The 109,638-nt window shown below is 62.2% G+C and carries 127 protein-coding genes and 1 tRNA gene (1 of these 128 only partly in view); 53 read left to right on the top strand and 75 right to left on the bottom strand.

The features are described 5' to 3' along the window. The 4 genes from FLQ03_RS16665 to serS form a co-directional block, all read left to right on the top strand. Positions 1-632, top strand: partial view of an NAD+ synthase gene (locus FLQ03_RS16665; protein WP_144372710.1) — the 3' end only. Its footprint begins 961 nt before the window's first position; 632 of the gene's 1,593 nt are visible here — the last part of the coding sequence; its start codon lies beyond the left edge, outside the window; the stop codon is at positions 630-632. Positions 633-822: 190 nt separating this feature from the next. Next, a complete protein-coding gene (gene lolA, locus FLQ03_RS16660) occupies positions 823-1,428 on the top strand; it encodes an outer membrane lipoprotein periplasmic chaperone LolA (RefSeq protein WP_144372709.1) in 606 nt (201 codons plus the stop codon). A gap of 3 nt (positions 1,429-1,431) precedes the next feature. Further along, positions 1,432-2,748: a replication-associated recombination protein A gene (locus FLQ03_RS16655; RefSeq protein ID WP_144372708.1), complete on the top strand. Its 1,317-nt coding sequence runs from the start codon at positions 1,432-1,434 to the stop codon at positions 2,746-2,748. Between the two features lie 3 nt (positions 2,749-2,751). After that, complete coding sequence (serS, locus tag FLQ03_RS16650) at positions 2,752-4,038, top strand: serine--tRNA ligase (protein ID WP_144372707.1); 1,287 nt, start codon at positions 2,752-2,754, stop codon at positions 4,036-4,038. A 177-nt stretch (positions 4,039-4,215) separates the two neighbouring features. Here the strand turns inward: serS and FLQ03_RS16645 are convergent, their stop codons facing one another. Next, positions 4,216-6,696, bottom strand: a complete 2,481-nt coding sequence (locus FLQ03_RS16645) for an EAL domain-containing protein (RefSeq protein WP_240802302.1) — start codon at positions 6,694-6,696, stop codon at positions 4,216-4,218. Between the two features lie 337 nt (positions 6,697-7,033). Between FLQ03_RS16645 and FLQ03_RS16640 the strand changes: the two genes are divergently transcribed. The 4 genes from FLQ03_RS16640 to FLQ03_RS16625 all read left to right on the top strand — a co-directional run bounded on the left by FLQ03_RS16640 (position 7,034) and on the right by FLQ03_RS16625 (position 14,359). Continuing rightward, complete coding sequence (locus FLQ03_RS16640) at positions 7,034-7,690, top strand: hypothetical protein (RefSeq protein ID WP_144372705.1); 657 nt, start codon at positions 7,034-7,036, stop codon at positions 7,688-7,690. A gap of 114 nt (positions 7,691-7,804) precedes the next feature. Beyond that, positions 7,805-11,761: an ATP-dependent RNA helicase HrpA gene (gene hrpA / locus FLQ03_RS16635; protein ID WP_144372704.1), complete on the top strand. Its 3,957-nt coding sequence runs from the start codon at positions 7,805-7,807 to the stop codon at positions 11,759-11,761. Positions 11,762-11,984: 223 nt separating this feature from the next. Beyond that, complete coding sequence (locus tag FLQ03_RS16630; protein WP_144372703.1) at positions 11,985-13,139, top strand: HD-GYP domain-containing protein; 1,155 nt, start codon at positions 11,985-11,987, stop codon at positions 13,137-13,139. 53 nt (positions 13,140-13,192) lie between these two features. After that, a complete protein-coding gene (locus FLQ03_RS16625) occupies positions 13,193-14,359 on the top strand; it encodes an HD-GYP domain-containing protein (protein WP_240802301.1) in 1,167 nt (388 codons plus the stop codon). 79 nt (positions 14,360-14,438) lie between these two features. Here FLQ03_RS16625 and FLQ03_RS16620 read toward each other — a convergent pair whose 3' ends face one another. From FLQ03_RS16620 to flgB, 12 genes are all read right to left on the bottom strand, one after another. Beyond that, positions 14,439-15,170, bottom strand: coding sequence for a pseudouridine synthase (locus FLQ03_RS16620; protein ID WP_144372701.1), 732 nt, complete (start codon positions 15,168-15,170; stop codon positions 14,439-14,441). Positions 15,171-15,263: 93 nt separating this feature from the next. Further along, complete coding sequence (gene flgL / locus FLQ03_RS16615; protein ID WP_144372700.1) at positions 15,264-16,163, bottom strand: flagellar hook-associated protein FlgL; 900 nt, start codon at positions 16,161-16,163, stop codon at positions 15,264-15,266. A 14-nt stretch (positions 16,164-16,177) separates the two neighbouring features. Further along, on the bottom strand, positions 16,178-18,055 hold the full coding sequence (gene flgK, locus FLQ03_RS16610; RefSeq protein ID WP_144372699.1) for a flagellar hook-associated protein FlgK: 1,878 nt from the start codon (positions 18,053-18,055) through the stop codon (positions 16,178-16,180). Between the two features lie 50 nt (positions 18,056-18,105). Continuing rightward, a complete protein-coding gene (gene flgJ, locus FLQ03_RS16605) occupies positions 18,106-19,023 on the bottom strand; it encodes a flagellar assembly peptidoglycan hydrolase FlgJ (RefSeq protein ID WP_144372698.1) in 918 nt (305 codons plus the stop codon). Between the two features lie 131 nt (positions 19,024-19,154). Continuing rightward, on the bottom strand, positions 19,155-20,252 hold the full coding sequence (locus FLQ03_RS16600; RefSeq protein WP_144372697.1) for a flagellar basal body P-ring protein FlgI: 1,098 nt from the start codon (positions 20,250-20,252) through the stop codon (positions 19,155-19,157). A gap of 13 nt (positions 20,253-20,265) precedes the next feature. Continuing rightward, complete coding sequence (locus tag FLQ03_RS16595) at positions 20,266-20,955, bottom strand: flagellar basal body L-ring protein FlgH (protein ID WP_144372696.1); 690 nt, start codon at positions 20,953-20,955, stop codon at positions 20,266-20,268. A 29-nt stretch (positions 20,956-20,984) separates the two neighbouring features. Continuing rightward, positions 20,985-21,764, bottom strand: coding sequence for a flagellar basal-body rod protein FlgG (gene flgG, locus FLQ03_RS16590; protein WP_144372695.1), 780 nt, complete (start codon positions 21,762-21,764; stop codon positions 20,985-20,987). A 30-nt stretch (positions 21,765-21,794) separates the two neighbouring features. Continuing rightward, positions 21,795-22,529, bottom strand: a complete 735-nt coding sequence (locus FLQ03_RS16585; protein WP_144372694.1) for a flagellar basal body rod protein FlgF — start codon at positions 22,527-22,529, stop codon at positions 21,795-21,797. 21 nt (positions 22,530-22,550) lie between these two features. Beyond that, the gene (gene flgE / locus FLQ03_RS16580) at positions 22,551-23,831 is read right to left on the bottom strand and encodes a flagellar hook protein FlgE (RefSeq protein ID WP_144372693.1); all 1,281 of its coding nucleotides are present in this window, start codon (positions 23,829-23,831) and stop codon (positions 22,551-22,553) included. A 28-nt stretch (positions 23,832-23,859) separates the two neighbouring features. After that, positions 23,860-24,540 (bottom strand): flagellar hook assembly protein FlgD, encoded by a 681-nt coding sequence (locus FLQ03_RS16575; protein ID WP_144372692.1) that lies wholly within the window; start codon positions 24,538-24,540, stop codon positions 23,860-23,862. A 17-nt stretch (positions 24,541-24,557) separates the two neighbouring features. Beyond that, positions 24,558-24,968 carry a flagellar basal body rod protein FlgC gene (gene flgC / locus FLQ03_RS16570; protein ID WP_144372691.1) on the bottom strand — a complete coding sequence of 137 codons (411 nt, stop codon included), beginning with the start codon at positions 24,966-24,968 and terminating at the stop codon, positions 24,558-24,560. A gap of 2 nt (positions 24,969-24,970) precedes the next feature. After that, positions 24,971-25,381 carry a flagellar basal body rod protein FlgB gene (gene flgB, locus FLQ03_RS16565; protein ID WP_144372690.1) on the bottom strand — a complete coding sequence of 137 codons (411 nt, stop codon included), beginning with the start codon at positions 25,379-25,381 and terminating at the stop codon, positions 24,971-24,973. A gap of 14 nt (positions 25,382-25,395) precedes the next feature. Here flgB and FLQ03_RS16560 point away from each other — a divergent pair, with 14 nt between their 5' ends. Next, positions 25,396-25,581 (top strand): hypothetical protein, encoded by a 186-nt coding sequence (locus tag FLQ03_RS16560; protein ID WP_144372689.1) that lies wholly within the window; start codon positions 25,396-25,398, stop codon positions 25,579-25,581. Positions 25,582-25,989: 408 nt separating this feature from the next. On the opposite strand, the gene FLQ03_RS16555 is transcribed toward FLQ03_RS16560, so the two are convergent. Continuing rightward, complete coding sequence (locus tag FLQ03_RS16555; RefSeq protein ID WP_144372688.1) at positions 25,990-26,409, bottom strand: OsmC family protein; 420 nt, start codon at positions 26,407-26,409, stop codon at positions 25,990-25,992. 104 nt (positions 26,410-26,513) lie between these two features. Between FLQ03_RS16555 and tsaD the strand changes: the two genes are divergently transcribed. Beyond that, positions 26,514-27,539, top strand: a complete 1,026-nt coding sequence (tsaD, locus tag FLQ03_RS16550) for a tRNA (adenosine(37)-N6)-threonylcarbamoyltransferase complex transferase subunit TsaD (RefSeq protein ID WP_144372687.1) — start codon at positions 26,514-26,516, stop codon at positions 27,537-27,539. A gap of 124 nt (positions 27,540-27,663) precedes the next feature. Next, positions 27,664-29,577: an ATP-binding cassette domain-containing protein gene (locus FLQ03_RS16545; RefSeq protein ID WP_144372686.1), complete on the top strand. Its 1,914-nt coding sequence runs from the start codon at positions 27,664-27,666 to the stop codon at positions 29,575-29,577. Between the two features lie 108 nt (positions 29,578-29,685). On the opposite strand, the gene FLQ03_RS16540 is transcribed toward FLQ03_RS16545, so the two are convergent. After that, positions 29,686-30,468 carry a Cof-type HAD-IIB family hydrolase gene (locus FLQ03_RS16540; protein ID WP_144372685.1) on the bottom strand — a complete coding sequence of 261 codons (783 nt, stop codon included), beginning with the start codon at positions 30,466-30,468 and terminating at the stop codon, positions 29,686-29,688. A 154-nt stretch (positions 30,469-30,622) separates the two neighbouring features. Between FLQ03_RS16540 and FLQ03_RS16535 the strand changes: the two genes are divergently transcribed. Further along, positions 30,623-31,402, top strand: a complete 780-nt coding sequence (locus FLQ03_RS16535) for a DeoR/GlpR family DNA-binding transcription regulator (RefSeq protein WP_144372684.1) — start codon at positions 30,623-30,625, stop codon at positions 31,400-31,402. A gap of 73 nt (positions 31,403-31,475) precedes the next feature. On the opposite strand, the gene rimO is transcribed toward FLQ03_RS16535, so the two are convergent. Next, the gene (gene rimO / locus FLQ03_RS16530; RefSeq protein ID WP_144372683.1) at positions 31,476-32,795 is read right to left on the bottom strand and encodes a 30S ribosomal protein S12 methylthiotransferase RimO; all 1,320 of its coding nucleotides are present in this window, start codon (positions 32,793-32,795) and stop codon (positions 31,476-31,478) included. A 102-nt stretch (positions 32,796-32,897) separates the two neighbouring features. Then, the gene (gene phaR, locus FLQ03_RS16525; protein ID WP_144372682.1) at positions 32,898-33,470 is read right to left on the bottom strand and encodes a polyhydroxyalkanoate synthesis repressor PhaR; all 573 of its coding nucleotides are present in this window, start codon (positions 33,468-33,470) and stop codon (positions 32,898-32,900) included. 214 nt (positions 33,471-33,684) lie between these two features. Between phaR and FLQ03_RS16520 the strand changes: the two genes are divergently transcribed. Then, positions 33,685-34,233, top strand: a complete 549-nt coding sequence (locus FLQ03_RS16520; RefSeq protein WP_144372681.1) for a phasin family protein — start codon at positions 33,685-33,687, stop codon at positions 34,231-34,233. 134 nt (positions 34,234-34,367) lie between these two features. Next, positions 34,368-35,495 (top strand): M14 family metallopeptidase, encoded by a 1,128-nt coding sequence (locus FLQ03_RS16515; protein WP_144372680.1) that lies wholly within the window; start codon positions 34,368-34,370, stop codon positions 35,493-35,495. Positions 35,496-35,560: 65 nt separating this feature from the next. Here FLQ03_RS16515 and FLQ03_RS16510 read toward each other — a convergent pair whose 3' ends face one another. The 3 genes from FLQ03_RS16510 to ygfZ form a co-directional block, all read right to left on the bottom strand. Continuing rightward, positions 35,561-37,234 (bottom strand): hypothetical protein, encoded by a 1,674-nt coding sequence (locus FLQ03_RS16510; protein ID WP_144372679.1) that lies wholly within the window; start codon positions 37,232-37,234, stop codon positions 35,561-35,563. Between the two features lie 133 nt (positions 37,235-37,367). Beyond that, positions 37,368-37,697, bottom strand: coding sequence for an H-NS histone family protein (locus FLQ03_RS16505; RefSeq protein ID WP_144372678.1), 330 nt, complete (start codon positions 37,695-37,697; stop codon positions 37,368-37,370). A gap of 94 nt (positions 37,698-37,791) precedes the next feature. Beyond that, positions 37,792-38,781, bottom strand: coding sequence for a CAF17-like 4Fe-4S cluster assembly/insertion protein YgfZ (ygfZ, locus tag FLQ03_RS16500; RefSeq protein ID WP_144372677.1), 990 nt, complete (start codon positions 38,779-38,781; stop codon positions 37,792-37,794). A gap of 87 nt (positions 38,782-38,868) precedes the next feature. Between ygfZ and FLQ03_RS16495 the strand changes: the two genes are divergently transcribed. Continuing rightward, the gene (locus tag FLQ03_RS16495; protein WP_144372676.1) at positions 38,869-39,720 is read left to right on the top strand and encodes a DMT family transporter; all 852 of its coding nucleotides are present in this window, start codon (positions 38,869-38,871) and stop codon (positions 39,718-39,720) included. A gap of 76 nt (positions 39,721-39,796) precedes the next feature. Here FLQ03_RS16495 and FLQ03_RS16490 read toward each other — a convergent pair whose 3' ends face one another. Both FLQ03_RS16490 and FLQ03_RS16485 read right to left on the bottom strand, forming a co-directional pair. Continuing rightward, entirely contained in the window at positions 39,797-40,240 is a 444-nt protein-coding gene (locus FLQ03_RS16490; RefSeq protein ID WP_144372675.1) for a hypothetical protein, read from the bottom strand. Positions 40,241-40,262: 22 nt separating this feature from the next. Beyond that, positions 40,263-41,144 carry a LysR family transcriptional regulator gene (locus FLQ03_RS16485; protein ID WP_144372674.1) on the bottom strand — a complete coding sequence of 294 codons (882 nt, stop codon included), beginning with the start codon at positions 41,142-41,144 and terminating at the stop codon, positions 40,263-40,265. Positions 41,145-41,468: 324 nt separating this feature from the next. Between FLQ03_RS16485 and FLQ03_RS16480 the strand changes: the two genes are divergently transcribed. The 12 genes from FLQ03_RS16480 (at position 41,469) to rraA (ending at position 54,216) form a co-directional block, all read left to right on the top strand. After that, positions 41,469-41,777 (top strand): DUF485 domain-containing protein, encoded by a 309-nt coding sequence (locus tag FLQ03_RS16480; protein WP_144372673.1) that lies wholly within the window; start codon positions 41,469-41,471, stop codon positions 41,775-41,777. Beyond that, positions 41,774-43,459: a cation acetate symporter gene (locus FLQ03_RS16475; RefSeq protein WP_144372672.1), complete on the top strand. Its 1,686-nt coding sequence runs from the start codon at positions 41,774-41,776 to the stop codon at positions 43,457-43,459. The genes FLQ03_RS16480 and FLQ03_RS16475 overlap by 4 nt, the downstream gene beginning before the upstream one ends. Positions 43,460-43,529: 70 nt before the next feature. Then, positions 43,530-45,497 carry an acetate--CoA ligase gene (gene acs, locus FLQ03_RS16470; protein ID WP_144372671.1) on the top strand — a complete coding sequence of 656 codons (1,968 nt, stop codon included), beginning with the start codon at positions 43,530-43,532 and terminating at the stop codon, positions 45,495-45,497. Positions 45,498-45,749: 252 nt separating this feature from the next. Then, positions 45,750-46,331 (top strand): electron transport complex subunit RsxA, encoded by a 582-nt coding sequence (gene rsxA, locus FLQ03_RS16465; RefSeq protein WP_144372670.1) that lies wholly within the window; start codon positions 45,750-45,752, stop codon positions 46,329-46,331. Beyond that, positions 46,328-46,891 (top strand): electron transport complex subunit RsxB, encoded by a 564-nt coding sequence (gene rsxB, locus FLQ03_RS16460; protein WP_144372669.1) that lies wholly within the window; start codon positions 46,328-46,330, stop codon positions 46,889-46,891. The genes rsxA and rsxB overlap by 4 nt, the downstream gene beginning before the upstream one ends. Then, on the top strand, positions 46,888-49,131 hold the full coding sequence (rsxC, locus tag FLQ03_RS16455) for an electron transport complex subunit RsxC (protein ID WP_144372668.1): 2,244 nt from the start codon (positions 46,888-46,890) through the stop codon (positions 49,129-49,131). The genes rsxB and rsxC overlap by 4 nt, the downstream gene beginning before the upstream one ends. Further along, on the top strand, positions 49,128-50,153 hold the full coding sequence (locus FLQ03_RS16450; protein ID WP_144372667.1) for an RnfABCDGE type electron transport complex subunit D: 1,026 nt from the start codon (positions 49,128-49,130) through the stop codon (positions 50,151-50,153). The genes rsxC and FLQ03_RS16450 overlap by 4 nt, the downstream gene beginning before the upstream one ends. Then, on the top strand, positions 50,146-50,766 hold the full coding sequence (gene rsxG / locus FLQ03_RS16445; protein WP_144372666.1) for an electron transport complex subunit RsxG: 621 nt from the start codon (positions 50,146-50,148) through the stop codon (positions 50,764-50,766). The genes FLQ03_RS16450 and rsxG overlap by 8 nt, the downstream gene beginning before the upstream one ends. Then, the gene (locus FLQ03_RS16440; RefSeq protein ID WP_144372665.1) at positions 50,763-51,467 is read left to right on the top strand and encodes an electron transport complex subunit E; all 705 of its coding nucleotides are present in this window, start codon (positions 50,763-50,765) and stop codon (positions 51,465-51,467) included. The genes rsxG and FLQ03_RS16440 overlap by 4 nt, the downstream gene beginning before the upstream one ends. Then, positions 51,464-52,096 (top strand): endonuclease III, encoded by a 633-nt coding sequence (gene nth / locus FLQ03_RS16435; protein WP_144372664.1) that lies wholly within the window; start codon positions 51,464-51,466, stop codon positions 52,094-52,096. The genes FLQ03_RS16440 and nth overlap by 4 nt, the downstream gene beginning before the upstream one ends. A gap of 73 nt (positions 52,097-52,169) precedes the next feature. Next, complete coding sequence (locus tag FLQ03_RS16430; protein ID WP_144372663.1) at positions 52,170-53,648, top strand: DegQ family serine endoprotease; 1,479 nt, start codon at positions 52,170-52,172, stop codon at positions 53,646-53,648. A gap of 88 nt (positions 53,649-53,736) precedes the next feature. Beyond that, positions 53,737-54,216, top strand: a complete 480-nt coding sequence (gene rraA, locus FLQ03_RS16425) for a ribonuclease E activity regulator RraA (protein WP_144372662.1) — start codon at positions 53,737-53,739, stop codon at positions 54,214-54,216. On the opposite strand, the gene FLQ03_RS16420 is transcribed toward rraA, so the two are convergent. From FLQ03_RS16420 to pcnB, 7 genes are all read right to left on the bottom strand, one after another. Next, on the bottom strand, positions 54,168-54,608 hold the full coding sequence (locus FLQ03_RS16420) for a GFA family protein (RefSeq protein ID WP_240802299.1): 441 nt from the start codon (positions 54,606-54,608) through the stop codon (positions 54,168-54,170). The genes rraA and FLQ03_RS16420 overlap by 49 nt on opposite strands. A 207-nt stretch (positions 54,609-54,815) precedes the next feature. Next, the gene (panD, locus tag FLQ03_RS16415) at positions 54,816-55,196 is read right to left on the bottom strand and encodes an aspartate 1-decarboxylase (protein WP_144372661.1); all 381 of its coding nucleotides are present in this window, start codon (positions 55,194-55,196) and stop codon (positions 54,816-54,818) included. Between the two features lie 29 nt (positions 55,197-55,225). Then, positions 55,226-56,059, bottom strand: coding sequence for a pantoate--beta-alanine ligase (gene panC / locus FLQ03_RS16410; RefSeq protein WP_144372660.1), 834 nt, complete (start codon positions 56,057-56,059; stop codon positions 55,226-55,228). Positions 56,060-56,114: 55 nt separating this feature from the next. Continuing rightward, positions 56,115-56,906 carry a 3-methyl-2-oxobutanoate hydroxymethyltransferase gene (gene panB, locus FLQ03_RS16405; RefSeq protein ID WP_144372659.1) on the bottom strand — a complete coding sequence of 264 codons (792 nt, stop codon included), beginning with the start codon at positions 56,904-56,906 and terminating at the stop codon, positions 56,115-56,117. Between the two features lie 69 nt (positions 56,907-56,975). Continuing rightward, on the bottom strand, positions 56,976-57,614 hold the full coding sequence (locus FLQ03_RS16400) for a deoxynucleoside kinase (protein ID WP_144372658.1): 639 nt from the start codon (positions 57,612-57,614) through the stop codon (positions 56,976-56,978). 12 nt (positions 57,615-57,626) lie between these two features. Then, positions 57,627-58,106, bottom strand: coding sequence for a 2-amino-4-hydroxy-6-hydroxymethyldihydropteridine diphosphokinase (gene folK / locus FLQ03_RS16395; RefSeq protein WP_144372657.1), 480 nt, complete (start codon positions 58,104-58,106; stop codon positions 57,627-57,629). Continuing rightward, complete coding sequence (gene pcnB, locus FLQ03_RS16390) at positions 58,103-59,467, bottom strand: polynucleotide adenylyltransferase PcnB (protein ID WP_144372656.1); 1,365 nt, start codon at positions 59,465-59,467, stop codon at positions 58,103-58,105. Before pcnB ends, folK begins: the two co-directional genes overlap by 4 nt. Before the next feature lie 374 nt (positions 59,468-59,841). Between pcnB and FLQ03_RS16385 the strand changes: the two genes are divergently transcribed. The 3 genes from FLQ03_RS16385 (at position 59,842) to murB (ending at position 62,652) form a co-directional block, all read left to right on the top strand. After that, entirely contained in the window at positions 59,842-60,135 is a 294-nt protein-coding gene (locus tag FLQ03_RS16385; protein WP_144372655.1) for a hypothetical protein, read from the top strand. Positions 60,136-60,213: 78 nt separating this feature from the next. After that, entirely contained in the window at positions 60,214-61,614 is a 1,401-nt protein-coding gene (locus FLQ03_RS16380) for an MATE family efflux transporter (RefSeq protein WP_144372654.1), read from the top strand. 9 nt (positions 61,615-61,623) lie between these two features. Beyond that, positions 61,624-62,652, top strand: coding sequence for a UDP-N-acetylmuramate dehydrogenase (murB, locus tag FLQ03_RS16375; protein ID WP_144372653.1), 1,029 nt, complete (start codon positions 61,624-61,626; stop codon positions 62,650-62,652). Positions 62,653-62,734: 82 nt separating this feature from the next. Here murB and FLQ03_RS16370 read toward each other — a convergent pair whose 3' ends face one another. Both FLQ03_RS16370 and FLQ03_RS16365 read right to left on the bottom strand, forming a co-directional pair. After that, positions 62,735-63,112 carry an MAPEG family protein gene (locus FLQ03_RS16370; protein WP_144372652.1) on the bottom strand — a complete coding sequence of 126 codons (378 nt, stop codon included), beginning with the start codon at positions 63,110-63,112 and terminating at the stop codon, positions 62,735-62,737. A gap of 8 nt (positions 63,113-63,120) precedes the next feature. After that, positions 63,121-63,780: an energy-coupling factor ABC transporter permease gene (locus FLQ03_RS16365; RefSeq protein ID WP_240802298.1), complete on the bottom strand. Its 660-nt coding sequence runs from the start codon at positions 63,778-63,780 to the stop codon at positions 63,121-63,123. 115 nt (positions 63,781-63,895) lie between these two features. Between FLQ03_RS16365 and nadC the strand changes: the two genes are divergently transcribed. After that, positions 63,896-64,738, top strand: a complete 843-nt coding sequence (gene nadC / locus FLQ03_RS16360) for a carboxylating nicotinate-nucleotide diphosphorylase (RefSeq protein WP_144372650.1) — start codon at positions 63,896-63,898, stop codon at positions 64,736-64,738. 124 nt (positions 64,739-64,862) lie between these two features. On the opposite strand, the gene FLQ03_RS16355 is transcribed toward nadC, so the two are convergent. The 4 genes from FLQ03_RS16355 to trxA all read right to left on the bottom strand — a co-directional run bounded on the left by FLQ03_RS16355 (position 64,863) and on the right by trxA (position 67,941). Then, positions 64,863-65,471, bottom strand: coding sequence for a CoA pyrophosphatase (locus FLQ03_RS16355; protein WP_144372649.1), 609 nt, complete (start codon positions 65,469-65,471; stop codon positions 64,863-64,865). A gap of 2 nt (positions 65,472-65,473) precedes the next feature. After that, on the bottom strand, positions 65,474-66,112 hold the full coding sequence (locus tag FLQ03_RS16350; protein ID WP_144372648.1) for a trimeric intracellular cation channel family protein: 639 nt from the start codon (positions 66,110-66,112) through the stop codon (positions 65,474-65,476). Positions 66,113-66,189: 77 nt separating this feature from the next. Continuing rightward, positions 66,190-67,446 carry a transcription termination factor Rho gene (gene rho, locus FLQ03_RS16345; protein WP_144372647.1) on the bottom strand — a complete coding sequence of 419 codons (1,257 nt, stop codon included), beginning with the start codon at positions 67,444-67,446 and terminating at the stop codon, positions 66,190-66,192. Positions 67,447-67,614: 168 nt separating this feature from the next. Continuing rightward, a complete protein-coding gene (trxA, locus tag FLQ03_RS16340; protein ID WP_144372646.1) occupies positions 67,615-67,941 on the bottom strand; it encodes a thioredoxin TrxA in 327 nt (108 codons plus the stop codon). Positions 67,942-68,108: 167 nt separating this feature from the next. Here trxA and fabI point away from each other — a divergent pair, with 167 nt between their 5' ends. Next, entirely contained in the window at positions 68,109-68,897 is a 789-nt protein-coding gene (gene fabI, locus FLQ03_RS16335) for an enoyl-ACP reductase FabI (RefSeq protein WP_144372645.1), read from the top strand. 337 nt (positions 68,898-69,234) lie between these two features. Here fabI and FLQ03_RS19705 read toward each other — a convergent pair whose 3' ends face one another. The 39 genes from FLQ03_RS19705 to FLQ03_RS16155 form a co-directional block, all read right to left on the bottom strand. Then, positions 69,235-69,381 carry a hypothetical protein gene (locus FLQ03_RS19705; RefSeq protein WP_420855666.1) on the bottom strand — a complete coding sequence of 49 codons (147 nt, stop codon included), beginning with the start codon at positions 69,379-69,381 and terminating at the stop codon, positions 69,235-69,237. Then, positions 69,314-69,721: a hypothetical protein gene (locus FLQ03_RS16330; RefSeq protein WP_147674753.1), complete on the bottom strand. Its 408-nt coding sequence runs from the start codon at positions 69,719-69,721 to the stop codon at positions 69,314-69,316. The genes FLQ03_RS19705 and FLQ03_RS16330 overlap by 68 nt, the downstream gene beginning before the upstream one ends. After that, positions 69,721-70,185 (bottom strand): glycoside hydrolase family 19 protein, encoded by a 465-nt coding sequence (locus tag FLQ03_RS16325; protein ID WP_240802297.1) that lies wholly within the window; start codon positions 70,183-70,185, stop codon positions 69,721-69,723. The genes FLQ03_RS16330 and FLQ03_RS16325 overlap by 1 nt, the downstream gene beginning before the upstream one ends. Before the next feature lie 169 nt (positions 70,186-70,354). Beyond that, entirely contained in the window at positions 70,355-70,897 is a 543-nt protein-coding gene (locus FLQ03_RS16320; RefSeq protein WP_144372642.1) for a hypothetical protein, read from the bottom strand. 39 nt (positions 70,898-70,936) lie between these two features. Next, positions 70,937-71,260 carry a hypothetical protein gene (locus FLQ03_RS16315; RefSeq protein ID WP_144372641.1) on the bottom strand — a complete coding sequence of 108 codons (324 nt, stop codon included), beginning with the start codon at positions 71,258-71,260 and terminating at the stop codon, positions 70,937-70,939. Beyond that, positions 71,257-72,009, bottom strand: a complete 753-nt coding sequence (locus tag FLQ03_RS16310; RefSeq protein ID WP_144372640.1) for a hypothetical protein — start codon at positions 72,007-72,009, stop codon at positions 71,257-71,259. Before FLQ03_RS16310 ends, FLQ03_RS16315 begins: the two co-directional genes overlap by 4 nt. Further along, positions 72,009-72,275 carry a spike base protein, RCAP_Rcc01079 family gene (locus FLQ03_RS16305; RefSeq protein ID WP_206211016.1) on the bottom strand — a complete coding sequence of 89 codons (267 nt, stop codon included), beginning with the start codon at positions 72,273-72,275 and terminating at the stop codon, positions 72,009-72,011. The genes FLQ03_RS16310 and FLQ03_RS16305 overlap by 1 nt, the downstream gene beginning before the upstream one ends. Positions 72,276-72,345: 70 nt before the next feature. Further along, positions 72,346-72,534 (bottom strand): hypothetical protein, encoded by a 189-nt coding sequence (locus FLQ03_RS16300; RefSeq protein WP_144372639.1) that lies wholly within the window; start codon positions 72,532-72,534, stop codon positions 72,346-72,348. Further along, the gene (locus FLQ03_RS16295; RefSeq protein ID WP_144372638.1) at positions 72,531-72,842 is read right to left on the bottom strand and encodes a hypothetical protein; all 312 of its coding nucleotides are present in this window, start codon (positions 72,840-72,842) and stop codon (positions 72,531-72,533) included. The genes FLQ03_RS16300 and FLQ03_RS16295 overlap by 4 nt, the downstream gene beginning before the upstream one ends. 9 nt (positions 72,843-72,851) lie before the next feature. Beyond that, a complete protein-coding gene (locus FLQ03_RS16290; protein ID WP_144372637.1) occupies positions 72,852-73,766 on the bottom strand; it encodes a hypothetical protein in 915 nt (304 codons plus the stop codon). A gap of 28 nt (positions 73,767-73,794) precedes the next feature. Next, positions 73,795-78,768 carry a TipJ family phage tail tip protein gene (gpJ, locus tag FLQ03_RS16285; RefSeq protein ID WP_144372636.1) on the bottom strand — a complete coding sequence of 1,658 codons (4,974 nt, stop codon included), beginning with the start codon at positions 78,766-78,768 and terminating at the stop codon, positions 73,795-73,797. Further along, on the bottom strand, positions 78,768-79,340 hold the full coding sequence (locus tag FLQ03_RS16280; protein ID WP_147674752.1) for a tail assembly protein: 573 nt from the start codon (positions 79,338-79,340) through the stop codon (positions 78,768-78,770). Before FLQ03_RS16280 ends, gpJ begins: the two co-directional genes overlap by 1 nt. After that, a complete protein-coding gene (locus FLQ03_RS16275) occupies positions 79,337-80,008 on the bottom strand; it encodes a C40 family peptidase (protein WP_170252457.1) in 672 nt (223 codons plus the stop codon). Before FLQ03_RS16275 ends, FLQ03_RS16280 begins: the two co-directional genes overlap by 4 nt. A gap of 88 nt (positions 80,009-80,096) precedes the next feature. Further along, positions 80,097-80,789 carry a phage minor tail protein L gene (locus tag FLQ03_RS16270; RefSeq protein WP_144372633.1) on the bottom strand — a complete coding sequence of 231 codons (693 nt, stop codon included), beginning with the start codon at positions 80,787-80,789 and terminating at the stop codon, positions 80,097-80,099. Next, the gene (locus FLQ03_RS16265; RefSeq protein WP_144372632.1) at positions 80,790-81,140 is read right to left on the bottom strand and encodes a phage tail protein; all 351 of its coding nucleotides are present in this window, start codon (positions 81,138-81,140) and stop codon (positions 80,790-80,792) included. Beyond that, positions 81,130-83,862, bottom strand: coding sequence for a tape measure protein (locus FLQ03_RS16260; protein WP_144372631.1), 2,733 nt, complete (start codon positions 83,860-83,862; stop codon positions 81,130-81,132). Before FLQ03_RS16260 ends, FLQ03_RS16265 begins: the two co-directional genes overlap by 11 nt. Before the next feature lie 9 nt (positions 83,863-83,871). Beyond that, on the bottom strand, positions 83,872-84,216 hold the full coding sequence (locus FLQ03_RS16255; protein WP_144372630.1) for a DUF1799 domain-containing protein: 345 nt from the start codon (positions 84,214-84,216) through the stop codon (positions 83,872-83,874). Positions 84,217-84,224: 8 nt separating this feature from the next. Continuing rightward, positions 84,225-84,602 (bottom strand): hypothetical protein, encoded by a 378-nt coding sequence (locus FLQ03_RS16250; RefSeq protein ID WP_144372629.1) that lies wholly within the window; start codon positions 84,600-84,602, stop codon positions 84,225-84,227. Between the two features lie 44 nt (positions 84,603-84,646). Continuing rightward, positions 84,647-85,564, bottom strand: coding sequence for a phage tail tube protein (locus FLQ03_RS16245; protein WP_144372628.1), 918 nt, complete (start codon positions 85,562-85,564; stop codon positions 84,647-84,649). After that, complete coding sequence (locus FLQ03_RS19200) at positions 85,554-85,727, bottom strand: hypothetical protein (RefSeq protein WP_170252456.1); 174 nt, start codon at positions 85,725-85,727, stop codon at positions 85,554-85,556. The genes FLQ03_RS16245 and FLQ03_RS19200 overlap by 11 nt, the downstream gene beginning before the upstream one ends. Further along, positions 85,724-86,125 carry a hypothetical protein gene (locus FLQ03_RS16240; protein WP_144372627.1) on the bottom strand — a complete coding sequence of 134 codons (402 nt, stop codon included), beginning with the start codon at positions 86,123-86,125 and terminating at the stop codon, positions 85,724-85,726. Before FLQ03_RS16240 ends, FLQ03_RS19200 begins: the two co-directional genes overlap by 4 nt. Further along, entirely contained in the window at positions 86,122-86,505 is a 384-nt protein-coding gene (gene gp17, locus FLQ03_RS16235) for a tail completion protein gp17 (protein WP_144372626.1), read from the bottom strand. The genes FLQ03_RS16240 and gp17 overlap by 4 nt, the downstream gene beginning before the upstream one ends. After that, entirely contained in the window at positions 86,502-86,969 is a 468-nt protein-coding gene (locus FLQ03_RS16230; RefSeq protein ID WP_170252455.1) for an HK97-gp10 family putative phage morphogenesis protein, read from the bottom strand. Before FLQ03_RS16230 ends, gp17 begins: the two co-directional genes overlap by 4 nt. Further along, positions 86,956-87,279, bottom strand: coding sequence for a head-tail adaptor protein (locus tag FLQ03_RS16225; RefSeq protein WP_144372624.1), 324 nt, complete (start codon positions 87,277-87,279; stop codon positions 86,956-86,958). Before FLQ03_RS16225 ends, FLQ03_RS16230 begins: the two co-directional genes overlap by 14 nt. Further along, a complete protein-coding gene (locus tag FLQ03_RS16220; RefSeq protein ID WP_144372623.1) occupies positions 87,276-87,827 on the bottom strand; it encodes a head-tail connector protein in 552 nt (183 codons plus the stop codon). The genes FLQ03_RS16225 and FLQ03_RS16220 overlap by 4 nt, the downstream gene beginning before the upstream one ends. 49 nt (positions 87,828-87,876) lie before the next feature. After that, complete coding sequence (locus FLQ03_RS16215; RefSeq protein WP_144372622.1) at positions 87,877-88,098, bottom strand: hypothetical protein; 222 nt, start codon at positions 88,096-88,098, stop codon at positions 87,877-87,879. 45 nt (positions 88,099-88,143) lie between these two features. Continuing rightward, positions 88,144-89,400 carry a phage major capsid protein gene (locus FLQ03_RS16210; RefSeq protein WP_206211015.1) on the bottom strand — a complete coding sequence of 419 codons (1,257 nt, stop codon included), beginning with the start codon at positions 89,398-89,400 and terminating at the stop codon, positions 88,144-88,146. Continuing rightward, the gene (locus FLQ03_RS16205; RefSeq protein WP_206211014.1) at positions 89,400-89,975 is read right to left on the bottom strand and encodes an HK97 family phage prohead protease; all 576 of its coding nucleotides are present in this window, start codon (positions 89,973-89,975) and stop codon (positions 89,400-89,402) included. The genes FLQ03_RS16210 and FLQ03_RS16205 overlap by 1 nt, the downstream gene beginning before the upstream one ends. Next, a complete protein-coding gene (locus tag FLQ03_RS16200) occupies positions 89,959-91,206 on the bottom strand; it encodes a phage portal protein (RefSeq protein WP_144372621.1) in 1,248 nt (415 codons plus the stop codon). Before FLQ03_RS16200 ends, FLQ03_RS16205 begins: the two co-directional genes overlap by 17 nt. Then, entirely contained in the window at positions 91,203-92,837 is a 1,635-nt protein-coding gene (locus tag FLQ03_RS16195) for a terminase large subunit (protein WP_144372620.1), read from the bottom strand. The genes FLQ03_RS16200 and FLQ03_RS16195 overlap by 4 nt, the downstream gene beginning before the upstream one ends. Positions 92,838-92,923: 86 nt before the next feature. Continuing rightward, positions 92,924-93,436, bottom strand: coding sequence for a P27 family phage terminase small subunit (locus FLQ03_RS16190; RefSeq protein ID WP_240802296.1), 513 nt, complete (start codon positions 93,434-93,436; stop codon positions 92,924-92,926). A 183-nt stretch (positions 93,437-93,619) separates the two neighbouring features. Next, positions 93,620-94,042 carry an HNH endonuclease gene (locus tag FLQ03_RS16185; protein WP_144372619.1) on the bottom strand — a complete coding sequence of 141 codons (423 nt, stop codon included), beginning with the start codon at positions 94,040-94,042 and terminating at the stop codon, positions 93,620-93,622. A gap of 176 nt (positions 94,043-94,218) precedes the next feature. Further along, complete coding sequence (locus FLQ03_RS16180; protein WP_144372618.1) at positions 94,219-94,725, bottom strand: hypothetical protein; 507 nt, start codon at positions 94,723-94,725, stop codon at positions 94,219-94,221. Positions 94,726-94,808: 83 nt separating this feature from the next. Beyond that, positions 94,809-95,411 (bottom strand): hypothetical protein, encoded by a 603-nt coding sequence (locus tag FLQ03_RS16175; RefSeq protein WP_144372617.1) that lies wholly within the window; start codon positions 95,409-95,411, stop codon positions 94,809-94,811. Next, positions 95,401-96,273, bottom strand: a complete 873-nt coding sequence (locus tag FLQ03_RS16170; protein WP_170252454.1) for a hypothetical protein — start codon at positions 96,271-96,273, stop codon at positions 95,401-95,403. Before FLQ03_RS16170 ends, FLQ03_RS16175 begins: the two co-directional genes overlap by 11 nt. Positions 96,274-96,372: 99 nt before the next feature. Beyond that, positions 96,373-96,600, bottom strand: coding sequence for a hypothetical protein (locus FLQ03_RS16165; protein ID WP_144372615.1), 228 nt, complete (start codon positions 96,598-96,600; stop codon positions 96,373-96,375). Next, the gene (locus FLQ03_RS19195) at positions 96,569-96,742 is read right to left on the bottom strand and encodes a hypothetical protein (protein WP_170252453.1); all 174 of its coding nucleotides are present in this window, start codon (positions 96,740-96,742) and stop codon (positions 96,569-96,571) included. The genes FLQ03_RS16165 and FLQ03_RS19195 overlap by 32 nt, the downstream gene beginning before the upstream one ends. Then, entirely contained in the window at positions 96,742-97,197 is a 456-nt protein-coding gene (locus FLQ03_RS16160; protein ID WP_144372614.1) for a phage regulatory CII family protein, read from the bottom strand. Before FLQ03_RS16160 ends, FLQ03_RS19195 begins: the two co-directional genes overlap by 1 nt. Before the next feature lie 102 nt (positions 97,198-97,299). Beyond that, a complete protein-coding gene (locus FLQ03_RS16155; protein WP_144372613.1) occupies positions 97,300-97,557 on the bottom strand; it encodes a hypothetical protein in 258 nt (85 codons plus the stop codon). A 76-nt stretch (positions 97,558-97,633) separates the two neighbouring features. Between FLQ03_RS16155 and FLQ03_RS16150 the strand changes: the two genes are divergently transcribed. The 21 genes from FLQ03_RS16150 (at position 97,634) to FLQ03_RS16055 (ending at position 109,418) form a co-directional block, all read left to right on the top strand. Next, the gene (locus tag FLQ03_RS16150; RefSeq protein ID WP_144372612.1) at positions 97,634-98,146 is read left to right on the top strand and encodes a hypothetical protein; all 513 of its coding nucleotides are present in this window, start codon (positions 97,634-97,636) and stop codon (positions 98,144-98,146) included. Positions 98,147-98,242: 96 nt separating this feature from the next. Further along, positions 98,243-98,611 carry a hypothetical protein gene (locus FLQ03_RS16145; RefSeq protein WP_144372611.1) on the top strand — a complete coding sequence of 123 codons (369 nt, stop codon included), beginning with the start codon at positions 98,243-98,245 and terminating at the stop codon, positions 98,609-98,611. A gap of 2 nt (positions 98,612-98,613) precedes the next feature. Next, entirely contained in the window at positions 98,614-99,381 is a 768-nt protein-coding gene (locus FLQ03_RS16140) for a hypothetical protein (RefSeq protein ID WP_144372610.1), read from the top strand. Continuing rightward, positions 99,378-99,878: a hypothetical protein gene (locus tag FLQ03_RS16135; protein ID WP_144372609.1), complete on the top strand. Its 501-nt coding sequence runs from the start codon at positions 99,378-99,380 to the stop codon at positions 99,876-99,878. The genes FLQ03_RS16140 and FLQ03_RS16135 overlap by 4 nt, the downstream gene beginning before the upstream one ends. Positions 99,879-100,649: 771 nt before the next feature. Continuing rightward, complete coding sequence (locus tag FLQ03_RS16130) at positions 100,650-101,126, top strand: hypothetical protein (protein ID WP_144372608.1); 477 nt, start codon at positions 100,650-100,652, stop codon at positions 101,124-101,126. A 274-nt stretch (positions 101,127-101,400) separates the two neighbouring features. After that, on the top strand, positions 101,401-101,775 hold the full coding sequence (locus FLQ03_RS16125) for a hypothetical protein (RefSeq protein WP_144372607.1): 375 nt from the start codon (positions 101,401-101,403) through the stop codon (positions 101,773-101,775). Positions 101,776-101,788: 13 nt separating this feature from the next. Then, positions 101,789-102,517, top strand: coding sequence for a P-loop NTPase family protein (locus FLQ03_RS16120; protein ID WP_144372606.1), 729 nt, complete (start codon positions 101,789-101,791; stop codon positions 102,515-102,517). A gap of 34 nt (positions 102,518-102,551) precedes the next feature. Further along, positions 102,552-102,758: a hypothetical protein gene (locus tag FLQ03_RS16115; RefSeq protein ID WP_144372605.1), complete on the top strand. Its 207-nt coding sequence runs from the start codon at positions 102,552-102,554 to the stop codon at positions 102,756-102,758. Then, positions 102,755-102,922, top strand: coding sequence for a hypothetical protein (locus tag FLQ03_RS19190; RefSeq protein ID WP_170252452.1), 168 nt, complete (start codon positions 102,755-102,757; stop codon positions 102,920-102,922). Before FLQ03_RS16115 ends, FLQ03_RS19190 begins: the two co-directional genes overlap by 4 nt. After that, positions 102,919-103,281, top strand: a complete 363-nt coding sequence (locus FLQ03_RS16110; protein ID WP_144372604.1) for a DUF7673 family protein — start codon at positions 102,919-102,921, stop codon at positions 103,279-103,281. Before FLQ03_RS19190 ends, FLQ03_RS16110 begins: the two co-directional genes overlap by 4 nt. Before the next feature lie 10 nt (positions 103,282-103,291). Beyond that, on the top strand, positions 103,292-103,666 hold the full coding sequence (locus FLQ03_RS16105) for a hypothetical protein (RefSeq protein WP_144372603.1): 375 nt from the start codon (positions 103,292-103,294) through the stop codon (positions 103,664-103,666). A gap of 168 nt (positions 103,667-103,834) precedes the next feature. Beyond that, positions 103,835-104,182, top strand: coding sequence for a hypothetical protein (locus tag FLQ03_RS16100; protein ID WP_144372602.1), 348 nt, complete (start codon positions 103,835-103,837; stop codon positions 104,180-104,182). Continuing rightward, a complete protein-coding gene (locus FLQ03_RS16095; RefSeq protein ID WP_144372601.1) occupies positions 104,179-104,586 on the top strand; it encodes a single-stranded DNA-binding protein in 408 nt (135 codons plus the stop codon). The genes FLQ03_RS16100 and FLQ03_RS16095 overlap by 4 nt, the downstream gene beginning before the upstream one ends. Further along, positions 104,570-104,995: a hypothetical protein gene (locus FLQ03_RS16090; protein ID WP_144372600.1), complete on the top strand. Its 426-nt coding sequence runs from the start codon at positions 104,570-104,572 to the stop codon at positions 104,993-104,995. The genes FLQ03_RS16095 and FLQ03_RS16090 overlap by 17 nt, the downstream gene beginning before the upstream one ends. Then, a complete protein-coding gene (locus FLQ03_RS16085) occupies positions 104,992-105,216 on the top strand; it encodes a hypothetical protein (RefSeq protein ID WP_144372599.1) in 225 nt (74 codons plus the stop codon). Before FLQ03_RS16090 ends, FLQ03_RS16085 begins: the two co-directional genes overlap by 4 nt. A gap of 18 nt (positions 105,217-105,234) precedes the next feature. After that, complete coding sequence (locus FLQ03_RS16080; protein WP_144372598.1) at positions 105,235-105,927, top strand: DUF2786 domain-containing protein; 693 nt, start codon at positions 105,235-105,237, stop codon at positions 105,925-105,927. Between the two features lie 50 nt (positions 105,928-105,977). Beyond that, entirely contained in the window at positions 105,978-106,844 is an 867-nt protein-coding gene (locus FLQ03_RS16075) for a DNA cytosine methyltransferase (RefSeq protein WP_240802295.1), read from the top strand. Beyond that, entirely contained in the window at positions 106,841-107,455 is a 615-nt protein-coding gene (locus FLQ03_RS16070) for an ASCH domain-containing protein (protein ID WP_144372596.1), read from the top strand. Before FLQ03_RS16075 ends, FLQ03_RS16070 begins: the two co-directional genes overlap by 4 nt. Beyond that, positions 107,452-107,715 (top strand): H-NS family nucleoid-associated regulatory protein, encoded by a 264-nt coding sequence (locus tag FLQ03_RS16065; RefSeq protein WP_144372595.1) that lies wholly within the window; start codon positions 107,452-107,454, stop codon positions 107,713-107,715. Before FLQ03_RS16070 ends, FLQ03_RS16065 begins: the two co-directional genes overlap by 4 nt. Before the next feature lie 303 nt (positions 107,716-108,018). Next, on the top strand, positions 108,019-108,360 hold the full coding sequence (locus tag FLQ03_RS19700; protein WP_144372594.1) for a helix-turn-helix domain-containing protein: 342 nt from the start codon (positions 108,019-108,021) through the stop codon (positions 108,358-108,360). Next, complete coding sequence (locus FLQ03_RS16055; RefSeq protein ID WP_144372593.1) at positions 108,255-109,418, top strand: tyrosine-type recombinase/integrase; 1,164 nt, start codon at positions 108,255-108,257, stop codon at positions 109,416-109,418. The genes FLQ03_RS19700 and FLQ03_RS16055 overlap by 106 nt, the downstream gene beginning before the upstream one ends. Positions 109,419-109,432: 14 nt before the next feature. Here the strand turns inward: FLQ03_RS16055 and FLQ03_RS16050 are convergent. Then, a tRNA-Thr gene (locus FLQ03_RS16050) sits at positions 109,433-109,508 on the bottom strand. Positions 109,509-109,638 lie beyond the last annotated feature (130 nt).

Genomic DNA, 109,638 nt, shown 5'->3' with positions numbered 1-109,638 from the left:
GCCGCGACATGGTGCAGCGCGTGGGCGTGAAGTACGACGAAATCGAAATCTGGCCGATGTACGAAAGCTTCATGGCGGCGCTGGCGCCGTCATTTGACGGCCTGGCGATGGACACCACCGAAGAAAACCTGCAGGCGCGCATTCGCGGCACCCTGCTGATGGCGCTGTCCAACAAGACCGGCAAGCTGGTGCTGACCACTGGCAACAAGTCGGAAATGACCACCGGCTACTGCACGCTGTACGGCGACATGGCCGGCGGCTTTGCCGTGCTGAAAGACGTGGCCAAAACCCTGGTGTTCGAGCTGTGCCGCTGGCGCAATACCGTCGGCGACATCATCCCCGAGCGCATCATCACCCGCCCGCCGTCGGCCGAGCTACGCCCGGACCAGAAAGACCAGGACAGCCTGCCGCCGTACGAGGTGCTGGACGCCATCATGGCGCGCTACGTGGAGCACAATATGTCGGCCGCCGAGATCATCCGCGACGGCTTTGCCGAGGCCGACGTCAACAAGGTGGTGCGCCTGCTGAAGATCAACGAATACAAGCGCCGCCAGGCGCCGGTGGGCCCGCGCATTACTCATCGCGGCTTCGGCAAGGACTGGCGCTACCCCATCACCAACCGTTTCAGCTAAGGCCTTGCCGGCTGCCGCCAGGCGCCGGCTACTCGCAGCAAAACGGTTGCGGCCAACCCCGCTACCCCAGGTTGGCCGCACCACGCCAGGCGGCAGGCACCGGCCGCCACTGTGTTAAGCGTTGTTAAGCGGTGCGAATCCGCGGCCGCCCCTGCGGTCACACCACCGTTGCAACCCCACAAGGAACACCATGAAAACCATTGCCAGCGCCCTGTTGTGCGTCGCCCTCGCCGCCCCGGCCCACGCCGCCGCCATCGCCCAGCTCAAACAGTTTGTCGGCAGCACCAAAACGCTGTCGGCCAACTTCAGCCAGACCGTCAGCAGCAAGGGCAAACAGGAAACCGCCAGCGGCATGATGGAGCTGCAACGCCCCGGCAAGCTGCGCTGGGCCTACAGCAAGCCGTTCGAACAGCTGATTGTCGGCGACGGCAGCACGCTGTGGATTTACGACAAAGAACTGGCGCAGATCACCAAGCGCAAACAGGCCGGCGCGCTGGGCAGCAGCCCCGCCGCCCTGTTAGCCGGCAGCAACGCCATCGAGCGCGACTACCTGCTGCGCGAAATGGGCCGCCAGGGTGACGTGGAATGGCTGGCCGCCAGCCCGAAGAAGGCCGACAACACCTTCGAATCGATCAAGATGGGCTTCAGCAGCAACCAGCTGGTGGAAATGGAGCTGACCGACAGCTTTGGCAACCTCACCCGCATCCGCTTTAGCGACATCAGGAAAAACCCGCCGCTGCCGGCGGCCAACTTCAGCTTCACGCCGCCCAAGGGCGTGGACGTGGTGAGCGAGTAAGCGATGGACCTGTTTGCGCGCGAACCGCAAAAACCGCTGGCCGAGGCGCTGCGCCCGGCGTCGCTGGATGACGTCATCGGCCAGCAGCACCTGATCGGCCCCGGCAAACCGCTGCGGCTGGCCATCGAGGCGCAAGTACCGCACAGCATGATCCTGTGGGGCCCCCCCGGCGTCGGCAAAACCACGCTGGCACGCATCCTCGCTCGTGCCTTCGACGCCGAGTTCATCCCGCTGTCGGCGGTGCTGTCCGGGGTCAAGGACATCCGCGAGGCGGTGGAGCGCGCCCACGCCACGCTTCAGCAAAGCGGCCGCCGCACCATCCTGTTTGTCGACGAGGTGCACCGCTTCAACAAAAGCCAGCAGGACGCCTTCCTGCCGTTTGTGGAATCCGGCCTGCTTACCTTCATTGGCGCCACCACCGAAAACCCGTCGTTCGAGGTCAACGCCGCGCTGCTGTCGCGCGCCCAGGTGTACGTACTGAAGTCGCTGGCCACCGACGAGCTGCAGGCGCTGTTCGAGCGGGCGGCGGCCAACGGCGCGCTGGACGGGCTGGATATCGACGCCGACGCCCGCAATGCGCTGGCAGGCTACGCCGACGGCGACGCCCGCCGCTTCCTGAACCTGCTGGAACAAACCCGTACCGCCGCGCTGGCACGCAAGACCGCGCGCGTCGACAGCGCCTTTCTGGCCGAACTGCTCAGCGTCAACGCCCGCCGCTTCGACAAGGGCGGCGACGCCTTCTACGACCAGATCTCGGCGCTGCACAAATCGGTACGCGGCTCCAACCCTGACGCCGCGCTGTACTGGCTGACACGCATGCTGGACGGCGGCGCCGACCCGCGCTACCTGGCGCGCCGCATCGTACGCATGGCGTGGGAAGACATCGGCCTGGCCGACCCGCGTGCCATGCAGATTGCCAACGATGCCGCCACCACCTTCGAACGCCTGGGCAGCCCGGAAGGCGAGCTGGCGCTGGGCCAGGCAGTGATCTACCTGGCCATCGCGGCCAAGAGTAATGCCGGCTACATGGCGTATAATGCTGCCCGCGCCTTCGTGGCAGGCGACAGCTCGCGCCCGGTGCCGGTACACTTGCGCAATGCGCCCACCCGGCTGATGAAAGAGCTGGGTTACGGCCACGAATACCGCTACGCCCACGACGAGCCGCACGCGTATGCGGCGGGCGAAACCTATATGCCGGAAGGCCTGGAAGACGTGCGCTGGTACGAACCGGTGCCGCGCGGGCTGGAGAGCAAGATTGCCGACAAGCTGGCCTTTCTGCGCCAGCTGGACGACGAAGCCCATTCAAAGAAACAGGATTAGAACATGCTGGATATCCAACTGCTGCGCAGCAATATCGATGAAGTGGCGGCCCGCCTGGCCAGCCGTGGCTACACGCTGGAGGTGGACGCCTTCAACGCCCTGGAAGCCGAACGCAAATCCCTGCAAACCCGCATGCAGGACCTGCAATCCCAGCGCAACAGCACCTCCAAGCAAATCGGCATTGCCAAGAAAAACGGCGAAGACGTGTCCGCCATCATGGCGCAGGTTGCCACCCTGGGCGACGAGCTGAAAGCCGCCGAAGACGCCTTCGCTGCGGTGCAGAGCCGCCTGGACAACTGGCTGCTGACCATCCCCAACCTGCCGCACGAGTCGGTTCCGGCCGGCGAAGACGAAAGCGGCAACGTGGAAGTGCGCCGCTGGGGCACCCCGCGCAACTTTGACTTCGACATCAAAGACCACGTCGACGTTGGCGCCCCGCTAGGCCTGGACTTCGAAACCGGCGCCAAGCTGTCCGGCGCCCGCTTTACCGTGCTGCGCGCCGACATCGCCCGCCTGCACCGCGCGCTGGCGCAGTTCATGCTGAACACCCACACCGAACAACACGGCTACAGCGAAACCTACACCCCGTACATCGTCAACAGCGACGTACTGTACGGCACCGGCCAGCTGCCGAAGTTTGCCGAAGACATGTTCCGCGTGGAGCGTGGTGGCGAAGCCGCCGCCCAGGCGCAGTACCTGATCTCCACCTCGGAAATCACCATGACCAATATGGTGCGCGAGTCGGTACTGAAGCACGACGAACTGCCGTTGAAGTTTACCGCCCACTCGCCGTGCTTCCGCTCCGAAGCCGGCGCCTACGGCCGTGACACCCGTGGCCTGATCCGCCAGCACCAGTTCGACAAGGTGGAAATGGTGCAAATCGCCCACCCGGACCACTCGTTCGCCGCGCTGGACGAAATGGTTGGCCACGCCGAGGTGATCCTGCAGCAACTGGGCCTGCCGTACCGCGTCATGGCGCTGTGCAGCGGCGACATGGGCTTTGGTTCGCACAAGACCTTCGACCTGGAAGTATGGCTGCCGGCGCAGAACACCTACCGCGAAATCAGCTCATGCTCGAACATGGGCGACTTCCAGGCGCGCCGCATGATGGCCCGCTTCAAGGACGCCGACGGCAAGAACCGCTACGTGCACACGCTGAACGGCTCCGGCCTGGCGGTGGGCCGCACGCTGGTGGCGGTACTGGAGAACTACCAGAACGCCGACGGCAGCGTCACCATCCCCGAAGTGCTGCGCCCGTACATGGGCGGCCGCGACAAGATCGGCGGTTAAGCCCTATGGCACCAGGTTGGCCGCATGCGGCCAACCCTCGCTCAGCCTGCGCCAACGCAGCGGCCGGGCATGAACAAGCCCCTGTTTGCACCGCAAACAGGGGCTTGTTGTTACAGCAAATCATGGACTCAGCAGCAGACGCGCCAACGCCAGCACGGCCAGGCACGCATAGCGGCCTTAATCCGGCAGCGCGGGGGCCGGCTGCAACAGGGCGCGGAACGCTGGCGCCGGCACCGGCTTGCCGAACAGATAACCTTGCGCCATGTGGCAGCCTTCGTCCTGCAGGAAGTCGCGGTGCGCCGGGCGCTCCACCCCTTCCGCCACGATCGACAAGCCCAGGCTGCGCCCCATCGAGATGATGGCCGAGGCAATGGCGGCGTCGTCGCGGTCGTGGTCCAGATCCTTGATGAAGGAACGGTCGATCTTCAGCACTTGTACCGGCAGGCGCTTGAGGTAGGCCAGCGACGAATAACCGGTGCCGAAATCGTCGATCGCCAGCGTCACCCCCATCGCGCGCAGGCCTTCCAGCGCCTTCATCACTTCCACGTCGGTATCCATCGCCGTGCTTTCGGTCATTTCCAGCTCGAGGCAGGCTGCCGGCAGGCCGGTTTCGGCTAACACGTCGCGCACGGTATCGACAATATGGCCGAACTTCAGCTGGCGGCCGGACAGATTGACTGCCACGCGGCCAACAAAGACGCCTTCATCCAGTAGTGACTTGGTAAAGCGACAGGCCTCCTGCAGCACCCAGCTACCCAGCGGCACGATCAGCGCGCACTCTTCGGCCACCGGAATGAACTCGGCCGGCGACACCATGCCCAGCTCCGGGTTCTGCCAGCGGATCAGCGCCTCCATGCCCACCAGCTTGCCGCTGGCCACTTCCACCTTGGGCTGGTACCACACCTGGAACTCCTGCTTCATCAGCGCACGGTGCAGGCTGTATTCCAGCTTCAGGCGCGCCATGGCACTGGCGTTCATGTCGGCGGTGTAAAACTGGAAGGTGTTCTTGCCGCGGCTTTTGGCGCGGTACATGGCCGCGTCAGCATTCACCAGCAGGCTGTCGGCGGTATTGCCGTCGTCCGGGAACATGGCAATGCCGAGGCTGGCGGAGACAAACACCTTGTTGCCCGCCCCCAGCACCACTTCGCCGGTAATGCTGTCCAGCATCGATTGCGCCATGCTGGCCACGGCGTTGGGCTGACAGGGGCCGGACAGCAGCACGGTAAATTCGTCGCCCGCCAGGCGGGCAGCCACGGCACCGGGCGGCAGCTGGTTCTGGATGCGGTTGGCAATCTTCACCAGCAGCTCGTCGCCGGCCTGGTGCCCCAGCGTGTCGTTGATCAGCTTGAAACGGTCCAGGTCGATGAAGATCAGCGCCAGCTGCTGCTCCAGCTCCTGCGCGTGCTCCACCGCCAATTGCAGTTTTTCACCAAACAGCGTGCGGTTGGGCAGCCCGGTCAGCGCGTCGTGATTGGCCAGGAAGTGCAGCCGCTCTTCCGCCTGCTTGCGCTGGGTGATATCGGTAAATACCGCCACGTAATGGCGGGCACCGCCGTGCCCGTCGGGAATGGCGGTAATGGTCAGGTATTCGGTATACAACAAGCCGCTCTTGCGGCGATTGACCACCTCGCCCTGCCACACGCCCTGCGCCTTGAGCTGGCCCCACATGCGGCGGTAGAAGTCGTCGTCCTGGCGGCCGGATTTCAGCAAGGCCGGCGTCTGGCCTACCGCTTCGTCACGGCTGTAGCCGGTAATGCGGCTGAACGCCGGGTTGACCGACTGGATGACGCCGTTAGGGTCGGTAATCAGGATGCCTTCCATGGTGGACTCGAACACCTTGTCCGCCAGTTGCAGGCTTTCACGCGAGCGCAGCAAGGCCTCGTCGCGCTCGCGCAGCACGGCGCGCAGCTCGGACAGGTATTCCTGTTCGATCGAGGCCAGGATATCGGCCATGCTGATGATGGCCAGCAGCTTGCCGTCGTCGGCCACCACACCCAGGTGGCGGATCTGGTATTCCATGAACACCTTGCGCGCGGCCAGCAGCGTCATGGTGGCCGGCACCGAACGCAAGGGGTAACTAGCCAGGTCGGCCGCACAGCGCGCCTGGTCCGGCTGCGCCAGGTGGCGCACCATGTCGCGACGGGTGATGATGCCCCAGCTGGCGTCGGCGTAGCGTACTGCCAGCGCCTCTACCGAAAAGTCGCGCATGCACTGCATCACTTCGGCAGCCGGGGCTTCGGCGTAGATCACCACCAGCGATTGCCGCGCCAGGCTGTCCAGTTGCTTCATGCGCAGGAACAGCTCGGCGTCCTGGTTCAGCAGGATGTCGGTGGCCGACACCACGCCCACCATCTGGCCGTCGCCATTGCGCACGATCAGGTGGCGCACATTGTGTTCCATCAGCATGCGGGTGGCGTCGGGCAGGCTGCAATCCAGCGCCACGCCCAGCACCGGCGCGCTCATCACCTCGGCCATGGTGCGGCTGGCGCTGTCGGCCTGGCGCAGGTCGAGCTTGATGGCGTCGGTTTCGGTCCAGATGCCGACCGGGGTGCCGCTGTCGTCCACCACCACGATGGAGCCGCACAGCGCTTCGCACATGGCTTGCGCCGCCTGCGCCACGGTCATGCCGGGCGGGCAACACAAAACGTTGCGTGACACGATGCTTTCAACGGTATGCGATAAGGACACGCCGGGCTCCGGAAGACTGACAAATAAACAAGTGTTACAGTTTAACAGCTGATTTAATGCAAAACACCATTAAATAAAGCCGTTACAACGGCGGCATCCCCAGCCAACGCCAAGGGTGACACAGCACGAGGGCACGCTGGCTTGCGCCAGGTCAGATATTACAACATCTTATTCACATATACGTTTGATGCAATAGAAAACACTTGGTTCTCGTTCAATATTCATCAACAAGATTGTGCTCATGTCACGGCTGCTTTGTGCCGATAACACAGATGCCTATCCGTACATACAGACTGGAGCCAATCAAATGGACATCAGCAGCATCAGCAGTCGCCCGCCCCTGCCCGTGGGCGTTGCGGCCGGCAACCAGCAAACACAGGCCAGCTCAAGCACCGCTACCGCTACCCCGCAGGAAACCGTCGCCCTGGGCCAGACCCCGCCCGACGAGGCCCTCACCTACCCCGACCCGCGCAAAGCCGCCGCCAAGGACAAACCCGACCTGCAGACCATGCTGGACGAATCCAACCGCAAGGTGGACGAGTTCATGCAGTTGCTGGGCGGCATGGTGGAAAAGCAGGGGCTGGAGTGGAGCAAGCTGGTCAGTGGCGAACAGAAGCTGACCGCCGACGCCGAAACCATCGCCAAAGCCAAGGAAGCCGTGTCCGAAGACGGCGAATTCGGCGTGCGCAAGACCGCCGAGCGCATCCTGACCTTTGCCAAGATGGGCATCGGTGACGACCCGGAAAAAATCGCTACCTTCCGCAAGGCGGTCGAGAAAGGGTTTGACGACGCCGCCAAAATACTGGGCGGCAAACTGCCGCAGATCAGCGAGGACACCCGCAAGGTAATCATGGGCGAGTTCGACCGCTGGGAAAAAGAAGGCATCCCCAGCGGCGACAGCGTCAGTCTGAAAAAAGCGGACAGCCCGGCCAAAACGCCAACCGGCGTCAATACCAGCGCCTGACGCACCCAGCCCGTCCGGCTGCCGTCACCCGCCCAGCCCGCCCTTGTGGCGGGCTTTGCCTTGCCTGCGCTCTGTTATACTGCCGCCTTGTCGAATTTCTGCTCTTTACCGCGCATGACCACCCCCGCCCTGTCCGACCTGAAAGCCGCGCTGGCCACCTGCCTGCTGCGCGACCGCCACGCCCTCAAACGCAAGCTGCAAGATGCCGAGCAACGCCTGCGCAAGCAGCAACCGGCCGACAAGTTGCTGGCCGACATCGCCGCGCAGATTGCGCGCTCCGCCAGCCGCGCCGCCGTGCGTGCCGAGCACCTGCCGCGGCCAACGTTTGACGACGCGTTGCCGGTGAACCAGAAGCTGGACGACATCAAAGCCGCCATTGCGGCCAACCAGGTGGTGATCATCTGCGGCGAAACCGGCTCCGGCAAAACCACGCAGCTGCCCAAGATCTGCCTGGAGCTGGGCCGTGGTGTCTACGGCCTGATCGGCCACACCCAGCCGCGCAGGTTGGCCGCACGTTCGGTGGCCACCCGCATCGCGCAGGAGCTGGGCAGCGAGCTGGGCACCCACGTCGGTTTCAAGGTGCGCTTCAACGACAAGCAATCGGAGCGCAACGTCATCAAGCTGATGACCGACGGCATTCTGCTGGCAGAAACCCAGACCGACCGCTTTCTTACCGCCTACGACACCATCATCATCGATGAGGCGCACGAGCGCAGCCTCAACATCGACTTCCTGCTGGGCTACCTGAAGCAGCTGCTGCCGCGTCGCCCGGACCTGAAAGTGATCATCACCTCGGCCACCATCGACGCCGACCGCTTCGCCCGCCACTTCGGCAACGCGCCGGTGATCGAGGTATCGGGCCGTACCTACCCGGTGGAGGTGCGTTACCGCCCGCTGAAGCAGCGCGACGAAGACGAGCGCGAAATGGAGATGGAAGACGCCATCGTCGAGGCGGTGGACGAAATCTCGCGCCACGGCCCCGGCGATATCCTGGTGTTCCTGCCCGGCGAGCGCGAAATCCGCGACACGGCAGACAAGCTGCGCCGCAGCGGCATCCGCCACTACGAGATCCTGCCGCTGTTTGCCCGCCTGTCCAACGAAGACCAGCAGAAAATCTTCAAGCCATCCGGCGGCCGCCGCATCGTACTGGCAACCAACGTGGCGGAAACCTCGCTGACCGTGCCGGGCATCAAGTACGTGATCGACACCGGCCTGGCGCGCATCAAGCGCTACAGCCCGCGCGCCAAGGTGGAACAGCTGCTGGTAGAGAAAATCTCGCAGGCGGCGGCACGCCAGCGGGCCGGCCGTTGCGGCCGGGTGGAGGCCGGCGTGTGCATCCGCCTGTACGACGAGGCCGATTTCAACGCGCGCAGCCCGTTTACCGACCCCGAAATCGTGCGCAGCAGCCTGGCCGCCGTCATCCTGCGCATGGCGGCGTTGCAGTTGGGCGACGTGGACCAGTTCCCGTTCATCGAACCGCCATCCGCACGCCTGATCGCCGACGGCTACCAGGTACTGCAGGAGCTGGGCGCCGTCAACGAACTGAAGCAGCTGACCGCCGTCGGCAAGGAGCTGGCGCGCATTCCGGTCGACCCCAAGGTTGGCCGCATGCTGCTGGCCGGCCGCGACTTTGCCTGCGTACGCGAGGTACTGATCATCGCCGCCGGCCTGTCTATCCAGGACCCGCGCGAGCGGCCATTTGAAGCACGCGAGGCTGCCGACCGCGCCCACGCCCGCTTCAACGACGAAAAATCGGACTTCCTGTCCTACCTGCACCTGTGGGACTTCTTCAGCGCCGCGCTGGCAGACAAACAAAGCAACCGCCAGCTGGTGAATACCTGCCACCAGCACTTCCTGTCGCACCTGCGCCTGCGTGAATGGCGCGAGCTGCACACACAGCTGGTAGACATCGCCGCCGACCTGGGCCTGATCGACAAGGACAAGGCCTACGCGCCGCCGGCGACGCCGACCAACCCGGAGACCAGCGCCAAGAAACGCAGCCAGGCCGAAGCCGTGGCGTACGAAAACCTGCATAAGGCGCTGCTGACCGGCCTGATAGGCAACGTGGGCATGAAGTCGCAGGAGAGCGACGACTACACCGGCGCCCGTGGCAGCAACTTCCTGGTGTTCCCCGGCACCGGCCTGAAAAAGTCGCGCCCCAAATGGATTGTGGTGGCCGAGCTGGTGGAAACCAGCAAGCTGTACGGCCGCTGCGTGGCCAAGATCGAGCCGGAATGGGTAGAGGCCGTGGCGCCGCACCTGGTGAAGCTGCATCACTACGAGCCCCACTGGGAAAAATCGCGCGGCGAGGTGGTGGCCAGCGAGCGGGTTACACTGTTCGGCCTGACGCTGATTGCGCGCCGGCCGGTCAGCTACGGCCGCATCGCACCGGAAGAAGCCCGCGAGCTGTTCATCCGTGGCGCGCTGGTGGCGATGGAATACGTCAGCAACGCCCCGTTCTTCCAGCGCAACCAGCAGCTGATCCGCGAGGTGGAGCAGCTGGAACACAAGGCGCGCCGCCAGGACGTGCTAGTAGACGAGGAAGCCTTGTTTGCGTTCTACGCCGAACGCATCGGCAGCGAGGTAGTGGACGCCGCCAGCTTCGAGGTATGGCGCAAGACCGCCGAGCAGGCCAACCCCAAGGTGCTGTTCCTCACCCGCGACGAGCTGATGCGCCACGCCGCCGAGCATGTGTCGGAAAACCAGTTTCCGGAATGGCGCGAGCTGGCCGAAAGCCGCTGCCGCCTGCGCTACCGCTTTGAACCCAACCACCCGCTGGACGGCGTCACCATCGACCTGCCGCTGGCGGTGCTGAACACATTGCAGCCGGCCGAGTTCGAATGGCTGGTACCGGGCATGATCCGCGACAAGCTGCAGGCCATGATCAAGGGCCTGCCCAAGCAGATCCGCCGCAGCTGCGTGCCGGTGCCCGATTTTGTGACCAAGTTCCTGCTGACCGAGCCCGACACCAGCAAGCCGATTGCGCCGCAGCTGGCGCACTACATCCTGCGCCACACCGGCGGCGTAAAGGTGGACCCGCTGGAATTCGACACCATGGAGCTGCCGCCGCACCTGCTGTTCAACTTCCGTATTGTGGACGACGGTAAACAGGAAATCGGCATGGGCCGCGACCTCTTGGCGCTGCAAAAGCAGTTTGGCCAGGCCGCACAGCTGACCTTCCGCGACACCAGCGCCGAGTTCGAGCGTGACCACGTCGAGGCCTGGGACTTTGGCGAGCTGCCGCAGGCCATCCAGTTTGCCCGCGGCCGCCAGCAGCTCACCGGCTTTCCGGCGCTGACCATCGAAACCGACGCCAAGGGCGAACACGTGGCCATCCGCCTGTTCGATACCGAGGTTGCGGCCAACCATGCCCACCGCCAGGGGGTGATCCGCCTGTTGCAGTACCAGCTGAAAGAGCACATGAAGCAGCTGAACAAGGGCCTGCCGGGCATGACGCAGCTGGGCCTGCAACTGCGCAATGTGTGCAATGTGGACGAGCTGCTGCAAGACGCCATCGCGGCTATCTGCGACCGCGCCTTCATCGGCGAGGACGAGCTGCCGCGTACCGAGAAAGCGTTCAACGACCAGAAAGCCCGCGCCCGCACCCGCCTGCCGGCGGTGACCCAGGCTGTCACCGGCTACCTGAACCAGGTGGCAGGCGAGTACGGCCCGCTGAGTACCAAGCTGCAAAAGCACAAGCTGGGCTACGAGCTGAAGCAGCAGCTGGAGCGCCTGGTACACAAGGGCTTCCTGCAAGCCACACCATGGAGCCAGCTGCCGCACCTGCCGCGCTACATGAAAGCGATGAGTCTGCGCATGGACAAACAGCCGACCAATGCCCAGCGTGACGGCCAGCGCGGCGCCGAAATCCGCGAGCTGTGGGCGCGCTGGGAAGCGCGCATGGCCGAAGAAGCAGAACGCGGCCAACCTTCGCCGCAGCTGCAGGCCTTCCGCTGGCACATCGAAGAGCTACGTGTCAGCCTGTTTGCACAAGAACTGAAAACACCGTACCCGGTATCGGTAAAACGGCTGCAGAAACTGTGGGACGAGCTGCCACGCGGTAGCGTCTGACCCCCGCCTGCTCCCGCCTGGCCATCTCACACCACTGACGCCGCCCCTGTTTGCCAGCCAGACAGGGGCGCCTTGCGGTGCCGACTACGCCCCTTGCCGGTCGGCGTTGTTGTAAGGCAGCCCATTTTGCCGGCAGTTGTCACGCAAGGGCGTGTGCAGGATGACTGGCACCTTTTTTGCATCGATAATCCAGAAAACACCCAACACAGCGTAGCCGGATAACATGGACAAGCAGGCCACACCGCAAGAACTGAATCACGTCGTCAAGGTAGGCGAAGCCCTGCCTACGGACATCTATGCGGCCAACGGTCTGCTACTGCTGCGCAAGGGTCACTACGTTCTGAACGAGAAGCAACGCGAACGGCTGGTGGCGCTGGGCATGACCCATCCTGCCAATGCGCTGCCGCCGGTAGAAAGCGACCTGACCCGCATTGGCGAGTTCAGCCCGTTCGAGGAAATCCAGTACGCTGCACGCCACCTCGACTACCTGCTGGGTGCAGGCCTGTCGGCCCGTGGCTTCGAACAGCGGGTCCGGGCACTGGCCAACCGCCTGATCGCGTTCACCGAAAAAGCCCCGGACGGCATGCTGGCCTCGCTGCTGCTGGTACCGCTGGCCAAATACTCGTCCGCCCACAGCATCCACGTCGGCATCATCCTGGCGGTGCTGACCCGCCGTCTGGAGCTGGACATGCCCGCCCGCAACAGCCTGATCTCGGCGGCGCTGACCATGAACCTGTCGATTGCGGCACTGATGGATGATCTGCACCACCAAAGCTCGCCACTCAGCAACGAACAACGCAGCCTGATCGAAGGCCACCCGCTGCTATCGTCGGCCATGCTGCGCGAGCTGGGCATTGAAGACGAACTGTGGCACCTGCTGGTACAAACTCACCACGAAAAGTGGGATGGCAAAGGCTATCCTTACCGGCTGGACAAGGAAAACATCGAGTCGCTGTCGCACTTGCTGCACCTGGCAGACGTTACCGCCGCCAAATTGGTACCACGTACCTATCGTGCCGCGATGAAGCCCAACCTGGCCCTGGCGCAGATCTTCATGGAAGCCAATGCCATGTTCGATTACCGCTTTACCTCGCTGCTGGTGAAAGAGCTGGGTATCTATCCGCCGGGGAGCTTCGTGCAGCTGGCCAACCAGGAAATGGGTGTAGTACTGAGCCGGCGCGACCGTGCCGACGAGCCCTGCGTCGCCGTTCTGCGCCGCAACGATGGTGCTCCGTACAACAAGCCGCAGTTACGTGAAGCCAGCTTGCGCGAGTACCGCATTACGCAAGCGATCGACCAGAAGCAGATCGGTATCCGGCCGCAGTATCTGGCGGGCTTGTGGGCGCGACACCGATCTGGAAGCGCCACTTATAAATAACACAAGCGGTGATACACTATAATGGAATATACTCTTAAAAAATATCATTCGTCATGAGCGATAAGAGCAAACTGTCCGCAGACATGATCATGGTAGGCAAGCAGCTGCCGGTGGATGTCTATCACCGTAACGGCATGCTGCTGGTCAAGCAGGGTCACTACGTGCTGACACCGGAGCAGAAGCAGAAGCTGCTACAGCACGGCCAGCTGGAAAACAGTGCCAAGGCCGCGATAGTAGAAAAGGAACTGCGTGAACGCCGTGAACGGCAGGAGCAAGAACGGCGCATGGCGGAAGCCCAGATCATCAACCCGCTGGTGGAACTGGACCAGTTGGCACACAAGGTAGGCAGCCTGCTGAACCGCTACTTCCAGGCCCCCCACTTCAGTGCCGACATCCAGCTGGTGGTGAACAAGCTGCTACTGCTGGCCGACAAGCAGCCGGATGGTCTGATTGCGGCCTGTCTGCTGGTACCATTCACCGATTACGGCAGCATGCACAGCCTGCACACTGCGGCCATGCTGGCCATTCTGGGTCGCCGCCTGAATCTGCCCCAGAAAGAAATGCAGGTGCTGCTGTCGGCGGCGCTGACCATGAATATTGCCGCGACCAAGCTGCATACCGACCTGACCAAACAGGATTCTGCGCTGGATGCCAGCCAGAAAGCCGATATGTACGCGCACCCCTTGTTGTCGTCCGCCATTCTGCGCGACCTGGGTATTGATGACGAACGCTGGCACTTGCTGGTGCAACAACACCATGAAGAGTGGAACGGCTCTGGCTACCCTTATGGCATGAAAAAGGAAGAAATCGACCCCGGTGCCCACCTGATCCGTCTGACCGACGTACTGACCTCGCTACTGGTCACCCAGGCGCACCGCGCTGGCCGCTTGCCCTCCATTGCGCTGGGGCGCATGTTCAAGGGCGAATTCAGCGAATTCGACCCGCGCTTCATTGCCCTGCTGATCAAGGAGCTGGGCATTTATCCGCCCGGCAGTTTTGTGCGCTTGGCCAACCGCGAAATCGCGGTGGTCACCCACCGCCCTGGCGACGGCAATACCAAGCACCCCAAGGTGGCCGCCTTGCGCTCGGCCTCGGGTGAGATGTACGGCGAGCCGCTGCCGCGCAACACGCGAATGGCTGACTATGCGATTGCCGAGCCGATCTCCCTGAAAGAAGCCGGCGTGCGCCCTGCTTTCCTGATCAAGATCTGGAACACCTGACACACAGCCCCCGGCCTACCGGCATTCAACAAAAAACCCTGCTTTCACCAGCAGGGTTTTGCTTTGCTACAGAGCGGGCTCAGGAAAACTGCTCGTCGCTCGCCAGGTAGCGCCACTTGCCGGTGGGCAGATCCCCCAGCATGACGTTACCGATACGGATACGCTTGAGGCCAACCACGCGCAAGCCCACCAGCTCGCACATGCGTCGGATCTGGCGCTTCTTGCCTTCCTTCAGGATGAAGCGCAGCTGGTCTTCGTTCTGCCACCAGACCTTGGCCGGCAGCAAGGCGTCGCCATCCAGCGACAGGCCGTGATTGAGCAGCTTCAGGCCTTCGGCAGACAGCTGGCCTTCCACCCGCACCAGGTATTCTTTTTCCACATCGGAGCGCTCGCCGATGATCTCTTTCGCCACACGACCATCCTGTGTCAGCACCAGCAGGCCGACAGAGTCGATGTCGAGGCGACCGGCCGGCGCCAGGCCCTTCATGTGGTCGCGCGAAAAACGCACGCCGGAACGGTCTTCCGACCACAGGTTGTCCGGGGTAATCAGCGCGGCTGCTGGCAGGTAGCCTTTTTCCGCCTGGCCCGACACATAACCCATCGGCTTGTTGATCAGGATGGTGACGCGCTGCGCCTGCGCCTGGCCCAAGCGCTTGTCCAGCTCGATCTTGTCTTCCGGGGTGACTTTCTGCCCCAGCACGGCTACCTGGCCGTTGACACGTACCCAGCCCTGCTCAATGTAACTGTCCGCCTCGCGACGGGAGCATAGCTTCATCTCGGCCATGCGTTTGGACAAGCGTACGGGTTCCATGACAACTCCAGAAAATGGCAGGGAAAACAAAGCGCCCCACCGGTAAACGAGGGGCGCTATTGTACGGCAGCCGGGGTTGGCCGCATAGCAGAATCAGATATGATTGAACAAGCTCAATTGGCCGATCTGGGCGTAGGTTTTCTGGCTGGTCTGCAGTGCCGTCATGGCCAGCTGAAACTCCGATGTAGCCTTGGCAAAATCCAGATCCACCAGGTTGCTCATCTGGCTAGCGTATTGCACGCCCATGCTTTCGCCCAGCTGCTGCAAGGCGTCGATCTCCTGCTGTCGGCCACCCACGCTAGCCTGCGCGGCCAGCAAGGTACCCAAACCACGATCCAGCCCACCCAGCGCACTTTGCAAGTCAGTCGTATAGGTAGCCGAACCTGACGGCCCCAGCGACAGTGCACTATCCAGCGCAGCCAGACTGTTCCACAAGTCGGGGGTAAACACGTCATTACCGACCTCGGTCAGCGCCAGCTCGCGCCCGGAGGCTACCTGTACGTCCTGCCGCTGCTGGTTGCCCTGGTAGGTAGCACTGGCGGTACCGGCCTGCACGAATGGCGCCACATCCTTGCGGGTACCACCGAAAATGTAGTTGCCAGCCCCATCCGACGTATTGCCAAGGCCGATCAGCTCTTTCACCCGTTCGCGCATTTCATTCTGGATCGCCTTGCGGTTGTCGTCGCTTAGCGCACCGTTACCCGCCTGGATCGCCAGCGACTTGATGCTGGCGATGGTAGTAGAAGCGCTTTGCAACGCCGTGTCGGTGATCGCCAGCTGGGTGGACGCCAGTTTGGCACTCTTGACCTGCTGCTCGTTCATCGACTGCGTCTGTGCTACCGATACTGCCAGCGTAGCGGCAACCGGATCATCAGACGGTCGCACCACACGCCGCAACGTGGACAGCTGCTCTTGCAGATGGTTGAGCTGGGCCTGCTTGCTTTGCAAGCCATAGGTACCTAACAGGTACTGGGAGGTACTACTGACGCGCATGATTCATCTCCCTATCAACGCAGTTCCAGCAGGTTCTTGAACATGTCCTGCGCCACCTGGATGACGCGGCTGGACGCTTGGTATGCCTGCTGGAAGCGAATGAGGTTGGCCGCCTCTTCGTCCAGATTGACGCCGGATATTTCTTCGCGGCTCAGCATGACCTGCTGCTTGGACGCCTCCTGTGCAGTCAGGGCCACATCGGCGACATTGGCCCGGTTACCGACGTAGCTGACCATCTGGCCATAGAAAGCCTGCAAGTTGGTGGTAGGCGTATCCGACAGCGGCGGTACCAGATTACTGCTGGCCGTCGGGGTTGGCCGCAATAGCGGCTTGGTCTGTAGCTTGCCCATTTCCAGCATATTGGCGTTGTTCTGCGCTGCCAGCGTACCCGGTGTGCGCTGCCCCAATGTGAGGTTCTGGATAGTCGAGGCCGAGCCTTCCGGTTTGAACGAAATATTGACCTTGTCATTACCGCTCTGCACGGTAAATTCATATACGCCGGACTGTGTCGATGACAGGCTGACAGCACTGATAGTCAACCCCGCCGGCACTGGCGTCACCGAATACGGCATCGGCTGGCTGGGATCGTACTGGATATTCAGGCTGGTCACCGCCGGCGTAGCCTGGCCCAACACCTGGCCAAGCGTCTTGTTGGTGTCCAGTGCCGCCGTGGTGGACTGGTGCAGGTTGGCCGTCTGCCAGACTGACGCAATGCTGGGCTTGCCGGCAACAGGGTCAACCGTATGCGTAGCCTGCAGCCCGGACGAAGCGGCAATTTTGGACGGCTCTGTCAGGGCCACACCGAATTTGTCCAAGGCCTGGCGCATGTAAAATGCCTGCTTGTCGGGGCTGGCGCCCGTGGCTTCGGCGGCCGCACGCTCTGCCGTAAGGTCGTTGAAAAACAGGGCACCGGTGGCTGGCTGACCGTTAAGATCATAGCCCAGCGAGTGCTGGCGGTTGAACGCATCAGACAGCTCTACCGCCATACGGCCAAGGTCGGTCTGGATGCGTCGCACATCGGTACCCAGCACCTGCATGATGCCTTCCAGCTTGCCGCCTCCCATACGGGCAGGATCGATGGTGATGGTACCGGTCACATTGGGGATGGAGATCCCCACGGAAATGGCATCCGGGTCATCCGGATTGACGCGCTCCATCACCATTTTGCCGGCCTGATCACCCAACACCAGCGACTGCCCCTGGCCGATGAACACGCTGTAGCTGCCGTCATCCTGCACCACCACATCGGTCTTCACCAGCTCGTTGAGCTTCTGTACCAGATTATCCCGACGATCCAGCAAGTCATTGGGCAAGCGGCCATTCCCTTGCTGCAAGGTGGCGATCTGGCGGTTGATACTGGCGATCTCGCCAGCGTAAGCGTTGATACTCTCGACACTGGAGTTGACCTGCGTCGCCAAGCCCTGGCGCAGCTCTTCCACCCGGCCGCCAATCGCCGCAAAGCGTCCAGCCAGAGCTTGCGCCTGGCTTAATACCGACTGCCGCGCCGCCGTGGACGAAGGCTGGCTGTTCATGGTCTGGATGCTGCTGAAAAAACCCTGCAGCACCGAAGACAAACCGGCGGTGGAGTCCGCCATCAGGTTGTCCAGGTCTTGCAGCGATTGCTTCTGGGCATCCAGTGATGCCACTTTGGCGTTGACATCGCGCATCTGCTTTTCGGTGAACTGGTCGTAAACACGATTGACCCCGGTCAGATTGACCCCGGTACCGACAAAGCCATACCCCTCGAACAGCGGATCGCTGGCCTTCTGGGTGGTTGTTTGCCGGGTATACCCCTGGGTATTGACGTTACCGATGTTATGGCTGGTGACTTCCAGCGCCGCCTTGGCGGAATTGAGGCCGGTAACGGCAATGCCGAAAATGCTGCCGCTCATATCAACTCTCCTTAATACTGTTTATCGTCACGATTGCCAATAAATGAAGCTCAAGCATTGGCGACCGTGCGAATCACGGCTTGCAGCTTCTGCGCATAAGCGGGATCGGTAGCGTAACCACCGCGCTGCAGGGCATTGGCAAAGCCGGCAGCATTTTGGCCCTGGTTCAGGGCCTGCTGATAACGCGGGTTATCAGCCAGCAGGCGGGCATAATCGTCAAACGCCGCCTGCAACGACGGGTAGGCACGGAAGCTGTCTACCTGCTTCTTCGCCACACCGCCTTCGTACTCCGTGGTCAGGGTAGCCACAGCCTCGCCTTTCCAGCCCGGCGAGGCTTTGATACCAAACAGGTTGTAACTGTGGCGCCCATCCGGGTGACGGATGGCACGCTGCCCCCAGCCAGACTCCAGTGCCGCATGACCCACCAGCACCTCCGGTGCAACGCCCAGCTTGGCCGCTGCCTGACGGGCATGAGGTAACAGGGCATCAACAAAAGCCTGCTTGCCGGTCGGCAAGTCATCCTTGCCGGCAACAGAGGCAATATTTTCCTGCGGTGACATGGCGGCGTAAGTATCGACAGCTTTGCGGACTGCCGCAGTCACAGACGGCAGCGGAGAGGTGGTTGCGGCCAACTCGGCACTGCCCGCCTCCCCCTGCTCGGCCGGCATGGCCTTCAGCAGGTACTGGGACAGGGATTCCGCCAGGCCAAAGCCACCGGCACCGACCATGGCCTGGACCATCTGCTGGTCGTACATGCCACGGTAAGTCTCCATTTCTTGGCTGTCTTCCTCGTCACTCAATGTGGAAGCGCGCATCGAAGACATCAGCTGGCCCATCATCAAGGCCTCGAACTGCCCGGCCACTTGCTTGACCGCCGCCTTGGGGTCCTTGCGCGCCAGCTCACTCAGCGAGCGGGTAGCGTCCGGGTCCATCACCAGGCGGTTATTGGTAGCATTGGGGTTGATCATGGCGGCAATTCCTGTAGGTCTCGCCTGTTTACAGCAAAAATCGGGCCAGGTGCTCTGAAGCAAAAAAAAGGGCGATACCGTCGGTATCGCCCACCAAAACTCCATAATAACGGAGTGCCTATCAACTTGTGTCAAATGATCTGCAGGTCAGCCTTCAGTGCCCCGGACGACTTCATCGCCTGCAGAATTGAAACCAAATCTTGCGGTGTTGCCCCTACCGAATTCAATGCATTCACTACTTGCGACAGTGAAGCACTACCCGGCAGATTCAGCACCTTGCCATTATCGGCCTTGATCGAAATATCAGCCTGATTGGTTACCGTAGTCTGACCACCACTCAGTGCCGGCGGCTGACTTACGTTACTACTACCACTCACCGTTACCGACAAGTTGCCGTGCGCAATGGCACAAGGCTCGATCTTGACCGCTCGGTTCATCACGATGGACCCGGTACGGGCATTGATGATGACCAAGGGGGCCACTTCTGCCGGTTCGACGGCAATATTTTCCAGCTGCGACAAAAACTGTATCCGGGCATTACTGTCTTGCGGCGCCCGCACTTCGATGGTTCCACCATCTACCGCCCGCGCCGCACCCGCGCCAAACTGCTTGTTGATCGCCTGCACCATGCGGTTAGCCGTGGTGAAATCTGACTCCTGCAGATTCAGTGAGACGACCTCACTATTGGCAAAACCATTCGGCACCTCGCGCTCAATCGTGGCACCGGACGGTATGCGGCCAACACTCAGGTGATTCACCTGCGCTTTGCTGCCACCCGACGACGCACCAGCACCGCCAACCACCACATTACCCTGCGCCAGGGCGTAAATCATGCCATCCGCGCCTTTGAGCGGCGACATCAGCAAGGTGCCACCCTTCAGGCTCTTGGCATCGCCGATCGACGAAACCGTCACATCCACCGGCTGACCACGACGGGCAAAAGCCGGCATGGTCGCCGTCAGCGTCACCGCTGCCACATTCTTCGGGTCCAGCTTGGTACCACTGGGTACCTGCACCCCCAACTGGTTCAGCATGCTGGCCAAAGACTGGCTGGTAAACGGCGAGGAGCCGGCTTTGTCACCACTGCCATCCAGGCCGACCACCAAGCCATAACCGAGCAAGGGGTTGGAACGCACCCCAGCTACCGACGCCAGCTCTTTTACGCGCTGAGCAGCCGCGGCAGGCAATGCCAACAGGCAGCAACACAACAATAAGCCTATGCGCGTCATCACCTTACCCCGCCTAGAACGGCAACACCGACAGGAAGATCTTTTGCAACCAGCCCGTGTCGTTGTACACCCGGCCACGACCGTCGTTGATCTGCTCGATACGCGCGTCTGCCACGCGGGTGGACTCCACCGTATTACCCTGCTTGATGTCACGCGGATTCACCACGCCGGACAGGCGGACGAATTCGTGCTCGCTATTGATCTTGATCTGCTTCTCACCACTCACCAGCAGGTTGCCGTTCGGGTAAACATCAATGACGGTCACCGTGATCGATGCACTGAACGAGCTGCTGTTGTTACTACTGGTCTTGCCTTGCTCACTGGCCGTACCGGAACCGCTCAGCGTCGTACCTGCCAGCTTTTTCTCCAGCGCTCCCGGGAAAAACGGCAGCGCCAGGTTAGCGGCAACACTGCCATTCACCGACGAGTTACGCTGGCCGGCCGAGTCTTCCTTGTTGGACGACTTGGTACTTTCATTGATGGTGACGGTCAACAGGTCACCCACCCGTACCGGGGTCTGATCCTCAAAGAAAGGCTTGTAGTTGGCCACCTGAAAAATGGAACCATCAGAAGGCATGGCCATCGGCTGCGGCTGCGGCCGAACCGACATCGGCTGATGCGTGATCGGCGCCGACTGCGTGGCACATCCTGCCAGCAGCAAGCCGCCCAGCATCACCAGTACCGCCCGGACACATTTTGCCATTGCCTTACTCCCCGTCATCCCGAATGCGATTACAACTGCGTCAGACGCTGCAGCATCTCATCCGAAGTCTTGATCGCACGCGAGTTCATCTCGTAAGCACGCTGCGCCTGGATCATGCCGACCAACTCTTCGGCCACATTGACGTTCGACTCTTCCAGGTAGCCAGACTTGATCTTGCCAAAGCCCAGCAACCCCCCTGTACCCGCAACCGGTGCGCCAGAGGCGGCAGTTTCGCGGTACAGGTTCCCGCCCAAGGCATCCAGACCGGCCGGGTTGATGAAATCCACCAACTCCAGCTGACCCACCTGGGTACGCTCGGTCGCACCCGGCGCCAGGTATGACACAGCACCGTCTTCAGTTACCTGGTAAGCCGTACCATCCGGCACGGTAATCTCCGGCTGCAGCGGGTAACCTTCAGCGGTTTCCAAGCGCCCGGTAGCACCGCGCTGGAACTGGCCGTTACGGGTATACGCAGTCAGGCCATCCGGCGTCAGTACCTGGAAAAAACCGCGGCCATTCACCGCCAGATCAAACACATTGCCCGTCGTTGCCAAACCGCCTTCGGTGTGCACACGCGCCGTCGCAACCGGTGCAGCACCCAGACCCACCGTCAGACCGGTAGGCAGGGTTTCACCCGTTTGCAAACGGGAACCAGGCGTACGCAGCGTCTGGTACATCAAATCTTCAAAAATGGCTGCGCTACGCTTGAAACCCTTGGTACCGACGTTGGCCAGGTTGTTGGAAATGACGTCCAGCCGAAACTGGCTGGATTCCATACCCGACTTGGCGGTGTAAAGCGAACGCATCATGATGTCTTACCTACCGTTATCCGTTTTCCATTAGGTCGGCGACAGGATCTGTGTCGCCGACTTGGCATTCTGTTCAGCTGTCTGCATCAGCTTGACGTTCAGGTCGTAATGCTTGGCATGGCTGATCATCTGCACCAGGCTATCGACAGCATTGACGTTACTGCCTTCCAGATACCCTGCGCGCACCTTCACTGCAGGGTCCGCATCGGCATCCTGGCCGCTGTGCAAGCGGAACAAGCCATCTTCGCCTTTGTAAACCTCGTTCTGTGCCGGGTTGACAAGCTTCAGGCGGCCAATCTCTTGCGGCGCGCCACCGTTGGCCGGAATGGCAAACAAGGTACCGTCCTGACGCAAGTCTGGCAGCGTGCCTTCCGGCATTTGCAGCTGACCACCCTCACCAGCAATTACCATGCCAGATCTGGTACGCAAAATTCCGGTCGAATCCAGCAGAAAACCGCCATCTCGGGTATACGCTTCGCCACCACCCGGCAACTCGACGGCAAAAAAACCCGGACCGGCAATGGCAAAGTCGAAATTATTGCCGGTCACTTGCAGTGGACCTTGCGACAGGTCGTGACCAACGGTGTTATCCACCTGATAAATACGGGTAGGCGCGCCGTCCCCCACTACCGGCAACGAGCGGAATGCATTCAGTTCCGCCTTGAAGCCCGTCGTGTGCGCATTGGCAAGATTGTTGGCGGTGGTGGCCTGCTGCAATTCCACATGCTTGGCACCGGTCATCGCCAGGTAAATCATCTTGTCCATATCACGCTACCCGTTCAGTGATTAACGCAGGTTGAGCAGGGTTTGCAGGATGGCATCCTGCGTCTTGATGGTCTGCGCATTGGCCTGATAGAAGCGCTGCGCGACGATCATGTTGATCAGCTCTGCCGTGGTATCGGCGTTGGATTCTTCAATGGCAGACGATTGCAACTTGCCAAAACTGCCTTCACCCGGGAAGCCTGGCTTGGCCTCACCCGACGCGGCTGTCGCGGCCCAGTTATTCTCGCCGTTAGGCTGCAAGCCTTGAGCATTATCAAAGGTATACAGACGGACACGGCCCACGCTTTGCGCCTGACCGTTCGAGTACTTGGCGATGATATTGCCATCATCGGCGGTTTCAACACCAACCAGCTCGCCCTTCTGATTGCCGTCCACCTTGGCTTTGGCCACCGTGAAGCTACCCGAGTACTGGGTAGTCCCACCCAGGTCCACCACGATACCGGCATCGTTCAGCTGGTTAGGCTGACCGGGCACCGGCAGGTTGGCCGCACCACCCGGGATGGTAAAGCTGAACGGGGCGGTGAGCTTACCGTCGGTGGTAAACGATACCGAGCCGGCCGAAGTCACGGCATTGTTGTTCAGTTTGTAGGACACATTCCAGGTGTTATTGACCGCCGGCGGCGAACCGGCAGTGGCCTGACGCTGGAAGTACAGCGACACGGTATGGGCACTACCCACCTTGTCATACACCCGCATGCTGGTGGTGAAGTTGTAAGTGGTGCTGTCGGTCGGATTGATGGCCGGCGTCGGCGTTTTCATGGTGTTCGGCGTCGTGGTGTAGTCCACCAGCGGCGACTTCTGGTCGGCATCCAGGTTGAACTGCCACTGCAGCGAAGTAGACGGCGTACCCGGCAGGCCGGCACGATCGATTTTCAACGGTGCATCATCGCCACCACCTACCGGCTCGCCGATCAGGTAGTTGCCGTTGTTGACGAAATAACCGTCTTTATCCAGTTTGAACTGACCGTTACGCGAATAGAACGTAGACGTGGCCGAGGTATCACTCCACAGCTTGAAGAAGCCGGAGCCAGAGATTGCCATGTCCAGCGGGTTTTTGGTGGCAGTGATGTTACCTTGCTGGAACTGCTGCGCCACCTTGATGGTTTGCGAGCCGATACCGGACTCGGTGTCACTCACACCGTACAGGCTGGTAGCGTACAAATCGGAAAATTCGGCACGAGAGGCCTTGAAACCTACGGTACTGGCGTTGGACACGTTGTTACCGATAACGTCCAGTTGTTTCGCTGCGGCGTTCAGACCACTCAGACCTTGCTGAAAACTCATGATTCTCTCCTAACTTTCACACCGCAGATTACAGAATCTGACTGATCTTGCTGACAGGCACACGCTCGCCAGACGAAATCACAAACATCGGCACACCCTTTTCCCATGCCACGCTGGTCACCTTGCTCGGCGCCATCATGGTGGCACCCACTGCGGTATTCCCGTCAGCCACTGCCGACACCTTGAAGGTGTAGTCGCCATTGGGCAGGGTCTTGCCATCGGCACCTTTACCATCCCAGTTGAAGACAAACTGACCGGCTTTTTGCGCGCCCATCTCGAAGGTATCCACCACTGCACCGTTGCTATTGGTGACGGTTACCGTTACCTGGGTAGCCGCCTTGGCAAATTCGATGGTGCCCACCGCCTTGCCGTCAGTCATGGTCAAGGTGTTGTTAGGGCTGAGCACTTGACGGCCAATCAGCATCGTCGCCAGCAGCGACTGGCTGGCAGCCTGACTTTCGGTCATGGCCTTCACTGCCGCATTGACGCTTTCCAAACCGCTGACCGTGCTGATCTGCGCCATCTGACTGGTCATCTGGCTGTTATCCATCGGGTTCATCGGGTCCTGCGCACGCAGCTGCGTGGTCAGCAGGGTGAGGAAACGGTTCTGGATTTCGGTCGCGGAATTGCCGGTAGCGGTCGTACTGGTCGACTGCGTCGGGTTCAGCGAACTGTAGTCAAAATTGGTGGAGGCAACACTGGTAGCCATGACTTAACACTCCTGCCTTACTGACCCATCTGCAGGGTTTTCTGCAGCAGGGACTTAGCGGTATTCACGATTTCAACGTTGGTCTGGTAGGAACGCGAAGCCGAGATCATGTCGGCCATTTCCTCTACCGGATTCACGTTGGGCATGCGCACATAGCCTTTATCATCAGCCAGCGGGTGACCCGGCTCGTACTTCATGCGGAACGGCGACGTATCTTCAGCTACCGCAGTCACCCGTACACCCGCCACTTGCGGCGCTTGCGCACTCACCGGCACCGCGGTAAACACGGCGTGGCGGGCACGGTACGGCTCACCGGTGGACGACGCCGTACTCTCGGCGTTGGCGATATTACTGGCCACCAGGTTCAGACGCATCGACTGCGCGGTCAGCGCCGAGCCGGCGATATTGAAAACATTAGACAGCGACATGATTACTGACCTCCCTTGATGGCTTCCATCAAGCCACTGATGCGTTTATTCAGGAACGTCAGCGTGGACTGGTATTTCAAGGCGTTGTCGGTAAAGGCCGAGCGCTCCACATCCATATCCACGGTGTTGCCGTCGAGGCTGCGCTGCACCGCGCTGCGGTACTGCAAGCCACCCTCTTGCGGCACGCTGGCCGATGCCGCCATATGGCGCCCATCAGTACGAGCCAAACCCATGGCGTTAGCCTGCTGGGCATCGGTCTGGCTTTTCAGTGCCTTGCCGAAATCAAAATCCACCGCCTTGTAACCAGGGGTATCGGCGTTGGCGATATTGCTGGCAATGACTTCTGCCTTGGCGGCACGCAGGTTCAGCGAACGCTGGTAGAAGTCGAGGTGGTTAGCAATTTTGTTCAGCATGGCAGTCAATCTCGTTGATGCGCCTCTACAGCACAAAGCGTGCCAGCTTTTTTTTGCAAAAAAGGCTAAAGAAAGCCGAGCTGCAGCCGAATGGCAGCCCACAGCGCCGGCAAGCGGCAAAGACAGCGGCAAAACTTGCCGGCCAGCGGCCAACAGCAGGCGAGCACGGCAAAAAAGCAAAACCCTGGCACCAGGCCTAATACCAGTCAGTTAGCGCTGACTGGCGTTTTTTTGGCTAGGGGATTGTTGTGTTTGAAGAGTGCTAATGTGTCCGCTATGCGGACGATAATTAGATGCCGGTTCCGCCCGGCAGACGGGAAAGGGGGCGGATTGCCGCCCCCTTTTCATTCCCCCGCAACCCGGGGCTGCTCGAAACCCCGTCCAAAATGGCACGCCCCAGGCGCCGCCGAACTCGCCCCTCGCTAACGGCTCGGGACTCAAACAAATCGGCGTCTTAAAACCTGGGGCGCACCATTTTGACCGGCTCGCGCCAACGGGATGGGGCGCTTCACTCACGCTCTCCTACTTGAAGGCCAAGCATATTCGCTTAACTGACTGGCATTGGGCACCAGGCCGGGGTTTATCGGGATGCGGACAACAACAAAAACTTACGCGTCGTCGCGAATCTCGAAGTCGTGGGTAATGTCCGCGGTCTTGCCCAGCATGATGGACGCCGAGCAGTACTTGTCGGCCGACAGGCTGATGGCGCGCGCCACGGTGTCATCTTTCAGATTGCGGCCAACCACCACAAAGTGGAAGTGGATCTTGGTGAATACCTTCGGGTCGGTATCGGCACGCTCGGCTTCCATCTCCACCCAGCAATCGCGCACGTCCTGGCGCGATTTTTTCAGAATAGTGATCACGTCGTAGCTGGTGCAGCCGGCGGTGCCCAGCAGCAGCAGTTCCATCGGGCGCGGGCCCAGATTGCGCCCGCCACCTTCCGGCGCGCCGTCCATCACCACAGCGTGGCCGCTGCCGGTTTCGCCCATGAAACACACGCCGTCTACCCACTTCAGTCTTGCTTTCATGCCTATCTCCGAGGAATACAGACCCCAAGCCTAACATCGCCGATTTGGGCGGACAAAGAATCACCGGTAAAATGGAAAGATTGTTTAGTTTTGAAACGGCTCCCATGCTTGTTCTTGGTATCGAATCGTCCTGTGACGAAACCGGTGTTGCCCTGTACCACACCGAACGCGGCCTGATTGCCGACCAGCTGCACTCCCAGATGGCCATGCACGCCGAATACGGCGGCGTGGTGCCCGAACTGGCCAGCCGCGATCACATCCGTCGCGTGCGCCCGCTCACCGAAGCCTGCCTGGCCGAAGCCGGCGTCACCCTGCAAGACATCGACGCTATTGCCTACACCCAAGGGCCAGGCCTTGGCGGCGCGCTGTTGGTTGGCGCCGGCTTTGCTAACGCACTGGCCGTCGGCCTGGGCAAACCGGTGATTGCCGTCCACCACCTGGAAGGCCACCTGCTATCCCCCTTGCTAGCCACCCCGCGCCCGGACTTCCCGTTCCTGGCGCTGCTGGTTTCCGGCGGCCACACCCAGATCATGGCCGTGCGCGGCGTCGGCCAGTACGAGATCCTGGGCGAGACGCTGGACGATGCTGCCGGCGAAGCGTTCGATAAAACCGCCAAACTGCTGGGCCTGCCCTACCCTGGTGGCCCGCTACTATCGAAACTGGCAGAAGAAGGCGACCCCGCCCGCTTCGAGCTGCCGCGCCCGATGCTGCACTCGCCCAACCTGGACATGAGCTTTTCCGGCCTGAAAACGGCGGTACTGACGCTGAGCAAGCAAGTGGAAGCCGAGCACGGCAGTATCGACGAACAAGCGCGCAAGGACATCTGCCGCGCGTTCCAGGAAGCCATCGTCGAGGTACTGGTCAGCAAGTGCATGAAGGCGCTGAAACAGACCGGCATGCAGCGCATTGTGGTAGCCGGCGGCGTGGGCGCCAACAAGCAGCTGCGCGCCGCGCTGGACGAGGCGGCCCGCCGCCGCAAATACCAGGTGTTCTACCCGCCGCTGAAGCTGTGCACCGACAACGGCGCCATGATCGCCTTTGCCGGCGCCATGCGCCTGAAATACGCCACGCCGGCCGGCGGCTTCACGGTGAAGCCGCGCTGGGAGTTGTCCAGCCTGCCGGCCGTTTAAGCACAACCACCCATACAGGCTGACGCTGCCCCGGCGGCGTCAGCCCGACACTCTCCACCATGCCAACCTGACGCGCGCTGACTTTTGCCGCGCCAGCAGTCTGCTGCGGTGGCAAAAGACAATCATGATCCAGCTAAAAAACCTTACCTTGCGCCGCGGCCTGAAAGAACTGCTGATTGCGGCCAACCTCACCATCAACCCCGGTAACAAGGCCGGCATTGTCGGTGCCAATGGCGCCGGCAAATCCAGCCTGTTCGCGCTGCTGAAGGGCGAACTGCACGCCGATAGCGGCGACGCCATCGTACCGCCGCACTGGACCCTGGCCCATGTGGCGCAGGAAACCCCGGCGCTGGCGCAATCGGCACTCGACTACGTGCTGGACGGCGACGCCGAACTGCGCGGCCTGCAGCACAAGCTGGCCGCCGCCGAGGCCAGCGGCGACGGCCATGCCATCGGCAGCCTGCACGGTGAGCTGGACCGCATCGGCGGCTACGCCGCACCGTCACGCGCCGCCAAGCTGCTGAACGGCCTGGGCTTTGCGCCGGACAGCCACCAGCGCCCGGTATCGACGTTCTCCGGCGGCTGGCGCATGCGGCTGAACCTGGCGCAGGCGCTGATGTGCCGCTCCGACTTGCTTCTGCTGGACGAACCCACCAACCACCTGGACCTGGAAACGGTACTGTGGCTGGAGGACTGGCTGAAAGCCTACGAAGGCACGCTGCTGGTGATCTCGCACGACCGCGACTTCCTCGACAGCATCACCAGCCACATCGTGGACGTGTCCAGCCAGACGCTCACCCTCTACACCGGCAACTACAGCCAGTTCGAGGTGATGCGCGCCGAAAAACTGTCGCGCCAGCAAGGAGACTACGAGAAGCAGCAACGCCAGATCGCGCATCTGGAATCGTTCATCACCCGCTTCAAGGCCAAAGCCAGCAAGGCGCGCCAGGCGCAAAGCCGCGTCAAGGCGCTGGAAAAGCTGGAACGCATCGCGCCGGCGCACGTGGCCTCGCCGTTCGACTTCCATTTCGACACACCGGACAACCTGCCCAACCCGCTGCTGCGACTGGATGCGGCCAACGTTGGCTACGGTGCCACCACCATCCTGCACCGCTTGGCCTTGTCGGTGGAAGCCGGCAGCCGCATCGGCCTGCTGGGCGTCAACGGCGCCGGCAAGTCCACGCTGGTGAAACTGCTGGCCGGCGAGCTACCACCACAAAGTGGCGAGCTGATCTGCGCGCAAACGCTGAAAATCGGCTACTTTGCCCAGCACCAGCTGGATACGCTGCGCCCCGAGGAATCCCCGCTGCGCCACATGCAGCGGCTGGCGCCAGAGGTACGCGAGCAGGAGCTGCGCACCTTCCTTGGCGGCTTCAACTTCCGCGGCGACATGGTCAGCGACCCGGTGGGCCCGATGTCCGGTGGCGAGAAATCGCGGCTGGCGCTGGCGATGATCGTGTGGCAAAAGCCCAACCTGCTGCTGCTGGATGAACCGACCAACCACCTGGACCTGGAAATGCGCCACGCGCTGACGCTGGCGCTACAGGATTTCGGCGGCGCGCTGGTGGTGGTGTCGCACGACCGCTCGCTGCTGGAATCCACCACCGACGTGTTCTGGCTGGTGGCCGACGGCACGGTACAGCCGTTTGACGGCGACCTGGAAGACTACCGCCAGTGGCGGCTGGCGCAGCTGGCCGACGCCAACCGCCCGTCCAGCGGCGACGCCCAAACGGTGAACCGCAAAGACCAGAAGCGCCAGGAGGCCGAGGCACGACAGAAGTTGGCCGCCGCCAAGAAACCGCTGCTGGCCAAGCTGAACAAGCTGGAAAACTCGCTGGAAACGCTGGGCAAGGAAAAAGCCGAGCTGGATGCCTTCCTGTCCAGTGAAGACGCGTACAGCGACGCAAACAAAGCCAAGCTGGCCGACAGCATCCGCCGCCAGGGCGAGGTGGCCAGCCAGCTGGAAAGCGTGGAAGAAGACTGGATGCTGCTACAGGAAGAGATCGAAGCGATCGAGCGCGAGCACGCCGCCGGCTGAGCTGCCGCCACGCCGCAAACAAGCAAAAGCCCTTGCCGCAACAGCAAGGGCTTTTTTGTTGTCAGCCACGTCACAGCGCGGCGTGCGGCCAACCTTGGATAGCCTGCATCAAAACCAGCGCGCCAATGCCTGCGCCACCGCCGCGTCGCGGTGATCGCCGATCACCGGCGCCTGTGGCACCCGTTGCCGCAGCGCCGCACTGGCGTTGGCCATCACGTGCGGGTGGCCCACCAGTGCCAGCATCTCGGCATCGTTCAGCGCATCGCCAAAAGCCGCGCAATCGGCCGGGTCGATATCCAGCTGCTGCAACACACCCAGCAAGGCACTGCCCTTGCTAACACCCGGCGCCATCACTTCCAGATAGCAGTCCTGCGAATAGGTCAGCGCCAGCTGCCCCTCGAAGCGGTACAGGATATCGGCCTCGATGCGCGCCAGCAGCGCCGGTTCGCCGCAATACACGATCTTGGCCACGTCACGGCCGTGGTAGTCGGCCAGGCTGTCCTGCTGCTCCGCCGCCTGCGCGTACCAGTCCAGACCGCCGCCGTGATAGCGGCAGGCCAGCCGGCGATCATCGAGGTACAAAGCCATCTCGGCGCCCATCACCAGCTCGGGCTGCACCAGCTTTTGTACCAGCGCCGGCGCTAGGTTGGCCGCAGCAAACAGGCTGCCATCCGGCGCGTGCACCCGTGCACCGTTGGCACTCAGCACCCAGGCCGGCACGCCCAACTGTTGCAGCAACGCTTGCACGAACGGGTAATGGCGGCCGGTGGCCACCATCACCTGGCAGCCGGCGGCGGCAGCACGGCGCAGGGCGTCCATATTGGCCGGCAGCGGTTGCGAGTCCGCCCCCAGGAAAGTGCCATCCAGATCGGTAATCACGGCGCGTAGCATCACAGGCTCCCATCGAATAATCTGGCATCATTGTGCACAATCATGCACAAACAGGCAAGCAATCTGGCGTTCAATCCCGCAACATTCGGCAAAACATTGACCTAGGCTTGCCGAATGTTGCACGATGTCGTTTTGCCACGCCCGATTGCCCGCCATGACTCAACCCGCTACCGGCCTGCCCAGCGACCGCCAGACCTACATCCGCCAGCGCCTGCAGCAGGATGGCCGCGTGGTCGCTGCCGAACTGGCGCAAACGCTGGGCGTATCGGAAGACTCCATCCGCCGCGACCTGCGCGAGCTGGCCAGCAGCGGCGTCTGCCAGCGCGTGTACGGCGGCGCCATCGCCATGACGCCGAATACCGGCAACTTCAGCCAGCGCAGCCACGAGAACATCGCGCGCAAGGCCAGGTTGGCCGCCGCCGCGGTGCAGTTGCTGCGCCCCGGGCAATTCGTGTTTCTGGATTCCGGCACCACCAACCTGGAAATTGCCCGCGCCATCCCCGACGGCCTGCCGCTGACCATCGCCACCAATGCCATCCCCATCGCTGCTGCGCTGCTGGGGCGCAGCGCGCTGGAGGTGTTGGTGGTGGGCGGCCGTATGGACCATCGCATCGGCGGCACCATGGGTAGCAGTGCAATGCTGGAAATCCAGACGCTGCGACCGGACATCTGCTTTCTGGGCACCTGCTCGCTGGATATCGAACTGGGCGTCGGCACCACGCTGTCGGAAGAAGCCGCACTAAAACGCGAGCTGGTACGCCACAGCAGCCAAGTGGTGCTGTGCGTCACCAATGAAAAGCTGGATACCGCCAGCCCGTTTTCGGTGGCCGCCATGGCCGATATCGGCCAACTGGTATTGGAAGCAGACGCCGAACCGCACAAGCTGCAGCGGCTGCGTGATTGCGGCGTACCGGTGCTGCTGGCCAAGGCCTGAGCCCGCCACAACGCAGGCATGAAAAAACGGCGCCGGGGAACCGGGCGCCGTTTTTACCGAGTTGCCAGTGCGCTTACACGCGCTCGCCCCACAGGTCGTGCTCGCTGGCATCGACGATCTCTACCTGCACGAAGTCGCCTACGTTCAGATCGTCGGCGTCCTCGATAAACACCAGGCCGTCGATTTCCGGCGCATCCGCGTAGCTGCGGCAGATGGCAGTACCCTCTTCGTCAATCTCGTCCACCAGCACGGTCAGTGTGCGGCCAACCCGTGCCGCCAGACGGGCGGCAGAAATTTCCGCCTGTACCGCCATGAAGCGCTCCTTGCGGGCTTCCTTCACGTCTTCCGGCACCGGGTCGGCCAGTTCGTTGGCTGCTGCGCCCTCTACCGGCGAATAGGTGAAACAGCCGACGCGATCCAGCTGCGCTTCCTGGATGAAAGCCAGCAGTTCTTCGAAGTCTTCTTCGGTTTCGCCGGGGAAGCCGACGATAAAGGTGGAGCGGATCACCAGGTCCGGGCAGATTTCGCGCCACTTCTTGATGCGACCCAGCACGTTTTCGCTATTGGCCGGGCGCTTCATCAGCTTCAGGATCTTCTGGCTGGCGTGCTGAAACGGGATATCCAAGTACGGCAGGATCTTGCCTTCGGCCATCAGCGGGATGATGTCGTCCACGCTCGGGTACGGGTACACGTAGTGCAGTCGCACCCAGATGCCGTGCTTGCCCAGCTCTTCGCACAGCTCCAGCAGACGGGTCTTGATCGGGCGGCCGTTGTAGAAGCCCAGCTTGTACTTTTGGTCCACGCCGTAGGCCGACGTATCTTGCGAGATGATCAGCAGCTCTTTCACGCCGGCCTTGGCCAGGTTGGCCGCTTCGGCCAGCACGCTGTCGATCGGGCGGCTATCGAGGTCGCCACGCATGGACGGGATGATGCAGAAGGTGCAACGGTGGTTACAGCCTTCGGAAATCTTGACGTAAGCGTAGTGCTTGGGCGTCAGACGCACACCGATATCCGGCACCAGGTCGACGAACGGGTCGTGCGGCTTGGGCAGATGGGTATGCACGTGGGTCATCACTTCGTCAGTGGCGTGCGGACCGGTAATGGCCAGTACCGACGGGTGCGCTTCTTTCACCACGTCGCCTTTGGCCCCCAGACAGCCGGTAACAATGACCTTGCCGTTTTCATTGAGCGCTTCGCCGATGGCATCCAGCGATTCCTGTACTGCCGCATCAATAAAACCACAGGTGTTGACCACCACCAGGTCGGCACCGTCGTAGGTACCAGAAATCTCATAGCCTTCCGCGCGCAGGCGGGTCAGGATCTGCTCGGAATCCGACGCCGCCTTCGGACAGCCCAGACTCACAAACCCTACTTTCGGTGCAACATGCGACATGTAAACGTCAACCCTGTAGTTCGATAAAGACAGAAAGCCGGACGCTGTGTTGATCAGCGCCCGGCTAGATGGCTGGATTATAAGAAAAAACGGCGAAGAAAACTACTTCTTGCCCGGCTCTTCCTTATCGTCCCGCGCCGGCGGGTAGGCGGGGAAACCGAAGCCGCTAAACATGGTACGCGCCTGCTCCTGCATGCGGTTTTGCATGTCCAGAAACATATTGGTGCTCTGGTCCAGATAGCTGGACATCATGTTCTGCATGGCCGGGCCCTGGAAGTTGAGGAAATCCCCCCACAGCTTGCTGCTGAGCATGGGGTTGTCGCCGTACATGGCCTTGGTTTGTTCCTGCATGCGCTGCTGCAACTGTACGAAGATTTGCAGGTTTTTCTCGAGGAAGGGGCCCATCATGCCCTGCATGGCCTGGCCGTAGAAGCGGATGAACTGAGTCAGCACTTCATAGCTGAACATCGGGGAGCCGCCGCTTTCCTCTTCCAGGATGATCTGCAGCAGCACGCCGCGGGTAATGTCTTCGTGGCTTTTGGCATCCAGCACCTGGATGTCGACATTATCAAGCACCAGCTGCTTTACATCACCCAGCGTGATGTAGGAACTGGTGGCGGTATCGTACAGACGACGGTTCGGGTACTTCTTGATCACCCGCTTTTCTACGCTCATGAAACACTCTCCCAGCTTATCTGTTTTGTTGTGTGCCGCCACATTACCATAAATGCAACAGCCTAGAGCAAAACTCCTAGTCACACATCTGCGACCAAGCTAACATTCGCTCATCATTGTGCATCGCACAAAAACGCTGCATCAGACAGCGATCAAACAATGCTGCTGTGCCCATCCATGCAATCTACATCTATTGTGTTACGAGGATACCAGTATGACTACTTCTAACGAACAATTCGCCAAACTGTCCGCAAACGGCCTGGAAGCCGCTTTCCGCGTTGCACAAATCACACTGGATAGCGCCGAGCGCTTTGCCAAGCTGAGCCTGGAACTGTCCAAGCAGACGCTGGAAGAAAACGTCAAGCTGGCCCGCGAACTGAGCGAAGTGAAAGACCCGCAAGAAGCACTGAGCCGCGTCAACAAACTGACCGCCCAAGGCCTGGAGCAAGCGGTTGCCAACAGCCGCAACGTGTACGACATCGTGTCGCAAACCCAGAGCGAGCTGGGCAAGGTAGCCGAGACCAACTTCAGCGACCTGAACAAGCTGCTGATCAGCAACGTGGAAAGCCTGGGTAAAAACGCCCCGGCTGGCTCCGAAGCTGCCATCAATGCATTCAAATCCGGTCTGGCCGCCTCTGCCGCTGCGTTCAGCACCCTGAGCAAGACCGGCCAGCAAGTCGCCGAGTTCGCCGACAGCAGCGTGAAAGCCGCCACCAGCGCCACTGCCGATGCCGTGAAAGCTGCAGCCAAGCGCACTGCTTGATCGACAGCATCGTCTGACAAAGCCCACATCCCCGCCACTGCGCGGGGATGTTTCTTTTGTGGCGCAAGCGTGGCCGCATGCCCCGTCAGGGGGTACAATGCGCGCATTACGCTAGAAACCGGAATAAAAGCAGCATGAAAATCAGCAGCAACTTCGACGCAGGCAGCATCGACGTAGTCGCCCTTAACGGCTTTGACGACATCCAGTTGCGGATCCGTCCCGACAATGCCTCGGACTTTGCCCAATGGTTTTACTTCCGCTTGCAAGGCGCCGCCTACGAAACCTGCCGCATCCGTTTCCTGGACATCGACAAGACTGCCTACCCCAAGAGCTGGGATGGTTACCAGGCCGTCGCCTCCTACGATCGCGTCAACTGGTTCCGTGTGCCCACCTATCTGGACGGCAACGAGCTGGTGATTGAGCACGCGCCACTGGCCGGCAGCATTTACTACGCCTACTTCGAGCCCTATTCGCACGAGCAGCATCTGAACCTGATCGGTATGGCGCAAAGCTCCGGCCTGTGCCAGGTCAGCGATCTGGGCGCAACCGTACAGCAGCGGGACATCAACCTGCTGACCATCGGCCACGAAGTGGAGTCCGACCTCAAGATCTGGATTACCGCGCGCCAACACCCGGGTGAAACGATGGCCGAATGGTTCGTCGAAGGCTTCCTGACCCGCCTGCTGGACGCACAGGACCCCACCTCGCGCGCCCTGCTCGACCGCGCTACCTTCTATGTGGTGCCCAATATGAACCCGGACGGCTCGGTACTGGGCAACCTGCGCACCAACGCCGCCGGCGCCAACCTGAACCGCGAATGGCTGAACCCCAGCCTGGAAACCAGCCCGGAGGTTTACCACGTCCGCAACAAGATGCTGGAAACCGGCGTTGACTTGTTCCTTGATATTCACGGCGACGAAACCATTCCCTACATCTTTGTCGCCGGCACCGAAGGTGTCCCCACTTACAGCCCGCGTATCGCAGCACTTGAAGAAAGCTTCAAGCAGCAGCTGAAGGTGGCGTCACCCGACTTCCAGGACGAACACGGCTACGACCGTGACGAACCGGGTGCGGCCAACCTGTCTATGGCCACCGCCTGGGTAGGCAACCAGTTCCAGTGCCTGGCCTACACACTGGAAATGCCGTTCAAGGACAACGACAACCTGCCGGATGATGACACCGGCTGGAACGGCCAACGCAGCTTGCGCCTGGGCGAGGCCACGCTCAGTGCTATCTACGGCGTGCTGAAGGATTTGCGCTAAGCCACACCACTGTACCCAAGAAAAAAGCCGCTCGACGCGGCTTTTTTTGTTGGGCGGCAATCGCATCAGGACAAGGTCTTGATCAGCTCCACCTCCACCTGACACCACTCGGTAGCACGCTCTACGACGCGGCCAAGGCTGATCAGGAACATCTTGCCGCGCGCCACCATATGGAACTGCTTGCCCATGGCGTAGCTTCCGGTAGAGATCAACAAAGTATTCAGTTTCTTGCCGTCCTTGAGCAAGGGCACAAACAGGGCAATCTCGCCCTGGTTCCACACCATCTCCGAGGGCATGGACGGGTCTACCGGGCGACCTTCTTCCTGACGCAAGGCCGCCGCCACCGGGCGACTGGTCAGAATCTGCACCCCCAGGTAGATGCGATCCTGACCCGGGCGTTGCAAACGGCGTACTACACCCAGCGACCACTCGTCTGCGCCACGGTCTCGAAAACCGAGCAAGGTCCCCAGTGCAACCCACTCATTGCCTTGCGCAGGCAGATTCAGGCCCAGACCGGTTTCACTCTTGTTGTCCACATCCCAGAACGGAAACTGCTCCTTGACCTGAATGGCCGCAACCGTCTGACGCTCGCGGCGTCTACTGGTAACAAAACCGTAAATGCGAACCTCTTCTGCCGCGTCGAACCCCTCTTCCACCCCGCTGGCGCGCCGGGTTTCATCACGCACCTTTTCTTCCAGCTCGCGTACCAGCTTGTGCAACACCGGCAAACGCTGTGCCACCTCCACCTGCAGGCTTTGCACGCGCACACGCTCTGCTCGCTCGAAACGGTACGGTTTGACCGCCCACTCTCTGCAAAGATAGCGCAACAGGCCTGCATCCACCCCGGCAGTCATGATGGGCTTCAGCTCGCCGGGCACCCCTCCCGACTCGAATACCGACGCCCAAAGGGTTAACTGATCAACCAGCTCTGCCGTATGCCAAACGCGGATCATGCCCTTGGGCAACACATCCCGCACCCGCGCCGGCGGCTGACCAGCAGACAGATTGACCAGAAAACTGGCATCGCCCAAATAATCCTGCCCCAGCGTCATGGTATTGGACGTTCGCAGGGTGAGTTGATAGGCAAAGCGGATCTGCCGAATGCTGAGGTTGCCACTCGTCAGCATGGAGACCATCAGCAGCGACAGGTACAGATCGTGAATGGTGGTACTGGGCCAGTCCGGAAACAGCTGCACCGGCGCCGCATCGATGTGATGCTGTTCGGCATAGGCAAACAGCTGGTTCACGTTGCGCCAGAAAATTTCGTCGGGCTGAAAGTGGCGGTAGTACTGCCACAAGGCAAACTCGCTGAGGTAATGCATCATGCGCGCAATCACCAGCGGTAGCATCATGCGCAAGGCCACCGCAGCGTGATCGTCGGGATCAAAACTCATGAACCGCTGGTACGCCGCCAGTATCTGTCGCCCGTAGCCCAGAATCTGCGCCCGCAGCTGGGCTTCCAGTGCTTTCGGCATGCGGGTATTCAGCAGGTACTGCTCGCACAACTGCTGGTGGTGCTGACTCAGCAGACGGTCCAGTTCCAGCACGGCCTCTAGCGATTCCGGGCTGTAGTTTTCGCTCTGGGCATTGAATTGCATCAGTAACTCGGTAGCCTTGTCGTGCGCCACCGTTCCCGTTTCTCGAGAAACCGGCGCGTACCAATCACTGATCAGCTTGACCGAATCCAGCGGATGGGCGGCTTTCTTGCTGCCGAAAGAGAAAAAATCGAGCTTGACCATATTATGCGGATGCCTGGTGACAAACCTGTCCGACAACGTAAGTACAATACGCGCAGTATACGCGAGCAGATCACACTCCAAAAACAAAACGCCATGCAAAACTGCATGGCGTCGGTATTGCGTGACAAAAAGCTTACTTGATCAACAGATCTTCCAGCGCTTTGCCTTCGTCCAGCCAGGAAACCACCCACAGCGGCTTACGGCCACGACCGGTCCAGGACAAGCTGGCATCGGCCGGATGACGGTACTTGGCTTCAACCGGCTTGCGGGTGGCAGCAGCTGCGGTACCGATTTTGGCAGACTTGCTGGCCAGATCTTCGATATCCAGACCATGGGTGCGAATCAGCTCCAGCACTTGCTTGGCAGCCTTGGCTTTTTCTTCGCTCTCGCGACGACGGATTTCAGCCTCTACATCATTACGCAATTGCAGCAGGTCGGAAAAATCGAAAGTAGACAGATCCATTGATGACTCCCCAAATTAAATTAACTACTAGATGACAAAATAAAACAGCAGCCACGCTACAGTCAAGATTATATTGCAGAGAAAGTCAATAAAATCAAACAGCATCCTGCTTCATATAAGGCAGATCGAGCTGTTCAATATCGGCCTGCGGCCAATCTTGCAACTTTGCCTGATCTTCCCACGCAGCGCTCTGAATCACGAGCAATACCTCGAACGCATTGGCGGCAATACGGCAAGCCAGTACGACACGTCCGATAACCTGATCACCGGTTTGAGCAGCAATAAGCGCAGCACCTTCGACCACGGCTTCCACATTGCGGATACGGGCACGATACATCCGCCGCTTCACCTTGCCCAGATATTGTGTGCGGGCCACAATTTCCTGACCGGGATAACATCCCTTCTTGAAACTGATGCCACCGATCAATTCCAGATTCAGCATTTGGGGCACAAACTCTTCATAGGTCGCTTGCGACACCCACCCCAAACCGGCACGAATGAAAACCAGGTCAGCCGCTTCACTGCCCACCGCCTGCATGTCGGCATCGATTTGCGGCAGGGCATCGCCACTGGACAATACCAGCGCCACACCCATGCCAGTATCCGCCTTCAGGCCTTGTTCGCTTGTCGCAAGCAGGCAGGCCTTACCGGTGACTGGCGCTTGCATTAACCAGGCTTGCATCGCAGCTGAAACATTTTCGATTTTCACCTTGGCGCGCAGCACAAACATACTCAGGCGGCGACGGAATGTTTCAGCAATATCTTTGCGCACCAACAGGAAATAAACCTGCGCCGTCGCCATCAGCACAAAGCTGGCCTGCATACGGCCTTTGGCAGTAGAGTAACTGCCCAGTGTCACGCCATTTCCCGCCAGCGTGGCAACATCACACGAAAACTGTCCTTGCAGGAAAGCAGTGGCATCCTCACCACTAATTGCCAGTACCGCGAAGCGCGTCAATGGCGAATAGGCCCGCCCTGCCGATACAGCCTGCAATTGGCTGTCGAATTCAGGCAGCTGCAAGTCATCACGCTCGTTCAGTGTGGCATTATGGGATGCCAGCCAGCTACTCAAAGCCTGTTCCATGCTTTTCCTTCCAATTCCATAACAATATTGATATTACATCCCGGGCGATTCAGAATACCCCGGCACACAACAATAGAAATCCTGAGAATGTCTTTCACACCCTCCCGACGCATTCCACCACTGGCCTATGCCTTGCTGGCCATTTTACTGTGGTCTTCGCTAGCGACATTAGGCACCTACACCCAGCGACTGCCCCCCTTTCTGGTTACGGCCATTGCACTAAGCATCGGTGCAATGCTTGGCCTGCGGGATATGCGTCACTGGCGCGTGCCGCTACCGACCTTGCTGGTAGGCGTCGGCGGCATCTTCGGCTACCACTGCCTGCTGTTCACCGCTTTCCGCACCGCACCGGCGCTAGAGGCCAACCTGCTGAACTATCTGTGGCCGCTGCTGATCGTGTTGCTCAGCCCGTTATTCCGACTGGGTTCCTTGCGCTGGCAGCATATCATGGCCTCGGTACTGGGCTTTACCGGCGCCGCCCTGATCGTGACCAAAGGCAGTATCACCCTGCCGCAAGCACTGCCGGTCGGCTACCTGTTTGCCATTGCCGCTGCTTTCACCTGGGCGTGCTACAGCCTGCAGACCCGTCGCTTGCCGCCATTCCACAATGCCGCAGTCGGCGGTTTCTGCCTGCTGTCAGCCATGCTGGCAGGGCTGTGTCACTGGCTGTTCGAGCCTGCCATCCTGCCAATGGGATCGGAATGGGCCGCCTTGCTGGCAATGGGTATCGGGCCGCTTGGGCTGTCGTTCTTTTTCTGGAACATCGCCATGAAAGAGGCGGACCCACGCCAAGTCGGCGCCTTGTCGTACCTGACGCCACTACTTTCCACACTGATGCTGGCCATCAGTGGCCTGGGCAGCATGAGCAGCAGCAGCTGGATGGCCGCAGCACTGATCCTTAGTGGCGCCATCGTAGGCAGCCTGGCAGGCCGAAAATGACAATGCACGCCGTACCAGTGGCAAGGCGTGCATTCTAGACCGGGCGCCGGATAAGAAACACCGGGCATCAACAGGGTTATTTCAAGCTGCGGCGATACACCCGCTGTGCACCGCGAACGGCATTCAGCGGTGCGGTAGAAAACTGCGTTGATGCAAAGTGGTGAATCTGGCGCGATGCGCGACTGGCAATCATGCAGCCGGACAAGCCTGCATCAAGCGGTAGCAAACAGGAGCTCAGCGATCTGGGCGTTCTGCCAAGATACTGTTGCCACTCTTTCTGCTGTTTGCCAACCCAGCGCTCCCCTAGCACCTGTAGCTCGTGATGCAGGTCTGCCGAGACCTGCAACATGGCAGCGCCTGACTGCAGGGTGCCCTCCAGTTGCTGACCAAGCTGCTTCGGACAGAATGGCGCGGCGGATGCCTGCGGATAGAAATGCCGCAGGTAATCTGCCTGGGCCGCCATCCATCGCTGCTGCGCCCGCTGACATACGTCCAGGTACTGCTGCCACACCTTGTCCATGAACACTCCCGCGTGGATCACTTCAAGTGAGCTGCCAGATGTTCGACAGCTCTTCCATCAACACCGCCAGCAGCGGATCTGCGGCCTTGTCGGCAGCAAAGACAAACTGCAGCTCTGCCGACTTCACGATGCCAGGCACCACCTCCAGCAGGCCTTGCCCTGCTGCTTGCAGCGCTTCCTGCTCACGGATCAGCGACAAACCCACTCCGGCTTTCACCAGCTCGATAGCCGTGAACAGGTTATCGCACTCGGAGATTTTCTTAGGAGAAATATTCAGCTCCCGCCACAGCTCGCTGACGATTTTGGACAAACTGGAGAACTGAGAGATACCCACCCAGGGCAAACGCCCCAACTCCTTGGGGTTGGCCGCATTGATACGCGCGAGCCAACCATTCGGCGCCACGATACGTAGCGACAGACTATCCAGCAGCAAGGTATGCACGTTGGCGTAGGGGTTTTTCCCCAGGTAAAAGCCACCGTCCAGTTCTTTCTTGCGCACCGCGTTCAACACATCGCCGGTGACACCCTGGTGCAGGCATACCTCCAGCAAAGGATAGCGCTCGCTGATGCGGGCTACCAGCGGGCCGACGCGCAACATATCCGGCGTCAGCGTAATGCCCAGTTGCACCTTGCCGCTAAGCTGGCCCTTCAGGGCACGCGCATGATTCAGCAGCTGTCTTGCCGCAGCCAGAATGTCCTGCGCTTGAGGCAACAGTTCCTGCCCCGCCAGCGTCAACACCACACCACCCGCCGTACGTTCGAACAGCGGCATGCCCACTTCTTCTTCGATAGCCTTGATCTGCGCCGTCACCGCCGGCTGCGATAGATGCAAGACTTCAGCGGCCTGCGTCAGGTGGCCCTGCTGCGCCACCGTCACAAAGGTCCTCAGCTGATAGATTTCCATCCCTGTACTGCCCTCTGCTCTGTATTGCGCACCCGCCGGGGCGGGCGTGTCGGGTTCGATATATGGGGCACCATTCTGTACAAGGCCTTTCGCAGCGACAAGGGCAATGCGACAAAAAACTGCATCATGTTCGCTTATGTCATGCATCAATAAAGCAAATGCTCGACTGCAAGCCTTTGTTATTTATCAATATTTTTCGCGCACTTTGGCAAACCTTATTTGCCACATCAGAAAAAACGATTGGCTGGCACTTGCACCAAAGTCGTAATGTCCCCTCAGCGATTACTGTTTTCCGGCAGTTCGCGACAAACAAAGGAGGAAACAATGAACGAGGACATCCTGAAACGGGTGCAAGCCAATCCGAAGTTCGCAGAACTGGTCCACAAGAGAACCAGCCTCGGATGGCTACTCAGCATCGTCATGCTGGCAATTTACTACGGGTTCATCCTGATTCTCGCCTTCGCACCTGCCAGCCTGGGTGCATCGCTGTTTGGTGGCGTGACCACGGTGGGCATCCCCATCGGCATTTTCATCATCGTGTCGGCTTTCGTACTGACCGGTGTGTATGTCCGCAAGGCCAACACCGAGTTCGACCAGCTGAACCAGCAGATTGTAGAGGAGGCGAAACAATGAAAAGCTGGATGAAAACCGCTGCACTCGCCACCCTGTGCGCACTGCCGGCCCTGGCCATGGCAGCCGGCGCCATTGATGGCGACGTGAAAAAGCAGGCCACCAACTGGACGGCCATCATCATGTTCCTGCTGTTCGTGTCGGGCACGCTGTACATCACGTACTGGGCTGCCCGCCGCACACAATCCGCTTCCGACTTCTACACCGGTGGCGGTGGCATTACCGGCTTCCAGAACGGCTTGGCCATCGCGGGCGACTACATGTCTGCCGCCTCCTTCCTGGGTATCTCCGCCATGGTGTACGAGAAAGGCTACGACGGCCTGATCTACTCCATGGGCTTCCTGGTCGGCTGGCCGGTGATCCTGTTCCTGGTAGCCGAACGCCTGCGCAACCTCGGCAAGTTCACCTTTGCCGACGTCGCCTCCTACCGCCTGCAACAAACTCCGGTGCGTACCTTTGCCGCAACCGGCACGCTGGTGGTGGTAGCCCTGTACCTGATCGCGCAGATGGTTGGTGCCGGCAAGCTGATCCAGCTGCTGTTCGGTCTGGACTACAGCACGGCTGTCATTCTGGTGGGCGTGCTGATGGTGATGTACGTGATGTTCGGCGGCATGCTGGCCACCACCTGGGTACAGATCATCAAGGCCGTCATCCTGCTGTCCGGCGCATCGTTCATGGCCTTCATGGTAATGGCTTCGGTCGGCTTCAGCCCGGAAGTGCTGTTCCAGAAAGCCGTGGAAGTACACGCCAAGGGCGCTGCCATCATGGAACCGTCCAAAGCCGACCCGATCGACTCCATCTCGCTGGGCCTGGCCCTGATGTTCGGTACTGCTGGCCTGCCGCACATCCTGATGCGTTTCTTCACCGTGAGTGACGCCAAAGAAGCCCGCAAATCGGTGTTCTACGCTACCGGCTTCATCGGTTACTTCTACATCCTGACCTTCATCATCGGCTTCGGCGCCATCGTGCTGGTACTGAACCAGCCGGCCTTCATGGAAACCATCATGAAAGACGGCAAGGAAGTGACCCAGCTGCTGGGCGGCAACAACATGGCAGCCATCCACCTGTCGCACGCAGTGGGCGGTGACCTGTTCTACGGCTTCATCTCGGCCGTGGCCTTTGCCACCATCCTGGCAGTCGTAGCCGGCCTGACGCTGTCTGGCGCCTCTGCCGTATCGCACGACTTGTACGCTTCCGTGATCAAGAAAGGCAAAGCCAACGAAGCCGATGAAATGCGCGTTTCCAAGATGACCACCCTGGCGCTGGGCGTGATCGCCATCGTGCTGGGCCTGGTGTTCGAGAAACAGAACATCGCCTTCATGGTGGGCCTTGCCTTCTCCATCGCGGCTTCGGCCAACTTCCCGGTACTGTTCCTGTCCATGTTCTGGAAAGGTCTGACCACCCGCGGCGCCGTCATCGGTGGTGCCATCGGTCTGGTGTCGGCAGTAGTGATGATCATCCTGGGGCCGGCAGTATGGGTAGACGTGATGGGCCACGCCAAAGGCTCCGCCCCGTTCCCGTACAAAAACCCGGCCATCTTCTCGATGACCCTGGCCTTCTTCTTCACCTGGTTGTTCTCCGTGCTGGATACCTCCAAGGCAGCGGAAGAAGAAAAAGCCAAGTTTGATGCCCAGTTTGTTCGCTCCATGACCGGTATCGGTGCCTCCGGCGCGTCCAAACACTAAGCCCTACCCGTAGCACTGGCCGCACCGTTCGCGGTGCGGCCAACCAAGAAGAGATAATTAAGGAGCCACTATGTCTACCCTCGAATCGATCCTGAAGGAAACCCGCAGCTTTGCACCCAGCGAAGACTTCCGCCGCAAGGCCACCGTATCCGGCATGGATGCCTACAACGCGCTGTGCGAGCAGGCCGACGATCACTACCTGTCCTTCTGGGGGGACCTGGCGCGCGAACTGATTACCTGGAAAAAGCCGTTCTCCCGCGTGCTGGACGACAGCAACGCCCCGTTCTTCAAATGGTTTGACGACGGCGTGCTCAACGTGTCCTACAACTGCCTGGACCGTCACCTGGCCGTCAACGCCAACAAGATTGCGCTGATTTTTGAAGCTGACGACGGTGAAGTTACCCGCGTCACCTACTCCGAACTGCATCGCCGTGTGTGCCAGTTTGCCAATGGCCTGAAGAGCCAGGGCATTGCCAAGGGCGACCGCGTGGTGATCTACATGCCGATGGTGATCGAAGCCATCGTCGCCATGCAGGCTTGCGCCCGTATCGGCGCCATCCACTCGGTGGTCTTCGGCGGCTTCTCCGCCGGCGCCGTGCGTGACCGCATCCAGGATGCCGGCGCCAAAGCCGTCATCACCGCCAACGAAGGCCTGCGCGGCGGCAAGACCGTACCGCTGAAAGCCACCGTGGACGAAGCGCTGGCCATGGAAGGCTGCGAAAGCATCCAGTCTGTCATCGTGTACCAGCGCACCAATGGTGGCGCCAACTGGACCGAAGGCCGCGACGTGTGGTGGCACAAACTGATCGAAGGCCAAGCCGAGTACTGCGAACCGGAATGGATGAACGCCGAAGACCCGCTGTTCATCCTGTACACCTCCGGCTCCACCGGCAAACCGAAAGGCATCCAGCACAGCAGCGCCGGCTACCTGCTGGGCGCCATCAACAGCTTCCGCTGGGCCTTCGACTACAAACCGAATGACGTGTACTGGTGCACCGCCGACGTAGGCTGGATTACCGGTCACTCCTACATCTGCTACGGCCCGCTGGCCAACGGCGCCACCCAGGTGGTGTTCGAAGGCGTACCGACCTACCCGGATGCCAGCCGCTTCTGGCGCATGATCGAGCAGCACAAGGTGTCGATTTTCTACACCGCCCCCACTGCCATCCGTTCGCTGATCAAGCTGGGTGCCGACCTGCCCAAGCAGTTCGACCTGTCCAGCCTGCGTATCCTGGGCACCGTAGGCGAGCCGATCAACCCGGAAGCCTGGATGTGGTACTACGAAGTGGTAGGCGGCGGCCGTTGCCCGATCGTCGACACCTGGTGGCAGACCGAAACCGGCTCCGCCATGATCGCCCCGCTGCCGGGCGCGGTACCCACCAAGCCGGGCTCTTGCACCCTGCCGCTGCCGGGCATCATCGCCGATATCGTTGATGAATCCGGCGCCCAGGTAGAACCGGGCCGCGGTGGTTTCCTGGTGATCAAGAAGCCGTTCCCGTCGCTGGTACGTACCATCTGGAACGACCCGGAACGCTTCAAGAAAACCTACTTCCCGGACGAATTCAACGGCCAGTACTACCTGGCGGGCGACTCGGCCAACCGCGACGAAAACGGCTACTTCTGGATCATGGGCCGTATCGATGACGTGCTGAACGTGTCCGGCCACCGTCTGGGCACCATGGAAATCGAGTCAGCACTGGTGGCCAACCCGCTGGTGGCCGAGGCGGCCGTAGTGGGCAAACCGCACGACATCAAAGGCGAAGCCGTGGTGGCCTTCGTGGTACTGAAAGGCCCGCGCCCGCAGGGCGAAGAAGCCAAGAAAGTGGCTGCCGAGCTGAAGAGCTGGGTAGCGCACGAAATCGGCAAGATCGCGCAACCGGACGACATCCGCTTCGGCGAGAACCTGCCGAAGACCCGCTCCGGCAAGATCATGCGCCGTCTGCTGCGCTCCATCGCCAAAGGTGAAGAGATCAGCCAGGACACCTCCACCCTGGAAAACCCGCAAATCCTGTCGCAACTGCAGGAAGCCGCGGTGTGATGTACCTGGCCAGCCCGCCACGGCGGGTTGGCCACCCCTTGTTTTTTTGATGTTCCTTGCAGAAGTACTGTTTTACCCTCCTTGGCCGCGCGCGTGCTGCAATCACCGCGCGGCATTTTTCTTTTCGGCCCGGCAGACAGCGCACGCAGGGCCTATGCCAGCACACCTTGCGGCCAACCCTGCGGCAATGAAGGTTGAAGCGGTACCGGTGAACTAGGATAATCCCGCCATTAACGCCACCCCTCCCCCGCAATGGACCTCGGACATTATCTGCTCATCCTGGTCAGCACCGTGCTCGTCAACAACGTGGTGCTGGTCCGGATACTGGGCCTTTGCCCCTTCATGGGCGTTTCCAAAAAGCTGGAAGCCGCCATCGGCATGGGCGCCGCCACCACCTTTGTGCTGACGCTGGCTGCCGGCAGCAGCCATCTGGTGAACCAGCTGCTGATCGCGGCCAACCTGGAATTCCTGCGTACACTGTCGTTCATCGTCATCATCGCCGGCATCGTGCAGTTCACCGAGATGGTGATCCACAAAACCAGCCCGGTGCTGTACCAGGTGCTGGGCATCTACCTGCCACTGATCACCACCAACTGCGCGGTACTGGGCATTCCGCTGCTCAACGCCCAGCTGCAGCACAGCTTTGCCGAATCGCTGGTATTCGGCTTTGGCAGCGCGCTGGGCTTTACCCTGATCCTGATCCTGTTTGGCGCCATGCGTGAGCGCCTGGAAGGTGCCGACATCCCGGCGCCGTTCCAGGGCAACGCCATCGCGCTGCTTACTGCCGCGCTGATGAGCCTGGCCTTCATGGGCTTCGGAGGCCTGACACGATGACAACCCTGCTTTACGCGCTGCTGGTGATGGTGGCGCTGGCGCTGCTATTGGGCGCCATCCTCGGCTACGCGTCGGTACGCTTCAAGGTGGACGCCGACCCGCTGGTCGACAAAATCGACGACATCCTGCCGCAGACCCAGTGCGGCCAGTGCGGCCACCCGGGCTGTCGCCCCTACGCCGAGGCCATTGCCAGCGGCGAGGAAGACATCAACAAATGCCCGCCGGGCGGCGAAGACGGCATCCGCAAGCTGGCCGAGCTGCTGGGCGTAGACTTCAAACCGTTCGACGCCGGCGCCGCGCAGCCCAAACCGAAAGCGGTGGCGCTGATAGACGAAGCCACCTGTATCGGCTGTACGCTTTGCATCCAGGCCTGTCCGGTGGATGCCATTCTGGGTTCTGCCAAGCAGATGCACACCGTCATCGCCAGCGAATGCACCGGCTGCGAGCTGTGCCTGGCGCCCTGTCCGGTGGACTGCATCCGCATGATTCCGCACGGCACCGACCTCACCAACTGGAAATGGCGCTACCCCACCATTCCGATCAAGGCGGTGAAGCCATGAGCCGGCTGTACGACTTCCACGGCGGTATCCACCCGCCGCAGCACAAAGACGCCGCCACCGGTAGCCCGATCCAGGCGCTGCCGTTGCCGCCGCTGCTGCACATCGCGCTGGCGCAAAGCGTGGGCAATGCCGCGCGGCCTACCGTGGCCGTGGGCCAGCGCGTGCGCAAGGGCGAAACCCTGGCCGAGCCGGATGGCCGCCTGTCGGCCGCCGTGCACGCGCCAACGTCGGGCACCATCATCGCCATCGGCCCGCACCCGTTTGCCCACCCCTCCGGCCTGCCGGTAGACACCCTCACCCTGCAGCCGGACGGGCTGGATGAATGGCTGCCGCGCCAGCCGCTGGACTGGCAGCAAACCGACGCCGCCACGCTGCGACAGCACCTGCAGGCCATGGGTGTGGTCGGCCTTGGTGGCGCGGTGTTCCCCACCCACCTGAAGTTGGCCGCAAGCCAGCTGGCCACGCTGGTGGTAAACGGCGCCGAGTGCGAGCCGTTCATCAGCTGCGACGACTTGCTGATGCGCGAGCGCGCCGCCGGCATTGTGGACGGCATCCGCATCGCCGCGCATGCGCTGCAAGCCGGCGAGGTGCTGATCGGCATCGAAGACAACAAGCCGCAAGCCATCGCCGCCATACAGGCCGCCTGCGCCGGCACCGCGTACCGCGTGGTGACCATCCCCACCAAATACCCCAGCGGCGGCGCCAAGCAGCTGATCCGCATCCTGACCGGCATCGAAGTGCCGCACGGCACACGCGCCACCGACCTGGGCGTGCAGTGCCTGAACGTAGGCACGCTGTACGCCATCGCCCGCGCCGTATTGCACGGCGAGCCGTTGCTCAGCCGCATCGTCACCGTTACCGGCGCCGTCACCCGTGCGGCCAACTACGAAGTGGCCATCGGCACGCCGCTGGCCTGGCTGCTGCAGCAGGCCGGCATCAGCGACCCGAACGCCGACGTGATCATGGGCGGCCCGATGATGGGCATCACCCTGCCCGACCTGGCCGCCGGCCTGCCCAAAGCCGGCAACTGCCTGATCGCCAAGAGCGCCGCGCTGTTCCCGCCGCGCCCGGCCGAGCAAGCCTGCATTCGCTGCGGCGACTGTGCCAGCGTGTGTCCGGCCGAGCTGCAACCGATGGACCTGTTCTGGTTTGCCAAATCGCGCCAGTTCGGCAAAGCGCAAGAACGCCACCTGTTCGACTGCATCGAATGCGGTGCCTGCAGCTATGTGTGCCCCAGCCAGATCCCGCTGGTGGACTACTACCGCTTTGCCAAGAGCGAGATCTGGGCCGCCGAGCGCGACAAGAAAAGCGCCACCCTGGCGCGCCAGCGTCACGAATTCCGCCAGTTCCGTATCGAACGCGACAAAACCGAAAAAGCCGAGCGCCTGGCTGCCCGCGCCGCCGAGCAAGCCATCAAGCTGGCAGCCAGCACCCCGGCCGCCCCCACGGTAGCGGCCACCCCTGGCACCGGCGACGATGCCAAGAAAGCGGCCATTGCCGCTGCGCTGGCGCGTGCCAGCGCCCAGAAAGCCGCCCAGCCGCTACCGGAAGCGCACACCAGCGCACTGGACGACAACAAGAAAGCTGCGATAGAAGCCGCGATGGCCCGTGCCGCCGCCCGCAAGGCTGCAGCCCAGGCCACGCAAGCGGATAACGCCACTGCGGCCAACCCCGACCACGCCGCCACCGCCCCGGCGCCGCAAACCGGCATCGACGACGCCAAGAAAGCCGCTATCGAAGCCGCGATGGCCCGCGCCGCTGCCCGCAAGGCCGCCGCCCAGGCGGCGCAAGCGGATAACACTGCTGCGGCCAACCCGGCTAGCCCAGCCACCGCGCCGACGCCGCAAACCGGTATCGACGACGCCAAGAAAGCCGCCATCGAAGCCGCGATGGCCCATGCTGCCGCCCGCAAGGCGGCCGCCCAGGCTGCACAAGCCGATAACACGGCTGCGGCCAACCCCGACAGCGCCGCCACCGCCCCGGCACAGCAAACCGGCATCGACGACGCCAAAAAAGCCGCCATCGAAGCCGCGATGGCCCGCGCTGCCGCCCGCAAGGCTGCTGCACAGGCAGCGCAAGCGGATAACACTACTGCGGCCAACCCCGACAGCCCGGCCACCGCCCCGGCGCCGCAAACCGGCATCGACGACGCCAAAAAAGCTGCCATCGAAGCCGCGATGGCCCGCGCTGCCGCCCGCAAGGCGGCGGCTGCCGAGGCCAAGAAAGACCCCGCACCATGAGCATTCACGCTACCCATATCGCCCGCCCCGTCACCGTGTCGCGGGTGATGCTGAAAGTACTGGCGGCGCTACTGCCCGGCATTGCCGTCTCCACCTATTGTTTTGGCCCCGGCGTGCTGGTGCAGCTGCTGCTGGCGACCGTTACCGCGCTGGCGGCAGAGGCCGCCGTGCTGCATCTGCGCCGCCGCCCGGTGGCACCGGCGCTGGCCGACTTGTCGGCGGTGGTGACTGCCTGGCTGCTGGCGCTGTCGATGCCGCCGCTGGGCGCCTGGTGGATGATCGTGCTGGCTACGCTGTTTGCCATCGTATTGGGCAAGCAGGCGTACGGCGGGCTGGGCAACAACCCGTTCAACCCGGCCATGGTCGGCTTTGCGGTGATGATCGTGTCGTTCCCGGCGCAGATGGCGGCCTGGGGCACACCGTTGGCGGCACTGGACGCCACGGCGCAGCTGCAGTGGATCTTCACCCACACGCTGCCCGCCGGCAGTAGCCTGGATGCCATCTCCAGCGCCACACCGCTCGACGTATTGAAAACCGGCTTGCTGCAGGGCGGGCAAACGGTTAGCCAGCTGCTGCAACAGCCGCGCTTCGGCCATTGGGGCAATGCTGGTGGCGAATGGGTGGCGCTGGCGTGGGCGCTGGGCGGCCTGTGGCTGTGGCAGCAGAAACTGATCCCGTGGCGCACGCCGTTGGCGATGCTGGCCGGCGTGCTGGCCGTCAGCCTGCCGCTGTGGCTGTGGCAGCCGGCACACTACGCCAGCCCGCTATTCCATCTGCTCAACGGCGCCACCCTGCTGGCGGCCGGCTTTATCGTTACTGACCCGGTCAGCGGGAGCACCACGCCGCTGGGCCGGCTGATCTTCGGCTTTCTGGTGGGCGTGCTGGTAGTGGTGATCCGTGTGTTCGGTGGCTTCCCCGACGCGGTGGCGTTTGCCGTGCTGATCATGAATATGGCGGTGCCCTTCATCGACCAAACCACCCAGCCGCGCGTGTTCGGCCGCAAAGGGGGCCGCCATGCGTAATGCAGCTGCCCAGGCACGCCGTAGTGCGCTGACGCTAGCCGCCTTTGCCGCCACGGCCACGCTATTGCTGGCCGGCACCTGGCTGGCCACCCACCAGCAAGTGGCCGCCAACGAAGCCGCCACCCGCGCCGCGCTGTTGGCGCAGGCTTTGCCGGCTGACAGTTTCGACAACAACCTGGCCACCAGCGCGGTAGCGCTGCCGGCGGCCATCGCACAGCAACTGGCACAGCGCGATGCGGCCAACGTCTACCTGGCCCGCCGTAACGGCCAGCTCAGCGGCGTGGTGGTGGAAGCCGCCGCCCCCAACGGCTACGGTGGCCGCATCGAGCTGCTGGTCGGCATCGCCCGTGACGGCACGGTGCAGGGCGTGCGCGTGGTCAGCCACCGCGAAACGCCGGGGTTGGGCGATTACATCGACTTGGCCGTCAGCCCGTGGGCGCGCCAGTTTGCCGGCAAGCCGGCCACCAGCCGCTGGGCGGTGAAAAAGGACGGCGGCGATACCGATTATGTGAGCGGCGCCACCATCTCCGCCCGCGCCGTCAGCGCTGCGGTGGCACGCTGCAGCGATTACTACCGCACGGCGCAAGCGCGCCTGCTGCAAGGACAACCATGAGTAACACCCCTTCTGTCTGGCAAGACATCAGCCGTAAGGGCCTGTGGCAACAGAACCCGGGCCTGGTGCAGCTGCTGGGCCTGTGCCCGGTGCTGGCCATCAGCAATAACATGGTCAACGCGCTGGCGCTGGGCCTGGCCACTACACTGGTGACGGCGCTGTCCAGCGCCACCGTATCCAGTGTGCGCCACTGGGTGCCACACGATATCCGCAACCCGGTGTTCATCATGATCATCGCCAGCCTGGTTACCTGCGTGGACCTGGCCATGAACGCCTGGCTGCACGAGCTGTATCTGGTGCTGGGCATCTTCATCCCGCTGATCACCACCAACTGCATCGTGATGGCACGCGCCGAGGCGTTTGCCTCGCGCCAGCCGGTACGCGAGGCGGCGTGGGACGGCGCCATGATGGGGCTGGGCCTCACCGGCGTGCTGGTGGCACTGGGCGCGCTGCGCGAGCTGCTGGGCAAGGGCACGCTGCTGGCCGGCGCCGACAAGCTGTTCGGCCCCATCGGCCAGCAGCTGACGCTGCACCTGGCCGGCCCGGATTACCAGTTTCTGCTGCTGATGCTGCCGCCGGGCGCCTTTCTTGGCCTGGCGCTGCTGATTGCCGGCAAGAACGTGCTGGACGCCCGTGCGCGCCAGCGTGCCGCCACCGCGACCCACCCTGCCCCCGACGCCGAAGCGAGCCCCGCGCCATGAACAAGCAGAAACGCCAGGAAATCTTTGCCCGCCTGCAGGCCCACAACCCGCACCCCACCACCGAGCTGGAGTACGCCACGCCGTTCCAGCTGCTGATCGCCGTGCTGCTGTCGGCGCAGGCCACCGACGTCGGCGTCAACAAGGCCACCCGCGTGCTATTCCAGGTAGCACCGACGCCGGACAAGATGTACGCGCTGGGCGTGGCCGGGCTGGAGGAATACATCAAGACCATCGGCCTGTACCGTACCAAGGCCAAGAACAGCATCGAAACCTGTCGCATCCTGCTGCAACAGCACGGTGGCGAGGTGCCGGAAGACCGCGAGGCGCTGGAAGCGCTGCCCGGGGTTGGCCGCAAAACCGCCAACGTGGTGCTGAATACCGCCTTTGGCCACCCCACCATCGCTGTAGACACCCACATCTTTCGTGTCAGCAACCGCACCCGGCTGGCGCCGGGCAAGGACGTGCGTGAAGTAGAGGACAAACTGTTACGTTTTGTGCCCGCCGAGTACAAACAGGACGCGCATCATTGGCTTATCCTGCACGGACGCTACGTCTGCAAGGCGCGCAAACCCGATTGCGAGCGCTGCGTGATTGCAGACCTCTGCGAATATCCGGCAAAACCGCTATGATGATCGCCTGCCGATTGATTTTTACTGTCGTCGCCCGCCGGGCGCGACCAACGCATTGAAAAGGATTGCCCAGGTGAACGCCTGCACACGCTTGGCCCTCATCACCGCCGTAGCCGTCTCGCTGGGAGGCTGCGGCAAAATCGAAGCCCTGTTCAAGGACGACAAGGGGGTCACCGTTGCCGTACCCGCCAAATCGGACGGCAGCGTGGCCATGCTATTGCCCGACTTTACCCAGCTGGTTGAGCGCGAAGGCCCCGCCGTGGTCAACATCCAGGCCATGCGCGCTGAAACGCGCACCAGCCAGAGCGACAACCCGTACGCGGTACCGGAAGACGACCCGTTCTACGAGTTTTTCCGCCGCTACATGCCCAACCCCAACCAGCAGCAGGAAACGCCGCCACCATCAGAAAGCGTGTCCTTCGGCAGCGGCTTCATCTTTACCGAAGACGGCTACATCCTCACCAACGCCCATGTGGTCACCGGCAGCACCCAGATCAAGGTCATGCTGACCGACAAGCGCGAAATGCGCGCCAAGCTGGTGGGCCTGGACAAACGTACCGACGTGGCCGTGCTGAAGATCGACGCGGCCAACCTGCCCACCGTCAAGACCGGCACCCCGGACGAGTTGAAAGTAGGCGAATGGGTGGCTGCCATCGGCGCGCCGTTCGGCTTTGAAAACACCGTCACTGCCGGCATCGTCTCGGCCAAAGGCCGCAGTCTGCCCGACGAAAGCTACGTGCCGTTTATCCAGACCGACGTCGCCATCAACCCGGGCAACTCCGGCGGCCCGCTGTTCAACCTGAAGGGCGAAGTCATCGGCATCAACTCGCAGATCTACAGCCGTAGCGGCGGTTTCATGGGCATTTCGTTTGCCATCCCGATCGATCTGGCGATGAAAGTAGCCGACCAGCTGAAAGCCAAGGGCAAGGTCAGCCGTGGCCAGCTGGGTGTGCATATCCAGGAAGTGACGCAAGAACTGGCGCAGTCTTTCGGCTTGGACCGCGCCCGCGGCGCGCTGGTGGTCCGCGTGGAGCCATCCGGCCCGGCCAGCCGCGCCGGCATCCAGATCGGCGACATCATCCTGCGCCTGAACGGCCAGCTGGTGGAAAGCTCGCGCGACCTGCCACGCATGGTGGGCGACCAGCCACCTGGCGCCCGCATCAAGCTGGGCGTATGGCGCAAGGGCAGCGAACAGAACGTGGAAGCCACGCTGGCCGAGCTGGCCGCCGAGCAAAGCCAGGCGCAGCCGGAGCAGGCACAGCCGGAGCAACCGCAGAGCTACCAGTTCGGCAAACTGGGCCTGACCCTGTCCGAGCTATCGGTGGCCGACCGCGAAGAGCTGGGCATCCGCGGCGGCTTGTTCGTGCAGAAGGTGCAAGGCCTGTCGGCGCGTGCCGGCCTGCAACACGGCGACATCATCATCGGCCTGAACCAGACCGAGGTCACCACCGTGAAAGGCTTCGAGAAAGCGCTGAACGACGCCCGCGGCAATATCGCGCTACTGGTAAGGCGCGGCGACAGCACACTGTTCGTGCCGCTGCGCATGAACTGATTTCCAGCCGCCGCCAGGCGGCTTTTTTTTCGCCGCCAAGGCCGGGCACACGGCCAGGCGGCCAACATCATGACACAAAGGAGAAACCATGAGCTTTCTGACCACCGACCTGTACGACGCCAATGAGGGCAAGGTAGCCGTGCTGCAACCGATGCTGAAAAGCTACGGCGGCAAGGCGCGTTTTGCCGGCCAGATCGTCACCCTGAAACTGTACGAAGACAACACGCTGGTGCGCGAGGTACTGAGCGAAGCCGGCGCCGGCAAGGTGCTGGTAGTAGACGGTGGCGGCTCGCTACGCTGCGCGCTGCTGGGCGACCAGATTGCCGAACTGGCGGTGAAGAACCAGTGGGAAGGCGTGGTGATTTACGGCTGCATCCGCGATTCGGTTGCCATCGCGGCGCTGCCGCTGGGCGTGCGTGCGCTGGACACCAACCCGAAGAAATCGGTAAAGCGCAACGAGGGCACCCGCGACCTGGTGCTGAATTTCGGCGGCGTGGACTTCACCCCCGGGCACTGGCTCTACGCCGACGAAGACGGCGTACTGGTCTCGCCCACGGCCCTGCTCTGAGCCTGACGGTGGCGCGGGTGCGCCGGCAGTAGCGGAAAAATGCTGCTGCGCACCCAGTGCAGCATCTGGTCGGTCCAGGTATGGTCTTCCGGCACCAGCAACTCAGGCTGGTCCAGCGTGGCGGCGGTAATGTCGATTTCGTCCGGTGCGTCTTCGGTACGGTAGCTGAGCGTGGTGCCGCACTGTGGGCAGAAGCCGCGCTTCACGCCCAGCGACGAATGGTACAACCGCAGCTCTCCCTGCCACTGCAGGTCGATGCTGCGCACGGTGAACCAGGTAACGAACGGGGCGCCGCTGGCCTTGCGGCAGGACGCACAATGACAATGGGTAACGTGATAGGGTTGGCCGCGAAACCGGTAACTTACCGCACCGCACAAGCATCTGCCTTGCATGAGCCCCCCTTTCGTCGATAAATCCGTCACTTAGCCACTATAGCCAAGCCAGACCGGCGGCGAAAGCGCTGCACTGCAAAATGTCCATGGCCTGCCCTGCCGCACTGCCGATCGCCGCCGCGGCCAACCTTGCCAGCAGGCAACAAAAAGCCCCTGCTGCATCGGCAGACAGGGGCTGCGTGTTGGCCGCGCCACGCGCGGCAGGCATCAGGCCGGTTGTACCGGGGTGGCGCCTTTTACTTCGGTGATCACGTTGCTCTCGTCCACAAACACCAGCTTCGGGTTGTGGTTGGCCAGCTCGCTGTCTTCGTAGGCCGCAAAGCTGGCGATGATCAGCAGGTCGCCGGGGGCGGCGCGGCGCGCGGCCGAACCGTTGACCGAGATCACGCCGGAGCCGCGTTCGGCACGGATGGCGTAGGTGGCAAAACGCTCGCCGTTGGTCACGTTCCAGATCTGCACTTCTTCGTATTCGCGAATGTCTGCCGCTTCCAGCAGGTTTTCGTCGATGGCGCAGGAGCCGATGTAATGCAGCTCGGCGTGGGTAGTGGTGACACGGTGAAGCTTGGATTTCAGCATGGAGCGCTGCATGGTTTTTTCCTGTTACGGGCGCTGCTAACTCAGCGCGTTACTTCGATATTGTCGATCAGACGGGTGCGGCCCAGGCGGGCGGCGGCCAGTACCACCAGACGGCTTTCGCCGGCGTGGGCGATTTCCAGGGTGTCGGCCTGGCGCACCTCGATGTAGTCCACACGCCAGCCGTGCGCCGTCAGGTCGTCGGCGGCAGCTTTTTCCAGTACCGCGTAGCGGTTGTCGCCCGACAGCAGCGCGTCGCGGATGGCGGACAGGTGACGGTACAGGCGCGGCGCTTCGGCGCGCTCTTCCGGGCTGAGGTAACCATTACGCGACGACAGCGCCAGGCCGTCTTCGGCGCGGCCGGTATCCACCGGCACGATCTCGATCGGCATGTTCAGGTCGTCCACCATGGCACGGATCACGTGCAGCTGCTGGAAGTCCTTCTTGCCGAAACAGGCGACGTCGGCCTGCACGATGTTGAACAGCTTGCTCACTACCGTGGCCACGCCACGGAAATGGCCGGGGCGGAAGGCGCCACACAGCTCGTTCTGGATATGCGGCGGCTCCACGTTGAAGTCCTGCTTGATGCGCGGGTACAGCTCGCGCTCGTCCGGGAAGAACAGCACGTCCACACCGGCAGCTTCCAGCTTGGCGCAATCGGCCTCGAAAGTACGCGGGTAGGCGTCGAAGTCTTCGCCCTGGCCGAACTGCAGGCGGTTAACGAAAATGCTGACCACCACCTTGTCGGCATGCTGGTGCGCGGCGTCTACCAGCGCCAGATGGCCGGCGTGCAGGTTGCCCATGGTAGGCACAAAGGCCACGCGGCCGGCGGTTTTGCGCCAGGCGCGCAGCTCGGCAATGCTACGGATGACTTGCATGGTTCTCACTCAGAGAAGGCTGCGCCCCGGCCGTGGCCGGGCAGCAGCAGGTGACTCAGAAACAGTGTTCCGGCGCCGGGAAGCTGCCGTCCTTGACCGCGCTGACGTAGGCGCCAACTGCGCCCTGAATGCTCTGGGCTTCGTCCATGAAGTTCTTCACGAAGCGGGCCTTCTTGCCCGGGAACACGCCCAGCACGTCGTGCAACACCAGCACCTGGCCGGATACGTCCGGGCCGGCGCCGATGCCGATGGTCGGCACCTTGACCGCCTCGGTCACGCGCTTGGCCAGCGCTGCCGGCACGCACTCCATCAGCACCAGGCTGGCGCCGGCTTCGGCCAGTACGCGCGCTTCTTCGATGATGCGCTCGGCGTCGCTTTCGCTCTTGCCCTGCACCTTGTAGCCGCCAAAGGTATTGACGAACTGCGGGGTCAGGCCGATGTGGGCGCATACCGGCACGCCGCGCTGCACCAGGAAGCGCACGGTATCGGCCATGAAGGCACCGCCTTCCAGTTTCACCATGTGGGCACCGGCCTGCATCAGGCGCGCCGAGCTGGCAAATGCCTGCGCCGGGCTTTCCTGGTAGGCGCCGAACGGCAGGTCGGCCAGCACCAGCGCGCGCTTGGCACCGCGTGCCACGCAGCGGGTGTGGTACACCATTTCGTCCAGCGACACCGGCAGGGTGGAGTCTTCGCCCTGGATGACCATGCCCAGCGAATCGCCGATCAGCATGATATCGACACCGGCGCCGTCCAGCAGGCTGGCAAAACTGGTGTCGTAGCAGGTCATCATGGCGATTTTTTGCCCCTCGGCCGCCATGGTGTGCAGTGTGTTAACGGTGACTTTCATGTGTTTTTATCCTTGTTGCTTCTTCCGGTTGCGCGTTGCCCAGCTTGTGGCCGGGGCGCGCCCAGGGCGTCATGCGCCCTTGTTGAAGTAACTGCGCTGGCCACGCATCTCGCTGATGCAGCGCAACAATAGCCCGAAATCTTCCTCACCTTCAACCAGATCAAGATGGTCGGTGTTGACGATCAGGAGCGGGGCCGCCTCGTAGGCGTGAAAAAAGGTACTGTAGGCCTCGTGCATGCGCTGCACGTAGCCTTCCGGCATGGCAATGGTCTCACCCGCAGCCGAGCGTGCGGCCAACCTTTTGCTGACCGTTTCCGGCGACGCCTGCAGGTAGATCACCAGATCCGGCACCGGGTGCTCGGGCAGGAAGCGCTGCACGATGCGCTGGTACAGCGCCAGCTCGTCCTTGTCCAGCGTCTGCTCGGCGAACATGGCGTCCTTGTCGAACAGGAAGTCGGCCACCAGCGGCGCGGCCAACAGGTCGCCATCCAGCATGCCGTGCGCCATGTCGGCACGACGCATCAGGAAGTGCAGCTGGGTAGACAGGGCGTGGTACGGCGGGTGGCGGTAGAAGCGTTCCAGAAAGGGGTTCTGACCGCCCTCTTCGGCCAACAGGCGAACCTGCCAGTAATCGGCCAGACGACGGGCGAGGCCGGATTTGCCGCAGCCGATCGGGCCTTCCACCACAACATAGCGCAAATGGGACATGGCGTTTCCTGTTCAGGGCAAACGTTGCACCCCGGCGGCGTCCAGCGCGGCGGCAATGTCTGCCGCCCGGCCGTGCCCGCCCACCAGGGTATCGGGAGCCATTTCTGCCAGCGGCAGCATCACGAAAGCGCGTTCGTGCATGCGCGGGTGCGGCAGCGTAAGAAATTCGGTTGCAAGGCAGACGCCGTCCACCAGCAGCAGGTCGAGGTCGAGCACGCGCGGCGCGTTGCGAAAGGTGCGCACGCGGCCAAAGGCCTGCTCCAGCTGCAGCAAGGCGGCCAGCAGGTCCTGCGGCGCCAGCGCACTGTCTACCTGGCACACGGCATTGATAAAGTCCGGCTGGTCCGCATAACCCACCGGGGCGGTGCGGTAGCAGGACGAGCGCGCCAGCAGGCTGACGCCGGGCAGTTTGCCGATGGCCTGCAAGGCCGCTTCTACCTGCTGCACCGGGTTGTCCAGGTTGCTACCCAGCGCGATGATGGCACGACTCACTCGGCGCCACCTTCAGTCGGGCGCGCATTCGGCTTGCGGCGACGGCGGCGCTTCTTGCGCTCGCTGTCGGCAGCTGCAGAGGGCTGCGGCGCCTGGCGCGCTTCTTCGACCAGCAGCTGGCGATCGTCGTGATCGGCGTGCTGGAACTCGGCCCACCATTGCACCATTTCGCGCGGCACATCGCCGGCTTCGGCGCGCAGGCAGTAGAAATCGAAGGCGGCACGGAAGCGCGGCTGCTCCAGGAAACGGAACGGGCGGGCACCAGTGCGGCTTTCAAAGCGCGGCTGTAGCGACCAGATCTCGCGCATGGTGGCGGAGAAACGGCGCGGAATGGCGAAGTCTTCGTCCTGCAGCGACTCTACCTCGGCCATGGCGGCCATCAGCGCGGCAATCGATTTTTCGCCGGCGGCCATGCGCGCCTTCCAGCGGTTGTTCACCTGCGCCCACAGCAGTGCGGCCAACATGAAACCCACCGATACCGGTTTGTCGGCGCGGATGCGCTCGTCGGTGCTGGCCAGCGCCAGCTGCAGGAAGCCTTCGCCGCCCTCTTCGTCCATCACCGCGTCCAGCAGCGGGAAGATGCCACGCGACAGGCCTTCATCGCGCAGCTTCTTCAGACAGGCGTAGGCGTGGCCGGAATGCAGCAGCTTCAGCAGCTCGTCAAACAGGCGGGCCGGCGGCTCATTCTTCAGCAGGTGGGCGTGGGCGGCAATCGGCTTGCGGGTGTGTTCGTCGATCTCGAAACCCAGCTTTGCCGCCAGGCGCACCGCGCGCAGCATGCGCACCGGGTCTTCCTGGTAACGGCGTGCCGGCTGGCCGATCATCACCAGCTTGCGCGCCTGCAGGTCTTTCACCCCGTGGTGATAATCGATGATGGTTTCATCGGTGGGGTTATAGAACAGCGCGTTGACGGTGAAATCACGCCGCTGCGCGTCCTCGATCTGGCTGCCGTAGGTGTTGTCGGCCATGATGCGGCCGGTTTCGTTGGTTTTGCCCACTTCGCCACCCCGGAAGGTGGTGACCTCGATGGTTTCCGGGCCCATCATCACGTGCACGATGCGGAAGCGGCGGCCGATGATGCGGGAACGGCGGAACAGATGGTGCACCTCTTCCGGCGTGGCGCTGGTGGCCACGTCAAAATCCTTGGGCGACACGCCCAGCAGCAGGTCGCGCACCGCACCGCCTACCACGTAGGCGCTGTGGCCGGACTCCTGCAGCCGCGACACCACGCGCAGCGCGGCCTGGCTGAGTGCATCGCGACGAACGCCGTGCTGTGCCAGCGACAGCACGCGCGGCTTGGGTTTGTTGCGGCTGATGCCGGCAGGCAGGTCGAAAACGCGACTGATCAGTTTGCGAATCATCAGGGACAGTATCTGGAAGAAGGTGGGAGGCAGCGGTCGCTGCCCGGATTCAAGGCGAGGATTATAGCCCGATATTTTATGCCGGCTCCAGTTTTGCGCCGCGACGGCGCTTGACAGTATCGATAGACTGCTCTAATTTCTCAGTTGCGCCGATTTGTGACTGCTTGCGGGGCGCCTGACAAATACCAGCTAAAGCGTACCCACACCCGCTGGACGCTTACGCTGCGTCGGCGGGTTTTTGCATTGGCAGTCACCATCCGCACACCAAGGTTTATGCGCCGAGTTAATCGACAACTTGCAGGGCGCCATCGAAATACTGCTAAAGCGTCGCTCGGCCAGCAAAACCGGGCGCGCACACCGCAACGGAGACTGCCATGTACGACTGCCAGGAAGACCGCTACACCGATTTCGCCATCACCCCGCGCCCGGCCGCCCCGGCCCTCAGCGGCTCGCTGACCGCCACCACGGCCAACCCTGCCCTGCGCCACAAGCTGACCGAGCTGGCGGCCTACGCCACCGAACGCGGCCTGGACATCCACCTGCACCAGGGCACGCTGCAAATTGCCGCCCTGTCGCTGACCGAAGCCCTCAACATCAATGCCCGTTTTGGCCACGACCTGCTGATCAGCTGCCACCTGCGCCGCGACCCGCCGGCGCGTTTTGGCTGAAAAAACTGTCGCATGGCTGGCGGCACGGGCCACAGCGGCACCGTATAATGCGGTTTTGACCGTACCCACCCGCCTTGCATGCTGTTTGATCTGAACCGTACCCCTGCTGCCACGCTGCGCAGCGAAGCCCTCACCGTCAGCAAACTGGCGCTACCAATCATGGTGGCGCAGATTGCCCAGGTGGGTACCGGCTTTGTCGATACCGTCATGGCCGGCCACGTCAGTACCGACGATCTGGCCGCCGTATCGCTGGGTTCCAGCGTGTTCATCACCGTCTACGTCACGCTGATGGGCATCGCCTCCGCACTTAACCCCATTCTGGCGCAGCAGGTTGGCCGCGGCGACAGCCACGAGATTGGCGACACCGCCCGCCAGGGCCTGTGGTTCGGCCTGCTGCTGGGCGTGCTGGGCATGCTGGCCATGTTGGCCATGCAGCCGCTGCTGCGGCTGTGGCTGAGCCTGCCGCCGGAGGTGGAAGACAAGGCCATGCTGTTCATCACTGGCAGCGCCATGGGCATGCCGGCCGCCATCCTGCACCGCGCGTTGTACGCGTTCAGCTCCAGCCTGGGCCACACCCGCCCCATCATGCTGGTAAGCATTTGCGGCCTGCTGCTGAACATTCCGCTCAACTACGCGCTGATCCACGGTCTGGCCGGGCTGCCGGCGCTGGGCGGCGCCGGCTGCGGCTGGGCCACCGGCATGGTGATGTGGTTCAACGCGCTGGCACTGTTCCTGGTGATCAAACACAAGGCCGCCTATCGCCGCTACGCGTTCACCGGTCAGTTCAGTTGGCCGCAATGGGCGCGCTTTCCGGCGTTCTTCAAGCTGGGCCTGCCGATCGGGCTGTCGTTCTTTGTGGAAGTGAGCCTGTTTTCCTTCATTGCACTGCTGATCGCCAAACTGGGCACTACCGTGGTGGCCACCCACCAGGCGGTGCTGAATTTTTCCAGCGTGATCTACATGATTCCGCAGAGCATCGGCGTGGCGCTGACCATCCGCGTCGGCCAGCGCGTCGGCGCCGGCGACTACCAAGGCGCCCGCACCGTCTGCGGCGTGGGCCTGGCGCTGGGCGTGGCGCTGGCCACGCTGACCATGATCTGGGTGCTGCTGGGCCGCGAAGGCATCATGCGCACCTATAGCAGCGACCCGGCGGTGATCAGCCTGGGCATGACGCTGATGCTGTTTGCTGCCTTCTACCAATTGACCGACGCCATGCAGACCATCGCCTCGGCCGCCTTGCGCGGTTATAAGGTGACTACCATGCCGATGGTGATCCACATCGTGTCGTTCTGGGTAGTGGGCCTGGGGCTGGGCACCTTCCTGGGGCTGGGCCACGCCAGCCTGCCCGGCCTCACGCTGCCGCTGGGCGTGCACGGCTTCTGGCTGGCGCTGGTAATCAGCCTTACCCTGGCCGGCATGCTGCTGGTTAGCTACCTGTCCCGCGAGAGCCGCCGCCGGCTGCATCGCCAAACTGTTTGAGAGACCATCGTGACCTTTACCCTGCATCACGACTACCCGATCCGCGCCCTCAACACCTTCGGCATGGACGTAAAAGCCGCCCACTTTGCCGAACTGCAACAGCTTTCGCAGCTGCCGGCACTGCTGGCCAGCGACGCCTACCGGCAAGGCCCGGTGCTGTGGCTGGGCGGCGGCAGCAATATGCTATTTACCCGCGACTACCCCGGCCTCATCGTGCGTAACGCGCTGAAGGGCCTGCGCGTGCTGGAAGAAAACAACGAACACGTGCTGATCGAAGCCGCCGCCGGCGAAGTGTGGCACCACTTCGTGCAGTACACGCTGCAGCAAGGCTGGAGCGGGCTGGAAAACCTCAGCCTGATCCCCGGCACCGTCGGCGCCAGCCCGATCCAGAACATCGGCGCCTACGGTGTGGAAGTAAAAGACACGCTGCACGAAGTGGTCTGTGCCGACTTGCAGCAAGGCGGTGCCGAAGTGGTACTGCGTAACGCCGACTGCCGCTTTGCCTACCGCGACAGCGTGTTCAAGCGCGAGCTGGCCGGCCGTTACCTGGTCACAGCCGTACGCTTCCGGCTGGCCAAACAGTTCACCCCGCGCACCGGCTACGGCGACATCGGCCGCATGCTGGCCGAGATGGGCTGCGCCGAGGCGCCCACCGCGCTGCAGGTGAGCCAGGCTGTTATCCGCATCCGCCAGAGCAAGCTGCCCGACCCGACAGTACTGGGCAACGCCGGCAGTTTCTTCAAGAACCCCATCGTGCCGGCAGAACAAGCCGCGGCGCTGTTGGCCAGCCACCCGGCGCTGCCGCACTACCCGCAAGCCGACGGCAGCGTGAAGCTGGCCGCTGGCTGGCTGATCGAACAAGCCGGCCTCAAAGGCTACCGCGACGGCGACGCCGGCGTACACGACCGCCAGGCGCTGGTACTAGTGAACCACGGCCAAGCCAGCGGTAGCCAGATGCGCGCGCTGGCCGAACACGTCTGCGCCACCGTGCTGCAACGCTACGGCGTGCAGCTGGAGGCGGAACCGATCGTGCTGTAAGGCCCCACTCAAGGCACGATAAAACGGCGGCCAACCTTGCCAGGTTGGCCGCCGTTTTGTTTGCCCGCCCTGCCCCAGCCGATCAGAACAGGTGCGCTGCAGCCAGAAACAGGTAAATCACAGCCCCATAACCCACGGTCCACACCAAAGAACGCGCCGTCGGCCAGTCCATCACGTAGCACACACCATATGCCAGCCGCGCCAGCACGAAGACCGCCGCCGCCGCATCCATACGGCCAGCTGGAACCAGATTGAGAAAAGCCACCACCACCGCCGCGGCAAATACCGGAAACGCTTCCCAGCTGTTTTGCTGCGCCCAGTGTGCACGCTGGCGCCAGCCGTGCAACGCGGCCTGCGCGGCGCGTGGCGCGTGGTTATCCATACCCCCACTTTTGCTCAGCGCGGCAAACAGCACCGGCAACACGGCAGCGATCAGTACCGCCCAGAACGCAAACTGCATGTTGACTCCTAACCCGCCAGATAACGGCGGTCGTCAAAAGTGGCCACCCAGTGCGGGCGGTAAACAATCAGAATGGCGATCACCAAACCACTGGTAAACGCCTCGGACCAGGCCAGCAAGAAATAGAACGGCAAGGCGTTTTCCAGCAGATGGTCCGCCGCGTAGGCACCCGCCAGCCCCAGCGCCAGCAGACCGCAACACGCGGCCAACAGCATGCCGGCGGCGCCGGTGAGAAACGCGTTGACGAACACGTACACAAACAGGTTAGGGGCGAGTCGTCGCCGCGCCAGTTGCAGCACCAGCGTGGTCAGCACTACCACCGGGGCATAGCTGAGCAGCAGGTTCAGCCCCAGCGCCAGCGGATCCAGAAACCCGCCGGCCGCCAGTGCCACCAGCACCAGCGACAGGGCCAGCATGGCCAGCCACGGCCCCATCAGCAAGGTGAATACGGTGGCACCCAGCAGATGGAACGACAAGCCGGGCTGCAAACCGGCCCGCGCCAACGCAAAACCCAGCAATATCACGCACGCGCCGCACCAGGCGGACACCGCGGCCTCCGGCAAGGCGCGCCACGCCACCTTGCGCACGCACAGCAACAGCAATAGCCCCGCTACCAGATTTGCGCCCCATACCCAGGGCTGGGCAAACTGCCCGGCCAGAAAATTCATCCGCTCCACCTTGCACCGCAATACAAACACCATCATAACAGCCGCCCCGCCGCCGCAAAAACCCGCCAGCCGTGCATTGCGGTAAAATGCGGCCAACCTTTAGACGAGAGCACGCATGTTTACCCTGCCCCCTGCCCATCACATTGCCAACCTGGTCAGCCAGGCCCTGGCCGAAGACATCGGCCAGCAAGACTGGACCGCCCTGCTGATCGACGCCGCCACGCCGGGTCACGCCCGCGTGATTGCCCGCGAGGCCGCCACCATCTGTGGCCAAGCCTGGTTCGACGAAGCCTTCCGTCAGGTAGATGGCCGCTGTCAGGTAAGGTGGCAGGTAGCCGAGGGCCAGCAGGTGGCCGCCGATACCGTACTGTGCGAGATCAGCGGCCCGGCGCGCGCGCTGCTGACCGCCGAACGCACCGCGCTGAACCTGCTGCAGACACTGTCGGCCGTCGCCAGCGAAACCCGCCGCTACGCCGACATCATCACCGGCACCCGCGCCCGCATCCTGGACACCCGCAAGACCCTGCCCGGCATGCGCCTGGCGCAGAAATACGCGGTTACCGTCGGCGGCGGCGTCAACCAGCGCATCGGCCTGTACGACGGCATCCTGATCAAGGAAAACCACATCATGGCCGCCGGCAGCATTACCCGGGCGCTGCAGCGCGCGCGCGAGCTGGCACCGCCGCAGGTGAGCATCCAGGTGGAAGTAGAAAACCTGACCGAGCTGCAAGAGGCGCTGGACGCCGGCTGCACGCTGATCCTGCTGGACAATATGTCGCTGGACGACATGCGCGAGGCCGTGAACCTGAGCGCCGGCCGCGCTCTGCTGGAAGCCTCCGGCGGCGTGGACTTCAATACCGTGCGCGCCATTGCCGAAACCGGCGTCGACCGCATCTCCATCGGCAAGCTCACCAAAGACGTCCGCGCCATCGACCTGTCGATGCGCTTTAGCCAGTAGGCGTGCACGGCAGTCTTCAGCCACCCCTTACGTAGCGGCTTGGTCGCAATGAAAAAGCCTGTTTGCGTTGCAAACAGGCTTTTCTTTCGCTATCACGCGGCAGCGCGGTCTGGCACGCTGCGGCTTAGTGCGGATAATGCTGGTGATAGGCCAGCGCCAGCCGTCTCAGCATCGCCGCCGTCGCGCCCCAGATGAAATAGTCGCCGTGGCGCAGCGAATAATAGTGACCACGCACCCCATCGCGCTCGTAGGCGTGGCGCTCGTAATGCCGCACGTCCAGCACCAGCGTCAGCGGCACACAGAACACCTCGTCCACTTCGTCCGGCGAAGGCCGGAACGTTACCGCCTCACGCAACAGGCCCAGCACCGGCGTCACCGCGTAGCCGGTAACGGTCTGGTATTCCGCCATCTCGGCCAACACCGCCACCGCAGTGGGTGGCACACCGATTTCTTCTTCCGCCTCGCGCAGGGCCGCCTCGGCAGCGCTGGCATCACCGTCCTCCAGCCGCCCGCCAGGAAAGCTGATCTGCCCGCCGTGGCTGCGCAGATGCGGCGTGCGCCGCGTCAACACCACGTGCCAACCGTCGGCCAGCTGTTGCCACAGCACCAGTACCGCGGCCGGCTTGTAGCCGCGTTCGCGCGGCAGCAGGCCCTCCCCGTCCGCCGGCAAGGGCGTGGCGGCCAACTGCTGCATCAATTGTGACAACGCATGCTCGTCGCGGGCAATCTGCATATTCAGCCTCTTTTTTTATTGGCACCGATCTTGGGTAACGACAGCTCGCCCCAATGGGCAAACAGCCGCAGGGCCACACCGCCGACAAAGACCAGCTGCACAGCTACGCCGTGGTCCCACCCCGGCAGCGACAGCAGGTACAAAGCCGCCGCCACCACGATCGACACCGTACCGTAGAAGTCTTTGTGCAAGATGAAGGGCACGTCGTTCACCATCATGTCGCGCACGATGCCACCACCCACTGCCGTGACAAAGCCCAGCAGGATGACGCCGAACGCATTGATGTGGTACTCCACTCCCAATTTAGCCCCTGCCAGACTGAACGCAACCAGGCCTATCGAATCGGCGAGAATGAACAACGTGGTCAGCAGTTCGTTTTCGCGCTTGTGCAGCCGCGCCGCCATCGCCGCCAGTACACTGAGCGCGATGATGATCAGGTTGGTGTTATCCAGAAACACTTGCGGCATGCGGCCAACCAGCACATCACGAATGATGCCGCCGCCAATGGCGGTGAGCAGGGTCACGATGATGATGCCCAGCAAGTCCAGGTGCTTGCGCACCCCCAGCAAATAGCCGGAAATGGCAAATGCCACTGTCCCGATGACCGAGTAGCCATCCAGATCGAGCAACCATTGCAGCATAGTTTGTTGCTTCCTGTTTCAAATGCAAAAACGCCAGACCGCATGGCCTGGCGTAGGGGTAGTCGTTTCGTGGCAGCTTAGCGGCGCATCGAATCGAAGAAGGCCAAGTTGGACTTGGTAACGCGCAGCTTGTCCAGCATGAACTCCATCGCCTCCAGGTCGTCCATCGGGTACAGCAGCTTGCGCAGTACCCAGATGCGCTGCAGCTGTTCCTGCGGAATCAGCAGCTCTTCGCGACGGGTGCCGGAGCGGTTGATGTTGATAGCCGGGAAGATGCGTTTTTCGGCCATGCGGCGATCCAGATGGATCTCCATATTGCCGGTGCCCTTGAATTCTTCGTAGATCACGTCGTCCATGCGCGAGCCGGTATCAACCAGCGCGGTGGCGATGATGGTCAGCGAGCCGCCCTCTTCGATATTACGGGCCGCGCCGAAGAAACGCTTTGGACGTTGCAGCGCGTTGGCGTCCACACCGCCGGTCAGCACCTTGCCGGAAGCCGGGATCACGGTGTTGTAGGCGCGAGCCAGGCGGGTGATGGAATCCAGCAGGATCACCACGTCCTTTTTGTGCTCGACCAGGCGCTTGGCCTTTTCGATCACCATCTCGGCCACTTGCACGTGGCGGGTAGCCGGCTCGTCGAAGGTGGAAGACACCACTTCGCCGCGTACCGAACGCTGCATCTCGGTCACCTCTTCCGGACGCTCGTCGATCAGCAGCACGATCATTTCCACTTCCGGGTGGTTGGTGGTGATCGCGTGCGCAATGTGCTTCAGCATCACGGTCTTGCCGGATTTCGGCGGCGCCACCAACAGGCCGCGCTGGCCTTTGCCGATGGGCGAAATCAGGTCGATCAGACGGCTGGTGATGTTTTCCTCGGCCTTGATGTCGCGTTCCAGGTTCAGACGCTCGGTCGGGAACAGCGGGGTCAGGTTCTCGAACAGGATCTTGTGCTTGGCCTGCTCCGGCGAACCGCCATTGACCTTGTCTACCTTCACCAGCGCAAAGTAGCGCTCGCCTTCCTTCGGCGTGCGGATCTCGCCTTCGATAGTGTCGCCGGTATGCAGGTTGAAACGGCGGATCTGCGACGGGCTGACGTAAATGTCGTCCGGACCAGCCAGGTAGGACGAATCCGGGCTGCGCAGGAAGCCGAAACCATCCGGCAGCACTTCCAGCGTACCTTCGCCGAAAATGCTTTCGCCTTTTTTGGCCTGGTTTTTCAGCAGGGCGAAAATCAGGTCCTGCTTGCGCAGGCGGTTGGCGCCATCGATCTCGTTGGAAATGGCCATTTCCACAAGTTCGCTAACATGTTGGCGCTTCAGATCAGATAGATGCATATATGTACGGTCAGCCTAAGAATGTAACAAGGCGGCAATGCGCACCGAGACTGAGGAAAGAAATAGAAGGGAAATATGAAACGAGCGGCCTTGGCCGCTCGCGTACAGGACTAGTGGGAAGATAGTCCAAGAGGCATTATCTGTCAATCCGTTACCGGTGCCAGACGCTTACAGGTGCGCGTTCAGGAACTCGATCAGCTGGGTCTTGGACAGGGCGCCTACCTTGGTAGCAGCCACTTCGCCGTTCTTGAACAGCATCAGGGTCGGGATGCCACGAATGCCGAATTTCGGCGGGGTGGCTTCGTTCTGGTCGATGTTCAGCTTGGCGATGGTCAGACGGCCCTGGTATTCCTTGGCCACGTCGTCCAGGATCGGGGCAATCATCTTGCAAGGACCACACCATTCTGCCCAGTAGTCCACCAGCACCGGGCTCTCGGCGTTCAGGACTTGTTGTTCGAACGAATCGTCGGTTACGTGCAGAATCAGGTCGCTCATCGTTTTCCTCTCGGTAGGGTGTCGATATTTCAAATTACAAGCGATGGTAACAACTCCCCCCCGCCCCGACAACCCTTACCGCAGCATGGCAAGCCGGCCAGCGCTACAAGACGGTCGGTCGATTGAAGGCTATAATGCACGGCTGCTTTACAAGTAAAGGATTTGACATGGGATTCCTGCAAGGCAAGAAAATCCTGATCACCGGCATGATCTCGAACCGTTCTATTGCCTACGGCATCGCGCAGGCATGCCATCGCCAGGGCGCAGAACTGGCATTCACCTACGTGGTAGACAAGCTGGAAGACCGCGTGCGTGAAATGGCTGCCGATTTCGGCAGCCAGCTGGTTTACCGCTGTGACGTACAGAACGACGACGAAATCGCTCGTCTGTTTGACGCACTCGGCAAAGAATGGGACGGGCTAGACGGGCTGGTACACGCCATCGCCTATGCACCCCGCGACGCGCTGGAAGGTGACTTCCTGGACGCCCTCAGCCGCGAAGCATTCCACACTGCCCACGACGTGTCGGCGTACAGTTTCCCCGCGCTGGCCAAGGCGGCACGCCCGATGATGCAAGGCCGTAACGCGGCACTGCTTACCCTCTCCTACCTGGGCGCAGTACGCGCGGTACCCAACTACAACGTGATGGGCTTGGCCAAAGCCAGCCTGGAAGCGTCGGTGCGCTTCATGGCAGCCAGCCTGGGCAAGGACGGTATTCGCGTCAACGGCATTTCTGCAGGCCCGATCAAAACGCTGGCCGCAGCCGGCATCTCCGGCTTTGGCAAACTGCTGAACATGGCGGCCAACCAGTCCTGTTTACGCCGCAACGTCACCACCGAAGAGGTCGGCAACACCGCCGCCTTCCTGCTCTCCGACCTGTCCTCCGGCATTACCGGCGAAATCACCTACGTTGACGCCGGCTTCAGCATCAACGCGCTGAACGTCATGGAAGACTGAGCGTAGCGGCAACCTCAAAAGAAAAAGCCCGATCTGCATGATCGGGCTTTTCGTATCTGGCACGGTGCCGGTAAGAGGAGTCGAACCCCCGACCTTCGCATTACGAATTCGTAGCATTAAATAAACACCATTGATTTAATTACCTTTTTTCGCATCCACAATGTTGAATAAGGCAATCCACGGCACAACTACGGCACAAAAATGGCACAACGGCGGGCCACAAATTAGGCACACAAAAATGAGCCGCTGAAATTCGCCTATATATAAGGAATAAGTTCAGCACATTTGCATTAGCAGAAATAGCAAAAAACCCCGCGCCGAAGCACGGGGTTCAAGCTCATCTGGCAACCTTGGCCGCGCACTCGCCATAATCCAGCACCAGCTGGATATAAGCACGGCCGATAGCGTCCCAGTCATCACTGGCCAGCGGCGGAATCGGCCTGCATGGCGTTACCAGCACCACTGGAGGCTGCGGCGTTGGCAGCGTCGGTGGCGGCATTGATGTCGCGCAGCCGGTCAGGGCCAGGGCGGCAGCCAGCAGGCAGCGGATTAGACAGGATCGTTTCACGGTAGCGCTCCACAATAGACGGCCGCATAGCAGCCAGGTTATCGATACGGGCCTGCACCCTGTCGGCCACGCCCTGCAGGCGCTGCGACTCAGCCACAAATGCCGCCAGATCAGCCGTGGCCTGCCCTGCTTTTTTCTGCTCCGCCCTCAATTCCCACCGGTGGCGCTCCACCATGCCACCACCCCACCACGCCGCCGAGTGCGTCACCAGCAGCGCCAGCAGCACAGCTGCCGCTCGCTTCAAAACCGACATCATCACACCACCCCCAGCACTTTCTTGGCACGCGACCAGATCGCCAAGCGATCAGCGCGACCATTTTGGCCACCGTTAATTCTGCGCGTAATGTCGTCAAACTTGCCGGCATCTGCCAGCAATGACAGGCTTTCGTTTTTCCAGAACCACGCCGCTGCCAGCGCAGAAAGCAGCGGGTCTTCCAGCAAATCCGGCGACCCGACCAGATCCACACCCAGCGCAAAACCGCATAGCTCATAATTGCGGCGACCAGTCAGCTGGATCAGCCCGCGCCCCTTGTAGCGCTGGCCATCGCTATCCGCCTCCGGCGTATTGCCAAGGCGTGCCGCAAGCTTGCCGGTATCGTACTTGGCCAGGTAGGCATCACTACCCAGCTCGCGCACGTAGTTCAGCTGGCCAGACTCATGCCCAACTTGCGCAAGGAATGCCGCCTGCCGCGCCGGCGTAGTGATGTCATACGCAGCCATCGCATCGATCAGCGGACGCAAAAAAGCCCGCACTGCAGCGGGCTTGGCCGCAGGCAAAATTACCCGCAGCTGATCTTCAGTTTGCAGCAAAGCCATCCCACCCCCAAAAGAAAAAGCCCGCACGCAGCGGGCTGATTAAATTTTGATCATTACAACAGCGGGCAGGCAGCTATTGCGGCGGGCCTGCGTTATCGACAGGCTTATCCACCGTTTCGGTGGACAAACCCAGCCGGCCACCCACCAGCCGCTTGAGCCACGGCACATCCGTCAGCAGCGCCCGCAGCGCGGCCAGGGCATCCGCCTGCAACACCCGCAGGCCATCGATCAGCGGCACGGCAAGGTTGGCCGCAATCATCCCGCCCAGCCCGACAGCACCATCACCCAGCTCCGGCCAGGCACTGGCCACCAGCAAGCCGCCGAAATACGCCGCCACCAGCGACACGCCCGCCAGCAAAAGCCGCTCCGGCCACCGGCGCCCTACCGACTGCCGCCACTGCAACACCGCGCCCACAACGGCACCGGCCAGCGCCGGCAGATGCAGGCCGGCACCAGCTGCTGCCGCGCCCTTCCCCGCGCCACCGGAAGCCAGCGCCAGCCCACTCAGCCCGGCCAGCACCGTGGCTACCGCAGCGGCAACTACGGTACGCAAGGAAATCGCCGCCACTACACCGGCCAGCACCACCGCCAGCGCCAGCCACAGGCTGGCTTTCATACGAGCACCCATCACACCCCCTTGAAATGAAACGCCCGCTTACGCGGGCTTGATGATTTGCAGCTCGGCAGCTGCGCAAAAGTCGGTAATCGCCGCAAGCGGCGGCGGTGACAGCGCCGGCCAGCGCTGCTGGTAGTCCAGCACCACGCTGGCGTGCAGCGCGGCTGGATCGGCAACCAGGTACGGCAAGGCTTGGGCGTACTCGCGCACACTCCATGCGGCCGCCCGCAGCGTGCCATCCGGCTGCGGCACAAAGCTGTCAGCGCCGCCAACGTCCGGGTCCAGCGCGCGGCCAACTGCGGCGGCCACTTCGCCCAGACCCGCAGGGACGGTGACGATGACCATGTGATCGTATGCGCTCATGCCGTGACCCCCACGCCGAATAGCCTGCCAAGAAGAACATCCAGTAGCCGGCGGTCGGCCTCAGCCTGCACCCCCGGCACATACCATGCCGCATGCAGCGCGCCACCGAACGGCCGTGCAAAATCCTGCGAGTTACCGAGCACGATCCCGCCTGTGCCCGATGCGTAACTGCCGTAAGCCACGCCGGTACCGTCCACGCCGTTGACCCGCACGGCCAGCGTGCCGACCTTGCCGACGGCAGACACCACAGCCACCGCACCCGGCGCCACCACCGCACCCGTTACCGCCGCGCCATTGCCGTTGATAAAGCAGACTGCATTGCTGGTGCCGTTCAAGTAGAACGCACTGCCAATGCTCGTGGCAGCGTTGCGCCGCGATAGCGGGAACTGGCCGGACGCAATGGCAGGCGCGGTATAGACAAAGCCGAACGTTTCCGCCGCCACTGATGGCAGCCCAGCAGTGGCTAAAGCGTCGTCTGCACCGTCAAACTTGATCTGCCACCGCCCGCCGACGCGCTGCAGCAGCGGCTTGCGGCTGCTGGTGGCCTGCACGGCCGCCACGCCGCCGACACGACCAGCGGCGAAGCCAGCGACGGCACCATCGCCAGCCGGTCCGCTGCCATCACTTGCCAGCGCGATACCCGCACCGTCAGCCAGCCACAGCTCACCGCCAGACTTCCGCAGCAAGGCGATGATTTGCGCCAGCAGCGGCAGCTGGCGCGATGGCCTCATGCTGATACCGATCTGCATTACAGAAACCCCACCAGGTCAGCCGCCGTTGTGCCGGTAGCAAACACCTTGTCCACCAGAAACGGACCCAGCGTTGCGCCGGCCGGCACATTCTTGAACGTCACCGCCACACCACCCTGCATAACACGCACGTCCCCGCCGGTGCCGACGTAGATCTGACGCACCTTGTAGGCCGCGTCTACACTGTCGCTCGGCGAGATCGCTAGCAACCCGTTAGCCGGGCCAGAATTCGGGAAGGCAACCGCACTCGGCATCACATCAGGCATACCGCTCTCCTCATAAAATTGAATGGCCCGCGCGCGGCGGGCTAGAAAGTAAACGACCCGCCGGAGCGGGTCAGTTGGTGGCGGCCAGCTCGGCCGGCGTGCAGGGGCGCCAGCGCTGGACAGTAGCGCCATCTGCGGTGATGGCTTGCACCATGCATTGCGGCGCGGGCTTCGGCGTCAGCGCCTGAACACCCAGCTGCAACAGCTGCGCGCCGGCCAGCGCGACGATGATCAGCGTGCCAAGTTCGTAGGCTTTCATGCAGTGGCACCTTTCAGCTTTTCCAGCTCCGACTGGGCGGCGGCCAGTTGTGCCTTGACCGCAGCCAGTTCGGCTTGGGCTTTTTCAGTAGCCAGCAGCGCGGCGGCGGCGGCCTCTCCCAGTACCTGGGCAAGCGGGACACCTTGCTCGCCAGCCACAGACAGCGGCACCGGCGGCTGCACCTGGCTGGTCAGCACCTGGCCGTCTTTGACGACTTCGTAGATGCGGACATGATGAGCGCCGATGCTGCCGTCGGCGTGGTGACGGATAAGGGTCTCATAAGCGCGGGTCGTTTCGATGATGGGCATGTTTTTTCCTTAGTTCACAGGTGCATTGGTGCGGATGTTGATCCAGCTGGCGCCATTGCTGAGACACTGCGCAGCACCGCCACTTGCATCAGTGACGACAATGATGTGCTGAGGGTATGCGCTAGCCGACGGCAGCGTGCCGAGTGTATAAAGCCCAGGCCGTACAGGGCCGGTCACGCTTAAGGCACCCGTGGAGGTGAGGGCCATCACCTTTTGCAAGGCCACAGCCTCGCCAGCAGTGACGGGCCCGGAAGCAGAAAGCCATTCATGCCCACCCGCATAGGGCTGAACATAGGCTGATGGCGGCTCAACCGCCGTGTACTTCGCACGCCAGCCATCTGCTACCCGAAAGCAGTTCCGCGCTACTGTGAGCGAGTAGAACCCGCTCAGCACTGCAGCACCGCGGCTGCCATCCCCAATATCGATCGCGCGGAAATCTGCCCCCCATGGGCTAGGTACCGCGCCCACGCCGACATTACCCGCCGTGTCATACGCCGGACGGGCAGCGATGTCCGCCATCAACTTGCGCAGACCATGCAAGCCGGATAGCGTGGTCGTGCCGTCGCTAAAAGACACTGCACCGTAACTATCAAATAGCTCAAACAGCTGATCCAGCGTGCTGCCGGAGCGCTGAATCAGCGCTTGCAAAGCGGCAGCCAGATCCGCCGCAACGTTGCCGGACGGCAGCATACGGATGATGGCGTACGGCTGTGCCGACGCCGTGGCACCGGTGTACGCCAACTTCAGCGTCAGTGCGGTATTACTGCCGACTGATTCAACTTCGCCCAGTGCGCCGTTCGGCAGCAGGATGATGTCGCCAGGATTAACGACACCACCACCCCAGATCGTATCCGTTCCCGTCACGGCTTTGCTGCCGTTAGTCACGGTAATCGTGCCGGTACGTAACCAGCCAAGTCCTGCCATAGCAGTCTCCCAAATAAAAGCCCGGGCATTACACCCGGGCGAGTTTCCATTTCAACTGCGTGATCCTGATCTGTCCGGCACCTGCATGCTGGTACGTGACTTTCAGATAAACCCGCCCGTCAACATAACCGCCGCCGCCGAGCGACAAACCATCGCCGGTCAGCACGTCTACCTGCATCAGCCCGGTGCCGCCACCGTTCTGAGACATACCGCCCGAGATCGTTGCCGCCCCGACGAGCTGCTCGCTGGCGGCGTCTGACCAGACTGTTGACGACTGATAGCCGGTGTCGATGATGTACGACCACACCGCCCCCGGCTCCAGCCAGCCGCTGTCTACCCCTACCGGGGCTGCGGCACGAATATCCGGCTCCGACACCACCTGCCGCGCAACCTGCACATAGCCGTCAGCTGTCACCAACACGTCCTGCCGGCCGCTGTCGCGGTTGATCACCTGCAGGAAAGGCTGGCTGCCACGGGCATTCAGATCGATGACTGCGGTGGATGCGGCCAGCGTGGGCCCGTTTTGCAGACGGCCGCTGATGACGATGCCGGCATTGGCCGTCAGCTCGGATAGCGCACCGATATAGCCGGTTTGCGCCCAGATCGATTTAGCCTGCAGCAGCACAAAATTGGCCGCATCGGCGCTGACATGCCGCGCCGCCATGGCACCGTCGAGGATCAGGTCACCGGCAATGCCCACCGCGGGCCCGCCGTTGAGCGAACCCACCGTAAACACCTGCCGGCTACCAGAACCATTCGGCAGCGAGACGCGGAACACATCCGCCAAGATGTCAAAAGCGCTGGCGTTGGCATCTGCGTATGCGGCCCAGCCGGCAATCTTGCCGCCAGCGGTAACGCGCAGGGTTTTCTGGGCTTTCAGGCCGTCCACCACTTCGGCCTGCTCGGCTACCGACGCCTCGGCTTCACCCACGCGCACGGCCAACAGCTGACGCGCCATCGCCTCAGCACCGACAGCGGTAGCACGGGCAGAGGCTTCCTCTTGCACTGCCGCAATCGCACCAGCGGCGGCCGCTTGCACGGTGTCGATGCGCTGACTCAAAGCGGCTTCCGCCGAAGCACGGGCCGTCGCCTCCGACTGAATGGCAGCGGAGTTGGCCGCAGCCGACGCCTGAACGGTGTCAATGCGCTGACCCAAGGCGGTATCCGCCGTAGCCCGCGCAGTCGTCTCCGACTGGATTGCGGCAGCGTTGGCCGCTGCCGCCGCTTGCACGGTGTCGATGCGCTGACCCAAGGCGGTATCCGCGGTAGAACGCGCTACCGACTCAGATTGCACCGCAGCGGACACTGCACCAACCTGGGCGGCCAGCTGCTCACGCACCACCACTTCCGCCTGCAGGGCATCCGCCGTAGCCTGCTGCTGCCGCGTCAACGACGCAACAGACACCCGCGTACCACGCGCTGCGCTGGCTTGCTTGTCGGCTGCCAGCGCAGCCGCCAGGGCGGCATTGCCTGCCGCATCGGCCTGCCGGGTGTAGTCCGCCTGCAGGGCGTCGCTGCGTGAGGCTTGTGCCCTGGCCTGGTCGGCCAGCGCAGTCTGAGTGGCGGTAATCGCCGACGCATTGTCAGCCGCCACCGCTTGCACGGTATCGATACGCTGGCCAAGTGCCGCGTCCGCCGTGGCGCGCACGCTGCGCTCATCGCTGATCGCCGCACCGTTACTATCGATAACCGCTTGCATTGCGCCCAGCTGACTGGCCGTGGCTTGGTCGGCCGCCGACCGCACTTGCTGCTCGACCAGCAGGCCGGCTTCTGCAGCACCCAGCCGGCTGGCCAGCGTCAGCGTCGCACTGGCCTGCGCTGCCAGCTCATCGGCATTGGCCTTGATGTCGAGCTTGGCTTGCGCCAGCGACACTTTCAGCCCGCGCGCCGCCTGGCGCTGCTCATCCGCCGCCAGCGCCGCCCGCAGCTGCGTCTCTGACAGCGTGCCCAGCTGCCGCTGGACATCGGCCAGGCCGTTGGCGTTGCTGCTGACTGCGGTGTCGGTGTACGCCAGCGCCTGCTGCACGCCCAGGCTGATCTGCGTTTCAAGCAGCTGCAGCTGGCTCTCAGCGGCCGACAGCCGGCCACCGTGCGCATTGACGGTGGTGACCGTACCGGTCAGCCGGCCATCCAGCGCATCCGCCAGCAGCAGTACGTCGCGGATTTTGGCATCAACGTCCGTGGTGATTTCTGCAGTGGCCTTCAGCCGGATCTGACCGGTCGCCGGGTCTACGTCGATGATGGCATCCAGCACGCGCCGGTTACGCCGTGCCTCCCGTGCCCGCTTGTCCGCATCCAGCACCAGGCGCAACGCCGCCTCGGCCGCAGCTTCACCCGCGGCATTCAGCTGCGGGATGACGCGCTGCTGCAGATCAGCCAGCGCCGGCGCCAGCTGCGACATTTGGCCGGCCAGCGCCGGCACGGTGACATCGCGCAGCGCGGTGAGCGACGGCACTTGGTCGATGCTGCCACCCACCAGCGCATCCAGCGCGCCACGCCCGACGGCGCCCTGCAGCTGCTGCAGCAGGATGGACGGGTCTTTGATGGTGGTGGCCGAAGCCTGCGCAAAGTCACTTGCTACGCCCCAGCTGCTATACACACGCAGCCAGTAGTACATGGTGACGCCCGTCGCCATGCCAAGATGCGCCCAGGTACTAGCCGGGTAAGCCAAATCACAGAGCTTGGCCGGCGCAGGATCAGAAGCCAACGCACTGCCAAACAACTCAGCCCGGACACAATCCGCCGACGGCCAGCCGATGGTCAGATCCACCCGCATAGCACCACCCGACGCCGTCAGCGCAGGCAAGGCCGGCTTGCGCGTGCTACCAGCAGCTGTCACATCTAGCGGCGCAGACACACTGCGCGCCCCCGTCACGGACACTGCCGCCACCCGCACTTGCCATTGCCCCGGCAGCACATCAGCAATCTCGTCGTGGTTGGCCGACACTTCCGGCAACTCTACCCAGTTGCCACCCGCCTGCCGGTAGCTGACAACATAGCCGCGCAGGAAGGCAAAACTGCTGGCCGGCCAATCCACATCCAGCCGCACGGCACGCGCACCATCCGGCCGCAGATAGTCCACTTCACGCACTACCACCCCCACCACCGCCGGTGGCGATGAAGGGTCTGGCAGGCTCGATACCGGCAGGGGCGCCAGACGAATACCCTGCTCGATGCGCGTCCACTTGTCAGGATCGTGCTGCACACCGGCAATGCTGCGGTGGAATGGATCACCCCCCACCTGCGCATTGCTGACACAGCGCCACAGCGTGGGCTGTACCGTAGTGGCCACCAGCAACCAGGTAGTACCCTCGACTGGCTGCTGGCTGAACGGCGCCACCACCTGCAGCGCGGTATAGTTACCGGGCAGCATATTGACGCCACGCCGCTGCAGCGTGCCGTCTGGCAGCGGCACTTCCAGCGAGTACGCAACCCCTGCCGCCAGCTCCACCGGCGCATCCAACACCACCGCTGTACCATCCACCGACATCAGGCGGCCACCGTAGCGGGCACCCGCCTCTACCGGGTCGGCAATCTCGAAAACGTCACCCGGCAACAGATCCAGCGCGTAGATGCCGGCGCCAAAAGACACGGTGCCGGTTTCGGCCTGCGCCGTTTCCAGCACGTAGCGCCCCAGCTGCTGGGCCTGAGCACGATTATCGATACCCACACCCACCACATCGACAGGGTTATGACCATAGCGCAGATAACCGTCGGCATGCTCTACCAGCTCGACAGCATTCTGGTAGCGGTCGGCTTTGTCACGGAACGTCACCACCGCCGATGTATGCCGGTCTTTCAGCTCGCTATCGCCATAAACAAAGCGCCCGCCCTCGACGTTGGCCGGCACAAAATGCTTGCGCGGCGACAGACAGGGCATATCCGCCACGACACGCACGCCGCCAGCGTACGGAATGACACGCCCGCAGAAAATGCTGGCAATGTCCTGCACTATCGCCCACGGGTCCGCCGTCTCGGTTTGCACCATATTGGCAGTAAAGCGCGGCCGCAGCCCGCCTTGGCCATCGCTCACCAGCTGATCACACCACTGAGCAATACGGTACAAATCCCACTTGTATTCACCATCGGGCAAGCCGATGTTAAAGCGCGGGTCGGTCAGGTAGGTGTACAGCCACCAAGCCGGGCTATTGGACACGGCCGGCTTAAAGGTGCCATCCCATGGGCCGCTATAAGTACGCGACGCCGCATCGTAATTGCTGGGCACCTGCAGCAGATTCAGCCGCCACCGGGCTTCGATCTTCGGCATGCTGCTGAACGCCTTGGCGTCGAACTTCAGCGCCAGTAGCGCACTATTCGGGTAGCGCAGCGGCGTTTCGTTGATGACGGTAAAACTGTCCCAGCTGGTGGCGTTTTGCAGGTTCTGCGTTGTGCTGTCCGGCGTGATGCGGCGCACACGCACCTGCCACGGCCCGGTACCCGCCAAGGCAAAGCGGCGCGCTTTCTGGTAGCGGCTACGCGTCTTGCCGTTGATATCGATGCGGCCAACCTCTACCCACGCACCCACCGCCGGCTTGATATCCACCGCCAGCGATACCGCCGTGGGATTGGTATTGCCGCTAGCATCAATCGACAACAGCGCAGCGGTAGACACCGTGACACGCACCGCCGTGGCAGTGACATCATCAATCAGACGCACCAGAGGCGTCGCTGCCTTGACCTCGGCCGCCACCGACACTTCGGCTTCCACATCAGAAAAACCCGCGACGCGCTCTTGATACTGCGTACCCGGGCGCCACTCCACCACCACGCGCTCGAAATTGCGCGTGCCGTCGGCATTTTCCAGCGGCACACCATCCAGGAACACGCACTGCGCCAGCGCTGCTGGCGGGCCTGCATGCTGCCCCATACCCATCAGCATAAGCATCCGCGCGGTAGCAACTGCCTGCAAACTATCCGGCGCCTCTACTGGCGTGGCTCGCGCCGCCGCATCATTGGCCAACCCCTTGGGGCTACCCGCGCCAAAAACCGTCATCTCACCCATCAGACAATGTCCTCCACGTCGATGCCGGCACTAATCACGATGCCGCTATAAATCATCTCGCCCACACCCACCGGCACCGGCACCCCCTGCACGCCGGTATTCTGGCTACCGCCGAACAGGTAGCTTTTCTGACTGGCACCGGACTCGATCTGGCCAGCAGACACGGCCGGAATCTTGGTCATCATGCCAACCACACCACCAATCGCCAGGCCGCCACCCGCCATCAGCAAGGCCGTGGCGGTACCGCCGGTAAAGTAAAAACTGGCAGCAATCAAACCCACCCCCAGCACGGCACTCACACCGGCATTAGCACCCAGCACCACTGGCGCAATCAGGATGTCACCGACTGAAACCAGCGCCACTTCATCATCGGTAATGTCACGATCCGCCACCGTCACGCGAAAGCCCATGCCGCGCTCGATGCACGCAGCCAGCGCCGCCCGAAAGCCCGGGTACAGCACATCCAGCGCCGTCACCGCCTCCCGTACCGACGCCACCGCCAGCCGGTGGCTGGCACCAAACTGCTCGGCCAGCTCGCCGGCCAGCAGCACGTTTCGCAGCTGCGTCATCATTGCGCCCTCAGAACGGCAACCGTGGCGCGCTGCCAGTAGCCGCCATAGCGTGTTTTCTCCGATGGCCGGTCGCGCAGCTGGTGCAGGATGTCGCCATCGCCCGCATATACCGCTGCGTGGTCAGCCCCAACGCTTTCCGGGTCGCAACGCATCAGCACCACATCCCCCGCTTGCGGCGCACCAGCCACCCGCACCAAGCCGGCCTGCTCGCACAAAGCCGGCACCAGGTCGCGCTGGTACCACCAGCCGTCCGGCGCATCCGCAATACGCGGCAGGTGTATGCTTTTCTCGCGCTGCTGCCAGTCGCGCACCAGCTCCCAGCAATCGAACAGGCCGTAGCAGTACGGCCGCCCCAGCAGTGGCGCACGCCAGCCGCAGGGCTCGATCAGGCGGTAATCGCCATCCGGCGCACTGACCACATGCCAGGCCCGCGCCGTGCGCTCGCACATGGCGCGATCAATCATCGACGGCTCGGCACCGCCTTGCGGGTGGCTGTGCCAGATACCCACCACCGCCCCCAGCTGACTGGCCGCCGCCCAATCCGCCGCATCCAGCTCGAAGGTGCATGACGGGTCGGACGCCACATTGCGTCCCAACCAGACACGGCCACTATCCAGCACCAACCCGCACACTTCCTGATGCGGCTGCTGGCTGGCATAGGCCAGCATTTGGCTGATTTGCTCCGGCGTCGCTCGCATACCCACCCCCAATGAAAAAACCCCGCACCAGGGCGGGGTTTGCTTATTGATCTAGCGGCTATCCGTACCGGCGCATGCCGGGGTAACCACCATAATTTTCTGTATTGCCGCGACAACGGCAGCCAGACAGCCGCTTGCTGCAGACATCTTTGGCCGGGTCGGCCGTGGGCTGATCATTCACATCGAACATGGCCGCACCGCTGTAGGCGCACTCGGCACCGCGATAGCGCACATACGGCGGGCAAGCCACCGTGGCGATAACACCAGGCGCTTTCACCCCCACAAAATCCAGCTGGCTGACCAGCTCAAACGTAATGGATGCGCCGTCAGACTCCACCCTGCGGTTGATGCGCCAGATTTCGTCCTGATGCTGTTCCGGCTGGGCAGCCAGCGCACCACCGCCACAAAACTTGGCGTGCGTCAGCCGCCGCACCAGCACCCAGCCCGCCAGCCCGGCATACTGCCGCACCAGCGCGCTAAACACGCCCTGCACCTGCCGCCCATCGTCCATGGTGGCCACGTTGGACACCTTCAGGGTTGGGCGTGGTGCCGAGCCATTGGACAGCGCGGCAAAACCCTCTGCCGCAATGGCCCACGGCTCATAGCGCTGGCCAGCAAACGTCACCGGCTCACCCGAACCGCTGGCAGTAAAATACATGGCCGCCAGCGGCACGCTGGCCGGCGGGCGCAGCTCAAACAGCTCCACCAGCGCATCCGGCACCAGCTGCTGCAACTCTTGCTGGATCTGCATCTACACCCCCACAGCAAAAACCTGTTCAAACGTACACGTCAGCGTATTGAGGTCATGCCCAGCCGGCACCACCGACCAGCCACCCCGGCACTTGACGCGGATGGCCACTTTGCCGGGGTAGGCGAACCAGAACCAGCGCACACCGGCATGGCGGCGCAGGAACGCCTCCATCGCCTCTACTTCGGCATCGCTACGGGCAGAAAAGACCAGGCTACGCACCACCGGCATGGTATTGATGCCATCCGGTACCGACTGTTCGTAACCGTCCCCCAACACCACCGACTTGATACGCGGCTTGGTTTCTACCTGGCCGCCATAGTCCGGCTCCCAGCCCCATGTCTCAGCGGCCATTCAACACCCCTCCCGGGCGCAAATCGCGAGAGAGGTTGCGGTTATACACACCGTCAGCCACCCGCTCGACCACATCAAGCGTCAACATCGGCTGACCATCTGCCCCGACACCCTCCGTCACCCGCACCTGCGCAGCGCTACTTTCATTAATCACCACGGTGATACCTCCACCGCCCCCGCCATTCCTCTGCTGCAAATACTGCTTCAGGTCGGCATTGGTACGGGCGTCCACCACCCGCTCGCCGCGATCCAGCAGCCAGGTGCCTTCACGCGGGATGCTGTCGATACCGTCGTGCGCCATACCCTGAATAGCTTGGGCTGCCATAATGCCGACACTGGTATAACCCAGCGCACGCACCATCGTTGCCGCCGGCACACCCAGAATCGGGCCCATGGTCAGCGCTTTGGTGGCCGCCTCTTCGGTATTCACAATGGCCATGGCAATAGATGCCGCACGACTGGCCAGAAACATGGCCTTGTAGGCAGCCGACTGGCGCCCGGCAGTGGACTCCACCAACGACGCCATGCCGTCGAAAACCTGCTGCCCCATACCCAGCACCAGCGAGGCTTTTTGCATTTCCAGCGCCTGAGTGTCCTGCGCCAGCTTGCGACTGGCGGCGATTTCCATCGCCACCCGCTCGGCCGTGCCTTCTGCCGTCACCTCGGCAATACGCCGCTGCATGTCACGGTGCGCCTGCACAATGCGCTCAGCATCCGGCACCATACCCAGATCCTGACGCACACCGCCCTGCAACTGCTGCATAGCCTGCGCTGCCCGCGCCACCTCCGCCCCGCGCATCTGCGCCTGCTCTGGCGCAGACAGCTGGCGGTTATTGTCGATATCGCGCAGGTTGGCCGCACTTTCGCGCTGTACGCGGGCATAAGGCGTTTCGTACAGGTCGCGCAGCCGCTGGGCCGCTGCCATCTGCGCCCGCTCGTACTCTTCCACGTCGCGGTTCAGGTCGGCAAAGAACGCCTTGCGCTCTTCCGCCGCCTGCTGCAGCCCGGCCTTGGTCTGGATGTTGGCCTTTTCTTTCTGCACCAGCTCTTCGGCCAGCGTGATCTTGGCCTGAATGTGCGCCTTGGCCACCGCCGTTTTGGCGACCGCCTCTTGCTCGCGCAGCTGGTTAAGCAGCTTCTGCCCGGGCGTGATCTTGTCCACCGCCTCGCCATAATCCACCAGTGCCACGGCCAGCTGGTTTTCGGTCTGGATGCGCGCCCGCAGGTCGGCCAGCTCGCGGTCTTCCGCGCTGCCGTACTGCGCGGCACGGCCACCGCGCTTGGGCGCGGTTTTCTTGGCATAGTCGGCCTTGATGTCGGCCACGCGCTGTTCGTGCGCCACCAGCGCGGCCTGGTACTGCTTGCTGCCCTTCCCCAACCCTGCGACAGCACCCTTGAACGCGTCCTCCTCATCGCGCAACTCTTTGGCGTAGCGCTGCGCTGCCGTCATGTTTTTGCCGTTGTTGACGTAGTTATCGGCCCGCGCCTCGGCCGCTTTTTGTTTTGCCGCCGCTGCGGCTGCATTCTTTTCACCCGCCCGCGCATCCGTCCCCACGGCAGCCAGGCGTTTTTCGATACCCGCTAGCTCGCTCTTCATGGCGGCCAGCGAGGCTTGCTTGCTGGTGAGCGACTCGGAAAACGAAAACGAATAGAGGTTCTTTTGCTTGTCCTCGATCAGCGCCTTGAGCTGCTCGGCACGCGCCGCCTGCGACTGGGCCTTGTAGTCCACCGCGTTTAGCGGATTGAGAAACCGCAGCGCGGCACCACCACCCGCCGCAGCCTGCCCCCAGAAGCCCGCGCCTTCCGCCCGCGCACGGCGGATTGACCCCGAAAAGTCATTAAAGGCATCGGCCATGATGGACAGCTGGCCACTAATGAAGGCACTCACCCCCGACGCCGCCACTTCGCGCTTCATACCCTCCCAAGCGTTGTTGAATTGCGCCGTCGCCTTTTGCGTCTCACCGCCGAACTTGGCCGCATCGGCGGACATGCCGCGCAGCTCTCGCGCCAGCTTGGGCAGGAAATCGTCAGCGATAATCTCGCCACTTTCCAGCATGCGATTGAACTCGCCCGTGGTGACGCCCATCGCCCTGGCCGCCGCCTGCGAAGCCACTGGCAAATGGTCTGCCAGCTGCCCGCGAAATTCCTCGGCGCTCACAATACCCTTGGCCGACATCTGGACCAGGGCGCGCATGGCGCCTTCAGCCTCTTCTACCGACAGACCAAACGCACTACCTGCCAGTGATAGGGACTCGAAGATTTCCCGCGCATGCCCCTCAAGGCCGGAACCTTTAACAGCACCGGCAAAGCGGGCATAGGTGGTAGAGACAACACCAAAATCCTGCCCCAACTGATTGGCCGTCTGGCTAAGCCACTCCACATCTTTGCCGATGGCTTTGATATCGCCGCCGTTGGCGTAGAACAGCGTTTTCTGCAGCTTCTCGCTGGCGATCTGAGCCTGATTAAGCTCCCGCGCCACCTCGATCACGCCATCCTTTAGCGAGGCCAGCCCCTGCACGGCCACCAGCGCCCCAGCACCGATAGCCCCCAGCTTGGCTACGTCGGCGATCTCCTCCATGGCGTCCGCCGTGCGGGCAGCCTCTTTGCGCACATCCCCCAGCGCAGACCCGACAATCTGCTTGGTTTTCGCCATGTCCTGCTGGATCTGCGCCGTGCGCGCTTCCAGGCTGATGATCAGCGACCCTACCTGCTGCGTTGCCATAGCCCCCCCTTAATTACCCTTGCGCCGCAGCAGCTCTAGCGCCTCGCGCTCCATGGCTAGCAGCAGCGGCCACCATTCTTGGCGCTGCTTACGCGGCGTGCCGCGCAGGCGGTACAGGCTTTCCAGCTGCACGGCATCCAGCCCCTGCGGCACGCAGTCCACATAGCGCCAGCGCGGCCCCATTTCCTGCCACACCTGCCACACCGGCACCGCCGCCGGGAACAGCTGCACCCCGCTTTCAGCCGCCGCCGGCAGCATGGCGTCGATTTGTTCTTGCGGTACGCCCATGACGGCCAGGCCATGGCGCTGCTTGTCGCGGTCAGCACGGCCACTGCCGCCGTACTGCCAGCGCACCGCCTCGATCAGTTTTTTTCCAGCGCGCCGTAACGCAGATCGTCCAGCGCCTGCATCAGCGCACGGTTGGCCGCAGGGCCGTGGGCGCTCAGCAGCAGCACTTCCAGCGCGTCGGCGCTATAGGCCAGCGGCTGGCCGCTTTCATCCGCCACACCCTGCCAGCCGTCGAAGACTTCGGCGTACAGCTTGGCGTTGGCACGGTAAATATCGGAGACGGTTTTTTCGCCCTTGGCCTGGGCGTGGCGCTGGAACAGCGCGTCCCAATCCGGCTGGCTGCGCAGCAGGCCGGTCAGCTTGATTTCGACAATGACAGCCTCACCAGAGGCATTGCGCACCGCAATGCGGGCGGTAACCGTGGTACGGTCAGTGGTGGCAATCTTGAGCATGGTTTCCCCAATGCAAACGCCCCGCACTGGGCGGGGCGTGGTGTTTAACGGAAGGTCAGCGAGAGTTCGTCGTTGCCGTTGACGGGCTTGGGTGTGAGCGGCAGCGTGGACAGGTAAATGCCGTTGCTTTCGTCGTAGTCGTAACCACCCAGCACCACGTTGGCCGCCACCTCGACAATGGCACCATCGGCACTACCCAGCTGCACCTGCAGCGCGCCAGCCGTGGCGGCCTTGATCGACGGCAGCCAGTCTTTTTCGGCCACCTTGGTGGACTCGATCTTGATGCTGCCGGACGGGCTGCGCTCGGTGATACGCACCACCTCGGCACCACCCGGGCGGGACTGGTATTCCACCTTTTGCCCCATATCCAGCGACAGGCTTTCCACGGCCACACTGTAGCCATGCAGCGTGCAGACAGGCACGTTGGCCTTCTCGAAAACCAGCGGGTCTTTCCACGCCGTGAACACGGCAGCGCCTGGTACAGCGTCAGCACGGCCACCGTGCAGGCCGATGAACTCGAACTTGAGCTTGGGCACGGCCTTGTTGCTCATGTCCAGCGAGCATTTGCCACGCGAGCCCAGCAGCTTGTACAGGATGCCGCCGATGTTGTAGTACAGCGTGGCCGACTCGAAGTTTTTGGATACCGGCGTATAGGTCACCTTGACGCCCGCCGTGGTGGTGGCAGCAAAGCCGCAAGCACGCAGCAGCGCGTCGTAGGCCGGCGCTGTACCTTTGGTACCGGAGCTGGCCAGCTCAACCGAGAATTCCAGCTTGCAGCGGAAGCTGTGCGGAATGCTATCGGGGTTACCCATATAGCCACGCACCAGTTTGCGCTCGGCCTTGTCGGATTCCAGCGGGGTAAACTTGGGATCTACCAACAGCACCGCCGCCGCGGGTACCGCATCCGTGTTGTAAGCTGCCTCGATCTTGGCCAGCAGCACCGGCAGAACGTCAATTGCCATGGTTTTCGCCTTTCTCTTCGGTGCGCTCTACCAGCTCGCGCTCACCGCTTTCCGGGTTGATGACATAACTGCCGCCCTGCCCGGCATACGGACATGCGGGCGACAAAAAACCCGCCTCCGGGGCGGGCTGTTCTTTGGCGTCTTTCGCCTGTTGTTTGCTCATAGCTCACCTTTCGGACAGCGGTAGCTGACCAGGTATTGCGCCCGGCAGATGCCAAGCGCGGGGTTTTCGTCGTCGTAGCCCCACTGCACGCCGCCGCGCTGGATGGCATAGGGCAGCGCCAGCAGCACACCATTGGCTTCGCGGTGAACTACATCGCATGCCGCATGCGGCACATCGCCTTCGCCCAGGATTTCCAGCTCCAACGTCAGCGAGCGGTACTCGAAGTCAATCGGCGAGCGCTCTGGCGATTCAACATCGGACACCAGATGCACCAGCACCGCCGGAAAATCCTGATAGCTGTCCGCCTCATCCAGACTGCGGGTAACACGACCTGCCGCCACACCCGCCGCCAACAAGGCAGCCACGACGGCGTCACAGATTCCGTTTGCTTTGCTCATGTTTCTTTCCAGTGAATACGCCAGGTAGTGGCTACCAGATGCGGGCCAGCATCATCACCTTCATCGTGCGCCCCCTCATCCACTACACCACGCACTTCAATACCGGCAAACACACCCCGGCGACGGTCCAGCACCTGCCGCAGCGCATCTGCCACGGCGTGGGCTTCGTCGTAGGTTGCGCCCACCACAGACAGCTGCACCAGGCTTTTGACCCAAGGCAGGCGACCAGCCGGCGCCTGGGCGCGGTTTTCGGTGACAATCTGGTACGCGATGGCGGGCAAGGTCGGCTCGGCAGGCAGCCGCACCGGGTAAACACGACTACCCACCAGTGCGACCATGCCAGGGTCGGCCAGCATCTGGACAATGGCAGCACCGATCATCGCGTTACCTCGCCACTATCAATGGCCTGCTCGACCACGCGGCCAACCTCGGAGAGCGCCTGCCCCAGCTTTTGCGCGGCGGGGCGCATGAACGGGTACGGCGGCACGAAACGCCCTTCGGCCTTCAGTACTACCCGCGCCGCCTTGCGCCGCACCTCGCCGCCCTTGATCTTGCCGCCGGGGCCGCGCGCGACGTGGCCGTTTTCCAGAAACTTGCCGTAGAAGCCCTTGGGCGTGAGCCCCACGCGGTATGCCACCGCGCCACGTTGGCCGGAGCCACGCGACGACGCCACGCGGATCTGCTTGGCCAGTGCGCCGCTACGCCGGCGCACAATGCGCCGCGCTTCGTCACGGATCAGCGCCGCACCACGGTACAGGCCCCGGCGCAGGGTTTTGCGCTGCAGGTTGCGCGGCACTCGGTCCAGCGCATCGAACAGCTGCTGCATGCCATCAACCGTTGCCATCATCCACCTCCAACATCAACACCTGATAGCCGCGCTGCTCATGCGGCAGCACCGCCTTGACGCGGTAAACACCGCCCGCATGCAGCACCCGCCAGCCAACCAGAATCGACCGCTCGCGGATGGTGACTCGCAAGCTGCAGCCGGTCTGCTCTGCCAGCGCCGCGGTATACGAGCGCGCACCCAGCACATCCACCTTGGCGTACAGCGCGAACGGCACAGACCACTGACTCACCACCTCGCCACTCGCCAAGCGAGTGGGCGACGGGGTTTGCACGCGGATGCGGTCATTCAGACTACTGGCCGTGATCATGCGTACAGCCTCCACGGGTCCAGCAGGCCATCCACGAAAGTACGCGCCAGCGGCACCAGCCGCTGGTCGGCTATCGCCTCGCGTGCGGCGTAAGCGGTGGCCACACGCAGCAGAATCCACGACTTGACCGCCGCATCGACTGCCGCAGCGTCCGGCCAGTAGCCGCAGGTATAGCGCACCCGCACCATGCGCGTGCCGAACGGCCAGCCACCCAGCGCTACCAGCTTGCGCCCTTTACTTAGCCGCCACTCGTCAGCAGCCAGGTCGATTTCGGCACCGGCCGCCGTGATGGCGGTAACCTTGGCTACCGCCGTCACATCGGCATGCAGCACCAGCTGCAGCGCCGGGTCTTCAAACTCGCGCTGCCAGGTCTGCGGCAGGATGGGCCGCCCCAGCTCGTGCTGGCAGGCGGTTACCGCCGCCTGCAGATACAGCCGCAGCAGCGCGTCCTCCTCGGGGATGTCGGCATCGATGCGGCATTGCGCCTTGATGTCGGCGAGCGGCACCAGCGAGGCAGCGTCCTGCGGGGTGATCAGCTTTTCTTGCATGGCTCACTCCATGAAAAAACCCGCCAGCGGCGGGTTTCGGTTTGGCCGTTTAGTCGGCGGGCGGCGCGGAGGGCGGCTGATCATCAGCCGAGTCTGCCACTTCGGCAGCCTCCGCTGCCGCACGACCCTTCTTGATCGGCTCAACCCAGCCCTCCGTAACAGCGATGTCCACGAACTCGGACGGGAGTTCAGCCTTGCCCTTTTCTACTTCCACCACCGCGATACCGTCCGGTGAATACTTGAACGACTTCAATACCTTTACCGTTACCATTTAAAGCTCCCACCGCCGCCCACAAGGGGCGGCTGAAAAGATTGATTAGGCGCCGATTTTCAACAGCTTGATGGCATTGGAATCCATCACACCGCCACCCATGCGCTTGGTGGTGTAGAAGCTCACGTACGGCTTATTGCTATACGGGTCGCGCAGGACACGCGTGCCGTATACGTCGGCGATGGTATAGCCGCGCTTGAAGTCGCCAAACGCCACAGCCAACGAACCGGCCGCCACTACCGGCATATCGTCGTTTTCGACAATCGGCTTGTTCAGCAAGGTAGACGGCTCGCCCGCATCCAGACCAGGGCGCCACAGATAATTGCCGTCCGCGTCCTTCAGCTTGCGCAGCAGCGGAATGGTCAGGCTATTCAGCATCCAGGCCGCATTGTTGCGGTAGCCGGCTTTCAGCGAGTACACCAGGTCGATCAGCACATCGGCAGGAATCGTAGCGGCCGCACCCGACATCACATGCTGCAGGGTACCGATAGCACGGGCATTATCCGCATTGAGCGAGGTAGCGTAAGCCAGAAAGCCCTTGGGCTTCTTGATGCCATCACCCACGGTGAACGCTGCGCTCTCCGCCTCGGCAAATGCAATGGCCAGCTCATCAGCCAGCCATGCCTCAGCATCGAAGTACATATCATCCAGCGACTTTTGCGTCGCCTGGGGGTTGGCGTACAGCTCGCCAAAGAACGGCGCCACCGGCGCCAGCTGCGGCGTATTGGTAGGATTACGCGGATCAGTCTCACCGACCCAACCAGCGTTGGCGCCACCCTTGTTGATCAGGCGCGAGTAGGTTTCATTGCCCACCGTGATGACATTACACACATCACGCATCGGGTTACCTTTGCGCAGCAGCTGGATGATGTTGGTATCCAGCTCTTTAGGCACGGCGTAACCGCCATCGCCATCTACACCAATCTGCAAAGCCTTGGCCTGCAGATCACCCAGGCCATCGTCAACACCCTTACGCACAAACTTGCCAAAAGCCTGCTTGTGCTCGGCCTCTTCCGCGCTGATGCCGTTACCACCCAGCCCCTGACGCGCAGACTTCCTTGCCAGCTCATCGACCGAGGATTTCAGCTCGGTCAGCTCGGTCAGCGCCTTATCGACGTTGGCCAGCTTGACTTCGATATCGCCGGTCGGCGCGCCCTTTTCTACCTTCTTCAGGCGCTCGTCGTTGGCGTTTTTGTACTCATTGAAAGCGCGACCGAGTTCTTCGATGACGCGCGGCAGTTCGCCAGGGTTAGCGTTTTTACGCTCCATATTGGACGGGTAAACCAGTTGTTGACCGTTCATTAGCATGCACTCCGGATGGATTGAATCAGATTGTTGAGAGAAGCCACCAGGCTGGCCTGCTCGGCCTGACGGGCTTTAACGCCGTTAACGCGGGCGGCGTCATTGGCGGGGAACGTGACGACGGACACCTCCCACAGATCGACCTTCTTGAGCGTTCGCACGCCGGTAGCGCGGTCGTAACTGTCGTCACGGGAAACAAAACCGATGGACAGGCCGGACAGGGCCCCCATCTTCATGAGCGCGTAGGCTTCTTTGCCACGCGCCGAATCGAGGCACAAGCGCCCCTCCACATACAGACCGACGCTGTCTTCGGCCATCTTGGTGTAAACGCCGATGGGTTCGGACTGGCGGTGCTGCCACAACAGTGCCGGCAGCGCCTTCTTGGCCGCCCAAGCATCCAGCGAGTCGGCAAAGGCACCCTTGGCGACGATGTCGTAATCACCGTCCACCACGTCGAACACACTGGCGTAGCCAGAAAAATGGCCGTCATCGCTGACGGCCTTGATCTGAAAACTGAAGTCTTTTTGACTCAGCCCGGACGCTTCGCCCGACTTGACTTCAAGATTGCGCGACACTGTCGCCTCCTTTCTTGGATGCAGCAGATGCGGCCAACTCCCGCGCCATATCCACCGGCACCATGTTCAACGGCACCATGCGGATATCGCCACCTTCGTAGCCGTCCATATCTTCCATTTCGAGAATCTGGTTTGGCGTCAGCGCGCCGTTATTGAACAGAGCGCGATAAAACTCGCTGCGCGACTTCGCATCACCCCGCAGCAGGCTGTTAAACAGGAACGCCGCGTAATACTGACCACGCTCGGCGGGCTGAAGCAGGTCACGCGCTATGGCCTGTTCCCAGCGACGCGCCCAGGGCATGAGCGTATCGGTGACATACTCCTGCGACTGGTGCTCGATATTGCTAAAGGTGGCCTTATCCATGCTGTTGATCTTGTGCAACGGCATGCGGTACAGGCGGGCGATTTCTTCTACCTGGAATTTGCGGGTTTCCAGAAACTGCAGGTCGGACAGCTTGAGCCCCAGCGACTCCCAGCTGAGGCCTTCTTCCAGAATCACCGGCGCATCGGCGTTTTCGAGGCCGCCATTGTCTCGCCAGCTTTCTTTCAGCCGGTTGTATGCTGTGTCGGACAGTTTGCCAGGCGCAGCCAACACACCAGGGCCGGTAACCCGACCACCAAACATGCGGGCGCCATGTTCCTCGGCAGCCAACCCCAGCGCGAAGGCTTCGCGTGCGTACTCGATAGGGGTCACGCCGACCACGCCATCCAGCGTCAGGCCGCGCAAGTGCAGCACATCATGCGGGTCAAGATCGATGCTGCCACCTCTTGCCGCCTGATAGCGGTACTGCAGGCTGAAATCATCCAGTTGCTTGACCGACATGCGGCGCGGATCGAGCGGCAGCAGTTCCAATACCCGCTTGCCAGACCACACGATGCGCGCGTACCCATTGCCACGCAGCAATAGACACGCCTGCATCAGCTGCACGAACTCGAACGAGGTCTGCCAGTCGTTAGGCGAACCATTCAGCAGGCTGTACAACGGGTGATTTACCGCCCTGTCTTTGCCCCGCTCACGGCGCTGGTAAAGGTGCAATGGCAGCTTGGCCATGTCTTCGGACAGGTTGCGCACGCAGGCATAGGCTGCCGACAAGCGCATGACGGTGCCGGCATTTACCGCCATGCCCGTCTTAGACTGGTAATCCGCCAGGAACTTACCCAGCACCGACTCCAACTGACCAGCACTGGCGCTTTTGCGGCCAAAAGGCCACAGCGACTTGAAATTGATCATCTGAGTGTCCTGAGTCCGGTTTCTTCGTAGATGGATGTTTCGTCCAGATGCACCATGGCGCGCGTAGCGGCCATGCACATAGCAACAATCGGATCAATGCGGCCTTGCGACCGCTTCTTGTCCGGTTTCATGTTTTCGTTGCTGTCGATCAGCAACGTGACGTTACCGGCGCACCAGCGCAGCAACGGGTTGGCCGCATGGCGCAGCCGCTTGCTATAGACCAGCCGCTCGATGTGCTTGGCACCCGGCGACAAACCGCCAAAGTTCTGCGGCAGCTTGACCATGGGCACGTCGTTTTCCAGCAGCTGGTTGGCCAGGTGCGTACTGTTCCAGGTATCGAAGGCGATTTCCTGCACGTCGTAATCCTTGACCGCCTGCTCGATGGCAGCCTTGACCGGCTCGTAATCGGTGACATCGCCCTCGGTGACGGTGAGCCAGCCCTTTTTCGACCATGTCTTGTAGTCGGAACCGGCATCCTGATCACCGCGCAGCTTGGCTTCCGGCACCCAGCACCAGGCCAGCACGTACCAGTCGCCGTCTTCGTCACCATCTGGCGGCGGAAACAGCAGCACAAAGGCGGTGATGTCGCGGGTACTGGCCAGATCGAGACCACCAAAGCAGCGCCGGCCAAGCAGCATGTCGCGGTCGAACTTCTTGCCGCCTTTGTCCCACACCGTCATGTCGAACCAGCTGAGCGCATCGCCGACAAAGACGTTAAGGTCTTTGGTCAGGAAGTTGGCGCGGGCGCTAGGTAGCACCTTGGCCTGTGCGGCCTGCCCTTCCATGTAGGTGTAGGTTTTGGCACTACCCAAGCCGGGATTGGCTTTGATCCAGACATCCGGGCTGTACGGGTCATCGCCCTCGTCGATGGTGTAGATGACCCCGAACATGCGGTCATCGACCACTTCACCGCTCAACACCTTTACCAGGTAGGTGCGCACCTCCATGCAGATGCCGTCAAGGATGAAACCGGCTGTGGTGATGGCGTTGATAAGCGGGTGAAGGCGCGCACCCAGCGCGGAAATCATCACATCCCACACCTCGCGGGTTTTGTGGGCGTGCAGCTCATCGACAAACACGGCTGAGGGGTTTTTGCCGTCCAGGTTTTCCGCGTTGGCCGCCAGCGGCTCATACACCGATTCGCTTTCCTCCCCCAACAGCACCAGCTTTTCCTGGTTGGCCCCTTCGTACACCTTGACTGAGCGCCCGAGCTTGGGCGAGCGGCGAATCCAGCGCTTCACATTGACAAACGCGGGCTTGAACACCGGCATGGCTTGCTGCCGCGTGGTGGCGATGGTGTACACCTGGGCGCCGTGCTCACCATCCATCATCCAGAGGTAAGCGCCAATCGGCGCCATCCAGGTGGACTTGCCGTTTTTACGGGCCACCTCCTCATAACCGATGCGAAAGCGCCGCAGCTTGGTACCGACCTCGCGCCAGCCAATCAGCACCGCCGTCCAGAACAGCTGCCAGCCATCCAGCAAAATGGGCTGGCCACCTAGCGGACCCGTGGTATGCACAAAGCGGCACTGCACGTAGTCGATGCAGTGCCAGGCATGCGCAGGGGAAAAGAAAAAACCGCGCTTGTGCGCGGTTTGCAGATCTCGGTAGTGGCGTTCCACCGCGAGCATGGCCAGCCTGCCGACGGTGATTTCACCCCGCAGGACGGGAATGCCGTATCGGGTATCCCATTCCTGCCACTGGTCTTCTGGCGGTATCAGCCGGAGGCGGCTGACGGGTGGCTTCTTGCGTGATTTACGAGCCCGTCGAACAGATCGTCCTGCGGCGACTGCTCCGGCAGCTTCGCCCGCACCGTCGCTACCGACGGCAGCGTCAGGCATGATTCCGGCAACCATTTCAGTAGCTCCCCCTTCAGATTGCGGGCAACATGAAACGCCTGGTGCGGCTGCTCATAGCCATTGGCTGTGGTGACAAAATAGGTGCCGCCCTGATCACGCTCGACCTCACTCAGCTTCAGCTCGGCATCGATCCAGCGGACATAGGTGCGGCAGATGATGCTGATCGTCAGGCCGCAGGTGTAATGCTCTAGCCCGGCATCACGTAGCGACTCGCAGATGTAGTCCCAGACCTTCCGCTCTCGCGGGGTCAGCTGGGCGCCAGGCGGCGTAGATGGTGATGCGATTGCAGCAGACTGCTTATCACCGGGACTTTTAGGCGGTGCGCCCGCCCCGCCCGTAATGACAGCGAATGGCGGCTTGGAATCGGCCATAGTGCGCTCCAAGGCCTTTCGGCCATAAAAAAAGCCCCCGACACGTCAGAAAACGCGTCAGAGGCCCTGCATTTTTAACCCCCCCCTGTTCTAAAAACAGAGGCCATAAAAATCTTTGGCTAGGCACGCGGTCTTTGGCGAGGGGCGCCAGACTTTGACCCACCCCTCCCCCTGCGGCCAACCTCACGCCCGCCGGTTGCCGAAGCCACCATCGACCCGCGCCGTCTTGCGGTCATGGCACTGCTTGGACATCGGCATCCAATTGGCCCTATCCCAGAACAAAGCCTGAGCCTGGGCGATACGCTCGACATCGCCAGAGTCCAGCGCCTCTTTCAGACCGTGACGCTTGATGTGATCGACCACCGTCGCAGGCAGCACACGGCTAAGCTGGCGACACTCATCGCACTCACACAACGGACGCTGCCGCAAGAAAGTGTCTCGGGCTTTCGTCCAGCGCGAGTCATAGCCGCGACTGGCAGCCGACCCGCGCCGCTCATCCATCTCGCGGCGTAGCGCCTTGCGGTGCGCATCGCAATAACCAGAACCATCCCGAACCAGCACACTGCAGCCGCGATGGCGGCACGGACTAGGGGCAGACTTCGGCATGGCAGAATCCAGAAAAGGAAACGCCCCAGCCGTCACAGCCAGGGCGCTCAAGGGACAAACGAGGAGAAACAGAAACCACCAGCCCAATGCAAAAAGCCCAAGGCGTTAACCTTGGGCTTTCTCTGGACGCAACTCTGGCGGTGTTGACGGCATGTTATTGGCGGATTTTTCGACTGTCAAGCGGCATCAAGTTCCACCCCGTAGATTTTCTGCAACATCGGCTCAAGGCTGCCACACGCTGCCAGCAACCAACCCTGCAGCACTACCTCGATGTGACGGCGGTAAAACTCCGCCGCAGTGTCGTGGTGAATGCCAAACTCGCGGCCAAACTCGCGGAACGATCCCATGCCCGTCAACCAGTACCGCACCCAATACTGCAAGCCTGACTTGCCGTAGACCAGAGACTCCGGCGCATGATGACTGACAAACGAAACCAGGTCATCGAACACCGACTGCAGAAACGCCATGCTGCCATCGTTCACCCTGGCCATCAGCGCCAAGTTAAACCGCGCATCCAAACCGACCACCGCCGCCACGATCTGGCCGGCGTCCATCAATGCCAGCTCACGACCACGCAACGACTCGCCGCCCCTTACCTCACCGAACGAAGCCGCCGCTTTCAGACCCTGCGACCCTACACGCTCGAATGCCAAACGTACTGCACGAACCACATCGACTTTCACACAAGCTCCTGATCTCCCCAGACCAGTTTTCCCTGTCGGCCAACCTCTGTCGGGCTGGCTCAAAGTGCCGATATCATACCACGTCAAAACCCTTTGCCGGCCAGCATGGCGCGCATCTTTGCCAGCTCACGCTGCTGCACCTCTCGGGTCTGCAACCGCCGCTCATCGGGCAGAGCATGCACCACCACTGGCGGCCACTCACCCCACGCCAGCACCTCTTCCAGCTTTTGCGCCCAGCGCTTGGCCGCACCAGGCCAGCTAGCGTTGCGCAGCTCCCACCAGTCGAACCGTTCAGCCGCCCAATACACCGCCGGGTGACTCCACTTGCCAGGCGACACCGGCTCACCGTACAGCAGCGCCACGGCATGGCCTTGCGCCTCCACAAACGCCGCATGGTAGTCCGGTACCGGTGAGAAGTAGCGCAGTAGCTTGGGCACTTCCAACGGCGGCCACTCCGCGCCCTCCGCCTCGATGCGCTGCAAGCCGGCGTTCACGCAATCCCGCGTAATCCGCCGCCGCGCCATGCCATCAGCCAGCGTCTGCAGAAACAGCTGCTGCACCTTCGGGTCGCCCAGATCACGCGCCACCTTGCCCGGCCACCAGCCAGTCAGCGCCACCAGCACATAGCCAGCCAGCGCCAGGTACTGGCCATCAGCGGCTGGCGACATCAGGTCTCTAGCTGCCATGGCCCATTGCCCCCAAGGCTGCATCCAGCACCGACGCCGCGCCACCAGCAGCCTTGCCCGCCCCGCGCTGGGCAAACGGCACCACCTTGGCCGGAGCCTGCACCAGCGACCCGTTTTCGATTGTCGTGGCAGCATAAGCCGCCACATTGCCCGCGCCCCGGCTACGGGCATCCGCAATGGCCACCAGCATTTCCTGCTCGCCTACTGCCCGCTGCTGCGCCACAGCTGCCACACGGCCAACCGCTTTGGCCAGCGCCGCCGTTGGCACACCGTCTTGCCCCAGCAGCCGCCGAAACAGCACCCCCACTGGCTGACCGCCGTCTACAGCGCCGGCGTCAGTCGGCACGGCACCCCCTGCCACACTCGCGCCCGCGTCAATCATCTCATCTCTATCTACGGATAACGGATGTCTGGCGGCTTTTGAAGAACCCGCCACGGGCGGGTTACGGGCGGCTTTGCCTTGTTCAATATCGGCAAAACCCGCGCCAATGCTGGATTTCAGGCAATCATAATCTGTGGCGGCTTTTGAAGAACCCGCCACGGGCGGGTTACGGGCGGCTTTTTTTTGCGCGCAATAATGCTGATCAGTCTCGCCACCCTCAAAAACAACCGACTCCCCAACATGCGCGGCTTTAGCGTCGTAAACCGCCATCGGCAGGCGCATGATCAGCCGCTTGCCCTGCATGTCGGAAATCAATTCTATCAGGCCAACACGCTCAAGATGCCCAGCCAGCCGGCGCACCTGGTCACGGCTAGGCAGCTCGCCGGCAATGCCGGGATGCGACTCTACTTCAAGTGTGGCGCGCATGCCAGCCCAGCTAACGCGGTGAGTGCGGCCAACCGTGCCGGTAACGTAATCCATGCGCGGCCTCAGCTCACGCAGGTACAACACCTGCGCACCCAGCGGCAGCCCTTGCAGCGCCGCCAATTCATCATCCGTGATTACCACAACCCACCTCCATTACTCACCACGGCCATACCACTGCCTGGTTGGCAGCTGCCGATACGGCTCAAAATCCACTCGGTTCGACTGCAAAATGCGCTGCACCGCCTTCATGTGCTCCGGCGAATACAGCCCGCGCAGCCGCGCCTCCTCGCGCTTTTTCCAGTCACGCCAGCCAGCACGATGCAGTGCCAGCAGGTAGCTGGCATCCGCCTCAACGGCCCCGCTTACCTGCATCCAGTTCACGGCGCCTCTCCTCGGCATCCAGCAGCGCGATAAGCGAGCGCAGCAAGGCGCTACCCGCCTCCCGCTTGCGCTCCGGCGGCGCCGCTTTCACGCGGTAGGCCCGTCGCGCCATCAGGCTTTGCACCGCACGCAGGCCGGACATTACGCCGCCACCCTGCCGCGCTTGTGCGCAGCCCGTACAGCCAGCGCCATTTCACCTATCTTGGTCATGGCCCGCATCAACGCCTCCTCGCAATCAGCCAACTCAGCGCAATCAATGCGGCCATCTGCCACAGCCAGGCCAATCGCCTCGCCCACGTCACCATGCGCCGCCATCAAGCCGGACAGCGCCAGAATGGGCGACGTGGCGCAGCCAGGACCAAACAGCGCCGGCATGCACACGAAGCCCAGGCGCTCGGCAAACGCAAACAAGATGGCCGGGTCATTGGTGGCCACAGAGATCTGCACCGCCTCATCCAGCCGCAGGTGGTGCGTGTCGTTATGCGGGTTGAGCTTGTTAGCCAACACCTTGGGCGACATACCCAACATGCCGGCCACCGCCGCAATGCTATGCGGTTTGCTCTCGCAGATGATGCGTGCCGCTGCCAGTGGGTCCATGTGTCAAACCTCTCAAAATTCACGTAGATATCGATAAACACGACCACTACGATGTGCACCAGGGAATAAAAAACGCCCGTGGGGACGGGCAAAAAGCCGCAGCTACTCTGGGGAATCGAGCTGCAACAGGGGAACCGAATCAGCCGACAGCACCCGATCAGAGGTGCCGCCGGGCTGATATGAAATCTTGAAGAAAGCCGCGAGCTGCTCAATCGTGCAGATTCGCGGATTTGTGGCAACTCGCTGGCCAATCTTGCGAACTGTAGGCAGTGGAACACCACTGCCACGCGCCACTGCCGGCCAATCGCCGCGAGTTTTATCAAGCTGCGCAAGGACTGCGCTATAGAGAGGATATTCCATTCCGGACTTTCCCAAACCGAATACGGTTAGCCTACACGAGCCGCAAACGGTTTGCAAATCCGGCAATAATCCGTTTATGGAAAAGTCAATCAAAGCCGTGCTGGCTAAAAACCTTGAACTGCTGATGAAGCGGCACGATCGGTACTCAACCAACAACAAGTTGGCGGAGACTACAGGCCTGGGGCTTGGCACCATTAATCGCATCAGGCAGCAAGCGTCCGCCGCAGGAATTGATACCGTAGAGATCATTGCCGCCAAATTCGGCATGAAAGCGTGCGACCTACTGGACGAGAATCTGGAACAACGACTGCCAACCAGCACAGCGGGCAAATACAACCTTCAGCCGGTTGCAGGGCACCTGACATTCCAAGAGCAAACCGCAAACACCTATCTGCTACAAGATCCGGTTAGCCGCTTATCAACATCTGCCAGAGAAGCTTTTTTGCGTGGCAGCCTGACAGAGCAAACGATTGATGCATTTGCCCAAGCATTTGAGCTGCTACCTCGCCCCAGCAACGACCTCAAGGCCGAAACGGGCGAGATGAAATCCACCCTCGACCAACTGCGCAAGCAGCAACCACCGCAATAAATATCCAGCTGGCACACGCCAGCCGCATCAAATGCAGCGCCGTGACCATCTCATTACCGCAGATGACCGCCCCGGTCATTCCTGCCCGGCAGCGAGATGGAGACAATCACGGACATGCACAGCCAGCACGCCATACGCCACCAAAACCTGCGCCGCCTTGTCGAACGACACGGCGGCGTGGTGGCATTGGCGCAGCAGCTGGGCCGCGACTCGTCGCAAGTCAGCCGCTGGCTGGCTTGGCCAGGCAAGCACAGCCGCACCATCAGCCACAAGATGGCAACCCACATCGAACACAGCCTGCAACTGCCCGCCGGCTGGATGGACACCCCGCACAGCAACACCCTCACCGAGCAGCACCCGCTGCTGGACGCAGCATGCAACTTTCTAGCCTCCTCGCCAGATCCGGCGGTGGCGGATATACTCGCCCAGCTCTTACGAGCCATAACCCCACCACCCCGACCGTAACCGTGATAAAGCTGCTGGACACCGGACACCTCATCGCCCCGCTACCCACCAGCCACACCACAGCCCAACTTCACAGAGCATGTTTAATCCGGGATGAGTACGCCAACCGCGTACACGCCCACATCAAAGCCTTCCCGGCCGACAGCAAAGGCCTGGCCAACGAAGTGGCCGGCCACCTGCTGCACCACGCCGCCGGCATCAACACCGCCCGCCGCGCCTGGCTGATCGTACTGAACCGTCACGAATTGACCACGCTCTTTCCGGCAGTCGATATCGGCAACGATCAGGAATGGCTATGCTGGGCAACCGAGCATATCGAAGGCATGCCCATCAACGCGATGGACGCATGGACGTGGGGCGACGAGCTGGCCGTCTGGCCAGACACCGCTACCTGCATCGCGCTGCACGAGTGGCTATGGGCCATCGACGGCAACGCCGGCAACCTCATCAGCACCGGCCACGGCGACTTTGCCGCCATCGACCACGCCGACATTCTGGGCGGCCAACACTGGACGGCAAAAATGCTGCGCCACAACACGCAGCAGCGGTTCTACAATAAGGCCTTGCATATTGCATGGGGCGGCACACCCACCCCGCAGCAGCGCCAGGCAGCCCGCGACAAAGCCAGCCGGCACAGCCATATCCTGCAGGCCGCATGGCCGCACATCCACCAGTGGTGGCAGAGCATGCTAAAAAGAAAAGACATCGACGCCGCCTACGCCTTCCTGACAGAACGCGCCGCGCCAGGCTGGATAGACAATCGACTATGAGCAAAATGAGCAAGATGTTGGCCGCGCTGCGCGCAGCCAACCCGCAAAGCCAGCCCCGCACACCCGGCTACACCGGCTGCGGCCGCTGGCTGTACTGGCACAGCCCCAGTGGCGAACGCATCATGATCGGCATTGCCATCGATCTGGCCGGCATCACCTACCGCCAGATCATCACCGGTGACGACTGCGCCGATATCGCCCGCCAGCTATGGGGCGACACCACCGCGTGGCAGCTGAGCAAACTGCTGGCCGGCACCATGGCCGCCACCCTCACCCCTGCCATGCCGCTACCCGCAGGCATCAGCAGCGAACCCATCGCCATCGTCACCGGCGACACCCCCGCCGACATCCTGGACGCGCTATGGCAAGCCGGCCCCGCGCAAAGCCTGCTGCTCAAAAAAAAACCGCTCAGTATGTCTGAGCGGTTTATCGAGGGCGGGAACAGCCCCGAGCAGGAACCGGCATCACCGGCACCGGCGGCACACAGCCGCGATTAGGCGTTACAGGCAACAACACCCGCAACAGGTTTGGCATGGTCTGATTCATGCCGCCATGTTGCACTTTGTTGTCAATTATATCTATTCGTAGTTTTACTTAATCACCCACCTGTGGAATCAACGCACATCCACAGTGCTTGCACTTCCGCGCATCCATCCTCACCAACTCTCGACAATCCGGGCAGCGCACATGCGTCTCAGGCGTCGGTGCGTCCGGCGCCAGCTTGCGCGACGGCATAACCAGCACACACACCAGGCCAATCCACCCCAGCACCCACCACCACCCGGACCGGCCACGACTCTTCGCAGCCAGATAGGCAGCCACGCAGCCACCCACCAAGAAAAAGAAGCCTTCCATAACACCCCCAGCACAAGACATGTGCATCAATGATACCAAATGCATCAAACCGTTTTTGCAACACAAGCAAACCGCAAACGGTTATTCACGCTTGACAGCTAACCGTATTCGGTCAATCATTGCGCCATACAAACCGTTTGCGGTTAGCTCTTAAACAAACCACGAATGCGCAACCCGTCCGCCCGACGGGAAGCCATCCACCTGATGCAGCGCCCATGCGCGCCGGTCGCCACACTCACGAGGAGCAGGCGCCGGCGATGTCACCGGACACACGCGCAGATCACGACGCCCCTGCCGCGCACGCCACACCGCGCCGCAACGCATCAGCCACCCACGTTCTGGGGACATACAGAACGCACTTCCCAGCCGCCTGACACCAGACGGCTGGCGAGTGAACACACCAGGAGAACAGCATGGAAATAAAAATAGCCGCCCACACGGACGGCTTCCGCAAAACGCTTGGCGAGCTGGAACTGGCGCTTGCCGAAACCACCGAGCAAACCAGACAGTTGGCACTGGACCTAATCAATCACAATCCGGCACTACTGGGTTTCAAAGGTCACACCACAACCCATGGGGCAAACCTGACGGTCCACCTTGAACCACCCGATGAGCTTCTTGAACTTCTTGCCGCAGTTCGGGCTGGCGATCTGAGTCATCTGATCGAGCGCCCCCATAAAACCCCCATACAGCAAATGCAGGACCGCATGGCGGCTCTACAGCAGCAGATTGCCGTGCTACAGGCCACCACAGCCGCCAAAGAGGCGGCACTGACAAACACGGTCAACCAGCTGGGAGAAAGAATCACCCTGCATGAAAACCTGATCAAGCAGACAGCCGAACTGCAGGGCATGCTGATTGACCGCGTCATCGGACCCGCCGCGAATTAGCACTCGGCATCCGCCGACAGAATCAAGCACAGCCGAGAAGCACCACCACAACAGCGTAACCACCGACCCGCAGCGCCCCCGCATCAGGACGCTGCAAGACGTTGGTCACGGCGTCACGTTCGAGCTGGGCGAAAGCCCCCAACAAGCAGCCGGATGGCGTTACCGGCACCCCCATCGGCACGGCTTACCCCGTGCCGCTTCTATTTGAACCGCGTTGTTATATCAACCACATAACAGCGCCATAACAGCCACATAACAACAGGATAACCGGCACATGAGCGAGCAAAGCACATGGCAGCAGCAAGCCAAAGCGGCGCTGCAGCAGCTGCCCACCCCCAGCAGGCCACTCACCAAGGCCGAGAAATTCCGGCAGCTGCTGCCGGATATCGAACGCCAGATTCAGGCAGGCACCCCACAGGCAGACATTGCCGCCGCCCTCAGCGAGGCAGGCATGGCCATGACCACGGAAATGTTCCGCAACTACTTGGCCGCCGCACGCCGGCAGCAAAGAAAGACGCCAGCAAATGAAGCAAGCCAAACCCCCGCAGCGGCCACGCCACCCAAGGCAGCCACCGCCGCCAGCAAGCCAGACACCACCACCGCCCGCGGCGACTACCGCCAGCAGCGCGGCCAACCCCTCAAATGGTAATCAGGAGAACCCCATGCAACGCACCGTACACATCACCATGCAAGGCAAAGGCGGCTGCCTCAAAAGCGGCATCACCAGCCTGGTAGCGCAGCACCTCGCCGCCAGCGGCACGCTGCCGCTGTGCCTGGACACCGACCCGGTAAACCGCACCTTTAGCCGCATCACCGCGCTGCAGGTGCAGGAGCTGGAACTGCTGAACAACCACCAGCAGATCGACCCGCGACAGTTCGACACCATGATCGAGCGCGTACTCGACCACGACGGCCACGTCGTCATCGATACCGGCGCCGCCGTGTTCGTGCCGCTGAAAGCCTACCTGCTGGGCAGCGACGCGCTGGGCCTGCTCACCGACAACGACCTGCGCGTCGTCATCCATGTGCCGCTGATCGGCGGGCTGGACTTTGTCGAAACCGCCAACGGCCTGCACGCCATCCTCACCGACCTGCAGGAAGCCGACATCGTGGCCTGGTGCAATCCCTTCTTTGGCCCGGTGGAATACCAAGGGCGCGGCATCGAAGACAGCGCCCTGTACAAAGACAACCGCCACCGCTTTGCCGGCGTCATCCACATGCCGGACTATGACCGCCACACCTTCGGCGCCGACATCAACGCCGTGCGCAGCGACGGCCTGACCTACGCCGAAGCCATCCAGCACCCCGGCTACAGCCCCAGCGCCCGCCACCGCCTCAAGCGTGTGTGGAACACCTACCAGCAAGCGCTGGCCGACCTGAACCTGATCTAACCCGCAGCGGCCGCATGGCCGCACTGGAGCCATCATGCAAACCCTGACCGTACAGAACCTGATCCGCATCCGCGCCGCCATGCAAGCCGCAGCCCGCGAAGGCAACCTGGTGATTTTCCCGCGCCGCATGGATACCAGCCGCGACTTTCACGCCCTGGGCATCCAGCACCTGCACCAGCCCATGTTCACCAGCACCGGCCTGCTGGCCGCCCGACCCATCAGCTACCACACCACGCCATGAGCAAATACTACTCACGCCGTGCTGCCGAGCAGGCCCGCGCCGAAGTGCAAAGCATCGCACTGGCCGGCAAACCACCCACCAGAGCCACCCCGCAAGACATCCGCAACGCCAACGCCCGCCGCGAGATAGAAGCCCGCCGCATGGCACAGGAGGCCAGACTATGAGCCAGACTTTTGCACAGCAGATGGAAGCCGCAAGACAGCGGCATCACGAAATCATCGCCGACGGCGAACGCGCACTGCTGCGCGTGCTACAGGCCGCCCGCCGCGACACCGGCCAAGCCGGCATCTGCGCCCGTTTCCTGCTGGGCCTCTACAACGACCGCCGCTTCCCGCTCGACCTTACCGCGCTGCCCAGCCTGGACGATGCGCTGTTTGAAGATTGCATGATCGTACTGCGCATGGACGCCCGCGCCTGCGAACGCGATGACTATGGCTACTTTGCGTTCATCGGCGAGGTCTGGGAACAGCACGCAGCAGACTGGCGCGTACGCGACCACACCAAAGCCTATCGCCCGAAGTAAGGAGCCCATCATGCCGACACTGAAAGACCTGATCGCAGCCAGCCTGCCCACCGTCAGCGATGACATTGCCGCCCTGTGCCGCTCGGCAGACGAGTTCCTGCTGGACGTGCAAAACCAGCTTGGCCACAACCAGCTGCACGGCGCAGTGGTTATCACCAGCCAGCCGCGCACCCATCACGGCGGCCGCGACATCATCGTGGACGTGGAAATCCACAACCTGTCCTGCCTGCAAATCCACCAGCTGGCGCAACAGCGCCCGCACTACCTGCCCTTGAACCGCCAGCGCGGCGAAATGATCGCCTTTGGCAGCGCCAGCAGCGAATACATGCTGTCGCTGTGGGCCACCCTGATCGACGACGCCGACAGCCAGGAGGAAGCCGCATGAAAACCGTACTCGACATCGCCAGCACCGTTGGCCGCCTGCTGCTGGGCTGCATCACCGCCAGCCGCCGCATCACCAAATGAAACACCGCGCGGCACTGGCCGCCATCTGCCACATCCTACGGGGCGTCGTATGCGGCGCCCTTTTCATTGCCTTGTACGGAATAGCCGAATGGATAGACCGACCCCCATCGCCACCCGCGCCATCATCCAGCTCGGGCAGCAGCTTAGCCACACCATCCAGCGCCTGGAACAGCACCGCGCCTGCTACGACCGCGCCGACCATCTGGCAGCCCAGCTGCAAGCCCAAGGCCACCAGGTGGACGCCCACCCGCCGCAACTGCCCATGGCAGCCGACATTGCACCGCGCCTGATCGCCAAGCACGTCACGGCAAACCTGCTCACCGATATCCACGCCACCGGCCACCGCGTCTTCCTAAACGGCCACCGCTGGCAGATCAACCCACCCGCAGACGCCCGCGATGGGGCGCTGTCGTTCTACTTGATGGAAGCACCATGAACAGCATCAGCTTTGACGGCCGCCTGGCCGCCGACCCCGACCTGCGCTACACCCCCGGCGGCGAGCCGGTCCTGAGTTTTCGCGTCGCCAGCGACATCGGCTTTGGCGAGCGCAAAACCACCAACTGGTTTAACTGCACGATCTGGGGCAAGCAGGCCGAAAGCCTGAAGAACTACCTGAAGCGCGGCAGCCCTGTCACCGTTTACGGCCAGCTGACGCTGCGCGAATGGCAAGACAAGGAAGGCATCAAGCGCCTAGCGCCCGATGTGCGCGCCAACGCACTCACCCTGCAGGGCAGCCGCGATAGCAACCAGCCGCCAGCCGACCACCAGCCCGGCCAACGCGGTGGCGCCGACCCCAAACCCCGCATGCAAGAGGACATGGACGATGACATTCCGTTCTAAAAATGAAAAGCTGGGCCGGCTCACGCCACTGCGTCACATAGGCAAGAGCAGTCACGGCAAACCCGTCTGGCTGTTCCAGTGCGACTGCGGCAAGTTGGTGGAAAGAATCATAAACACCGCCATCCGCACCGCCGCCAGCGGCGGCACGCCAAGCTGCGGCTGCTACAAATACCAGCGGCCACCCTTCCCATCCGCCACCCGCCTAGCGCGGGAAGAGCAGCAGGAAGAAGAGGCACACAGCACCAAGATCGCAGCCTGCATCAGCGAAAACCGCGCCTGCGTACCCGCCAGCCTGCAGCAGCTCACTGGCCGCATCATCAGCATCCGCCACACCACCGGCCGCAGCTTTAGCCGCAGCCACCTGCCGCAGCAGCACAGCAGCACGTTCAACATGATGAACGCCGTATGAACAAAGACATCCGCAAAGCCCTGCAGCCCTACCTTGCCGCCGGCGCAACCTTACTGCCCAGCGGCAAGCACCACACGCTGCTACTGCCCAACGGGCAGCGCGTCAGGATCTGCAGCACCCCATCCGACAGCTGGCGCGGCATACGCAACCTGCAGGCCGATCTACGGCGCAAAGCCCAGCTGCCCACCCAGCACCAACAGGCCACCCATGCGGTGGCCTGATCAATTCTGGAGAACGACATGCAAGACGAAAGCATCCTCCGCAAAATCAAGAAATGCCTGCGCCTCGCAGAGAGCAGCAACGAACACGAAGCAGCAGCAGCCATCCGCCAAGCACAGGCACTGATGGCAAAGCATGGTCTCAGCCAGGCCGATATCGCCATCAGCGACATCCGCGAGAGCAACACCAAGGCCGGCGCACTCACCAGACCGGCCAAGTGGGAGCAATTGCTGTGCGGCCTTATTGCCGACGCATTCGGCTGCAAAGCCATCCACGCCCGCCAATGGAACACTGCCCACTGGGTATTCATTGGCCGAGACGCCAATCCCGACATCGCCAGTCACGCATTTGCCCAGCTTTACCGGCAGATCAAGCGCGCCCGCAAGACCTTCATCGAAACCCAATGCACCTACCTCAGAAGCCAGACTAAAACCCGCCGTGCTGACATCTTTTGCCAAGGCTGGCTCAGCGCCGTATCGAAACAGATCACCCAGCACGCGGGCGAGCGTGACGCAGAAGTCATCAAGCAATACATGGAAATAAAGCACCGCGACATTGGCCAACTGGGCGCATCAGATCGCATGAAAGGCCGGAAAGCAACAACAGGCGATGCCCTCGCATTCCACGCAGGCAAAGCAACCGGCGCAGACGCCAGCCTGCACCACGGCATCAACGGCCAAGGCAGCCAACAACTTGTACTGGAGGCAAAATGAGGGTAGCCGATGGTTTCGCAGGCCTGGGCGGTTCAAGCGAGGGCGCACGCATGGCAGGGGCAGATGTCGTCTGGACTGGCAACCACTGGCCAGCCGCCGTCGAGCTGCACGCACGCAACCACCCCACAGCGCAGCACGTCTGCCAGGACATGCACCAGGTAGACCCGGCATCCATTCCGCGTCACGACGTATTCACCGCCAGCCCATGCTGCCAAGGGCACAGCCCGGCACGCGGCAAAGCCAATGGCAACCCGCAACACGACAGCAGCCGCGCCACAGCTTGGTCAGTGGTGGCCATTGCGGAATACCACCTGCAGGACGTGATCGTGGTAGAGAACGTGCCAGCCTTCACCCGCTGGCTGCTTTACCCGGCATGGCGCCAGGCAATGCACGCGCTTGGCTATGCCATCCAGCCTTATGTGCTAGACGCGGCAGACCATGGCGTGCCACAGAACCGCGAGCGCCTCTATCTGGTGATGACTCGCAGCAAGCACCCCATCGAGCTACAGCTGCCCAAGCGCGAGCACGCAGGCGCCGACAGCTTCATCGACTTCACCAGCGGCAAGTGGAGCCCGATTGCCAAGCCGGGGCGGAGTGATGCCACGCTGAAACGCATTGCCGCCGGCCGCGCCCGCTTTGGGGACCGCTTCTTGGCACCGTACTACGGCACCGGCTCAGGCGAGACAGGCCGCAGCCTGGCCCGCCCCATCGGCACGATCACCACCCGCGACCGCTGGGCAGTGATCGACGGCGACCGCATGCGAATGCTGACCGCACAGGAATGCCGCGCCGCCATGGGCTTTCGCCCCGACTACATCCTGCCGGAACAACACCGGCTAGCCGTGCACATGCTGGGCAATGCAGTTTGCCCACCCGTGATGCGCGACATCCTCACCGCAATCCAGGAGGCAGCATGAAAGAACGCCCAATTCTATTCAGCGGCGCGATGATCCGCGCCATTCTGGCCGGCCAGAAAACGCAGATGCGGCGCGTTATGAAAAACCCGCCGACGCCATCTGCGCACTTCCCGTGGCTTGGCGTGAAGAGCCTGCGCGGCACTCACAGCTTTGTTTATCCGAATGCCCTGCCGGAAATATTGGCCGAATGCCCCTACGGCCAGCCCGGCGACCGGCTATGGGCGCGTGAAGCATGGCGCTTGCCCAGCATTTTTAATGCGCCGAGCTGCTGCCTCTTCGCCCATAGCCTTGCACTACACGCTGCCGACGGCCGGAGCAATCCAGCCTGCACGCATCAAAACACCATGCTAATGCCCCGCTGGGCCAGCCGCATCCTGCTGGAGATTACCGACGTGCGTATCGAGCGCCTGCAGGATATCGACAGCGCGGACGCACTAGCCGAAGGCGTGAAGCACTGCGAGGACTTGCTTGACGCAGACGCGCACTGGTACGCCCCCGAAGAGTTGTATTCGATGCTATGGACGGTGAGGCATGGCTGGGGCGAGCACGGCTGGAACGCCAACCCCTGGGTATGGGTGGTGGAGTTCAAGCGCGTAGAGGCCACCCCATGACACAGCTCGCCCTCACCCTAGACCACCCCATCACAGGCCGCGCCGCCGCCCACCTGATCACCCCCGCCAGTCGCCGCCGCATCCTGGCCAACTACTGCATTGCCCGAAGCAGCGTCACGTTCTACATCATGGAATCAGGCGGCGAACTCATGAAATGGTCAGGCAACGGCCAGAAGCCCATGTGGGTAAAGCAATGGCTGGCCAACGGCGGCAGCCTCGACGACTTGGCCGTCACCATCAAAAAGGAAGGAGGTACGTGATGGACGTCAGAACAATCACACTGCACTACCTACAGCAGCACGGCTTTGACGGTCTCTATCTCGACAATATCTGCGGCTGCCAATTGAGCAACCTACTCGCCTGCGGCGGCTGCCCAGATACACCCAATTGCGAACCGGGCTACATACGCCTCATCGACGGCGGCTGGATCATCACACCCGAGAAAGCGCCGCCAACCCCAACACCACCCACCTGCACCTGCTCAAGCGGCGACGACAGCTTACGCTGGCCATGCCCAGCGCACCCACCAACACCCCAAGGCCAGCCCAGCGCTGGCCTTTCTCATGGAGCCGACCATGGATGATTGCGTCCTCACCCTGAAAGAAGCCGCAGCCTTCATGCGACTGGGCCAGCGCACACTACGCGATTGGATCGCAGGCGGCCGGCTGAAGGCCATCAAAACCGCCAGCCGGGGCGGCAAACTTCTCATTCTGAAATCAGACTGCATTGCATCCATCCGCCAGCAGCAAGATACTGGCGCGGTGGATGCGCTTGAAGGCACAAACAAGGAGAAAGGCACATGGCCATCAAGCTCAGGAACGGCACCTGGTACTGTGATTTCACTACGCCGGACGGGCAGCGAGTTAGATCGTCTCTTGGCACAAAGGACAAAAAACAGGCATTAGAACTGCACGACCGCATGAAAGCCGAGGCTTGGCGCACAGCCAAGCTCGGCGAAGTGCCGGTTAAGACCTTTGACGAAGCATGCCTGCGGTGGCTGGAAGAGAAGCAGCACAAGAAGTGCCTGGACGATGACAAGTCGAAAATAGGCTACTTCCTGGAACACTTCGCCGGCCGCCCGCTGGCAGACATCAACGAGCGAGCGATAAATCAAGCCATTGCGGCCATGACCGACCGCCGCCACCGGATGAACTGGGAGGCAAAGCGGGACAGCCTGCAGCGACAGCGGCTGCCTGTGCCGCCCTACCAGCCCAAACCGGTGGCCACTGCCACCAAAGCATCGCACCTGGCATTTATCCGCGCCCTACTCAACCGAGCTGCAACCGAATGGAAGTGGCTCGAAAAGGCACCTACCGTGAAATGCCCACCGGTCGCCAACAAGCGCATCCGGTGGCTGACACGCGAAGAGGCACAGCGACTGATCGACGCACAAAGCGAGCACATGCGCCCCGTCGTCGTCTTTGCGCTAGCCACCGGCCTGCGCCGCGCCAACATCGTCAATCTGGAATGGAGCCAGATCGACATGCAGCGCAAAGTAGCGTGGATACATCCAGAAGATGCCAAGGCAGGGAAAGCCATCGGCGTAGCACTAAACGACACGGCCTGCAGCGTGCTGCGTGGCCAGCTCGGCAAACACAGCCGCTGGGTATTCGTTCATACAGAAGAAGCCGTCCGACCAGACGGCACAAAGACGGCAGCGGTGCGAAAGATGCGCATCGATGGCAACACCGCATGGCGCGCATCGCTCAAGCGGGCAGGCATCGAAAACTTTCGCTTTCACGACCTGCGGCACACCTGGGCAAGCTGGCTAGTACAAGCCGGCGTGCCTTTATCTGTGCTGCAGGAAATGGGCGGCTGGGAGTCGATCGACATGGTTCGCCGCTATGCGCATTTAGCGCCGTCACATTTAACAGAGCATGCGCGACAAATCGACGCCATATTAGGAGGCAATGGCACAAATACGGCACAAAAACAAAATGGGCTAAGCGAGAGAATCGCCTAACCCATTGATTTTAATGGTGCCGGTAAGAGGAGTCGAACCCCCGACCTTCGCATTACGAATGCGCTGCTCTACCAACTGAGCTATACCGGCCAACCGTTAAAACACATTATATCAGCAGGCTTCACGCTTGAAAATAAGGTGCGATCGACGTCCACCCCATCTTGAGTAGCGCGTGACTTTAGCGTCCAATCCACCATGACAAGGAGTTGGACATGAAGAA

Origin of the sequence: Vogesella urethralis (assembly GCF_007644045.2) — a bacterium.
GTDB lineage: Bacteria > Pseudomonadota > Gammaproteobacteria > Burkholderiales > Chromobacteriaceae > Vogesella > Vogesella urethralis.
The sequence above is the reverse complement of the archived record's forward strand: the minus strand, read 5'-3'. Positions and strand labels throughout refer to the sequence as shown.

What these genes read in the sequence shown, in the direction of transcription:
- lolA (WP_144372709.1), top strand. Translation starts at nt 823, where the DNA reads ATGAAAACCATTGCCAGCGCCCTGTTGTGCGTCGCCCTCGCCGCCCCG.
- FLQ03_RS16655 (WP_144372708.1), top strand. Translation starts at nt 1,432, where the DNA reads ATGGACCTGTTTGCGCGCGAACCGCAAAAACCGCTGGCCGAGGCGCTG.
- serS (WP_144372707.1), top strand. Translation starts at nt 2,752, where the DNA reads ATGCTGGATATCCAACTGCTGCGCAGCAATATCGATGAAGTGGCGGCC.
- FLQ03_RS16640 (WP_144372705.1), top strand. Translation starts at nt 7,034, where the DNA reads ATGGACATCAGCAGCATCAGCAGTCGCCCGCCCCTGCCCGTGGGCGTT.
- hrpA (WP_144372704.1), top strand. Translation starts at nt 7,805, where the DNA reads ATGACCACCCCCGCCCTGTCCGACCTGAAAGCCGCGCTGGCCACCTGC.
- FLQ03_RS16630 (WP_144372703.1), top strand. Translation starts at nt 11,985, where the DNA reads ATGGACAAGCAGGCCACACCGCAAGAACTGAATCACGTCGTCAAGGTA.
- FLQ03_RS16625 (WP_240802301.1), top strand. Translation starts at nt 13,193, where the DNA reads ATGAGCGATAAGAGCAAACTGTCCGCAGACATGATCATGGTAGGCAAG.
- FLQ03_RS16620 (WP_144372701.1), bottom strand. Translation starts at nt 15,170, where the DNA reads ATGGAACCCGTACGCTTGTCCAAACGCATGGCCGAGATGAAGCTATGC.
- flgL (WP_144372700.1), bottom strand. Translation starts at nt 16,163, where the DNA reads ATGCGCGTCAGTAGTACCTCCCAGTACCTGTTAGGTACCTATGGCTTG.
- flgK (WP_144372699.1), bottom strand. Translation starts at nt 18,055, where the DNA reads ATGAGCGGCAGCATTTTCGGCATTGCCGTTACCGGCCTCAATTCCGCC.
- flgJ (WP_144372698.1), bottom strand. Translation starts at nt 19,023, where the DNA reads ATGATCAACCCCAATGCTACCAATAACCGCCTGGTGATGGACCCGGAC.
- FLQ03_RS16600 (WP_144372697.1), bottom strand. Translation starts at nt 20,252, where the DNA reads ATGACGCGCATAGGCTTATTGTTGTGTTGCTGCCTGTTGGCATTGCCT.
- FLQ03_RS16595 (WP_144372696.1), bottom strand. Translation starts at nt 20,955, where the DNA reads ATGGCAAAATGTGTCCGGGCGGTACTGGTGATGCTGGGCGGCTTGCTG.
- flgG (WP_144372695.1), bottom strand. Translation starts at nt 21,764, where the DNA reads ATGATGCGTTCGCTTTACACCGCCAAGTCGGGTATGGAATCCAGCCAG.
- FLQ03_RS16585 (WP_144372694.1), bottom strand. Translation starts at nt 22,529, where the DNA reads ATGGACAAGATGATTTACCTGGCGATGACCGGTGCCAAGCATGTGGAA.
- flgE (WP_144372693.1), bottom strand. Translation starts at nt 23,831, where the DNA reads ATGAGTTTTCAGCAAGGTCTGAGTGGTCTGAACGCCGCAGCGAAACAA.
- FLQ03_RS16575 (WP_144372692.1), bottom strand. Translation starts at nt 24,540, where the DNA reads ATGGCTACCAGTGTTGCCTCCACCAATTTTGACTACAGTTCGCTGAAC.
- flgC (WP_144372691.1), bottom strand. Translation starts at nt 24,968, where the DNA reads ATGTCGCTGTCTAATGTTTTCAATATCGCCGGCTCGGCGCTGACCGCG.
- flgB (WP_144372690.1), bottom strand. Translation starts at nt 25,381, where the DNA reads ATGCTGAACAAAATTGCTAACCACCTCGACTTCTACCAGCGTTCGCTG.
- FLQ03_RS16555 (WP_144372688.1), bottom strand. Translation starts at nt 26,409, where the DNA reads ATGAAAGCAAGACTGAAGTGGGTAGACGGCGTGTGTTTCATGGGCGAA.
- tsaD (WP_144372687.1), top strand. Translation starts at nt 26,514, where the DNA reads ATGCTTGTTCTTGGTATCGAATCGTCCTGTGACGAAACCGGTGTTGCC.
- FLQ03_RS16545 (WP_144372686.1), top strand. Translation starts at nt 27,664, where the DNA reads ATGATCCAGCTAAAAAACCTTACCTTGCGCCGCGGCCTGAAAGAACTG.
- FLQ03_RS16540 (WP_144372685.1), bottom strand. Translation starts at nt 30,468, where the DNA reads ATGCTACGCGCCGTGATTACCGATCTGGATGGCACTTTCCTGGGGGCG.
- FLQ03_RS16535 (WP_144372684.1), top strand. Translation starts at nt 30,623, where the DNA reads ATGACTCAACCCGCTACCGGCCTGCCCAGCGACCGCCAGACCTACATC.
- rimO (WP_144372683.1), bottom strand. Translation starts at nt 32,795, where the DNA reads ATGTCGCATGTTGCACCGAAAGTAGGGTTTGTGAGTCTGGGCTGTCCG.
- phaR (WP_144372682.1), bottom strand. Translation starts at nt 33,470, where the DNA reads ATGAGCGTAGAAAAGCGGGTGATCAAGAAGTACCCGAACCGTCGTCTG.
- FLQ03_RS16520 (WP_144372681.1), top strand. Translation starts at nt 33,685, where the DNA reads ATGACTACTTCTAACGAACAATTCGCCAAACTGTCCGCAAACGGCCTG.
- FLQ03_RS16515 (WP_144372680.1), top strand. Translation starts at nt 34,368, where the DNA reads ATGAAAATCAGCAGCAACTTCGACGCAGGCAGCATCGACGTAGTCGCC.
- FLQ03_RS16510 (WP_144372679.1), bottom strand. Translation starts at nt 37,234, where the DNA reads ATGGTCAAGCTCGATTTTTTCTCTTTCGGCAGCAAGAAAGCCGCCCAT.
- FLQ03_RS16505 (WP_144372678.1), bottom strand. Translation starts at nt 37,697, where the DNA reads ATGGATCTGTCTACTTTCGATTTTTCCGACCTGCTGCAATTGCGTAAT.
- ygfZ (WP_144372677.1), bottom strand. Translation starts at nt 38,781, where the DNA reads ATGGAACAGGCTTTGAGTAGCTGGCTGGCATCCCATAATGCCACACTG.
- FLQ03_RS16495 (WP_144372676.1), top strand. Translation starts at nt 38,869, where the DNA reads ATGTCTTTCACACCCTCCCGACGCATTCCACCACTGGCCTATGCCTTG.
- FLQ03_RS16490 (WP_144372675.1), bottom strand. Translation starts at nt 40,240, where the DNA reads ATGGACAAGGTGTGGCAGCAGTACCTGGACGTATGTCAGCGGGCGCAG.
- FLQ03_RS16485 (WP_144372674.1), bottom strand. Translation starts at nt 41,144, where the DNA reads ATGGAAATCTATCAGCTGAGGACCTTTGTGACGGTGGCGCAGCAGGGC.
- FLQ03_RS16480 (WP_144372673.1), top strand. Translation starts at nt 41,469, where the DNA reads ATGAACGAGGACATCCTGAAACGGGTGCAAGCCAATCCGAAGTTCGCA.
- FLQ03_RS16475 (WP_144372672.1), top strand. Translation starts at nt 41,774, where the DNA reads ATGAAAAGCTGGATGAAAACCGCTGCACTCGCCACCCTGTGCGCACTG.
- acs (WP_144372671.1), top strand. Translation starts at nt 43,530, where the DNA reads ATGTCTACCCTCGAATCGATCCTGAAGGAAACCCGCAGCTTTGCACCC.
- rsxA (WP_144372670.1), top strand. Translation starts at nt 45,750, where the DNA reads ATGGACCTCGGACATTATCTGCTCATCCTGGTCAGCACCGTGCTCGTC.
- rsxB (WP_144372669.1), top strand. Translation starts at nt 46,328, where the DNA reads ATGACAACCCTGCTTTACGCGCTGCTGGTGATGGTGGCGCTGGCGCTG.
- rsxC (WP_144372668.1), top strand. Translation starts at nt 46,888, where the DNA reads ATGAGCCGGCTGTACGACTTCCACGGCGGTATCCACCCGCCGCAGCAC.
- FLQ03_RS16450 (WP_144372667.1), top strand. Translation starts at nt 49,128, where the DNA reads ATGAGCATTCACGCTACCCATATCGCCCGCCCCGTCACCGTGTCGCGG.
- rsxG (WP_144372666.1), top strand. Translation starts at nt 50,146, where the DNA reads ATGCGTAATGCAGCTGCCCAGGCACGCCGTAGTGCGCTGACGCTAGCC.
- FLQ03_RS16440 (WP_144372665.1), top strand. Translation starts at nt 50,763, where the DNA reads ATGAGTAACACCCCTTCTGTCTGGCAAGACATCAGCCGTAAGGGCCTG.
- nth (WP_144372664.1), top strand. Translation starts at nt 51,464, where the DNA reads ATGAACAAGCAGAAACGCCAGGAAATCTTTGCCCGCCTGCAGGCCCAC.
- rraA (WP_144372662.1), top strand. Translation starts at nt 53,737, where the DNA reads ATGAGCTTTCTGACCACCGACCTGTACGACGCCAATGAGGGCAAGGTA.
- FLQ03_RS16420 (WP_240802299.1), bottom strand. Translation starts at nt 54,608, where the DNA reads ATGCAAGGCAGATGCTTGTGCGGTGCGGTAAGTTACCGGTTTCGCGGC.
- panD (WP_144372661.1), bottom strand. Translation starts at nt 55,196, where the DNA reads ATGCAGCGCTCCATGCTGAAATCCAAGCTTCACCGTGTCACCACTACC.
- panC (WP_144372660.1), bottom strand. Translation starts at nt 56,059, where the DNA reads ATGCAAGTCATCCGTAGCATTGCCGAGCTGCGCGCCTGGCGCAAAACC.
- panB (WP_144372659.1), bottom strand. Translation starts at nt 56,906, where the DNA reads ATGAAAGTCACCGTTAACACACTGCACACCATGGCGGCCGAGGGGCAA.
- FLQ03_RS16400 (WP_144372658.1), bottom strand. Translation starts at nt 57,614, where the DNA reads ATGTCCCATTTGCGCTATGTTGTGGTGGAAGGCCCGATCGGCTGCGGC.
- pcnB (WP_144372656.1), bottom strand. Translation starts at nt 59,467, where the DNA reads ATGATTCGCAAACTGATCAGTCGCGTTTTCGACCTGCCTGCCGGCATC.
- FLQ03_RS16385 (WP_144372655.1), top strand. Translation starts at nt 59,842, where the DNA reads ATGTACGACTGCCAGGAAGACCGCTACACCGATTTCGCCATCACCCCG.
- FLQ03_RS16380 (WP_144372654.1), top strand. Translation starts at nt 60,214, where the DNA reads ATGCTGTTTGATCTGAACCGTACCCCTGCTGCCACGCTGCGCAGCGAA.
- FLQ03_RS16370 (WP_144372652.1), bottom strand. Translation starts at nt 63,112, where the DNA reads ATGCAGTTTGCGTTCTGGGCGGTACTGATCGCTGCCGTGTTGCCGGTG.
- FLQ03_RS16365 (WP_240802298.1), bottom strand. Translation starts at nt 63,780, where the DNA reads ATGAATTTTCTGGCCGGGCAGTTTGCCCAGCCCTGGGTATGGGGCGCA.
- nadC (WP_144372650.1), top strand. Translation starts at nt 63,896, where the DNA reads ATGTTTACCCTGCCCCCTGCCCATCACATTGCCAACCTGGTCAGCCAG.
- FLQ03_RS16355 (WP_144372649.1), bottom strand. Translation starts at nt 65,471, where the DNA reads ATGCAGATTGCCCGCGACGAGCATGCGTTGTCACAATTGATGCAGCAG.
- FLQ03_RS16350 (WP_144372648.1), bottom strand. Translation starts at nt 66,112, where the DNA reads ATGCTGCAATGGTTGCTCGATCTGGATGGCTACTCGGTCATCGGGACA.
- rho (WP_144372647.1), bottom strand. Translation starts at nt 67,446, where the DNA reads ATGCATCTATCTGATCTGAAGCGCCAACATGTTAGCGAACTTGTGGAA.
- trxA (WP_144372646.1), bottom strand. Translation starts at nt 67,941, where the DNA reads ATGAGCGACCTGATTCTGCACGTAACCGACGATTCGTTCGAACAACAA.
- fabI (WP_144372645.1), top strand. Translation starts at nt 68,109, where the DNA reads ATGGGATTCCTGCAAGGCAAGAAAATCCTGATCACCGGCATGATCTCG.
- FLQ03_RS16330 (WP_147674753.1), bottom strand. Translation starts at nt 69,721, where the DNA reads ATGATGTCGGTTTTGAAGCGAGCGGCAGCTGTGCTGCTGGCGCTGCTG.
- FLQ03_RS16325 (WP_240802297.1), bottom strand. Translation starts at nt 70,185, where the DNA reads ATGGCTGCGTATGACATCACTACGCCGGCGCGGCAGGCGGCATTCCTT.
- FLQ03_RS16320 (WP_144372642.1), bottom strand. Translation starts at nt 70,897, where the DNA reads ATGAAAGCCAGCCTGTGGCTGGCGCTGGCGGTGGTGCTGGCCGGTGTA.
- FLQ03_RS16315 (WP_144372641.1), bottom strand. Translation starts at nt 71,260, where the DNA reads ATGAGCGCATACGATCACATGGTCATCGTCACCGTCCCTGCGGGTCTG.
- FLQ03_RS16310 (WP_144372640.1), bottom strand. Translation starts at nt 72,009, where the DNA reads ATGCAGATCGGTATCAGCATGAGGCCATCGCGCCAGCTGCCGCTGCTG.
- FLQ03_RS16305 (WP_206211016.1), bottom strand. Translation starts at nt 72,275, where the DNA reads ATGCCTGATGTGATGCCGAGTGCGGTTGCCTTCCCGAATTCTGGCCCG.
- FLQ03_RS16300 (WP_144372639.1), bottom strand. Translation starts at nt 72,534, where the DNA reads ATGAAAGCCTACGAACTTGGCACGCTGATCATCGTCGCGCTGGCCGGC.
- FLQ03_RS16295 (WP_144372638.1), bottom strand. Translation starts at nt 72,842, where the DNA reads ATGCCCATCATCGAAACGACCCGCGCTTATGAGACCCTTATCCGTCAC.
- FLQ03_RS16290 (WP_144372637.1), bottom strand. Translation starts at nt 73,766, where the DNA reads ATGGCAGGACTTGGCTGGTTACGTACCGGCACGATTACCGTGACTAAC.
- gpJ (WP_144372636.1), bottom strand. Translation starts at nt 78,768, where the DNA reads ATGGGTGAGATGACGGTTTTTGGCGCGGGTAGCCCCAAGGGGTTGGCC.
- FLQ03_RS16280 (WP_147674752.1), bottom strand. Translation starts at nt 79,340, where the DNA reads ATGATGACGCAGCTGCGAAACGTGCTGCTGGCCGGCGAGCTGGCCGAG.
- FLQ03_RS16275 (WP_170252457.1), bottom strand. Translation starts at nt 80,008, where the DNA reads ATGCTGGCCTATGCCAGCCAGCAGCCGCATCAGGAAGTGTGCGGGTTG.
- FLQ03_RS16270 (WP_144372633.1), bottom strand. Translation starts at nt 80,789, where the DNA reads ATGCAGATCCAGCAAGAGTTGCAGCAGCTGGTGCCGGATGCGCTGGTG.
- FLQ03_RS16265 (WP_144372632.1), bottom strand. Translation starts at nt 81,140, where the DNA reads ATGGCCGCTGAGACATGGGGCTGGGAGCCGGACTATGGCGGCCAGGTA.
- FLQ03_RS16260 (WP_144372631.1), bottom strand. Translation starts at nt 83,862, where the DNA reads ATGGCAACGCAGCAGGTAGGGTCGCTGATCATCAGCCTGGAAGCGCGC.
- FLQ03_RS16250 (WP_144372629.1), bottom strand. Translation starts at nt 84,602, where the DNA reads ATGCTCAAGATTGCCACCACTGACCGTACCACGGTTACCGCCCGCATT.
- FLQ03_RS16245 (WP_144372628.1), bottom strand. Translation starts at nt 85,564, where the DNA reads ATGGCAATTGACGTTCTGCCGGTGCTGCTGGCCAAGATCGAGGCAGCT.
- FLQ03_RS19200 (WP_170252456.1), bottom strand. Translation starts at nt 85,727, where the DNA reads ATGAGCAAACAACAGGCGAAAGACGCCAAAGAACAGCCCGCCCCGGAG.
- FLQ03_RS16240 (WP_144372627.1), bottom strand. Translation starts at nt 86,125, where the DNA reads ATGAGCAAAGCAAACGGAATCTGTGACGCCGTCGTGGCTGCCTTGTTG.
- gp17 (WP_144372626.1), bottom strand. Translation starts at nt 86,505, where the DNA reads ATGATCGGTGCTGCCATTGTCCAGATGCTGGCCGACCCTGGCATGGTC.
- FLQ03_RS16230 (WP_170252455.1), bottom strand. Translation starts at nt 86,969, where the DNA reads ATGGCAACGGTTGATGGCATGCAGCAGCTGTTCGATGCGCTGGACCGA.
- FLQ03_RS16225 (WP_144372624.1), bottom strand. Translation starts at nt 87,279, where the DNA reads ATGATCACGGCCAGTAGTCTGAATGACCGCATCCGCGTGCAAACCCCG.
- FLQ03_RS16220 (WP_144372623.1), bottom strand. Translation starts at nt 87,827, where the DNA reads ATGCAAGAAAAGCTGATCACCCCGCAGGACGCTGCCTCGCTGGTGCCG.
- FLQ03_RS16215 (WP_144372622.1), bottom strand. Translation starts at nt 88,098, where the DNA reads ATGGTAACGGTAAAGGTATTGAAGTCGTTCAAGTATTCACCGGACGGT.
- FLQ03_RS16210 (WP_206211015.1), bottom strand. Translation starts at nt 89,400, where the DNA reads ATGAACGGTCAACAACTGGTTTACCCGTCCAATATGGAGCGTAAAAAC.
- FLQ03_RS16200 (WP_144372621.1), bottom strand. Translation starts at nt 91,206, where the DNA reads ATGATCAATTTCAAGTCGCTGTGGCCTTTTGGCCGCAAAAGCGCCAGT.
- FLQ03_RS16195 (WP_144372620.1), bottom strand. Translation starts at nt 92,837, where the DNA reads ATGCTCGCGGTGGAACGCCACTACCGAGATCTGCAAACCGCGCACAAG.
- FLQ03_RS16190 (WP_240802296.1), bottom strand. Translation starts at nt 93,436, where the DNA reads ATGGCCGATTCCAAGCCGCCATTCGCTGTCATTACGGGCGGGGCGGGC.
- FLQ03_RS16185 (WP_144372619.1), bottom strand. Translation starts at nt 94,042, where the DNA reads ATGCCGAAGTCTGCCCCTAGTCCGTGCCGCCATCGCGGCTGCAGTGTG.
- FLQ03_RS16175 (WP_144372617.1), bottom strand. Translation starts at nt 95,411, where the DNA reads ATGGCAGCTAGAGACCTGATGTCGCCAGCCGCTGATGGCCAGTACCTG.
- FLQ03_RS16170 (WP_170252454.1), bottom strand. Translation starts at nt 96,273, where the DNA reads ATGGATTACGTTACCGGCACGGTTGGCCGCACTCACCGCGTTAGCTGG.
- FLQ03_RS19195 (WP_170252453.1), bottom strand. Translation starts at nt 96,742, where the DNA reads ATGTCCGGCCTGCGTGCGGTGCAAAGCCTGATGGCGCGACGGGCCTAC.
- FLQ03_RS16160 (WP_144372614.1), bottom strand. Translation starts at nt 97,197, where the DNA reads ATGGACCCACTGGCAGCGGCACGCATCATCTGCGAGAGCAAACCGCAT.
- FLQ03_RS16155 (WP_144372613.1), bottom strand. Translation starts at nt 97,557, where the DNA reads ATGGAATATCCTCTCTATAGCGCAGTCCTTGCGCAGCTTGATAAAACT.
- FLQ03_RS16150 (WP_144372612.1), top strand. Translation starts at nt 97,634, where the DNA reads ATGGAAAAGTCAATCAAAGCCGTGCTGGCTAAAAACCTTGAACTGCTG.
- FLQ03_RS16145 (WP_144372611.1), top strand. Translation starts at nt 98,243, where the DNA reads ATGGAGACAATCACGGACATGCACAGCCAGCACGCCATACGCCACCAA.
- FLQ03_RS16135 (WP_144372609.1), top strand. Translation starts at nt 99,378, where the DNA reads ATGAGCAAAATGAGCAAGATGTTGGCCGCGCTGCGCGCAGCCAACCCG.
- FLQ03_RS16130 (WP_144372608.1), top strand. Translation starts at nt 100,650, where the DNA reads ATGGAAATAAAAATAGCCGCCCACACGGACGGCTTCCGCAAAACGCTT.
- FLQ03_RS16125 (WP_144372607.1), top strand. Translation starts at nt 101,401, where the DNA reads ATGAGCGAGCAAAGCACATGGCAGCAGCAAGCCAAAGCGGCGCTGCAG.
- FLQ03_RS16120 (WP_144372606.1), top strand. Translation starts at nt 101,789, where the DNA reads ATGCAACGCACCGTACACATCACCATGCAAGGCAAAGGCGGCTGCCTC.
- FLQ03_RS16115 (WP_144372605.1), top strand. Translation starts at nt 102,552, where the DNA reads ATGCAAACCCTGACCGTACAGAACCTGATCCGCATCCGCGCCGCCATG.
- FLQ03_RS19190 (WP_170252452.1), top strand. Translation starts at nt 102,755, where the DNA reads ATGAGCAAATACTACTCACGCCGTGCTGCCGAGCAGGCCCGCGCCGAA.
- FLQ03_RS16110 (WP_144372604.1), top strand. Translation starts at nt 102,919, where the DNA reads ATGAGCCAGACTTTTGCACAGCAGATGGAAGCCGCAAGACAGCGGCAT.
- FLQ03_RS16105 (WP_144372603.1), top strand. Translation starts at nt 103,292, where the DNA reads ATGCCGACACTGAAAGACCTGATCGCAGCCAGCCTGCCCACCGTCAGC.
- FLQ03_RS16100 (WP_144372602.1), top strand. Translation starts at nt 103,835, where the DNA reads ATGGATAGACCGACCCCCATCGCCACCCGCGCCATCATCCAGCTCGGG.
- FLQ03_RS16095 (WP_144372601.1), top strand. Translation starts at nt 104,179, where the DNA reads ATGAACAGCATCAGCTTTGACGGCCGCCTGGCCGCCGACCCCGACCTG.
- FLQ03_RS16090 (WP_144372600.1), top strand. Translation starts at nt 104,570, where the DNA reads ATGACATTCCGTTCTAAAAATGAAAAGCTGGGCCGGCTCACGCCACTG.
- FLQ03_RS16085 (WP_144372599.1), top strand. Translation starts at nt 104,992, where the DNA reads ATGAACAAAGACATCCGCAAAGCCCTGCAGCCCTACCTTGCCGCCGGC.
- FLQ03_RS16080 (WP_144372598.1), top strand. Translation starts at nt 105,235, where the DNA reads ATGCAAGACGAAAGCATCCTCCGCAAAATCAAGAAATGCCTGCGCCTC.
- FLQ03_RS16075 (WP_240802295.1), top strand. Translation starts at nt 105,978, where the DNA reads ATGGCAGGGGCAGATGTCGTCTGGACTGGCAACCACTGGCCAGCCGCC.
- FLQ03_RS16070 (WP_144372596.1), top strand. Translation starts at nt 106,841, where the DNA reads ATGAAAGAACGCCCAATTCTATTCAGCGGCGCGATGATCCGCGCCATT.
- FLQ03_RS16065 (WP_144372595.1), top strand. Translation starts at nt 107,452, where the DNA reads ATGACACAGCTCGCCCTCACCCTAGACCACCCCATCACAGGCCGCGCC.
- FLQ03_RS19700 (WP_144372594.1), top strand. Translation starts at nt 108,019, where the DNA reads ATGGAGCCGACCATGGATGATTGCGTCCTCACCCTGAAAGAAGCCGCA.
- FLQ03_RS16055 (WP_144372593.1), top strand. Translation starts at nt 108,255, where the DNA reads ATGGCCATCAAGCTCAGGAACGGCACCTGGTACTGTGATTTCACTACG.